Source organism: Enterococcus sp. C53, from assembly GCF_040887425.1.
Lineage (GTDB): Bacteria > Bacillota > Bacilli > Lactobacillales > Enterococcaceae > Enterococcus_B > Enterococcus_B hirae.
Genome location: NZ_JBFOFT010000008.1, coordinates 1 through 115343, shown reverse-complemented (window position 1 = coordinate 115343; position 115343 = coordinate 1). Strand labels below are relative to the sequence as shown.

General features: G+C 37.3%; 104 protein-coding genes, 2 pseudogenes, 1 riboswitch and 1 other annotated feature. Of the genes and pseudogenes, 87 read left to right on the top strand and 19 right to left on the bottom strand.

The features are described 5' to 3' along the window. The first annotated feature begins 569 nt into the window (after positions 1-569). Genes AB3I42_RS10830 through AB3I42_RS10800 form a run of 7 tightly spaced genes read left to right on the top strand, consistent with a single transcriptional unit; the run spans position 570 to position 6727 of the window. The gene (locus tag AB3I42_RS10830) at positions 570-2513 is read left to right on the top strand and encodes a transcription antiterminator (RefSeq protein WP_181933813.1); all 1944 of its coding nucleotides are present in this window, start codon (positions 570-572) and stop codon (positions 2511-2513) included. A 1-nt stretch (position 2514) separates the two neighbouring features. Continuing rightward, positions 2515-2976, top strand: a complete 462-nt coding sequence (locus tag AB3I42_RS10825; protein WP_010737236.1) for a PTS sugar transporter subunit IIA — start codon at positions 2515-2517, stop codon at positions 2974-2976. A 23-nt stretch (positions 2977-2999) separates the two neighbouring features. Further along, positions 3000-4346 carry a PTS galactitol transporter subunit IIC gene (locus AB3I42_RS10820; RefSeq protein WP_181914234.1) on the top strand — a complete coding sequence of 449 codons (1347 nt, stop codon included), beginning with the start codon at positions 3000-3002 and terminating at the stop codon, positions 4344-4346. A 22-nt stretch (positions 4347-4368) separates the two neighbouring features. Continuing rightward, positions 4369-4653: a PTS sugar transporter subunit IIB gene (locus AB3I42_RS10815; RefSeq protein ID WP_010720673.1), complete on the top strand. Its 285-nt coding sequence runs from the start codon at positions 4369-4371 to the stop codon at positions 4651-4653. 26 nt (positions 4654-4679) lie between these two features. Further along, entirely contained in the window at positions 4680-5507 is an 828-nt protein-coding gene (locus tag AB3I42_RS10810; RefSeq protein WP_368022491.1) for a ketose-bisphosphate aldolase, read from the top strand. A gap of 12 nt (positions 5508-5519) precedes the next feature. Beyond that, complete coding sequence (locus tag AB3I42_RS10805) at positions 5520-6215, top strand: triose-phosphate isomerase (protein ID WP_081125502.1); 696 nt, start codon at positions 5520-5522, stop codon at positions 6213-6215. Continuing rightward, positions 6212-6727, top strand: coding sequence for a YjbQ family protein (locus AB3I42_RS10800; protein ID WP_034866484.1), 516 nt, complete (start codon positions 6212-6214; stop codon positions 6725-6727). The genes AB3I42_RS10805 and AB3I42_RS10800 overlap by 4 nt, the downstream gene beginning before the upstream one ends. A gap of 250 nt (positions 6728-6977) precedes the next feature. Here the strand turns inward: AB3I42_RS10800 and AB3I42_RS10795 are convergent, their stop codons facing one another. The 4 genes from AB3I42_RS10795 to AB3I42_RS10780 are packed head-to-tail and all read right to left on the bottom strand — an operon-like array spanning position 6978 to position 10321. Beyond that, complete coding sequence (locus AB3I42_RS10795) at positions 6978-7583, bottom strand: response regulator transcription factor (RefSeq protein WP_181914233.1); 606 nt, start codon at positions 7581-7583, stop codon at positions 6978-6980. After that, positions 7576-8691, bottom strand: coding sequence for a sensor histidine kinase (locus tag AB3I42_RS10790; protein WP_368022490.1), 1116 nt, complete (start codon positions 8689-8691; stop codon positions 7576-7578). Before AB3I42_RS10790 ends, AB3I42_RS10795 begins: the two co-directional genes overlap by 8 nt. Then, on the bottom strand, positions 8688-9440 hold the full coding sequence (locus AB3I42_RS10785) for an ABC transporter permease (RefSeq protein ID WP_010737243.1): 753 nt from the start codon (positions 9438-9440) through the stop codon (positions 8688-8690). The genes AB3I42_RS10790 and AB3I42_RS10785 overlap by 4 nt, the downstream gene beginning before the upstream one ends. Next, on the bottom strand, positions 9437-10321 hold the full coding sequence (locus tag AB3I42_RS10780; protein WP_081123405.1) for an ABC transporter ATP-binding protein: 885 nt from the start codon (positions 10319-10321) through the stop codon (positions 9437-9439). Before AB3I42_RS10780 ends, AB3I42_RS10785 begins: the two co-directional genes overlap by 4 nt. A gap of 588 nt (positions 10322-10909) precedes the next feature. Here AB3I42_RS10780 and AB3I42_RS10775 point away from each other — a divergent pair. Further along, positions 10910-12343 (top strand): 6-phospho-beta-glucosidase, encoded by a 1434-nt coding sequence (locus AB3I42_RS10775; RefSeq protein ID WP_034866477.1) that lies wholly within the window; start codon positions 10910-10912, stop codon positions 12341-12343. Between the two features lie 122 nt (positions 12344-12465). Here the strand turns inward: AB3I42_RS10775 and AB3I42_RS10770 are convergent, their stop codons facing one another. Further along, positions 12466-12834 carry a hypothetical protein gene (locus tag AB3I42_RS10770; protein WP_081123404.1) on the bottom strand — a complete coding sequence of 123 codons (369 nt, stop codon included), beginning with the start codon at positions 12832-12834 and terminating at the stop codon, positions 12466-12468. Positions 12835-13085: 251 nt separating this feature from the next. Here AB3I42_RS10770 and AB3I42_RS10765 point away from each other — a divergent pair, with 251 nt between their 5' ends. The 13 genes from AB3I42_RS10765 to AB3I42_RS10705 all read left to right on the top strand — a co-directional run bounded on the left by AB3I42_RS10765 (position 13086) and on the right by AB3I42_RS10705 (position 28213). Continuing rightward, on the top strand, positions 13086-14735 hold the full coding sequence (locus tag AB3I42_RS10765; protein ID WP_368022489.1) for a DNA mismatch repair protein MutS: 1650 nt from the start codon (positions 13086-13088) through the stop codon (positions 14733-14735). 301 nt (positions 14736-15036) lie between these two features. Next, positions 15037-15972, top strand: coding sequence for an ABC transporter ATP-binding protein (locus AB3I42_RS10760; RefSeq protein ID WP_010720660.1), 936 nt, complete (start codon positions 15037-15039; stop codon positions 15970-15972). Then, positions 15965-16735, top strand: coding sequence for an ABC transporter permease (locus AB3I42_RS10755; RefSeq protein WP_010737247.1), 771 nt, complete (start codon positions 15965-15967; stop codon positions 16733-16735). The genes AB3I42_RS10760 and AB3I42_RS10755 overlap by 8 nt, the downstream gene beginning before the upstream one ends. A gap of 260 nt (positions 16736-16995) precedes the next feature. Further along, the gene (locus tag AB3I42_RS10750; protein ID WP_010737248.1) at positions 16996-17514 is read left to right on the top strand and encodes a GNAT family N-acetyltransferase; all 519 of its coding nucleotides are present in this window, start codon (positions 16996-16998) and stop codon (positions 17512-17514) included. Positions 17515-17630: 116 nt separating this feature from the next. Then, positions 17631-18593: a tRNA-dihydrouridine synthase gene (locus tag AB3I42_RS10745; protein ID WP_010720657.1), complete on the top strand. Its 963-nt coding sequence runs from the start codon at positions 17631-17633 to the stop codon at positions 18591-18593. Positions 18594-19331: 738 nt separating this feature from the next. Beyond that, the gene (locus tag AB3I42_RS10740) at positions 19332-20822 is read left to right on the top strand and encodes an NAD(P)/FAD-dependent oxidoreductase (RefSeq protein ID WP_181933815.1); all 1491 of its coding nucleotides are present in this window, start codon (positions 19332-19334) and stop codon (positions 20820-20822) included. Beyond that, the gene (locus AB3I42_RS10735; protein WP_010737250.1) at positions 20809-21678 is read left to right on the top strand and encodes a phytoene/squalene synthase family protein; all 870 of its coding nucleotides are present in this window, start codon (positions 20809-20811) and stop codon (positions 21676-21678) included. Before AB3I42_RS10740 ends, AB3I42_RS10735 begins: the two co-directional genes overlap by 14 nt. Positions 21679-21938: 260 nt before the next feature. After that, positions 21939-22232, top strand: coding sequence for a WXG100 family type VII secretion target (locus tag AB3I42_RS10730; protein ID WP_010720654.1), 294 nt, complete (start codon positions 21939-21941; stop codon positions 22230-22232). 151 nt (positions 22233-22383) lie between these two features. Further along, positions 22384-22659 (top strand): EsaB/YukD family protein, encoded by a 276-nt coding sequence (locus AB3I42_RS10725; protein WP_010720653.1) that lies wholly within the window; start codon positions 22384-22386, stop codon positions 22657-22659. Further along, a complete protein-coding gene (gene essB, locus AB3I42_RS10720) occupies positions 22660-23832 on the top strand; it encodes a type VII secretion protein EssB (protein WP_081123400.1) in 1173 nt (390 codons plus the stop codon). 70 nt (positions 23833-23902) lie between these two features. After that, positions 23903-24670 (top strand): hypothetical protein, encoded by a 768-nt coding sequence (locus AB3I42_RS10715; protein WP_368022488.1) that lies wholly within the window; start codon positions 23903-23905, stop codon positions 24668-24670. An 84-nt stretch (positions 24671-24754) separates the two neighbouring features. Next, the gene (locus tag AB3I42_RS10710; protein ID WP_368022487.1) at positions 24755-26293 is read left to right on the top strand and encodes an FtsK/SpoIIIE domain-containing protein; all 1539 of its coding nucleotides are present in this window, start codon (positions 24755-24757) and stop codon (positions 26291-26293) included. A 36-nt stretch (positions 26294-26329) separates the two neighbouring features. Next, positions 26330-28213, top strand: a complete 1884-nt coding sequence (locus tag AB3I42_RS10705; protein ID WP_368022486.1) for an FtsK/SpoIIIE domain-containing protein — start codon at positions 26330-26332, stop codon at positions 28211-28213. Between the two features lie 346 nt (positions 28214-28559). Here AB3I42_RS10705 and AB3I42_RS10700 read toward each other — a convergent pair whose 3' ends face one another. From AB3I42_RS10700 to AB3I42_RS10690, 3 genes are all read right to left on the bottom strand, one after another. Then, positions 28560-28727 carry a hypothetical protein gene (locus AB3I42_RS10700; protein ID WP_220381081.1) on the bottom strand — a complete coding sequence of 56 codons (168 nt, stop codon included), beginning with the start codon at positions 28725-28727 and terminating at the stop codon, positions 28560-28562. 66 nt (positions 28728-28793) lie between these two features. After that, positions 28794-29792: an SWIM zinc finger domain-containing protein gene (locus AB3I42_RS10695; protein ID WP_242623582.1), complete on the bottom strand. Its 999-nt coding sequence runs from the start codon at positions 29790-29792 to the stop codon at positions 28794-28796. 156 nt (positions 29793-29948) lie between these two features. Continuing rightward, on the bottom strand, positions 29949-30416 hold the full coding sequence (locus tag AB3I42_RS10690) for an Rrf2 family transcriptional regulator (RefSeq protein ID WP_181914680.1): 468 nt from the start codon (positions 30414-30416) through the stop codon (positions 29949-29951). Positions 30417-30543: 127 nt separating this feature from the next. Between AB3I42_RS10690 and AB3I42_RS10685 the strand changes: the two are divergent. Both AB3I42_RS10685 and AB3I42_RS10680 read left to right on the top strand, forming a co-directional pair. Further along, positions 30544-31392, top strand: a pseudogene (locus AB3I42_RS10685) (SDR family oxidoreductase). 445 nt (positions 31393-31837) lie between these two features. Continuing rightward, the gene (locus AB3I42_RS10680; RefSeq protein ID WP_010737257.1) at positions 31838-32278 is read left to right on the top strand and encodes a DUF2798 domain-containing protein; all 441 of its coding nucleotides are present in this window, start codon (positions 31838-31840) and stop codon (positions 32276-32278) included. A gap of 153 nt (positions 32279-32431) precedes the next feature. Here AB3I42_RS10680 and AB3I42_RS10675 read toward each other — a convergent pair whose 3' ends face one another. Further along, positions 32432-32947 carry a PadR family transcriptional regulator gene (locus tag AB3I42_RS10675; protein ID WP_010720645.1) on the bottom strand — a complete coding sequence of 172 codons (516 nt, stop codon included), beginning with the start codon at positions 32945-32947 and terminating at the stop codon, positions 32432-32434. Positions 32948-33059: 112 nt separating this feature from the next. Between AB3I42_RS10675 and AB3I42_RS10670 the strand changes: the two genes are divergently transcribed. Together AB3I42_RS10670 and AB3I42_RS10665 are read left to right on the top strand one after the other, a co-directional pair. After that, positions 33060-34274: an MFS transporter gene (locus AB3I42_RS10670; RefSeq protein WP_034700062.1), complete on the top strand. Its 1215-nt coding sequence runs from the start codon at positions 33060-33062 to the stop codon at positions 34272-34274. Between the two features lie 262 nt (positions 34275-34536). Then, complete coding sequence (locus tag AB3I42_RS10665; protein ID WP_010737260.1) at positions 34537-34854, top strand: hypothetical protein; 318 nt, start codon at positions 34537-34539, stop codon at positions 34852-34854. A gap of 88 nt (positions 34855-34942) precedes the next feature. Here the strand turns inward: AB3I42_RS10665 and AB3I42_RS10660 are convergent, their stop codons facing one another. The 3 genes from AB3I42_RS10660 to proB form a co-directional block, all read right to left on the bottom strand. Then, entirely contained in the window at positions 34943-35287 is a 345-nt protein-coding gene (locus tag AB3I42_RS10660) for a hypothetical protein (protein WP_010720642.1), read from the bottom strand. Between the two features lie 103 nt (positions 35288-35390). Continuing rightward, positions 35391-36635, bottom strand: a complete 1245-nt coding sequence (locus AB3I42_RS10655; protein WP_010737261.1) for a glutamate-5-semialdehyde dehydrogenase — start codon at positions 36633-36635, stop codon at positions 35391-35393. Beyond that, positions 36632-37438, bottom strand: coding sequence for a glutamate 5-kinase (gene proB / locus AB3I42_RS10650; RefSeq protein ID WP_010720640.1), 807 nt, complete (start codon positions 37436-37438; stop codon positions 36632-36634). Before proB ends, AB3I42_RS10655 begins: the two co-directional genes overlap by 4 nt. Positions 37439-37639: 201 nt before the next feature. Here proB and AB3I42_RS10645 point away from each other — a divergent pair, with 201 nt between their 5' ends. The 12 genes from AB3I42_RS10645 to AB3I42_RS10590 all read left to right on the top strand — a co-directional run bounded on the left by AB3I42_RS10645 (position 37640) and on the right by AB3I42_RS10590 (position 48072). Beyond that, positions 37640-38170, top strand: a complete 531-nt coding sequence (locus AB3I42_RS10645; RefSeq protein ID WP_010720639.1) for a dUTP diphosphatase — start codon at positions 37640-37642, stop codon at positions 38168-38170. Positions 38171-38220: 50 nt separating this feature from the next. Then, positions 38221-39591, top strand: a complete 1371-nt coding sequence (gene radA / locus AB3I42_RS10640; RefSeq protein WP_010720638.1) for a DNA repair protein RadA — start codon at positions 38221-38223, stop codon at positions 39589-39591. 33 nt (positions 39592-39624) lie between these two features. Beyond that, positions 39625-40785 (top strand): PIN/TRAM domain-containing protein, encoded by a 1161-nt coding sequence (locus tag AB3I42_RS10635; protein WP_181914679.1) that lies wholly within the window; start codon positions 39625-39627, stop codon positions 40783-40785. A gap of 216 nt (positions 40786-41001) precedes the next feature. Beyond that, positions 41002-42462, top strand: a complete 1461-nt coding sequence (gene gltX / locus AB3I42_RS10630) for a glutamate--tRNA ligase (protein ID WP_081123398.1) — start codon at positions 41002-41004, stop codon at positions 42460-42462. Continuing rightward, positions 42459-42699, top strand: a binding site (T-box leader). (Overlaps the previous gene by 4 nt.) 75 nt (positions 42700-42774) lie before the next feature. Next, a complete protein-coding gene (gene epsC / locus AB3I42_RS10625; protein WP_010720635.1) occupies positions 42775-43311 on the top strand; it encodes a serine O-acetyltransferase EpsC in 537 nt (178 codons plus the stop codon). After that, on the top strand, positions 43308-44720 hold the full coding sequence (cysS, locus tag AB3I42_RS10620; protein WP_010737263.1) for a cysteine--tRNA ligase: 1413 nt from the start codon (positions 43308-43310) through the stop codon (positions 44718-44720). The genes epsC and cysS overlap by 4 nt, the downstream gene beginning before the upstream one ends. Further along, on the top strand, positions 44717-45112 hold the full coding sequence (locus AB3I42_RS10615) for a Mini-ribonuclease 3 (protein ID WP_010720633.1): 396 nt from the start codon (positions 44717-44719) through the stop codon (positions 45110-45112). Before cysS ends, AB3I42_RS10615 begins: the two co-directional genes overlap by 4 nt. Then, positions 45105-45992, top strand: coding sequence for a 23S rRNA (guanosine(2251)-2'-O)-methyltransferase RlmB (rlmB, locus tag AB3I42_RS10610; RefSeq protein WP_010720632.1), 888 nt, complete (start codon positions 45105-45107; stop codon positions 45990-45992). The genes AB3I42_RS10615 and rlmB overlap by 8 nt, the downstream gene beginning before the upstream one ends. Before the next feature lie 4 nt (positions 45993-45996). After that, positions 45997-46527 carry an NYN domain-containing protein gene (locus AB3I42_RS10605; RefSeq protein ID WP_010737264.1) on the top strand — a complete coding sequence of 177 codons (531 nt, stop codon included), beginning with the start codon at positions 45997-45999 and terminating at the stop codon, positions 46525-46527. A gap of 77 nt (positions 46528-46604) precedes the next feature. Then, positions 46605-47183 carry a sigma-70 family RNA polymerase sigma factor gene (locus AB3I42_RS10600; protein ID WP_181914678.1) on the top strand — a complete coding sequence of 193 codons (579 nt, stop codon included), beginning with the start codon at positions 46605-46607 and terminating at the stop codon, positions 47181-47183. Between the two features lie 113 nt (positions 47184-47296). Next, on the top strand, positions 47297-47542 hold the full coding sequence (locus tag AB3I42_RS10595; protein ID WP_005875105.1) for a Veg family protein: 246 nt from the start codon (positions 47297-47299) through the stop codon (positions 47540-47542). Positions 47543-47634: 92 nt separating this feature from the next. After that, a complete protein-coding gene (locus AB3I42_RS10590; RefSeq protein WP_010720628.1) occupies positions 47635-48072 on the top strand; it encodes a GNAT family N-acetyltransferase in 438 nt (145 codons plus the stop codon). A gap of 89 nt (positions 48073-48161) precedes the next feature. Here the strand turns inward: AB3I42_RS10590 and mscL are convergent, their stop codons facing one another. Beyond that, complete coding sequence (mscL, locus tag AB3I42_RS10585; protein WP_010720627.1) at positions 48162-48626, bottom strand: large conductance mechanosensitive channel protein MscL; 465 nt, start codon at positions 48624-48626, stop codon at positions 48162-48164. Positions 48627-48861: 235 nt separating this feature from the next. Here mscL and AB3I42_RS10580 point away from each other — a divergent pair, with 235 nt between their 5' ends. The 10 genes and pseudogenes from AB3I42_RS10580 to AB3I42_RS10535 all read left to right on the top strand — a co-directional run bounded on the left by AB3I42_RS10580 (position 48862) and on the right by AB3I42_RS10535 (position 61776). Beyond that, complete coding sequence (locus AB3I42_RS10580) at positions 48862-50130, top strand: pitrilysin family protein (RefSeq protein WP_010737266.1); 1269 nt, start codon at positions 48862-48864, stop codon at positions 50128-50130. Continuing rightward, positions 50123-51412, top strand: a complete 1290-nt coding sequence (locus tag AB3I42_RS10575; protein ID WP_034867280.1) for a pitrilysin family protein — start codon at positions 50123-50125, stop codon at positions 51410-51412. Before AB3I42_RS10580 ends, AB3I42_RS10575 begins: the two co-directional genes overlap by 8 nt. 230 nt (positions 51413-51642) lie before the next feature. Beyond that, on the top strand, positions 51643-52533 hold the full coding sequence (locus tag AB3I42_RS10570; protein WP_010720624.1) for a RodZ domain-containing protein: 891 nt from the start codon (positions 51643-51645) through the stop codon (positions 52531-52533). Between the two features lie 168 nt (positions 52534-52701). Further along, positions 52702-53280 (top strand): CDP-diacylglycerol--glycerol-3-phosphate 3-phosphatidyltransferase, encoded by a 579-nt coding sequence (pgsA, locus tag AB3I42_RS10565; RefSeq protein WP_010737268.1) that lies wholly within the window; start codon positions 52702-52704, stop codon positions 53278-53280. Positions 53281-53595: 315 nt separating this feature from the next. Continuing rightward, the gene (locus AB3I42_RS10560) at positions 53596-54843 is read left to right on the top strand and encodes a competence/damage-inducible protein A (RefSeq protein ID WP_368022485.1); all 1248 of its coding nucleotides are present in this window, start codon (positions 53596-53598) and stop codon (positions 54841-54843) included. A gap of 105 nt (positions 54844-54948) precedes the next feature. Beyond that, complete coding sequence (recA, locus tag AB3I42_RS10555) at positions 54949-55989, top strand: recombinase RecA (protein WP_010720621.1); 1041 nt, start codon at positions 54949-54951, stop codon at positions 55987-55989. 568 nt (positions 55990-56557) lie between these two features. After that, positions 56558-58114: a ribonuclease Y gene (gene rny / locus AB3I42_RS10550; protein WP_010720620.1), complete on the top strand. Its 1557-nt coding sequence runs from the start codon at positions 56558-56560 to the stop codon at positions 58112-58114. 455 nt (positions 58115-58569) lie between these two features. Next, positions 58570-60062: pseudogene (lanM, locus tag AB3I42_RS10545) on the top strand (type 2 lanthipeptide synthetase LanM); the annotation flags it as partial. Next, a complete protein-coding gene (locus AB3I42_RS10540) occupies positions 60051-61490 on the top strand; it encodes a lanthionine synthetase LanC family protein (RefSeq protein WP_368022495.1) in 1440 nt (479 codons plus the stop codon). The pseudogene lanM and the gene AB3I42_RS10540, both read left to right, overlap by 12 nt. Positions 61491-61614: 124 nt before the next feature. Further along, positions 61615-61776, top strand: a complete 162-nt coding sequence (locus AB3I42_RS10535) for a hypothetical protein (protein ID WP_010720618.1) — start codon at positions 61615-61617, stop codon at positions 61774-61776. 153 nt (positions 61777-61929) lie between these two features. Here AB3I42_RS10535 and proC read toward each other — a convergent pair whose 3' ends face one another. Next, a complete protein-coding gene (gene proC / locus AB3I42_RS10530) occupies positions 61930-62736 on the bottom strand; it encodes a pyrroline-5-carboxylate reductase (protein ID WP_010720617.1) in 807 nt (268 codons plus the stop codon). A gap of 177 nt (positions 62737-62913) precedes the next feature. Between proC and mprF the strand changes: the two genes are divergently transcribed. The 9 genes from mprF to thiT all read left to right on the top strand — a co-directional run bounded on the left by mprF (position 62914) and on the right by thiT (position 73908). After that, positions 62914-65487: a bifunctional lysylphosphatidylglycerol flippase/synthetase MprF gene (mprF, locus tag AB3I42_RS10525; RefSeq protein WP_181914675.1), complete on the top strand. Its 2574-nt coding sequence runs from the start codon at positions 62914-62916 to the stop codon at positions 65485-65487. A 241-nt stretch (positions 65488-65728) separates the two neighbouring features. Continuing rightward, on the top strand, positions 65729-66577 hold the full coding sequence (ispE, locus tag AB3I42_RS10520; RefSeq protein WP_181914674.1) for a 4-(cytidine 5'-diphospho)-2-C-methyl-D-erythritol kinase: 849 nt from the start codon (positions 65729-65731) through the stop codon (positions 66575-66577). Between the two features lie 324 nt (positions 66578-66901). After that, complete coding sequence (locus AB3I42_RS10515; protein WP_010720614.1) at positions 66902-67852, top strand: metal ABC transporter substrate-binding protein; 951 nt, start codon at positions 66902-66904, stop codon at positions 67850-67852. 17 nt (positions 67853-67869) lie between these two features. Then, on the top strand, positions 67870-68550 hold the full coding sequence (locus AB3I42_RS10510; RefSeq protein WP_010737272.1) for a metal ABC transporter ATP-binding protein: 681 nt from the start codon (positions 67870-67872) through the stop codon (positions 68548-68550). After that, the gene (locus AB3I42_RS10505) at positions 68523-69347 is read left to right on the top strand and encodes a metal ABC transporter permease (protein WP_010720612.1); all 825 of its coding nucleotides are present in this window, start codon (positions 68523-68525) and stop codon (positions 69345-69347) included. The genes AB3I42_RS10510 and AB3I42_RS10505 overlap by 28 nt, the downstream gene beginning before the upstream one ends. A 165-nt stretch (positions 69348-69512) precedes the next feature. Continuing rightward, positions 69513-70331 (top strand): pur operon repressor, encoded by an 819-nt coding sequence (gene purR, locus AB3I42_RS10500; protein ID WP_010720611.1) that lies wholly within the window; start codon positions 69513-69515, stop codon positions 70329-70331. 376 nt (positions 70332-70707) lie between these two features. Then, the gene (gene glmU, locus AB3I42_RS10495; RefSeq protein WP_010737273.1) at positions 70708-72081 is read left to right on the top strand and encodes a bifunctional UDP-N-acetylglucosamine diphosphorylase/glucosamine-1-phosphate N-acetyltransferase GlmU; all 1374 of its coding nucleotides are present in this window, start codon (positions 70708-70710) and stop codon (positions 72079-72081) included. 93 nt (positions 72082-72174) lie between these two features. Then, positions 72175-73143 (top strand): ribose-phosphate diphosphokinase, encoded by a 969-nt coding sequence (locus AB3I42_RS10490; RefSeq protein ID WP_010737274.1) that lies wholly within the window; start codon positions 72175-72177, stop codon positions 73141-73143. 18 nt (positions 73144-73161) lie between these two features. Further along, a riboswitch (TPP riboswitch) is annotated at positions 73162-73263 on the top strand. A gap of 84 nt (positions 73264-73347) precedes the next feature. Next, a complete protein-coding gene (thiT, locus tag AB3I42_RS10485) occupies positions 73348-73908 on the top strand; it encodes an energy-coupled thiamine transporter ThiT (RefSeq protein ID WP_368022484.1) in 561 nt (186 codons plus the stop codon). Between the two features lie 76 nt (positions 73909-73984). Here the strand turns inward: thiT and AB3I42_RS10480 are convergent, their stop codons facing one another. Next, positions 73985-74761, bottom strand: a complete 777-nt coding sequence (locus AB3I42_RS10480) for a hypothetical protein (RefSeq protein ID WP_010720607.1) — start codon at positions 74759-74761, stop codon at positions 73985-73987. Positions 74762-75022: 261 nt separating this feature from the next. Between AB3I42_RS10480 and AB3I42_RS10475 the strand changes: the two genes are divergently transcribed. The 18 genes from AB3I42_RS10475 (at position 75023) to AB3I42_RS10390 (ending at position 93231) form a co-directional block, all read left to right on the top strand. After that, positions 75023-76738, top strand: a complete 1716-nt coding sequence (locus tag AB3I42_RS10475; protein ID WP_181914673.1) for a patatin-like phospholipase family protein — start codon at positions 75023-75025, stop codon at positions 76736-76738. Beyond that, complete coding sequence (locus AB3I42_RS10470) at positions 76708-76926, top strand: YdbC family protein (protein ID WP_010720605.1); 219 nt, start codon at positions 76708-76710, stop codon at positions 76924-76926. Before AB3I42_RS10475 ends, AB3I42_RS10470 begins: the two co-directional genes overlap by 31 nt. Positions 76927-76944: 18 nt before the next feature. Continuing rightward, complete coding sequence (locus tag AB3I42_RS10465) at positions 76945-77835, top strand: YicC/YloC family endoribonuclease (protein WP_010737276.1); 891 nt, start codon at positions 76945-76947, stop codon at positions 77833-77835. 16 nt (positions 77836-77851) lie between these two features. Continuing rightward, positions 77852-78136 carry a hypothetical protein gene (locus AB3I42_RS10460; RefSeq protein WP_010720603.1) on the top strand — a complete coding sequence of 95 codons (285 nt, stop codon included), beginning with the start codon at positions 77852-77854 and terminating at the stop codon, positions 78134-78136. A gap of 303 nt (positions 78137-78439) precedes the next feature. Continuing rightward, positions 78440-79054, top strand: a complete 615-nt coding sequence (gmk, locus tag AB3I42_RS10455) for a guanylate kinase (protein WP_010720602.1) — start codon at positions 78440-78442, stop codon at positions 79052-79054. Positions 79055-79058: 4 nt separating this feature from the next. Continuing rightward, entirely contained in the window at positions 79059-79364 is a 306-nt protein-coding gene (gene rpoZ / locus AB3I42_RS10450) for a DNA-directed RNA polymerase subunit omega (RefSeq protein WP_010720601.1), read from the top strand. A 245-nt stretch (positions 79365-79609) separates the two neighbouring features. Continuing rightward, positions 79610-82018, top strand: coding sequence for a primosomal protein N' (priA, locus tag AB3I42_RS10445; RefSeq protein WP_306690515.1), 2409 nt, complete (start codon positions 79610-79612; stop codon positions 82016-82018). A 13-nt stretch (positions 82019-82031) separates the two neighbouring features. Next, entirely contained in the window at positions 82032-82523 is a 492-nt protein-coding gene (def, locus tag AB3I42_RS10440; protein WP_010720599.1) for a peptide deformylase, read from the top strand. Beyond that, entirely contained in the window at positions 82516-83457 is a 942-nt protein-coding gene (fmt, locus tag AB3I42_RS10435) for a methionyl-tRNA formyltransferase (protein ID WP_010737278.1), read from the top strand. Before def ends, fmt begins: the two co-directional genes overlap by 8 nt. Then, positions 83457-84815, top strand: coding sequence for a 16S rRNA (cytosine(967)-C(5))-methyltransferase RsmB (gene rsmB, locus AB3I42_RS10430; protein WP_010737279.1), 1359 nt, complete (start codon positions 83457-83459; stop codon positions 84813-84815). The genes fmt and rsmB overlap by 1 nt, the downstream gene beginning before the upstream one ends. 12 nt (positions 84816-84827) lie before the next feature. Beyond that, complete coding sequence (locus AB3I42_RS10425; protein ID WP_010737280.1) at positions 84828-85568, top strand: Stp1/IreP family PP2C-type Ser/Thr phosphatase; 741 nt, start codon at positions 84828-84830, stop codon at positions 85566-85568. Beyond that, positions 85565-87598: a Stk1 family PASTA domain-containing Ser/Thr kinase gene (pknB, locus tag AB3I42_RS10420; protein ID WP_010737281.1), complete on the top strand. Its 2034-nt coding sequence runs from the start codon at positions 85565-85567 to the stop codon at positions 87596-87598. Before AB3I42_RS10425 ends, pknB begins: the two co-directional genes overlap by 4 nt. A 128-nt stretch (positions 87599-87726) precedes the next feature. After that, on the top strand, positions 87727-88626 hold the full coding sequence (gene rsgA / locus AB3I42_RS10415) for a ribosome small subunit-dependent GTPase A (protein WP_368022483.1): 900 nt from the start codon (positions 87727-87729) through the stop codon (positions 88624-88626). Between the two features lie 12 nt (positions 88627-88638). Further along, positions 88639-89289 carry a ribulose-phosphate 3-epimerase gene (rpe, locus tag AB3I42_RS10410; RefSeq protein WP_010720593.1) on the top strand — a complete coding sequence of 217 codons (651 nt, stop codon included), beginning with the start codon at positions 88639-88641 and terminating at the stop codon, positions 89287-89289. Then, positions 89290-89925, top strand: a complete 636-nt coding sequence (locus AB3I42_RS10405; protein WP_181914671.1) for a thiamine diphosphokinase — start codon at positions 89290-89292, stop codon at positions 89923-89925. Between the two features lie 155 nt (positions 89926-90080). After that, positions 90081-90935, top strand: a complete 855-nt coding sequence (mreC, locus tag AB3I42_RS10400; RefSeq protein WP_010720591.1) for a rod shape-determining protein MreC — start codon at positions 90081-90083, stop codon at positions 90933-90935. Between the two features lie 3 nt (positions 90936-90938). Further along, positions 90939-91448 (top strand): rod shape-determining protein MreD, encoded by a 510-nt coding sequence (mreD, locus tag AB3I42_RS10395; RefSeq protein ID WP_010737284.1) that lies wholly within the window; start codon positions 90939-90941, stop codon positions 91446-91448. A 217-nt stretch (positions 91449-91665) separates the two neighbouring features. Continuing rightward, positions 91666-93231: an NlpC/P60 family protein gene (locus tag AB3I42_RS10390; protein ID WP_113803828.1), complete on the top strand. Its 1566-nt coding sequence runs from the start codon at positions 91666-91668 to the stop codon at positions 93229-93231. A gap of 464 nt (positions 93232-93695) precedes the next feature. Here AB3I42_RS10390 and AB3I42_RS10385 read toward each other — a convergent pair whose 3' ends face one another. Further along, positions 93696-95498, bottom strand: coding sequence for a M3 family oligoendopeptidase (locus AB3I42_RS10385; protein ID WP_010737286.1), 1803 nt, complete (start codon positions 95496-95498; stop codon positions 93696-93698). A gap of 118 nt (positions 95499-95616) precedes the next feature. On the opposite strand from AB3I42_RS10385, the gene AB3I42_RS10380 reads away from it, so the two are divergent. Next, on the top strand, positions 95617-96123 hold the full coding sequence (locus AB3I42_RS10380; protein WP_368022482.1) for a VanZ family protein: 507 nt from the start codon (positions 95617-95619) through the stop codon (positions 96121-96123). 238 nt (positions 96124-96361) lie between these two features. Here AB3I42_RS10380 and AB3I42_RS10375 read toward each other — a convergent pair whose 3' ends face one another. From AB3I42_RS10375 to AB3I42_RS10365, 3 genes are all read right to left on the bottom strand, one after another. Then, positions 96362-96805 carry a hypothetical protein gene (locus AB3I42_RS10375; protein WP_034866910.1) on the bottom strand — a complete coding sequence of 148 codons (444 nt, stop codon included), beginning with the start codon at positions 96803-96805 and terminating at the stop codon, positions 96362-96364. 111 nt (positions 96806-96916) lie between these two features. Beyond that, a complete protein-coding gene (locus AB3I42_RS10370) occupies positions 96917-98323 on the bottom strand; it encodes a L,D-transpeptidase family protein (RefSeq protein WP_368022481.1) in 1407 nt (468 codons plus the stop codon). 170 nt (positions 98324-98493) lie between these two features. Next, on the bottom strand, positions 98494-99468 hold the full coding sequence (locus AB3I42_RS10365) for an L-lactate dehydrogenase (RefSeq protein ID WP_368022480.1): 975 nt from the start codon (positions 99466-99468) through the stop codon (positions 98494-98496). 353 nt (positions 99469-99821) lie between these two features. Between AB3I42_RS10365 and pth the strand changes: the two genes are divergently transcribed. The 12 genes from pth (at position 99822) to lysS (ending at position 114797) form a co-directional block, all read left to right on the top strand. After that, complete coding sequence (pth, locus tag AB3I42_RS10360) at positions 99822-100382, top strand: aminoacyl-tRNA hydrolase (RefSeq protein WP_010720584.1); 561 nt, start codon at positions 99822-99824, stop codon at positions 100380-100382. 15 nt (positions 100383-100397) lie between these two features. Next, entirely contained in the window at positions 100398-103919 is a 3522-nt protein-coding gene (mfd, locus tag AB3I42_RS10355) for a transcription-repair coupling factor (RefSeq protein ID WP_010720583.1), read from the top strand. 15 nt (positions 103920-103934) lie between these two features. Further along, the gene (locus AB3I42_RS10350; RefSeq protein ID WP_010737289.1) at positions 103935-105545 is read left to right on the top strand and encodes an oligosaccharide flippase family protein; all 1611 of its coding nucleotides are present in this window, start codon (positions 103935-103937) and stop codon (positions 105543-105545) included. Further along, a complete protein-coding gene (locus AB3I42_RS10345; RefSeq protein ID WP_010720581.1) occupies positions 105545-105820 on the top strand; it encodes an RNA-binding S4 domain-containing protein in 276 nt (91 codons plus the stop codon). The genes AB3I42_RS10350 and AB3I42_RS10345 overlap by 1 nt, the downstream gene beginning before the upstream one ends. A gap of 62 nt (positions 105821-105882) precedes the next feature. After that, complete coding sequence (locus AB3I42_RS10340; RefSeq protein ID WP_010737290.1) at positions 105883-106296, top strand: septum formation initiator family protein; 414 nt, start codon at positions 105883-105885, stop codon at positions 106294-106296. Between the two features lie 44 nt (positions 106297-106340). Continuing rightward, positions 106341-106823, top strand: coding sequence for a S1 domain-containing RNA-binding protein (locus tag AB3I42_RS10335; protein WP_010720579.1), 483 nt, complete (start codon positions 106341-106343; stop codon positions 106821-106823). Between the two features lie 110 nt (positions 106824-106933). Next, positions 106934-108376, top strand: a complete 1443-nt coding sequence (gene tilS, locus AB3I42_RS10330; RefSeq protein WP_010737291.1) for a tRNA lysidine(34) synthetase TilS — start codon at positions 106934-106936, stop codon at positions 108374-108376. After that, positions 108376-108921, top strand: coding sequence for a hypoxanthine phosphoribosyltransferase (hpt, locus tag AB3I42_RS10325; protein ID WP_010737292.1), 546 nt, complete (start codon positions 108376-108378; stop codon positions 108919-108921). Before tilS ends, hpt begins: the two co-directional genes overlap by 1 nt. 90 nt (positions 108922-109011) lie before the next feature. Next, on the top strand, positions 109012-111123 hold the full coding sequence (ftsH, locus tag AB3I42_RS10320; protein ID WP_010720576.1) for an ATP-dependent zinc metalloprotease FtsH: 2112 nt from the start codon (positions 109012-109014) through the stop codon (positions 111121-111123). 175 nt (positions 111124-111298) lie between these two features. Further along, positions 111299-112186: an Hsp33 family molecular chaperone HslO gene (gene hslO, locus AB3I42_RS10315; RefSeq protein WP_010737293.1), complete on the top strand. Its 888-nt coding sequence runs from the start codon at positions 111299-111301 to the stop codon at positions 112184-112186. Next, positions 112187-113182, top strand: a complete 996-nt coding sequence (gene dusB, locus AB3I42_RS10310; protein ID WP_010720574.1) for a tRNA dihydrouridine synthase DusB — start codon at positions 112187-112189, stop codon at positions 113180-113182. It abuts the gene before it with no gap. 118 nt (positions 113183-113300) lie between these two features. Further along, entirely contained in the window at positions 113301-114797 is a 1497-nt protein-coding gene (lysS, locus tag AB3I42_RS10305) for a lysine--tRNA ligase (RefSeq protein WP_010720573.1), read from the top strand. Positions 114798-115343: the final 546 nt, after the last annotated feature.

The window sequence follows — 115343 nt, the reverse complement described above, 5'->3', positions numbered from 1 at the left end:
TTTTTCATAGGTGGATAGATCGATAATTTAGTAGTTATCTTAGGAATGTTTGGGGTATATAAATAATGATATTGGATATTTTTTGACTTTTCTTGCCTAAAAAATGTTGTTTTTTTTACAGTGTAGAGAAAATATAATAAATGAAATACTTTCTCCGCCATTATTTGTTTTTCTCCGCCAAATAATATAAAATGGCGGAGAAAATAAGTGGATGGCGGTGAAAGAATTTAATTATTCTACACGCCTTTTGTTCGTTATCTTGTCGGAATCATTTTGCGAACTTACGGAAACTTCTCAGACAGATCGGGCGAGTTACGAGAATCACACTGTGCGAAGCTATGCTGAGTGCAGTTACCTTGAGTATGACTTTCAAGGCACTTTCCAAACTTTGGAGAGTGTCTTTTTTCATTTTGAATCATAAAAAAGATGTCGTGAGTTTCACCAACATCAAAAAAGTATAGGGGCATAATAATCTGTTCCACTTTAATGTGGAACAGATTACGTATTTATCTTTAGTGAGAAAAACTCTATGATATAGACAAGGAAAACGTTTTCTGAGGTGATAATGGATGTTAACAAAGCGCGAGAGTCAGTTAATTGAATTACTTTTAGAGGAGGAGAATTTTCAACCAGCAAGTTTCTTTAGTGAAAAACTCAATGTTTCAAATAAAACAATTTATCAAGATATTCAGAAGCTTGGACAGTTCTTGAATCGTTTTGAGTTAAAAATTGAAAAAAAACCTCGCATTGGGATCTACCTAATTGGAACGTCAACTAAAAAAAATGATGCCAAAATATTTATCACTAGTAAAGAAGCTATGTCAACAGAGGTAAAGTATAGTTCAAATTATCGTAGAGTGTACTTATTCGCCAATCTAATTTTTAAAACGGATAAAAAAAGATATGAGTATTTTGAAAAAAAGTTTTTTGTCAGTATTGCAACTTTGCGTAAGGATTATGAGGAAATCATCAAATATTGTCGGTTAGCTGGGATTAGGATTACTTCAAATCATGTAATAGACACACAAAAAACACCTGAAGAGTTGATCCAGCGGACATTTGTCAATTATTTTGAAAAAAACATCGGTGTAGGGAATGAAAAATGTCAATATCACTTTGTTTTTGATCAAGCGATGGTTCAGTTTGTGGATGATTTTGTAAAGAATTTTTACCAACAGTCTAAACAGCAACCAACAAATTATATTGTCCATTCACTCAAACTTTCGTTGTTAACTTTGATTGGTCGAGTAAAGCATGGCTACCATTCACAAACAAATAAAAATCCTTTGTTTGTCGAAATAAAGAAAATGGAATTATATATGGTGGCACTAGATTTTTCAAATGGGGTCAAAGATGAATTGAATTGTTCCTTTACGATAAATGATCTTTACTTTATTTGTTCGTTGTTTATGGGACATGGAGTGAGACCGTTTGTGAATCTGGCAACCCATAGTCAACAAATCATGGAGACCACCAAACAATTTATTCAAGATATGTCGACACTGGTTGAGAAGGATTTGGGGCAAGATAGTCAGCTGCTTCAATCTCTATTTGCCCATATTGAGCCAATGGTTTATCGGTTGCAAATGGGGATTACCATTAAAAATCCTTTAAAAGAGGATATCATTCGGCAATACAGCACAATGTATACGCTAACAACTTACTGTATTCCAAAATTGGAAAAAGCAATGGGAATCAGAGTAACGGATGATGAAATTACTTTTTTGACTATTCATTTTCAGCTAGCTTTTGAAAAAATTGTGAATACGAAGCATGTTTTTCTTATTTGTCCAACGGGGTTGGGAACTTCGCAATTATTATTTCAGCGTATTCGTCATAGTTCTCCTAGCACCGTAGTCTATGAAGTGATTGATGTTCAAAAGTTGCAGGATTACAACTTAGATAGTGTCGATTTGATTATTTCAACAGTCAAATTAGAAAATGAATATCAAACGCCGATTATTTATGTTCGACCATTACCAACGAAAGAAGAAATTGCATTGATTAATCGTCATCTTCTTACCTTGAATCAACAAGACAATACATTTTTACCATCCATTGCACCGGATAAAACGATTTTAAAGAAATATTTGAAGGATGGTTGGATGTTCTTGAATCAAGATTTTGATAGTAGAGAATCTGTACTTTCTTTCATCACTGAGAAATATAAAGAAGAACAATTAGTAAAGGATAATTTTCTTGAGGTTGTACTTCAAAGAGAAAAACTAGGAGCTACCGGACTTTCATCAGGCGTAGCCATCCCACATGCAAATCCTAAATATGTAGTCGAAACAAAAATTTCTATTATCACTCTAAAAAACAAAATTACTTGGGGAGATGTGGATGTAAGGGTTGTTTTATTCTTAGCGATTGCAGAAGAAGATATGATTCAAGTGAAAAATATGATTGCACTACTTTATGATGTCTTTGTCTCACCTGAGAGAATAAAAAGTATTGCAAGTAAAGAAACAAGGAATGAGATTATTAACGAAATTATAGGAAAGAGGAAGTAAGATGACGAGTTATTTTGGAAAGAAAATTGCATTATTTCAATCTGAGGTAAAGAGTCAGAAGGAAGCTTTATCAATTATTGCAACTTGTCTATATCAAACAGGTTTAGTGAAGGATTCGTTTGCAGAGAATGTACTGAAAAGAGAAGAAGTGTTTCCTACTGGCTTATTAATCAATGATGTTGGGATTGCTATTCCACATACGGATGCAGAACACGTGAATGATTCTCAAATTGCATTTATGTCATTGAAAAAACCAGTAACTTTTTATGAAATGGGAACTGCAGATAAGGAAATTTCAGTCAGCTTGATCTTCATGTTGGCGTTGAAAGAACCACATGCACAGTTAGAAATGTTACAGAAGTTAATTACGATGTTTCAAAAAAAAGAGGTGGTTCAAAAGCTTCAAGCTGTAAATAATACTGAGGAGTATTATCAAATTATTGAAAAAGAAGGATTCGTTTAATAACCATTTTGAGGGGGAGCATTATGTTAGATTTATTACAAAAATTTGTTGATCTCGGATCAATCGTTGTATTGCCAATCTTAATTTTTGTTTTTGGTTTGATTTTAGGAACGAAACCGAGTAAGGCTTTTATTTCAGCATTAACGGTTGGTGTTGGATTTGTCGGGTTGAATTTAGTTATCGATTTATTGACCAATAGCTTAGGACCAGCAGCACAAGCGATGGTTGAACGTTTTGGACTAAACTTAACAACCATTGATGTTGGTTGGCCGGCAGCAGCTGCGATTTCTTATGGAACCGTTTTAGGTAGTTTGGCGATTCCAGTAGCTATCGTAGTCAATGTGTTATTAATTATTGTTGGCTTAACAAAAACACTGAATGTTGATATTTGGAATATCTGGCATGCAGCATTTGTTGCTTCACTTGTCTACGCAGTAACGAATGACTTTGCGATGGGCATGTTGGCAACGGTTATTTATACAATGATGATTTTATTGTTTGGCGATATTTTAGGACCAATCATCAATAAATTCTATGGATTTCCAAATATTACCTTCCCACACGGAACGGCAGCACCCGGGTTTGTTTTTGCCTTACCTTTAAATTGGTTATTCGATAGGATTCCAGGATTGAAAGATTGGCATGCAGATCCAGAAACGATTCAAAAACGGTTTGGCATCTTTGGTGATTCAACAGTCATGGGCTTTTTAATTGGTTTGGTTATGGGGATTTTAGCTGGATATGATGTTGCGGGAATTGGACAATTAGCGGTGAAAACTGGCGCTGTAATGGTCTTAATGCCTAAAATGGTGGCACTTTTAATGGAAGGCTTAACGCCTATTTCAGAATCAGCAAATTCATTTGTTCAAAAACGTTTCCCAGGAAGAGAATTATATATCGGAATGGATGCCGCATTGTCAGTAGGACACCCAGCTGTATTATCTTCTTCGTTAATCTTAGTCCCAATCACGATTTTATTAGCAGTGATTTTACCAGGTAACACAACCTTGCCTTTCGGTGATTTGGCAACTATTCCATTCTTAGTTTGTTTGATGGCAGCTGTCTTTGGTGGAAACATTATTCGAACAATCTTAGGTGGGACGATCTACATGGTCACCATTTTATACATCACTTCATGGGTGGCACCATTTTTAACAAAAGCAGCACAAGCGGCAAACTTTGATTTACAAGGACATTCATCAGTAACTGCGATGGCAGAAGGTGGACTGTGGACAACACTTCTATACGTGGGTGGTGCAAAACTATTTGGTTACTTTGCCCTAGTCGGAATTGGTCTGATTATTACAGGTTTACTATTCTACGTGAATCGCATTTTACCTAAAAGAGTAGCTAAACAAACTGAAGTTTAATACAAAATAGGAGAGATGACAGATGAAAAAATTATTAATTATGTGCGGAACAGGTGTGGCTACTTCAACAGTGGTAACAGGAAAAGTAAAAGAATGGTTGAAATCAAAAGGACTCGAAAATGAAGTGAAACTATATCAATCAAAAGTTGCTGATGAGATTGGCAAAATTGATGACTACGATATTGTGGTCAGTACGACCGTGGTTCCTGACAACATTAAAGATAAAGTAATTATGGGGCTTCCTTTATTAACCGGAATTGGCATTGATGGGTTGTTTGACGAAATTGAAGCGAAGATTAAAGCCTAAAAAATACTTGAAAAGAAGGTAATCAAATGTTAGTTACAACGAAAGAGATGTTTGAAAAAGCGCAAAAAGAAAACTATGCGATTCCGGCAGCAAACTTTTTTGATTTAGATTCTGCAAGAACCTTTGTAGAGGTTGCAGAAAAAATGCAAAAGCCATTAATTTTAGCCTTTGCACAAGCGCATATTGAAGAATGTCCTCTTGAAGAGGCAGCATTAATTGCAACATATTTAGCCAAAAAAGCAAGTGTTCCAGTAGCACTTCATTTGGATCATGGACAAGATGAGGAAATCATCAAGCAAGCAATCGAGCTTGGGTTCACTTCTGTGATGATAGATGCTTCGCAGGATGAGATTGAAACAAATATTCGTCGTTCAAAAGCAATTACGGAATATGCTCATGAAAGAGGTGTTGTGGTAGAGGCTGAGATTGGACACGTGGGAACGGGAAATAGTTATGAATTTAAGGAAACCACGGACACCATTTATACCGAAGTGGAGGAAGCAGCACGTTTTGCGAAAGAAACCGGCGTCGATTCATTGGCAGTTTCGATAGGTACGGCTCATGGGCAATACAAAGGAACACCGAAAATCAGCTTTGAGCGGTTGGAAGAAATTAAAAATGAAGTTTCAATTCCATTAGTGTTGCATGGGGGCTCATCATCTGGTGATGAAAATCTACACAAATGTGCTGTTTCAGGGATCAATAAAATTAATATCTTTACTGATTTTATCACAGCAGCAATGGATGTAATTAACGAAGAAAAACTAGAGGATTATTTTACACTTAAACGATTAGCGAACCAAGCGATTGCGGATACGTTATCGCATTATTACAAAGTATTTGCAACAAAATAGAGGAGGGTTCTCATGAGAACAGTAAGAAAACCATTTTTTGTGGTTAATCCTAAATCTTATTTGTATGGTGAACAGGCATTGGAACTAGCAAAAACAGCGGATCAATTAGCTGCAGCATACGACATCGATATCATTTTTACTTGTCAACATGTTGATGTTCGGCTAATTAAAGAACAGACAACGCAGTTGATTGTGAGTGTTCAACATATCGATGGGATAGCCCCTGGTAGAGGGATGGGACACGTTTTACCTGAAGGCGTTGTAGCGGCTGGAGCAGAAGCGACCTTCCTTAATCACGCAGAATGTCCTTTATCGGTTAGTGAGCTGTGCGATGCCGTCAAGCGAGCAAAGGAACTTGGTCTATTGACTATTGTTTGTGCAAATTCTTTAGAAGAGGCGAAGCTCGTAGCTTCCTTGAAACCTGATGTGATGGTTTGTGAGCCTACGGAATTAATAGGTACAGGTCAAGCAAGTGACATTTCTTATATGATTCAAACCAATGAAGCTGTACGCAAGATGGATCCTGAAATTTTTGTTCTGCAGGCAGCAGGGATTTCAACGGTAGCAGATGTTCGCAAAGCACTTGATTCGGGGGCTGATGCAACGGGTGGAACCAGCGGGATTGTTTGTGCCAAAGATCCTGTGGACACATTGAAAGCGATGATTGAAGAAGTAAGTAAATGGAAAAAGGAGCAATCGACAAAATGACAACTTATACTGAGCAACTTGTTTTGACTTCAAATGGTCAGCGAGTGACGTATCATAACATTACCGAACAAGTAAAAGAAATGGTGGCAAAAAGTGGGATAAAAAATGGCATTTGTCTTGTTCAGTCGCCACATACTACTTGTTCAGTTATTTTTGAGGAATTCATGCACGATTTGGATTTTAATGGGGATGAATTTTTACAGGTTGATTTAAATCGGATTCTTGATCGAATTATTCCTCGAGAATTAACGGAAAATACCAATTATCGTTATCCTGGTCCGAAGCATCTTGATTTCTTGCTGTCCTTAGATGATCCAGACTATGCTGGTGATGCTGGAACGATTTTAAATGGAGATGCACATATTCGAGCATCATTCTTCGGAGCAAGTGAAAATTTCATTGTCAAAGAGGAAACATTAATGACAGGAGCTGTCGGCTCGATTTATTTCATTGATTTTGATCAAAACCGTGTTAGAAATCGAAAATGCCATATTTTAGTAATGGGTGAATAGAAAAGTAATAAGAAACAAACATTTGGGAAACTAATTGAATGGTCACACCTATAAAAATTAATACGAAAGATAATAGTTAGTTCATTCCGTTTTTTTGGTTAAACTACTAAAATTCATCATAGAGAATACTATAGGGAAACAAAAACTATTTAGTTTAGAAAAAGTATAGCCAGTTATCTGATCGGTAAATAAGATCATTGGGAAGACCTTGCTTAAGGCGTTCTTCTCAGTGATCTTAATTTATTGTTGTTTAAATCCATCCTTGCTTTATTGCAAAATTTATCGCTTCAATTCGTGAACGTGATGCTGTTTTGCTTAGAATAGCAGAGATGTATTTACGTACAGTTCCCTCACTCAAAAATAGAGTTTGGGCAATTTGTTGGGTGCTGATGCCGGTTTTTAACAACGTTAAAATTTCAAGCTCTCTTGGGGTTAAAGGGTTTTTTTGAGTAATGAATGATTGAATAACCAATTCAGGTGAAAAAATCGTATCACCCGCCATGATTGAGCGGATCGAACGAATAAGTTCTTCACTGGGACTATCTTTTAGCATATAACCGTTGACATTGTTCTGTAAAGCTTGCTGAAAATAGTGTTCTTGCGCAAAGGTAGTCAGAACCATAATTTTCACATCCTGTTTCAATAAACGAAGCTGCTTAGCAATTTCCAAGCCAGTCAACTTAGGCATTTCAATGTCTAATAAAACGATATTTGGTTTCAATTTGATGATGTCAGATAATGCCGTATCACCATCTGTTGCAGAACCAATAACTTCAAAATCTGTTTCAAGATTCAAAATCATCGTTAATGCAGTGTTCAATAATTGTTGATCCTCTGCCAAATACAATTTAATCATGTTCATTCTCCTTAGGCAACGAAATGACAATCTTTACTCCTTGTGTTCCAGTGATCGTCAACTGTCCTTTTTCAGTTTGAATCCGTTCTTTCATTCCGCTGATTCCATAGCCGGTTGATTTTAGTTGAGTGAATCCTTGTCCATTATCTTGAATGGTAATAAAATAGGTATCTATATTCTCGGTAAAATCAATCATCGCAATACTAGCTTTGCTGTGACGAATCATATTTGTGATGGCTTCTTTAATAACTGCGGATACTGTATGTTGAATGTTCGTCGGCCATTTTTCGGCTAGTTCCTCTCCTACAGAATGAAGCTGAATATTGGTAAGAACTAAATTTTTTTCTTCTTCTAGCATCGTTTGGGCAATTGTTCGCTCTTGTAAATTTGAAACGATCCCGCGAACTAATGATAAGTTTTTTCGGGAAGTCTCAGCAATATCATGTAATTCATTGGTTGCTTGGCGTGAATCAATTACTATTAATTTCTCCGCTAATTCAGCCTTTAATGAAATGATGGAAAACGCTTGGCCTAAATGATCATGGAGATCACGAGCAATACGATCTCGTTCATTTTGGCGCACAACTGCTTCTAAACGTTTATTTTGTTGGTTGAGGCGATAGATCCGCCGATAAGATTCCCCTACCGACTTAGCTGCTAGTGGTGTAATAATAGCAGCTATGATAGTGATACCTACATTAATGTAACTGGATGAATGGGTGAAACGAGTGGTCCACAACATAGCGCCAAGACTAATCATGACGCTTACATAATAACCAGTCAAATAATGATAGAATAAACGTTTGGTTACTGGCAGGGAGCCAATCTCCCAGGCAACGAAAATAAAGAGATATCCATTTTTTTGAAAGATACCAAATAAGCAGGCAATCAATAATTGAAGGAAAACGTCCCCTGTTAAAAATTTATGAACTTCATAGCCATCTCGGTAAGCTTTTAAAAAAATAACTAAAAGTAATATAAATAACCAGTCAAACCAAGAAGTAAGGGGGAACAATGAATAGATCGTCGGTATTAAAAATACTAACCAGAAATAAGGTGCAATGCCGAATCGTTTTGGGAAAAATATGTGCTTTTCGAAAAAACTCATATGGTAGAAACCTCACTTTTACTTTGAAAAAAGACGACTACTTTGAACAGTACGAATAAAATGATCGTCCAAACTAAGAGTACCCCAAAACTAACAAAATTAAAACGTTGATAATTGATAAATCTTCTTAAAATTACAGCTGTTTGATAAGTTGGTAGCCAGTGTCCAACCTTTTGTACCCATGGGGGCATTATGCTAAGTGGCCACCATAGTCCGCTTAAAATTGCCATGGGAAAAACGATGAGATTACTAAGCAAATTTACTACGTTATCTGAACCTAATAGAGAGATGATCATTCCAATCAATATAAGTGGGAATGATAACAATGGAACGAGGAATAAAAGACCTATTAAATGAAACCAATTAATTGTTAGCTGATTTACTAAAATTCCAGTCATTATTAGTGCCAAAACTGAAAGTATATTTAACGATAGAAAGACGATTAACATCGATAGATAATATTGTGATTTTGAACCTGGACGTAGTGCTACAAATAAATCGAACTTTCTAGTATGATCTTCTAACAGAGTATGTGCGACTGTCATAACAGAACTAATCAATGAGCTATACACAATCATACTAATCATATAAGCGATATTCCATGTTTTCGAAGCTGCTGGTTGTGTTATTACCTGAGTAAATATAAGGTAAAAGCCTGTTGGCATGGCGATACTGAATAAGAGGAAGCGCAAGTTACGGAATACGATGCGTTTATAGTTGATTTGAACTTGAAACAAGAATTTTTTCATTTACCGCTACCTCCAATTACTTTTTGAAATAAAGAAGCCAACGAATTTTGCTGAATGGCTAATTCGTCTAATTGATTAAGATAAGGAATTAAAGCTTCCATCACTACGTTTGGCTCATCAGTTATTAATTGAAGCTGCTGATTAGTTTTTAAACATTCTTTAACAGCTGAAATGGATGTGAATGTTTCTTTTGGTAATGGAGTGGTAAATTGGATGCTTATATGACCACTTTTTTTCCGCAATGATTTCAAGGTACCATCGTATACTAACCTAGTATCTTTTAAAATAAGGATTCGATCTGCAATCTGATCTAGTTCCTCCAGATAATGGTTAGTGATAAAAAAAGTCTTTCCATTTTGCTTCAAACGGTCAATACTTTCCCAGAATGATTGTCGACTATTACTATCCATTCCAGCAGTCGGCTCATCTAAAAAAATTAGTTGAGGGTTTCCTGCCATAGTTGTTGCAAAAGTCAACCGACGTTTTTGTCCGCCAGACAATTGATCTAAGTAACACTTCTCTTTTTCTTTTAAGTTGGCTAAGCGAATCAAGGCTTCATAAGATAATGGGTTGTGATAGTAACTACGAGCAAGATTTAAACATTCTTTGACGGTGACTCGTTCGAGTGATAAGTTTTGTTGCAACATTACACCGACTTTGTCACGGACTTTCCTGATATCTTGGGTTCCCATCACATAAGTAGTTCCTGAATTTGGTTGAATCAATTGGTTAAGTAGATTGATCAGAGTGGATTTTCCTGCACCATTTTCTCCTAATAGTGCGACAGTCTCTCCGGGTGCAATCTGAAATGAGATATTATCTAAAACGGTTGTCCGGTTATACACCTTCGATAAGTTTTGTACATCGATTATTGGATTCATATTCTTTCCTCCTACTGATGATGTTATCTTAGCTATTTTTTGAGTTGTAAAACAGTCATGGATGTCATCAGTTGGACATGACAATTGTCATGTCTAAAGAACACAGAAATGTAGACTGCTGACTGAATAGTCAAAAAGTTGTTATTATTAATTAAAGAAGTGGAGAAAAGCTAAACTACCTTGTTGATTGTTCATTATGGAAACTCTTTTCACTTATATCTACTATTAAATTTCGCTAATTTTGATGTGGGGGAGGACTTTTGTTACTTGGCAACCAACTGATTTTTTTTGGAAGTTTGTGATTCATGGGGCACGTAAATTACTTTTATCAGACGTTCTACGGTATAATAAATGACGAACATGTTTCATTCATTTTCCTCTTACAACTAATTGAAAGCGTTTGTATTTTTGCTTCAAGAAAGATACTTAGATGCTTGGAGTATACTTTTGTTGATATCATTGATTGGAAAACGATACCTGATGCGCTTGTCACTAAAGTTTTTCCTGACAAGTGTGCATTTGGTGGTGTTCTAACTTCGTTTACTAAAGCAATTGAAATAAATTTGAGATGAAAAAGGAGCGGATAGGATGGCTTTTCCAGAGAATTTTTTATGGGGCGGTGCATTAGCAGCCCATCAATTTGAAGGTGGTGTAATTGGAACGTCAAAAGGGCTTTCGGTGGCTGACGTGATGACAGCTGGCTCACATGGTGTACCTCGAGTAATTACAGATGGAGTTGTGGAAGGTAATTATTATCCCAATCATGTAGGGATTGATTTTTACCATCGCTATAAAGAAGATATTGCACTGTTTGCTGATCTTGGGTTCAAATGTTTTCGTACATCGATTGCTTGGTCACGTATTTTTCCAAATGGAGATGAGCTGGAACCTAATGAAGAAGGTCTTCAATTTTATGACGATGTCTTTGACGAGCTGTTGAAATATGGGATTGAACCGGTTATTACATTGTCCCATTTTGAAATGCCCTATCATATTGCCAAAGAATATGGTGGATTTATGAATCGTCAAACGATCGATTTCTTTCTTAAGTTTGCAGAAGTGGTATTTGAGCGCTATCAAAATAAGGTGAAATACTGGATGACATTCAACGAGATCAACAACCAAATGAACTATTCAAATGATATTTTTGGTTGGACCAACTCAGGGGTTCATTTTGGCGATTATGAAAATCCAGAAGAAGCGATGTACATTTGTGGCCATCATACGTTAGTTGCTTCTGCTAAGGCGGTTAAACTAGGAAAATCAATTAATCCAGATTTCGAGATTGGGAATATGATTGCGATGGTGCCTATTTATCCATTTTCTTCTCGACCAGCGGATCAAATCTTAGCGCAACAGATGATGCATGATCGTTGGTTTTTCTGTGATGTACAAGTTCGTGGACACTATCCAAATTATGCCCTTAAAATGTTTGAGCGTAAAGGGTACCAGATCGATATAACAGAAGCAGATCGACAAGCACTCGCTGAAGGTACAGTGGATTATATCGGTTTTTCATACTACATGAGTAATACGGTCGATTCGCAAGTCCATCAAGATGTTTCAACGAATGTTAGTGGTGGAAGTACGTACTCCGTAACGAATCCATTTATTAAGGAATCCGACTGGGGGTGGGCGATCGATCCAGAAGGTCTCCGCTATTCATTGAATGCTTTTTATGAGCGTTATGAACTCCCATTATTTATTGTTGAAAATGGGTTTGGTGCCATTGATGTTCTGGAGGCGGATCACACGATTCATGATCCTTACCGTATCGAATATTTACGTAGTCATATCCAAGAGATGGAAAAGGCGATCAATGAAGATGGTGTCGTGCTTTTGGGTTACACGCCGTGGGGTTGTATTGATTGCGTGTCATTTACAACAGGGGAGATGAAAAAGCGTTACGGTTTTATCTATGTTGATCGGAACAATGATGGTTCTGGTACGCTAGAAAGGTATAAAAAAGACTCCTATGATTGGTATAAGCGGGTAACAACCTCTAATGGAACAGAGCTTTAGACGAGCAAACATGTAAATAGAACACAAAAAATCAGCTGGTTGTTTTCAAATCAGCTGATTTACTATTTATTTGTATTAAATTGAAAGAGAGTAAAAAGTTTATGCAAGTTGACCAACCTTGTTTATAGAACCGTTTTTATTTTTTTCCATAAGTGATCTAGATCCATTGTTCCGTACTCTGCTTTAGAAATAGCTATCACTGGTATCTGAGGGAATTTCTTTTCAATTTCTTCTTTGGCATAGGCAAACGTTGGGGTTAGTAAAATAATATCTGCTTCCGAGGCGTGTTCGTCTATCTGACTTGCTTCATATATTTTAAGAGCCCAAGATTGATTTTTTTCTCTTAAAAACTTCGCTAATTTCATTTCTAAGAACTGGGTTTGCAAACTACCATTGGTAGAAATAAAATTAAAAGACAGATCAAAAATGACAATAGTTTTCATTTTTTGTTCCGCATGTTTTTGAGGATTGTTCATCGAAGTAGTAGCCATTTGTTTTCTTCCTTTCGTTTCACCTATTCGTTATCTCTAGTATACGACAATTATTTTGTAAGCGCTATTTTAAGTTGGTGGAAATAAGTGTGCTTTTTCTTTTAATTTCATTTCATATAGCTACATAGTGAATAAATTGAATAAATATGAATAAACAGCTATTTTATGTTGAACTTTCATTATTCAGCTCATAAAAGGGGTCAAACAATGCTATACTTTATCCAATGGAAAACAGAATAGGAGAAAAATGTATGGATCAAAAAACATTTATTGTGCTATTGATTTGTGGCGTGATCGTTTTGCTCATTGCTCTAGATTTCAATGCGCGTCGAAAATTAAAAGAAAGTGTCCATCAGAAGTGGGGAAGAGTGCCTTATCAACCTCGATTTGATAAAGAAAAAAGTTTAAAGGAAGCGTGGCTCACAGAAAAAGAATTTCGTTCATGGTCAAGTGAAGTGGATGACTTGACGTGGTACGATTTGGATATGTTTGAAGTTTTTGAAGGCATCAACCTGACATACTCTAGTATTGGTTCAGAAGCTTTATATCAACGGCTGAGGAGCTTTAACTTTGGAAAAGATCAGCGATTAGAAAAGTTAATTGCTTTTTACCAAGAAAACCCTCAAACAAGAGAAAAAATCCAATATCAATTTGCACGACTAGGGAAAAAAGATGGTAATTTTACGAAGCAATATTTAGCGGATGGCCAAAGTAAACAGATCGGACATGTCGGCTTTTATACTTTTTTAGGTCTCTTACCGATCATTGGTTTAATTTTATTATTATTTGGACAAGTCTTAGGTATTTATCTAGCGATTGGTAGTTTGATTTTTAACAAACTTTATTATCAAGTCAAGAAACAGACATTAGAAACTGAGATTAATGGTATGGGTTACCTAGTCTCAACGATCTCAACAGCGAATCAAGTAGCAAAGATTGCTAAACCGGTTCAAGATGAATTACGGCAAAATGTTAAACCGTTAAAAGATATTCCTAAATTTGGTTTTTCTTTTCGAGTTAAGAGTGGGTCGGAAGCAGAAATTTTATTTGATTATGTCAATATGATGTTCATGTTGCCGTTTATTTCTTATCACTTTGTTATTAGCAGGTTAGAGAAAAAAACGAAAGAAGCAATGAAGGTTTGGGAATTATTGGGAGAAATGGAAGTAGCGGCTGCGGTTCTCAACTATCGTACTTACATGCCCATTACCTGTCAGCCAGAATTTACGGACAATGGCGTAGAGGCAGAAGATCTCTATCATCCTCTCTTGAAGGAAGCGGTAGTGAACCCAGTAGATTGGCACCAGAACATTTTAGTGACGGGCTCGAATGCTTCAGGTAAATCTACTTATGTGAAAAGTATTGCGATCAATTGTATCTTAGCACAGACGATCCAAACAGCCCTCGCAGAAAAGTTTACCTTGCAGCACGGTCACGTACTGACTTCTATGGCGATCGAAGATGACTTGTTTGCAGGAGATAGTTATTTTGTTTCAGAAATCAAATCGATTAAACGTCTACTAGCTCAAGTGGAAAAAGGGGAAAGATGTTATTGTTTTGTGGATGAGATTTTAAAGGGAACCAATACGATCGAACGGATTGCTTCTTCTGCAGCAGCAGTAAGATGGTTGGCAGATTATCCTTCACTAGCTTTTGTGGCGACTCACGATATTGAATTGACTGAGATCTTGAAAAATGAATGTGAGAATGTCCATTTTGAGGAACAGGTCACAGCAGAAAAAGGAATCAGTTTTGATTTTAAATTAAAGCAAGGTCCAGCAAAAACCAGAAATGCGATTGCATTATTGAAAGTCTTAAATTATCCGGAAAAACTAGTTGCGGATGCAAAAGAAGCAGCAACATTTTTTGATCAACATCGAAAATGGGAGATTTTTGACTAAAACGTGCGGTCTTAATATGTCAGGCTTGAATGGTTTGTCGCAAACTCATTTATATTAAAAAAGGAAGAAAGCGTGCCTTTTCCTGATGGAGAAATCATGCTTTCTTCCTTTTTGGAAATGGATAAAAGGATTCATTTATTTTAGTAGAACAATTGATCGAAAGAAGATGAAATGATTGATTTTATATTGGATGCTCGAATACATAAAATTCTATTTTTATTTTGAAAACTTTATTCATTTTCTTTCAATCATTCCATGTTACAATAGAGAATCAGATGGAAAAAAGGAGATCGTTAAAAAAATGACACAGGCTCTTGAAATAAAGAATTTAAAAAAAGTATACGCAACGGGAGTTGAAGCGTTGCGAGGGATTGATTTAACGGTGGAAGAGGGCGATTTTTATGCCTTGCTTGGTCCTAATGGTGCGGGGAAATCTACGACAATTGGGATCATCACTTCACTTGTGAATAAAACTTCTGGTGAAGTAAAAGTGTTTGGTTATGACTTGGATACTGATTTGGTTCGTGCCAAACAACAAATCGGATTAGTACCGCAAGAATTCAATTTTAATCCTTTTGAAACAGTTCAACAGATCGTAGTGAATCAAGCAGGATATTATGGTGTTTCACGACAAGAAGCAATCAAGCGTAGTGAAAAATACCTTAAGCAATCCAATCTATGGGAAAAAAGAAATGTTCGTGCACGCATGCTTTCTGGTGGTATGAAACGGCGACTGATGATTGCTAGAGCATTGATGCATGAACCGAAACTATTGATTTTAGATGAACCTACTGCAGGTGTAGATATTGAACTAAGACGTGAAATGTGGGAGTTCTTGCGAGAATTAAATGAACAAGGTACCACGATTATTCTAACGACTCATTATTTGGAAGAAGCCGAAATGTTGTGTCGGAATATCGGGATTATCCAATCAGGTGAATTGATTGAAAATACAAGTATGAAATCATTACTTTCTAAATTACAATTTGAAACGTTTATTTTTGACTTAGCACCGTATGAACAAGCGCCAGTTCTACAAGGGTACACTAGTACGTTTGAAGATGAGCGGACCCTTGCTGTTGAAGTAGAACGGGATCAAGGGGTCAACGGAATCTTTGATCAATTAAGTGAACAAGGGATAAAAGTGCTTTCGATGAGAAATAAATCGAATCGCTTAGAAGAATTATTCTTGAAAATCACGGAAGAAAATGGTCATGTGGAGGAAAAAAATGTTTAGTCTTTATTTTACAGCTTTAAAAAGTTTAGCCATCAAGGAAACCAATCGCTACTTGCGGATTTGGGTCCAAACACTGGTTCCACCAGTGATTACCACCTCACTTTATTTTGTGATCTTTGGGAAAATGATTGGCGGACGTATTGGGGATATGGGTGGATTTTCCTACATGGAATTTATTGTTCCAGGGTTGATCATGATGTCCGTTATCACTAGTTCTTATTCCAATGTTTCGTCCTCATTTTTTTCTCAAAAATTCCAGAAAAATATTGAAGAAATTTTAGTTGCGCCCGTTCCCACACATGTGATTATTTGGGGATTTGTGATTGGTGGACTGGGACGTAGTATCTTGGTCGGGGCGTTGGTAACGATGATTTCGCTATTCTTCGTTCCGCTAAATGTCTTCTCTTGGGGCATCGTGATTGTTACTTTGCTGATGACATCGATTTTATTTTCACTAGCGGGTTTGATCAATGGGATTTTCGCACAGTCGTATGATGATGTGTCGATCGTGCCAACCTTTGTCCTTCAGCCATTGACATACCTCGGTGGTGTCTTTTATTCGATCTCTATGTTGCCACCAATCTGGCAGGCAATTTCTAAAGTTAATCCGATCGTTTACATGATTTCAGGATTTCGTTATGGGTTCCTTGGAACGACAGATGTACCCATCATGATTTCGATCACGATTCTTGTGTTATTTAGTTTAGTGCTTTATTCACTATGCTGGTATTTAATCAATAAAGGTAGAGGGTTAAGAAGCTAGAGTTTGTGGAATGATCAAAAAAACTTATTTGGTTTTCTACAGAAACGGATTGATTTGATCAAATTTTTGGTAATAGACAAGAAATAGTTGAGTCTAGGATAGATGCTTATCCTAGACTTTTTTTGTTCGATTAAAGGACTTTCTGATACAAATTTAGACGATCTCCACTTAAACTAGCTAAATATAATGTGTTAAAATGATAACTAATCTTTAGCTTTTAGTGTCTTATCTAGTATAGAAAAATAAAAAGGGGATATGGAATGACAATTGAATTTCGCAAAACGACGTTAGCTGATGTGCCAGCCGTCATGAAAATCATTAATGAAGCAAAACGGTTATTAGCTTCCGCTGATAGTCCGCAATGGCAAAATGGTTATCCAAATGAAGAAACGATCAGGCAAGATATCGAAAAAACATGGTCTTATGTTTTGGTAGTCGATGGAATTATTGCTGGAACATTAGCCTTACAAAAAACATCTGATAAAAATTATCAAGAAATCTTTGAAGGAAGTTGGGAAAAAGCTGATGCGCCCTATACAACAATCCATCGCATTGCACTAGCTGATGCATTTCGCGGACAAAAGCTGGCTTACCGACTCGTTGAGTATGCAGAAGCAGAAACAAAGGCCTTAGGAATGGCACAAGTAAGAGTTGATACGCACAAAAAGAATACTAGTATGCAACGTATCATGGCTCATTGTGGGTTTGAGTTACGTGGTATCGTCTATGTCGACGATGAGATAGACAATGAACGATTGGCGTATCAAAAATTGCTTTAGTAAAGGAAGCAGTGGTTTTGCTTCTTTTGTTGATTCCTAGTATAATGACTCTGTTTTTTAGAATAGTGAACGAAGAGTATTACATGGCGAAACTACAATGAAATGGAGAGTTATCAGTGAAAGAAAATTTTTGGGCAGAATTACCGAAGCCCTTTTTTATATTAGCACCAATGGAGGATGTCACAGATGTGGTGTTTCGACATGTTGTGCAGGCGGCAGGAGCGCCCGATGTGTTTTTTACAGAATTTACAAATTCCGATAGTTTCTGCCATCCTGATGGTAAAGAAAGTGTCAGAGGTCGCTTGACATTTACCGAAGATGAACAGCCGATGGTTGCTCATATCTGGGGTGATAAACCAGAATTTTTTAGACAAATGAGTATCGAACTAGCAGAAATGGGTTTTAAAGGGATCGATTTGAATATGGGATGTCCGGTTCCTAACGTTGCTGAACGTGGGAAAGGGAGTGGCTTGATTCTTCGTCCAGAAGTTGCAGCGGAACTGATCGAAGCAGCGAAAGCAGGAGGATTACCTGTAAGCGTCAAGACAAGAATCGGCTATACAGAACAAGAAGAGTTGGAAGGTTGGTTGAGTCATTTATTGAAACAAGATATCGCCAATCTTTCTGTTCATTTACGTACGAGAAAAGAAATGAGTAAAGTAGATGCTCATTGGGAGTTGATCCCTCAAATCGTAGCATTAAGAGATCAACTTGCGCCACAAACGTTGCTTACGATCAATGGCGACATTCCTGATCGGCAAACGGGCTTGGAATTAGTTGAAAAATATGGTGTAGACGGGATTATGATCGGTCGTGGGATCTTTAAAAATCCTTTTGCTTTTGAAAAAGAACCAAGGGAACATTCAGCAACTGAATTGATTGATCTTTTACGTCTGCAATTAGATCTCCAAGACCAATATGCCAAAGAAATCCCCCGTTCAATGACTGGGCTACATCGTTTCTTTAAAATCTATGTCAAAGGATTTCCGGGCGCAAGTGACTTACGTGTTCAATTAATGAATACTAAATCGACCGACGAAGTCAGAGCGCTTTTAAATGCTTTTTCTAATCAAGAGTAACCGATGAAAATTTCAAGAATACTGTATTCTGTTTGTATTTTTGAATCTTATAAAAGAAATCAGAGGTAGATAAAACGCCGAATGATCCGAATGAATTTTCGTGATCATTGGGCTTTTTTTGTAAAAGTAGTTATTTAATGAGAAAATTGAATGGCAAATGAGACAAAAATTGTCACAGTCTCTTCTAGTATCTCTAAAAACGAATAAACGGCGTTCAAGAAGCAACTCCTCAACAATAAGCGATGATTTTCTAAAACATGAGGAGCTGTTTCAAAAAATTCTTTCTTATTGTCATCAGAGCTACCCGATGTTTTCACGACCTCTGATTCACGGTGTTCAAAGAGCTGACCTTCGGCGATAAGTCAAAAAATCTCAAAACATGGGAAGCTGTTTCGAGATTTCCATCCTTAATGCTCCTGCGATTACTCGTCGCAGTTTTTACTTGGTGAGCGCTCAGGTCAAAACCCTCTTTTCACGACCTCTTGTTCACGGTGAGACAAAAGTAGCATCTTCGGAAATAAGCTGAAATTTACCAAAAATTTGAGAAGCACCAAGTAGGTAACAATCAACATCAAAAACTAGTTTTTGTGTTTCTTGTCAATTTTCGGAAATTCCTTCTTATTTCTTGATGCTAAACACTTTTGTCTCAACCTCTTTGAGCATATTAGTTTATCACTTGATAAATTTTGCGTTATCATTAAATTTATCAAGTGATAAAAAAGGTAAGTAGGTGATCCCATGAAAAAAATTATTGTCATTGGGGCGGGAGTAGCTGGATTAAGTGCCGCAGTTCGGTTGCAAAAGCTAGGATATGAAGTCACACTGTACGAAAAAGATCGTCAAGTTGGCGGGAAAATGAATCAAATCAAAACGGCAGGATTTACCTTTGATTTAGGGCCAACGATTGTGATGATGCCAGAAATTTATCGGGAAGTATTTGAATTTTGTGGGAAAGACCCCGATGACTACATTTCAATGAAAAAAGTTGATCCAATGTTAAAACTGTATTTCAACAAAGAGGAACCAATCGAGTTTTCCAATGATTTAATTGAATTGACAAAGACGTTGGAAAACATTTCGCCAGAAGATACACAAGGTTATTTCGCATTTTTAGCAGATATCTATCAGCGATATACGATCGCAAAAGAAGCCTTTATCACGAAATCATTTCGTGGTTTTTGGGATTTTTATAATCCTAAATCATTATGGGCAGGGATCCGCTTGCGGACATTCAGCGATGCGTATACGTCTATTTCTAAATTTGTGAAGGATGACCGTTTGCGTAAATCATTGGCTTTTCAAACACTTTATATCGGGGTATCGCCTTATCAAGGACCCTCTTTATATACGATTATTCCAATGATCGAATTATTTTATGGTGTTTATTTTATTGAAGGTGGAATGTATACGTTAGCGACTTCATTGGCTCGATTGTTTGAAGAGTTAGGTGGAAAGATCGTTTACGAAACATCAGTAGATGAAATCCTAATTGACAATAAGATTGCTAAAGGGATCCGAATCGGGAAAGAACAAGTGATGGCTGATGCTATTGTATGTGGCGCTGATTTTCCTTATGCGATGAAGGAATTAATTCCTGATGAAAGACAACGGGGAAAGTATACAAATAAAAAAATCGCTAAATTTGAATATTCATGTTCTTGTTTTTTGATGTATCTTGGCTTAGACAAGAAATACCCAGAGGAACACTTGCATAGTATTTATTTTGCAGAAGACTTTAAAAAAAATGTTGATGATCTCTTTGAACGAGGAAAGTTACCAGATGATCCATCTTTTTATTTGTACCGACCGTCATTGATGGATGATTCGCTTGCACCTGAGGGTCAGGAAGGCTTATATGTCTTAGTACCAGTGCCAGAATTGTCAAAATATGAGAAGTGGACGGAACAAACGATGCAAGCCTATCGCCAAAAAATCATCCGATTGCTCAAAGAAAAGACGATTTTTAAGGATATCGATGAGCATATCGTATCCGAAACATTGATCACGCCCAAAGATTTTTCTGAACGTTTCAATGCTTATAATGGAGCGACTTTTGGCTTAAAACCGACATTGAAACAAAGTAATTATTACCGCCCGCATAACAAATTTTCTGCAGCAGAAAATTTATATTTTTGTGGGAGTAGTACCCATCCTGGCGCGGGGGTACCAATTGTTATGCAAAGCGCAAAATTAGCGGTAGAGGAGCTGTTGAGAGATGATAACCATTAACAATGATCCTTTTCAAGAATACCAAAAAGATTTTGCCTATTGTGAATCAATCATCAAGAAAAATTCAAAATCGTTTTACCTGGCTTTCTCACAGTTGCCTAAACGAAAAGCTCAAAGTGTCTATGCCGTGTATGCGTTTTGCCGACGTGCAGATGATTTGATTGATCGCGACAACAATCAAGCGGGATTGAGACAGTTAGAACGGCAATTGCTAGATTTTAATGAGGGAAAGGTTCCCAACGATCCAGTCTGGCGTGCGTTATCAGTGGTCTTTGACAATTTCCCCATGGTAACCGCTCCTTTTTTTGATATGCTGACTGGTCAACGAAAAGATGCTGATTTTAAGCAACCAGAAACAAGAAAAGATCTTGAAGAATATTGTTATTACGTTGCAGGTAGTGTAGGTTTGATGTTGCTTCCGCTTTTAACTGAGCGCCCAGCTGACATCGTTGTACCAGCTAAAAAATTAGGAGAAGCGATGCAGTTAACGAATATTTTACGAGATGTTGGAGAAGATTATCAAATGGGGCGAATCTACCTGACAAAAGAAGACATGACTAGATTTGGGGTGGCAACTACCATGTTAAAAGAAAAGCAAGCCCAAACACAATTAGTCGCTTTATGGGAATCACTGGCTAAGCAGGCTGAAAACTTATATGAAGAATCATTTGAAATGTTTCCTCTTATTACAGAAGATTGTCGTCAAGCACTTGCCAGTGCTGCGTTTATTTATCGTGAGCAATTAAATATCGTGAGAAAACAGCATTATTCTTTATTTGATAATAAGAATAAAGTTAGTCATTATCGAAAAGTACAGCTTTTAAAAGAGGTCAAAAGTTATCTCAAAAGCTATTGAACCGTCTGATTATTAAAGAAGCGAATATAAATTCAATATTGTTGTTTTCAAACGATCATTAGTTGAAAAAATTGAAAGCAATGAGCCCGAGACCAAAAAGGTTGTCGGGCTTTTTATCACTGTTTTGTTACATAGGTCTTTCTATGCGAGAAAAATTTTCAGATAAAAATAAAGATTTAGCGGAATATTTTAGAACTTGTCGTATATTATTCATGACCAAGGTAATAGTTTTACCAACTAAATGCTAGGAGGATGGAAGAATGGGACCAATTGCAGTTACGCCTGATCAATTAAAATCACAAGCGAAGATCTATCAGCAATCAGCGCTCCAAATACAAGAGGCTATCCGAAAAGTAAATACGATGAACCAGCAAATTGCACATAATTGGAAAGGACAAGCTTTTCAAGCATATCTTGATCAGTATCACCAGTTAGAAGGTAGCGTTAAACAAATGACACAATTATTTGAAAGTATTTATGAGCAACTCAACAACTATGCGAATACCGTCTCAGAACGGGATCGTCAAGATGCTCGGAATTTTGGGTTGCTATAGCGTTTATCAGTAAAAACCAATCTTCGTTTGACTTGTACCCATTAAAGCAGCAAATGTCAGTTGTTTTTTAGCTATTTTCATTTGGTTTTTGTTTTGATTCCTTGACTTTGAATGTAAAAAATAAGCCATACATGAAAAAAGGGGTAACTCAATGAAACAGGGAATAGTCATTGATATTTGTTTGCAAATCGAACAGCAAACGATCGACTTGCAAATACCTAGGGAAATAACCATTAGGCGCTTAAAGGAATTATTTGTGAACGCGCTTCAGGTTTCTTCGATCGTGCTACCGGCTGCGTTCGATTTAGAAGTGACAAATAAATCAATACGATTGAATGAAGAATTTCTTTTATCAGATTATCCAATTAGTCATGGTGACCAACTGTTAATCAAGCCACGTATCCTTAATGGTGGTGACAACAAGTAATTGAAGAGCGAAAAGGATGTATTTAAAAAAGAAGGTATTAAAATAACCGATGAACGAGTGGAAATTCAGCTACAAGCGAATCAATATGCGCTGGATCAGATCGAACAATATACATTTTTTTTAAAACCTAAAAGAAATTTACTGGCAGGTGACGTTAGCCATTTATCTACAGAAAAATTAATCATTCAATACAAAAAAACAAATCAAATGAAGTGTTTCTCACAGGTTTTGATTAAATTAGATTTTTACCAACGATTATTGCTTGCCCAAAAAGTCAATCAATTGTGTGATTTTATGAATGGACCGATCCAACCATTGTTTCATCCCGATAATTTGTTTCTGTTTGGAGAAGAGATTTTTCTTGCACATCGAGGGTTTATGCAAGTTATCGCTCCATATACGGTCACTGAAAATGATTTTCTGAAGCAATATCGGGCACTGGTGTTGGCTATCTTATATCCTAATTTGAGTTATGAGAGTTTAAATGGAGGAAGTGAAGGATTAACAGATGACTTGTCGAAATTGCTCCATGGAGCAAAAAATGTAACAGAAATCAATCAGATTATTAGCGACCAAATCGAAACACAAAAGGAGATTCGAGCGACAGAATTACGTGTGGTCAGTAGGAAAAATTACTTTATTTTTAAACGGGGTAGCCTTTTATTCAGCTTGTCAACCATCCTTTTTGCTTTATTAACAGGAATTTATGCGTTTTATCAATTACCACAGATAGAACGGAGCGTGGATGCACAAGCAAAATATATAGCCAAGGATTATGCAGGTGTTTTAACGGCTTTAGCAGATGTATCCCCCAGTTTGTTTTCTCAAAGTATCAAATATATAGTGGCTGTTAGTGTCATTCAATTAGATCATTTAACTTCATTAGAAAAAACAGCTATTTTAAATCAATTATCTCAAGAGTCAAGTGAGAATCGTTTGCTTTATTGGATTTACATTGACAGAAATAATCTCCAACAGGCATTGGATATCGCTCAAAACATTGGAGATGAGCAGTATCTTTTGCATGTCTATACTAAGTTATATCTGACAGTAAAAATGAACGATCAAATGAGTGGTGAAAAAAAGCAAAAATTACTAAAAAACTATCAAGAAAAAATTAGTCAATATAGCAAAAAGCCAGGAGAGAATAAATCTGAAAATCCCACAAAATAAGACACTATGCACCGAAAATCAGATGAATATCAGTCTTTCCATCCTTTTTGATCTCTTTTATTTTGGGGAGATGTTTATTCATGAAGTATTTACTCAAAATGATAAAGAGCTGGTGATCGCCGGCAAAAAAATCTGTTATATCAAACAGCATATAAATTTTTCAGACTCTTCGATCAAAGATGATCCGAGGTTTCTGATATTAAAGCATGAAACATTGCAGAGAAAGTGGATCGATCCACCGAAGCAATTGATTGATATTTCATGTGCAACAACCTCTGCCTTGATGATTGAATCAGATGCAATGATTGCGATAGATTATCAGGATAATAACTATCAATTGAGTATATATCCTAGTAAAGCACCCGTTTATTATAATCAGCAACTTGTAACAAAAGGTGTATTTACTTTCCAAGTAGGTGATCAGATCGTAGTGGATCAGTGGATTATCGAAAGGCGGGAAAAGCAGTGGCAGATCATCGGTTTAGGTCAAGCGATCCAATTAAATCCATGGGTACTTTCTGAAGTCCCTTATATACCTGAATATCCTAAGCACTTCCCCTTTTTTAGAAGAAGCCCTAGAATCTATCTGGAAGAGCCAAAAGTACAAGTGGAGGTTCGATTACCGAGACACGAAGCAGCTCAGGAGAAACAATCCTTTTTTAAATTGGTTCTCCCGTCTTTAGGCATATTTATCTTAAGCGGAATGTTTCTATTTTTTAGCAATCGAAACCTGCTTCTGATACTAGGTATGTATGGACTTAATTTATTGACGTCCAGTATCTCTACTATCAATTATTTATTAAATAAAAAGAAAATAAAACGAAAAAAAAGTGAATAAAAAATAACTATCCAACAATATAGAATCAAAAAAGCTTTTGAATTAAACAGGTTACAGCAAAGACAAAAAGAAGTTTTACAGTACATGTATCCTTCTAATAATCAATTAGCACGAATGACAAAGGAATGTCATCCAAGAATCTATGAACGTCGACCAAAGGATAAAGATTTTTTAACCGTTTGCTTAGGAATAGGCGAACGTCCATCCAGTTTTAAAATTGTTAGTTCTTATTTGGATGAGGATCAATGGAACGATGAAATTCTATCCGATTTTATTCGTCCTTATCAAAAATTAAAGAACGCACCTATTGCGATTTCATTAGCAACTCAGTCAGTGGGGCTTGTCGGTCCATCGAATGTTTTGCAGGAAGCTCTTCAATCTTTACTATTTCAAATTTCTGTCTTGCACTCTTACCAAGAGGTTGAGTTTATCACTCTTCTTCAAGAAAAAGAATATGAAAAAACATGGAAAAATTGGCGTTGGTTACCACATCATACGTTGCGATCCTTTCCACTTAAACAAAGAGGGCTCCTATTCAATTTAAAAAATCGAGAGTTGGTTTTAAGTGCATTTTATAAGATCCTTTCTAAAAGGAAGCAAAAACTACAACATGCTGATTATCAGAAGATAGCTTTTAAACCAACTTATGTTTTTTCAATTATCACAGAAGAAGGCTTGTGGGAGCATGAAATCAGTGAGTTTTTAACGGAAGAATTAAATCGGTATGATGTCGTAGTTATTTGGGCGAAGGAATCTATCGATCAGTTGCCTGAAACTGTAACGACGTTAATAGCGTATCAAAGTCAAGATATTGCTATGTTGATCAATCATAAAGAACAACACATTAATCAACCATTTACACCTAATCGTTTACCAACTAGTTATCCACTTGAACAAGCAATTTTTCGCTTAGCTAACTTATTCCATGAAGAAATTGAAAATCAAAATCTGCCAGAAAAAATCAATTTATTAGAGCAATATCAAGTTCAGACTGTTGAGGAGTTAATGATTTCTAAGCGCTGGTTGAACGCAGAGCCAAGTAAGACATTGCGTTCATTGATCGGCTGGCAGAGAAAAAATCAGGGGATCTACTGGGATCTCCATGAACAGGCACATGGACCTCATGCTTTAATTGGTGGCACGACTGGTTCAGGGAAGTCAGAATTTCTGATTACTTATTTAGTGGGATTAGCCATCAATTTTTCTCCTGAAGATGTAGGGATTCTAGTGATTGATTGGAAAGGTGGCGGCCTCGCACAAACAGTAAGTAAGTTGCCACATTTTATGGGTGCGATCACTAATTTAGACCGAGTTGGTACGTCCCGTGCATTGATCAGTATCAAAGCGGAGCTGGAAAAGCGACAAAGGTTACTTGCGACCTATGAAGTAAACAACATCAATGAGTATATGCAGTTATACAAACAACGAAAACAAAGGAACGTTTCTGCGTACCCTGATCAGCCGCTGCCTCATCTTTTTCTAGTATCCGATGAGTTTGCCGAATTAAAAGTCAATGTGCCAGAATTTTTGGAGGAGCTGACTTCAGTAGCGCGGATTGGTCGTTCACTTGGCGTCCATTTAATTTTAGCTACCCAAAAACCAGCCGGAGTAGTCAACGACTAAATCGAGTCGAATAGTAAAAGTAAAGTGGCATTGAAAATGGCAAGTGTTCAAGACTCAAAGGAACTTTTACAAACAACAGATGCAGCTTATGTGTCAAGACCAGGGAGGGGTTATCTTAAGGTAGGAGAAAATGACGTCTATGAATTGTTCCAAAGTGGTTATACAAAAGCACCCTACGCACCAAACCAATCTCTTGAAGATGAACGGATCGTTGTTGTGAATGAATTTGGTCAAAAGGAAGTCCTCTTTGCTCCTACAGAAAAAGATTCGAGGAAAGCAGCGGGCAGTATAGTTACGCAATATGAGGCAGTCAGAAGGTTGATTGTACAAACTTTTCAACAATCAACATTCAGCCAACCATCACAACCTTGGTTACCAGAATTACCAACGTGGTTAGTAATGCCTATCTTTAAAGGAAATGAACGGAATACATTAAAGGTTCCTATAGGCTTGTTAGATGTACCTCATGAGCAAAAGCAAAGTCATTATTACTATGATTGCGAGAAAAGTAGTTATACCGTTGTATTCGCTAGTTCTGGATATGGAAAATCTACGTTATTACAAACAATTGTTTTAAGTCTTGCAAGACAAAATACTCCAAATCAAGTATGGTTTCATCTAGTTGATTTTGGTACTAATGGCCTTTTACCGTTGAAGAAGTTGCCACATGTCGTTGACATCGTCACTTTAGAAGAAGAAAAAAGACAAAAAATGTTTGTGAGAATCAAGCGATCATTGGCGGAGAGAAAACAACTGTTTAAAGAAAAGGGTGCCACAAATCTCTACCAATACCAAGAAAAAACGAGCATCCAATTACCGATCATTTTTATTATATTAGATAGCTACGAGAGTTTGGGGATAGAGGATAAACGAAAAGATTCCATCGATGAAACAATCGTGCATTTACTAAGAGATGGTGCAAGTTTAGGGATTTATCTTATTCTATCTGCAAATCGTGTCGGGAGTATTCGCCTAAATATGATGAGTCAATTTGCAACAAAGCTGTTTATGTATTTACATGATGAAAGTGAAATCAAACAAGTGCTGGGAAGAGAAGCGATTGTTGCGTTGCCTATTAAAGGAAGAGGGCAAGTGATGCTTGACCGACCAACGATATTACAATTTTATTTACCCACTAATGGTCAAAATGAATCAGAAATATTCGAAAAAATGGCAGAAGAAATAACAAATATAGATCAAGACTGGGTAGGAAAACGTCCTGAAAAAATCCTGATGGTGCCCGAACGGTTAACGCCAAAACTTTTCAGTCAGTTTGTGCGCAATAAAGAAAAAGACTTGGTGTATCTAGGTTTGAATAAGCAAACAGTTGAGGTGGAATCATTTGCATTTTTTCTTGGAAAGCAGCTAGGTTTATTTTTTACTTCCAATGTACAATTGCAGAGGATGTTTTCATGGTGGCTATCACAAATGATGGATGTGGAAGAAAATGTTATTTTAATCGATGTTTCTGGAACATTGGAGCAAATAAAAAACGAAGTGACTTCGTATTTTAGCTTGCATGATGTCGCAAAACGAAGTGAGAAATTTACTCATTTCTGGGATGAACTGTGGTTCACGCCAAAAACGAGAAAAATCGTGGTTCTTAATGGACTGGCTGATTTCGTGGAAGAAATGGGGTTATTCTCGGGAGAAGTGGGCAAGTTATTAAATAGAGGAAATTCGTGTTTTCAATTCATTTTTATTGATCTGTTAGCGAAAACTGGCAACTTTTATGGTGGAATGACTCAAATAGTAAAAGAAAATGTTTCTCAGATCCTTTTTGATGGGAGTCTCCAAACTCAAGGATTTGTTGATGATTTTACATTTACAAGAGAAAATAACCCAAATAATAAAAATAGTTTTTACAGTTTAAAGGATGGAAAGTTGGAAATCATAGTAGTTCCTGTCGAAGAAGAGTGAGGGTAAAAATGATACCGCACTAAAAATAATGTACCCGAACAAGAGGGCACGGGTGCATGGGTTAGCTCCAACAACAGAAGGAAGAATTTTTTGTAATAGCTTCTCAAGTGTTCGAAAATTCATGCGATTTCGAGGAATTAATTCTGGAATGTCTATTTGGCAAGAAGGTATGCTCACCATTTATTCATTTTTACACCTAAAAGAGTCTGGGAAGTCCTTTTTTGTCCCAGACTCTTTTAGGTAATTTTTTTGAAAACTTCTTCTTATTATTGAAGTTTAAAGCATTTTTTCTGTCTTTGGCAAAAAACTCAGGATCACTCGTAAATAACGTTGGCATAATAAATAGTTACATTTTTTTTTCGAGTAATTTTAATTCTTGGATCATTGCTTTTTTTCGCGGGTATTTTTCTTTTAATTCTTTGATCAACAATTGAACCGAGATCATGCTGTTTGGTAAAGTAGCCATTTCTTCAATATATCTCACCAGTTTATGATAATGATTCCGAGTAGTCATAGTGTGGGCTATTTTCCGCAATTCATATTCATATTTCTGTAATAGTGCTTCGGGAGTCTGTTTTTTTTAAATATTGAAATAACGATTAGCTTCTTTGATTCCAGAGGTCTCTAACACACGATTCAATAATAGATCATAGCATTTTTCCTGTGAATAAAGTAAGCCAATGTCTTGATGATTATGTAATTCTTGGAACAAACGGTTTCGCAACGATATCCATTCGTCTTTTGAACAAGTTTTTTTCAATTGGTGAACTAGATTCATATCTAATGCATCATTCTCAATCAATAACTTAAAAACTTGATTTATGTATGCTTCTTTTTTTCCTAATTTATAATAGAGTTTTTTTAGAGAATAACGATGAAGTTGAACGAGATCAGGAGATTGACGATCCAAAAGCAGACTCTCCTGTAGTACTTTTTCTGCTTCTTTGTATATTCTGTTTTTAAGTAAGTAATTAACATATTGTGTCCTGATAGTAGGGGAGTGCCAGTTTTCTTGGATAGTATGTTGAATTTTTTGCTTGGAATAGTTTAAGTACTCCATTTGTTTAACAGATAAAATTTGTTTCTTTTTTTTCAATCCTCTTTTTTTGTCTGCGGGTTCTTTCTTCAACGAGGAAGCAGATTGTTTCTCATAGTATGCTTGATATTTATTGATATCAAAAGAAGCATCTGAATAAATATATTGTTGAAAACGTTTTGCTAAGTGGTCATTTTCCTTTAAAATCATCTTTAAAAAAGGACGGATTTGTGAATCTTCCGCGTAGGAAACCAAATATGCGCTGTTATTTGCATCTTTCTTTTGTAAGTATTTATTGTATTCGAATAAAACGGCTACTAAATGGGGACAATGATCGTTCGATAAGCAGGGGCAGCTACAAACCATTTTTTCTAAATAAAAGTGGTCAACGAGGTCAATGATTGCATGATAGTTTTCATTACTAGTAATGTTGGCAGTAATCTGTTTTTGCTTAACCTTAAAGTTTTTTACCTGTTCCCCAATAAAATAGGAGTATCCTAAATCTATTGTAGTTTCTAAAAAATATTCTTTCCAGTTGTTCACCTAATCTCCTCCTTTATATTAATTCTTACTTAATAAGTTTAACGGATAAATGGATGAAAAACAGTATTTTTTTGTTGATACGTAAGTTATTTAATTTTAATATAAATGGCTATTTTTAGGTATATTTTTTATAGTAAAATAATTACCAATTGTTGTTTAAAGAAATTTTTTTATTCTTTCGTGATTGTGAGGGCGTTTTTCAATTTCTAATACAGCAATTTTGTGTAGCAAAGAGTCTAACGTGATATGTGACATTTCTTCCTCTACTTTTGCTTGGAGTAGGGTATAGCTTGCCGTCAATGTTTCTTGAATATTCGCACCAACGATACAATTTGGGTTTGTTTTCGGATCCACTTGAATGAGATTAGTATTTCCTTCAATACTTTTATAAATATCTAAAAGTGAAATTTTTTCAGGAGAACGAGCTAAAGAAGGTGCAGCTTTTCCGACTTGCGTAATAATCAAATTCGCTTTTTTTAGTCGGCTCATGATTTTACGGACATTAGCTGCACTGGTTTCAATACTTTTCGCAATCATCTCACTAGATAACATATCGCTATCTTGAAAAATTGCTATGTAGGCTAAGATGTGGATCGCATCGCTCAATTGTAAAGAATATTTCATACTATCCCATTCCTTTCGACGTTTATTCTTGACTTATTTTAACATACTCTTTAAGATAATGGTGTAACTTAAAAATGTACAGGCTCTATTTAAAAAATTTATCAACGTGAAAAAAGGAGTGGTTAGAATGAATTATCTCATTACTGGAGCAACTGGTGGTTTTGGTAACTATGCTATGGAGTACTTAAAACAGCTCGTTCCTCAGGAAAATATCTATGTGTTGGCGCGGAATGAAGAAAAGGGGAAAACACTTGAAGAAAAGGGTTGGAATGTCCGTTTCGGAGATTATGCTGATTATTCTTCTATGAAAAATGCCTTATAGGGAATTGATCGCTTGTTGTTTGTGTCTGGTGCACCTGGTAATCGGCAAGCTGAGCATGAAAATGTTGTGAAGGCCGCAAAAGCAACTGGTGTTTCTTACATTGCTTATACTAGTTTTGCTGATGCCGATCACTCGACCAGTATTCTAGCGCCAGATCATCAGTTTACAGAGAAAGTAATTGCTGATTCTGGAATCGCACATACTTTTTTACGTAATAATTGGTACTTAGAAAATGAATGGCCACTCATTGAACTTGCCTTAAAGAATGGGCGCTTTATTTATTCAGCAGGTGAAGGCAAAACTGGCTGGGCATTAAAACGAGAATATGCCGAAGTTGCAGCAAAAGCACTAGCAAACTTGAACTTTCCAGAAGTTCTTGAATTATCGGGTCAACCGATCACGTATGAAGAACTAGCTAAAGAATTAAAAGAAGTGACAGGCAAACCTATTGATATCGTGGCTACCAATGACCATGAGTTCATCAAAAATTTAGAGGAGGCTGGTTATCCTGAATCTGCTGCACAAATGTTTGCAGCTATTCAAAAAGATATCAAGAATAATCAACTCGATGTTTCCTCAAAAGATTTTGAACAAGCTTTGGGACATCCACTTGTCTCTTTAAAAGATGGACTAGAAGAATTGTTGAATCAATAGTTGTAAAAAGCGGTTGAGACAACGTTTTTAATTCTATAAAACAAGGGTAAATTCTCACAAGTGACAAGAAGTATAAAAATAAGGTTTTTACGGTTGACACTTACCTGCTTACTGTTTCTTATTGAGTTTATTGCTGAAAGTTTAGTCAGTGAAAACCGTGAACAAAAGGTCGTGAAGCATCGTTTAGCTCTGATAACCTTAAGAAAGATTTTTTGGAACCAGTTTTTTGGTTTTGAAAAATTCGGACTTATTTCAAAGAGTAGCTGGTTGAACACTGTTTATTCGTTTTCACACCTATTTAAAGAGTCTGGGATCAGGCTCTTTTTTTTGCATTTAAGTGATAAGTAGAAGATTGACTTTTTTGAATGTAATAAAAAAAACACTTACGAGAAAATGAGAAATATGCTACGATACTTTTCGTGACAAATTTAAAGGAGTGGTATAGTTGCCTACAAACAAAAAAGAAGGAATTATTTTTACATCACTAATGTGTTTTCTCATGGTCTTAGGAATGAGTGTGTATAATCTCTGGCTTCATGGGGATTTATATTTTTCAAATCTATTGATTGGTTTAGTTCCAGGATTCATCGTGGCTTTTATTTTAGATGTCTTTATTGTTGGTGTGATTGCGAAAAAAATAGCTTTCAAGTTGCCAGTAAATTCAGAAAGTAAATTTCAAATGATCGTAACGATTTCTTGTCTGATGGTCCTAGGAATGGTTACCTGTATGTCGTTGTTTGGTGTTGTGATTGAGCAGGGAATACCTGACCAACTATTTTCAGCGTACCTTACCGCATGGAAAATGAATGTGATTGTTGCATTGCCTTTGCAATTACTAATCGTAGGTCCTATCTCTCGATTGGTATTAAGCACGATCCAAAACTAAAAAGATCTTTTAGATTATAAAAAAAGAGGATGCGACTTGTTTAGCATCAAGAGATAAAAGAACTTGCCTAAAATTGCGTACACGCTTATTAGGAAGTTTCGTTTATTTTTTGAATGAGCTACTTCAGTCACATGCTCTTTTTTTTAAGAACAATTAATCAAAAAATGTTTGCATCATTTCACGAACCTGTGTACACCATTGTAGTTCTTGCTGGCAAAGTAAAATTCTTCGTTGAATAACGACATAACGTCCAAATTCCTCTTTTTTATTTACTGAAAGATCTGCTAGTTTTGCTTGGTTTTTTTGCATGATTTTGTTTAATTGTTGTTCTCTTGTAAATAAAAGACCCGTCGCTGTTGTTTTATCTAAGGTAGAAAAAGCGTACAGTTTGGCTAAAAATTCATCTTTTTGAGTAGGAGCAGGGGTCTCTTCTTTGATCCATTCTTCTACGATCGCTTTTCCTTCATTGGTAAGGGTATAAATTTTTTTCTGCGAATGTTCTTCGATTTCCAGGACAGAAATATAACCTTTCTGGTCTAATTTAGCCAGTGTCGTGTAAATCTGACTGTGGTGAGCTTCCCAGAAAATGGTGATTAATTGTTTTAGTTCATAACCGGAACGAGGTTTAGACAAAAGAACGCATAATAAGATATAGGCTAAAGTATTCATACGATACCTCCTGACTGGTTTTCTCTTATTATAGCATATTTTTTATTTTTGTTTTTACATGTGCATATTGACATGTAAAATAAATCATGTATGATGCTAGGTAGAGAAAGGAATGGGGAATTTGGAGAATCAAATAGAAATCAAAGAAGAACTAACAGAGAAAGGACAGGAACAAAGTAAAGGAAAGAATTCAGCGTTAGTAGTCGCTGCAACTTGTATGTTTGCGTTTATGGGAGTTGGCTTAGTAGATCCCATTTTAAAAACGATTGCTGCTCAATTAGATGCAACACCTGCCCAAACGACATTATTATTTACGAGCTACATGTTGGTAACGGGAGTAGTGATGTTGTTTACAGGTTTTTTATCGAGTCGAATTGGTTTGAAAAAAACATTGATGGCAGGTTTGGTCATTATTGTTGTATTTGCTGGCTTAGGTGGATTGTCCAATGATATTGGTACATTGATCGGATTGCGTGCTGGTTGGGGTGTAGGGAATGCTTTATTTGTTTCAACAGCACTTGCGACTATTGTAAGTATTTTAGTGGGTAACACTGAAAAAGCTATTATGATGTATGAAGCAGCACTAGGCTGTGGGATGGCTGTTGGACCATTAGTTGGCGGCATACTAGGAAGTGGCTCGTGGCGGTATCCTTTTTATGGAGTAGCTACGTTGATGTTTATTGGCTTTTTAGCATTGGCGATCCTTCTTCCAGAGGCAGGAAAACCACAAAGGAAGGTTGGTTTTTGGGAAGGGGTCAAGGCGTTAAGTAATCACAAATTGCGTTCCGTTGGTCTGATTGCCTTATTATATAATTTTGGTTTCTTTACGTTACTTGCCTATGCACCATTCTTATTAGTGGGGTATAGTGAGTTAGAGGTCGGTTTTGTTTTCTTTGGTTGGGGCGTTTTATTAGCAATTGCTTCGATTTTTGTCGCACCAGTACTAGAACAAAAATTCACTACTTACCGAACGATTTTAGCAGCGTTTGTTTTCTTTATTATTTGTTTGGCGTTACTAGGTGCCGGTTCAACTATCCAAATTTTAGTGCCAATCAGCATTGTACTTTCAGGTTTTTTCCAAGGGATCATCAATACATTATTGACAACGATTGCTATGGAGATACCAGGTTTACCAAGAAATGTGGCTTCTTCAAGTTATAGCTTTGTTCGTTTCTTTGGTGGGGCATTAGCGCCATTTATTGCAGGGATCATTGGCGAAAAACTAGGTGAAAGTTATGCTTTTTATTTTGCTGCGATCATTGTCGTAATTAGTGTCTTTTGTATTATTCATCATCAAAATTATTTTGTAACAGATGAAGATCAATAAAAATGAGGTTTTGAAAGAAAGAATAAAAACCGAAAAAAATAGTTAATGATGAATCAATAAAACCTTGAATTTCACATACTGTGTTTCAAGGTTTTTTTTCTGTTATTTGTGACGTTCGATCTACAGTTCTGGTAACTGGTATCGTGAGAGGGTTTATTTTTAACATGTGTTTCAACGAAAAAGGTCAATGAATACACTGTTTTTGTCATAAATCATGTTATGATGAGAATAAGACACAGCCAGTAAAAAGTGAGGAAAAGCGATGATTGAAGAATATTTCAAAGAAGTAGGTATCACGTTGGTTGAACTTCCCATCGAGTTGGTGGATGATCGACCCGTTTATGGTGGTTATCTAAAAGAGCTGCCTGTAATCAATGCGACAGGAGAATCTCGAAAAATCATGCACCAGAAACTAGCGAGTATGTATCAAGCCTATCGTGAACAACTACTTACAGATATGGAAATAGAAAAAGAAAAAACAATGAATCTGTCGACAGAAGAATTGTTAAGATATTATGATGGTGAGACATTCGATGGGTTTGCCATTTTTTCTAACGATAATGAAGATCATCTTGGCTAAAATAAGCTATTATCGACTTAAAATTACGCTTAATGCGTTTCTTTTAGTCGATAATAGCTTATTTCACTCATTGTAGTTATGAGGCATTCTAGTTAAAGCGCTTGGGTAAGTTGTTTTTGTTTAATTGATATTTGAAAGACAAATGGAAAATTCCGGCAATCAATAAAGTGATCGTATAAGCAATCGAATGGTGGAACGCTAGATTGTAATTGATCACAGCTAAAATGCCTAAAGCGAGCATATAACTAACATGTAGCCTTTGAACAATGCCTTTAGGACCAATTTTTTGAAGATAAACTTGCCATTTTTCCTGAGTGGGATTAAAATTTCTTTTTTTTATTTGGAAAAAAGTGGCTAAAATCATCACTCCTATAAAGGCAGCGATGTTTAAAGAAATCAAGTATACTAAAAATATCGTGAAAATTTCGAACATAAAAGTAACCTTTCTAACTAAAAAACTTTTCAAGAATCAAAAAATAAAGAAAAATTTTGTCATATTTTTATTGTGAAGACTAAAATGTTTCGTGTGAAACATTTTAGCGGATTTGACCTTCGCCGTAAATGATATATTTCGTAGAGGTCAGTTCATTCAATCCCATCGGACCTCGAGCATGTAATTTCTGAGTAGAAATACCGATTTCAGCACCAAAACCAAAAACAGCTCCGTCAGTAAAACGAGTTGAGGCATTCACATAAACCGCAGCGGCGTCCACTTCGTTCAAGAAACGTTGGCTTGCTTGGTAACTATCCGTAACGATGGCTTCAGAATGTTTTGTATTATGGCGATTGATATGGTCGATCGCTTCATCTAAAGAATCAACGACTTTCACAGCCAGAATATAGTCTAGATATTCCGTATCCCAATCAGCTTTTTCTGCAAGGGTTGCAGTTTCTAAATATTCCATGGCACGCGTATCTGCACGTAGAGAAACCCCATGATCTACTAATGCTTTTTCAATAACAGGTAAAAAGAAAGGGGCGATCTCTGAATGGATCAACAATGTTTCTGCAGCATTACAAACAGATGGACGAGAAGCTTTTGCATTGACGATGATATTCGTTGCCATGGTCAACTGAGCATCTTTATCGATATAAATATGATTGTTACCAGTGCCAGTCTCAATGATTGGGACTGTGGCTTGTTCCTTCACTCTTCTGATCAAATTTGCGCCGCCTCGAGGAATCAACACATCTAAGTACTCTGTTAATTTCATTAATTCAGCAGCCGTTTCATGAGATGTATCGTCCACAAATTGAACAGCGTAAGGAGACAGGCCAGCATCAGTTAACGTTTGTTGCAGAAGCTTCACTAATAATTGATTGGAAAAGAAAGCTTCCTTTCCGCCTCTAAGAATAACGGCATTTCCTGATTTAAAAGCCAAGCTGGCTGCATCAGTCGTCACATTCGGTCTAGATTCATAAATGATTCCGATGACACCAAGTGGGACACGTTTTTTTCCAATCAGTAACCCATCAGCATTCTTCCACATTTGTTCTACTTTTCCAATTGGATCCTCTAATGAAGCGATTTTACTGATTTCTTCAGCCATATCATGGATACGCTCAGGCGTTAAGCGTAAGCGGTCAAGCATCGTTTCGCTCATCTGATTTTCGGTTGCTTGCTCTAAATCTTTCTGATTGGCTTCAAGTATCGCTCCTTGATTTTTTTTGAGCATCAATGCCATCTGTTTGAGAAGGTCATTTTTCTGTTCTGTACTCATCAAAGCAAGAGTTTGGGCGCTTTGTTTTGCATTTTTTCCAAGTTGATTTAAATCAGTCATACGTGTTCCTCCTTAAATAAGGTTCCAAGTTCTTTACCGGCTAAAAGATCGAAGATAATGGTAGGATTTTTTCCGTTTGCCAGGATCATTGTACTGTTGGCTTCAAAAATACGTAATGCTGCTTGTAACTTACTAGACATTCCTCCTGTTCCAAAGGTGCTGCCAGCACCACCCGCTTGTGCCATTAAACACTCGTCAATGACCGAAACGGTTTGATACATCTTTGCGTCTGGATTTTTTGAAGGATCGGCGGAATAAAATCCGTCAATATCAGATAAAACAATTAATAAATCTGCTGTGATCAATTTTGTAACGATCGCAGATAGTTGATCATTATCACCAAATTTCGTTGTATGTTCAAGTTCATCGACTGCTACAGTATCATTTTCATTAACGATCGGGATGGTTCCCATTGCTAATAACTGTTCAAGTGTGTTGATCACATTGACTCGACTTTGAGGAAAATCGATCACATCCCGAGTAACGAGGATCTGAGCTGTTTGCTGATTGTAAACACTGAAACGTTGATTATAAATGTTCATCAATTCTGCCTGTCCGATCGCAGCAATTGCTTGTTGTTCCGGGATCGTTGTGGGGCGTGTAGCTTGATTCATTTTGTGCATCCCGACACCAACAGCGCCGGATGAAACTAATACGACTTCTTTCCCTTGATTCCGAAGATCAGACAAGACAAAGGCAAGCTGATCAATCGCAGCGAGGTTGATGTTTCCATTGGGATAGATTAAAGTACTCGTTCCCACTTTAATAACAATTCGTTTGGCTTTTGTAACTTCTTTTCGCATGTGACACCTCTAACTAAATACACGTTTTGATTTCGTTCTATTCTACTTGTTTTACACCATAAAGTCATGTATAAAATTTATTTTTTTATGACAGCAGTATTTTATTCATCTTAACATAAATTAATGAAGAATTTTTTAAGTCGTCCTTTTGGTATCATGAATATGGTAAAATAAATATAGTCTATTTTGGGAGGAAATTCGGTGAGAAAAAGAGGATTTGAAGTTATTTCAACATATGCACAACAAAAGATACAATTACCTCAACGAGCAACTCATCATGCTGCTGGATATGATTTTGAGGCGGCAGAAGATATTGTTATTCCAAGTATTTGGAAAGCTGGATTAAAACAAGGGATAACAGCTCTTTCAGAGGTATTGAAAAATGAAGAAACAACAGTCGACGAGAAAAAATTAAAACCAGTTCTTGTTCCAACTGGGATCAAAGCCTATATGGGAGAAGATGAATTTTTACAGTTAGCCAATCGTTCAAGTAATCCGTTGAAGCGTTTTTTAGTTTTAAGTAATGGAGTAGGTGTCATTGATAGTGATTACTATAATAATGATGCAAATGAAGGGCATATCATGTTCCAATTTACTAATTTTGGTTTGAAGGATGTTGTCATCAAAAAAGGTGAGCGAATTGGACAAGGAATTTTCTTGCCATTCTTAAAAGCAGATCAAGACCAAACAGAACAGGCTCGTAAAGGTGGCTTTGGTTCATCAGATGTATAACTACTCAAGGTTTATTTAATTCAAAAATAATTATTTAAGGAGGCGGGACAATGGCAAAAAAAGCGAAAGTCCAGTTTGTTTGCCAAAATTGTGGCTATGTTTCGCCTAAATTCTTAGGGCGTTGCCCAAATTGCGGGAAATGGAACACGATGGTCGAGGAAATCGAGCAAGATACGACTGACCGTAGAACACGAACAAGTTTGACTGGAGAAAAAGCCAAACCAACGAAAATTGCAGAAGTGATTCCTAAAAAGGAACCACGAGTCAAAACAAAATTAGATGAATTGAATCGAGTTTTGGGCGGGGGCGTCGTTCCGGGGTCAATGATTTTGATTGGTGGCGATCCAGGCATCGGTAAATCCACATTACTTTTACAAGTATCCCAACAATTAGCTGATATCGGCGGGAAAGTATTATATGTTTCTGGAGAAGAAAGTGCAGAACAAATTAAATTACGTGCCGAGCGTTTGGGTTCAATAAATACAGAATTTTACTTATATGCTGAAACTGATATGAATGAAATTAGCCGTGCCATCGAACAGATTTCACCAGATTATGTGATCATTGATTCGATTCAAACGATGACACAACCTGATATTACGAGTGTAGCAGGGAGTGTCAGTCAAGTGAGAGAAACGACTGCTGAGTTGTTGAAAATAGCGAAAACAAATGGGATTGCGATTTTTATCGTAGGACATGTAACGAAAGAAGGATCGATTGCGGGTCCACGTATGCTTGAACATATGGTTGATACTGTTTTGTATTTTGAAGGAGAACAGCATCATAGTTTTCGTATTTTGAGAGCAGTAAAGAATCGATTTGGTTCAACAAATGAAATTGGTATATTTGAAATGCATGAACATGGATTAGAAGAAGTTGCGAATCCTTCCCAAATCTTTTTGGAAGAACGATTAGAAGGAGCAACAGGCTCAGCGATTGTTGTGGCGATGGAAGGTACCCGCCCAATTTTAGTGGAAATCCAAGCACTGGTAACACCAACAATGTATGGAAATGCTAAACGAACCACTACTGGCTTAGATTTTAACCGAGTATCATTGATCATGGCAGTTCTCGAAAAACGAGCAGGCTTACTGTTGCAGAATCAAGATGCTTACTTAAAAGCAGCAGGTGGGGTAAAATTAAATGAACCAGCCATTGATTTAGCGATTGCTGTGAGTATTGCTTCCAGTTACAAAGAAAAAGGGACACAACCGACAGAATGTTTTATTGGCGAAATCGGGTTGACGGGCGAAATTCGCCGTGTCAGTCATATTGAACAGCGTGTCAAAGAAGTACAAAAGCTGGGTTTCACAAAAGTTTATTTGCCAAAGAACAATCTAGGAGGGTGGAATCCTCCGACTGGCATTGAAGTCGTAGGTGTCGCTACCTTGGCGGAAACGTTAAAACGTGTCTTTCGTTAAAAATAGTAAAATTAAAGAAATGGAGGAAAGAGTATGCAAAAACGTGTCATCACCTTGCTGATGATTATTGTCGGTGCCAGCTTAGGTATTTCTTTTTTACCAATGGCTTGGCAGACAATTGGTCAGCAAACAAATGGATGGCTGAATAATACATTTACCAATAGCCTGTTAGGTGCACTTATTTTCTTTTTATTGTCTTTGCTATTGGCAAAACATATCTCAGCTGTTATCAAGCAAATTGAGGAAAAATTAAGTGAGGTTAGTTTAACTTACCTATTGTTTGGTGCAATTGGTGGGATTATCGGGCTAACTTTAGGTGTAATTATTTCAACGCCACTATATAATTTGCAAATTCCGTTTGTAAATAGTGTTCTTCCCATCTTATTAATGGTTATTTTAGGCTATTTAGGATTCAGGATGGGAACCACTCGAATCGATGAATGGAAAAAAATCTTTGGTTCAAGAAACAAGAAAGTGGAACAAGAAACACCTAGTCAAGTGGAGAGCCAAATACTGGAACGGAAATTAGGCGAGAACTTTCATAAATACAAGATCTTAGATACTAGCGTGATCATTGATGGACGAATCTATGACATCACCAAAACTGGTTTTTTAGAAGGCACACTGATGATTCCGAATTTTGTGCTTTATGAATTACAGTATATTGCTGATTCTGGCGATAGCCTAAAACGTGTTCGCGGACGCCGCGGGCTGGATATCCTCAATGCTTTGCAAAAAGAAGAAGGAATCTCTGTTGAAATGTATGACGGTGATTTTGAAGATATCACTGAAGTGGACAGCAAATTGATCAAATTAGCGAAAATTTTAGATGGTGTCATCGTGACAAATGATTATAACTTAAATAAAGTCTCAGAGTTTCAAAATGTACCAGTGTTGAATATCAATGCTTTAGCGAATGCAGTAAAACCGGTAGTTATTCCAGGTGAAAACATGAATGTTTTAGTCGTAAAAGCAGGAACAGAACGTCAACAAGGGGTTGCTTATCTCGATGATGGCACCATGGTGGTCGTGGAAGATGGACAGCATTATATGAACGAACATATCGAAGTGGTTGTTACAAGTGCCTTACAAACAGCTGCCGGGCGGATGATTTTTGCAAAACCAGCCCATGCAGGTCGTGGGATCGATAATAAAGACAATAAAAAAGAAACTGAAAAAAGTAAACATGCTTAACGAAAGAAAAATCGGAATATGAGTATAAAAAGTAGCCAACTGGTAAGGAAATTCAACCAGTTGGCTTTACTATTTCCCATATTAAAGGTAAAATTTGTGCTGAGTGGCTTTCATTTTAATGAAAAAGCCTTTAAGAAATATGAGGATGTAAAACAGAACATGTTTTTCGTGTTTTGTCTCATATTTTAAAGTCTAGTTTGAAAGAAGAGGAAGAAAATGACGAAAGTACGCGTACGCTATGCACCAAGTCCAACTGGGCACTTACATATTGGGAATGCTCGAACAGCATTGTTCAATTATCTATTTGCTCGCCACAACGATGGAGACTTTATTATTCGTATTGAGGACACAGACCAAAAACGAAACATTGAAGATGGTGAAAAGAGCCAATTGGAAAATTTGGCTTGGTTAGGTATCGATTGGGATGAATCTCCTGAAAATCCTGGAGAATATGGTCCTTATCGTCAATCTGAAAGAAAAGAAATTTATCAGCCTTTGATTGATCAACTTCTTGCAAGTAATCGGGCATACAAATGTTACTGTACAGAAGAAGAGTTAGAAGCAACTCGTGAAGAACAACGTGCACGTGGAGAAATGCCTCATTATGCGGGTACTTGTGCAAATCTAACACCAGAAGAACAAGCAGAAAAAGAAGCGCAAGGGATTGAACCAGTGATCCGATTCCGTGTACCACGTAATACGGAATATGCGTTCAAAGATATGGTCAAAGGGGATATCACCTTTGAATCAGATAATATCGGTGGCGACTATGTCATTCAAAAACGTGATGGTATGCCAACATATAACTTTGCTGTAGCTGTAGATGATCATATGATGAAGATTACTCATGTCTTACGTGGGGATGACCATATTGCAAATACACCTAAACAATTGATGATCTATGAAGCTTTTGGTTGGACACCACCAACATTCGGTCACATGACATTGATCATCAATACAGAAACTGGGAAAAAACTAAGTAAACGTGATGAATCGATTTTACAATTTATCGAACAGTATCATGAATTAGGTTACTTACCAGAAGCAATGTTCAACTTTATTGCATTATTAGGTTGGTCACCAGTAGGCGAAGACGAAATTTTCAACCAAGAAGAATTGATCAACATGTTTGATCCAAATCGTTTGAGTAAATCACCTGCAGCCTTCGATGCGAAGAAATTACAATGGGTGAATAACCATTACATGAAAGAAATGGATTTAGATAAGTTAACAGACATGTGCTTGCCTTACTTGATCGCTGACGGTCGAGTACAAGAAAATCCTGATGAAAAAACGATCGAATGGGTCAAAAGAATCGTTAGTCTGTATCAACCACAAATGAGTTACGCAGCTGAAATCGTAGAAGCTTCTTCCTTATTCTTCAATGAACATCCTGTATTGAACGATGCGGCTAAAGAAGTATTAGCAGGCGAAACTGTTCCACTTGTTCTTAATGCATTTAAAGCACAACTAGAACAAATGGAAGTCGTGGATGCCCCAACCGTAAAAGCAGCAATCAAAGCTGTCCAAAAAGAAACTGGCGTTAAAGGTAAAAATCTTTTCATGCCGATCCGAGTAGCTGTTTCAGGACAAATGCACGGACCAGAATTACCAGATACGATCGAATTGCTTGGTCGTGAAAAATCATTAGCACATTTAAATCAAGTCATCAACTAAACACGATGAACAGAAAGAAGTAAGTAATCATTGATCTCAAGAGAGGTGACGGGCGGTGGAAGTCACTGATTGATGTTTACTGAAATGCCTCTGGGAGTGGTTTCGGCGAGTGAAATAGACACATCTCTTTGTGACGAATTTCAGGTAGTCGAGAACGTGTAAGCTTACGTTAACAGCTAGAGGTAATCATATCTGATTATAAATAAAAGTGGAACCACGCCAATTAGCGTCTTTTAATAAGGAAACTTGTTAAAGGCGCTTCTTTATTTGTCAGAGAACTACATAAATTATTGAGAGGAAGGAGCGATGACGATGGGGTGGTTTGCCCGAGCGGTAGAGGCAGCTAAAAAAAATGACCCGGCTGCTCGTTCAACATTAGAAATCGTTTTGACATATCCAGGGTTTCATGCCTTATTTTGGCATCGGGTGTCACATTACTTATATCAGCATAAACTTTACTTGCTGGCAAAAATCAATGCACAATTTTGGCGATTTATAACAGGAATCGAGATACATCCTGGAGCCCAGATCGGACAAGGTGTTTTTATCGATCATGGGATGGGGATCGTGATTGGAGAAACCGCAGAGGTCGCTGATGATGTAGTTCTTTTTCATGGAGTTACGTTAGGTGGTACAGGTAAAGAAACGGGCAAAAGGCATCCCACAGTGAAACAAGGGGCAATGCTTTCTGCCAATGCTCAAATATTAGGACCGGTCACGATTGGGAAACATACGAAGATTGGTGCCGGTGCAGTCGTTTTAAAAGACATTCCAGATTATGCTACAGCCGTGGGGGTTCCTGCAAAAGTAGTACGGATTAATGGAGAAAAAGTGAGGAGATCAGAATGATAAAAATTTACAATACATTGACTAGACAAAAAGAGGAATTTGTACCGATTCAAGCAGGAAAAGTCGGTATGTACGTGTGTGGTCCGACTGTTTATAACTATATTCATATTGGAAATGCCCGCAGCACGATTGCTTTTGACACGATTCGACGCTACTTTGAATATCGGGGATATCAAGTCGATTATGTTTCCAATTTCACTGATGTAGATGATAAAATCATTCGTGCTGCTAATGAATTAGGGATCACGGCGCCAGAAGTAGCCAACCGTTTTATCCAAGCATTTGAAGAAGATACCAAGGCGTTGAATGTGGAGCCAGCTACAGCGCATCCTCGTGTGATGGATCATATGCCAGATATTATTTCTTTCATCCAAGTATTGATCGAAAAAGGTTATGGATATGAATCAAATGGCGATGTCTACTACCGTACAAGAAAATTTTCAACCTATGGACAACTTAGTGATCAATCGATTGATGAGTTAGAAGTGGGCGCGAGTCAACGGACGGGAGCAGAACAAAGTCAGAAAGAAGATCCGCTTGATTTTGCACTATGGAAAAAAGCAAAACCTAATGAGATCTCTTGGGATTCTCCATGGGGACCCGGACGTCCAGGATGGCACATCGAATGTTCCGTTATGGCAACGAAACATTTAGGGGAAACAATTGATATCCATGGTGGTGGGCAAGATTTAGAGTTTCCACATCATGAAAATGAGATTGCCCAAAGCGAAGCAAAAACGGGAAAGAAATTTGCCAATTATTGGATGCACAATGGTTACGTCACGATTGGCGATGATGATCAGAAAATGAGTAAATCATTAGGTAACTTTATTACTGTCCATGAAATGATCCAAACGGTAGATCCACAAGTGTTACGCTTCTTCATGGCAACAACTCAATATCGCCGACCGATTCGTTATAGTGAGGCAACGATGAAGGAAGCAGCGACAAACTTGCAACGCTTAAGAAATACATTTGATAATCTTAAATTCCGCCTAGCAACAGCAGAAAAATCTCTGGCGGATGACACAAAGTATTTAGCTGAACTTGAACAAATCGAACAACGCTTTATTGAAGAAATGGACGACGATTTTAATGCTGCGAATGGAATTACCGTCGTTTACGAATTGGCAAAATGGTTAAACACGTATTTGGAGAAAACAACTGTTTCAGCGGATGTTCTAGCAAACGGGGAAGCATTATTTACCCAATGGTTGGCTATTTTTGGTATTTTATTTACATCTGAGGAATTACTTGATGAAGAAATCGAGCAGTTGATCGAAGAACGTACGCAAGCAAGAAAAAATCGTGATTTTGCCCGTAGTGACGAAATCCGTGACCAATTAAAAGAAAAAGGGATCTTGCTTGATGACACACCGCAAGGAACTCGTTGGAGAAGAGAAGCATGAAAGACTATACACAATTAAACGGACTAGCTTTAGCTTATGTAGGAGATGCCATCTATGAGATCTATATTCGTGACTATTTGATCGAACAAGGGGCGACTAAACCGAATAAACTTCATAAAGCAGCCACGAATTATGTTTCAGCAAAAGCACAAGCTTATCTGATTAAAGAGATGCTAGAAGAAAAATTGATGACACCAGAAGAAGAAACTTTTTATCGTCGTGGTAGAAATGCCAAAAGTCATACAAGTGCAAAAAATGCAGATGTCACAACTTATCGAATTGCCACAGGTTTTGAAGCTTTGATGGGGTATCTGCATTTGACGAAACAAACAGAACGGTTAGAAGAATTAATTGAATGGTGTATCCAGAAAGTCGGTGAAAAAAATGGGTAGAGAACAAAAAGAACGTCATTATAACAAACGTAAAAAAGCAACGAAACAGCCAATGAACGCTTCATCACAGAAAAAATCGCAAAAAAAGCGAAACCATTATGACACTTCCTATGAACCTGTAGTTGGGGAGAAAAAAGAGGAAGCAATCGAAGATAATTTTGTCTTTGGTCATCATGCAGCAGTAGAAGCCTTACAACAAGGTAGAGGGAATAAATTATTTTTACAAGAGGACTCACGGGGAGAAAAAACCGAAGAGTTAAAGAACATTGCTAGAGATCAAGCTGTACCAGTTAAATGGGTACCAAAACAAAAATTAGATACATTAAGTGATCATGGTGTACATCAAGGAGTAGTCTTAGCGATTACCCCGTATGAATATTTATCCTTAGACCAGCTTCTTCAGCAAACCAAAGAAAAAACAGAAACACCTTTCTTTGTCATTTTAGATAGTATTGAAGATCCTCACAATTTTGGTTCGATCCTACGAACAGCGGATGCAAGTGGGGTAGACGGCGTAATCATTCCTAAGCATCGGGCGGTAGGCATTACGCCAATCGTTACAAAAACCTCTACTGGAGCAGTCGAACATGTACCTGTAGCACGAGTGACTAATCTTGTTCAAGCGGTCCAACAACTAAAAGAAGCCGGTTTTTGGGTTTTTGGGACAGATATGGATGGTACAAATTTCCAAAAATGGAATGCAAAAGGCGCTATTGCTTTAGTGATTGGTAATGAAGGACGAGGAATGAGTCCTGGATTGAAAAAAGAAATGGACGAACTTTTGACCATTCCAATGGTCGGTCACGTTCAAAGTTTGAATGCGAGTGTTGCTGCTGGATTGTTGATGTATCAAGCTTTTTCTCAACGTCAAGGAGAGTGATCAGATGAAAAAGCAGCTCCTAATTGTTGATGGTTATAACATGATCGGTTCTTGGCCAGAACTCGTTTTGTTGAAAAAACAAGAAAAGATGGCGGATGCTAGAGAAGCTTTGTTGCATCGTTTGTCAAATTATGCCAAATACGAAGGAATTGAAGTGATAGTTGTTTTTGATGCACAATTGGTTCCAGGCATTCAGCAAAACTATAAGAAATACCAATTAGAAGTCGTCTTTACAAAAGAAGATGAAACGGCAGATAGCTATATTGAACGTATTGCTGGCCAATTGAATGATCGTTTAACGCAAGTAACTGTTGCCACGAGTGACTTAGCCGAGCAATGGATGATCTTTTCACAAGGGGCTTTGCGGACTTCTGCCTATGAATTATACAAAACGATCCAGAAAACAGAGAAAAACATTGCACAAGATAATATAAATATGCAATTTGATAATTTTCGTCGTAATTCGCCTTGGAGTAAAGAACAATTAGAAAAATTGTCCCAAAAGTTAGACGATTTAATGCGAAAAGGTAGATAACATAGTTATATGATTAGTCAATCGGATGATTGATGGTAAGATTCCTCCATAATCGAAAGAGATGGAGGAATTATTTTATGTCTGAGGAGTTATTGCGCGCCGCACGTGACGGTGATGAAGAAGCATTCGCTATCCTATATCAAAAATATTTTCCACTTTTGTTACGTTTAAAAAATATGTACTACCTAAGAAATTATGTGTATGAAGATTGGGAACAAGAAGCAAGGATCGCCTTCTACCAAGCTTTAAAGACTTATGAAAATAACAAAGGCGTTAGCTTTGGCAGCTATTATAAAAGCATTATCAGTAATCAAATTTATTCATTATTAAGAAAACAAAATGCCTTGAAACGTAGAGACCAAAAAGATGAATTATCGATTGATCAGAAGGTTGAAACAGAAGGTCCGGACTTTTTAGCAGAAATCACTACTCAAGAACCACTTGCGATGCAACGATTACTGTTAAATGAAGCCATTGAAGATTGCGAAATCAAATTTTCAAAAAAGGAAGCAAAAATATTTTATTATTATATGCAAGGAACCGATTTCAAGAGGATGGCAGAGGAACTTTCAATGGATGTCAAACAAGTCAAGAGTGCGTATAGCCGTGTGAAATTTAAAATAAAACAACATCTCAAAAATTATCATGAGGAATAATTTATAAAATTATTAATGTTTTTCTTATTTGTTTTTATTGCATTTCTTTTTTTTATATGGTAAACTTGAAAATTTTTAGAAAGTGTGGTATATTGGGTAATGAGGTGAACTGTATGCCAACAACTTTAGCTACAATCAAAAAAGATTTAGAAGGTCGTATCGGCAGCCCAATCATGCTGGTTGCTCAGACAGGAAGAAAGCGTCAAACAGAACGCCGAGGCGTTTTAACAGAAACCTATCCTTCAGTATTCGTTGTTGATTTGGATCCTGAAGAAAATTCTTTTGAACGAGTATCGTATAGCTATTCAGATGTACTTACTCGAACAGTCGAGATTGAATTTTTAACTGAAGCAGTTTAAAAAGCAAGCGAGCCTAGTTTTTTATAAGGTTCGTTTGCTTTTTTGTTTGGAAATAGGTATGCTGAAAAAAAGAGAATTGGAGGCACTTTCAAATGGAACATTATGTAAAAAAATTTGCAGATTTGACCACTCAAGAATTTTATGAGATTGTCAAAGAACGTATTGCTGTTTTTGTCGTAGAACAAAATTGTCCCTACCAAGAAGTGGATGAAATTGATAGCCAAGCTTGGCATACGTATTTCAAAGATGAAGCAGGGAAAATTTCTGCTTATACACGTATTTTTGAAGAAGATGGAACCATTCATTTTGGTCGAGTGTTGGTCAATAGTGAGCATCGTAAAGAAGGGTTGGGACGTAAGATCGTGCAACGTACGATGGAAGTAATTGAAGCCAATTACCCGCAACGACCGATCGTCATTGGGGCGCAAGTCTATCTTCAATCTTTTTATGAGTCATTTGGATTCGAGGCCATTTCAGATGTTTATTTAGAAGATGACATCCCCCATATCGATATGAAAAAATCGAGCTAAAGTGATCATGACGATAGGTAGCGCAATACAAAAAAGAACAGTTACAGTGAAAACTGATAGCTGTTCTTTTTTGTATCATTTAGTTTTCTTTATTTTTCAGTTGTCTGATCAACGGTTGCTTGTGTAGTTGGTCGTCCGTTGTTTTCTGCTGTTTGTTGTGCAAGTAGATCACGAATGTCGCTCAAATAATCTTCAGCAGTTGGTTTGGCAGGTGCTTCTTCTGTTTCTTTTTCAGGACGTAATCTTTTAGCGTGGTTGGCTGCTTTTACCACTAAGAATAAGACAAACCCTGTAATAATAAATGTTATGATTGCACTAATAACATTGCCGAAAGCAAACGTAACTCCTTTAGTAGGTGACCAGTCCAAGATAGAAAGGGCGCCTTCCAAATCAGACGTGCCAGTAATCATCGCTACAACCCAGCCTACAAGAGGTGTGATCAAACCTTGAACGATCTGATTGACAATGCTAGTAAATGCACTCCCGATAACAACCCCAACGGCTAAATCTAATACGTCGCCACGCATAATAAACTCTTTAAATTCTTTAATCATTTTTCTCCTCCTCTCACTTATCCTTAGTATAACGAAGAATAAAAAAATATAAAAACGACATGCATTTATGGCTAAGGTCTGTCGTTCAAGTACTTATATGCTATACTAGAAGGTGACTCTTAAGTGATGCAAGAGAGAATTAAAGCAGTAAAAAATAGTAGCCACATATTCTTTTATCCTCCAAGATAAAATCAACCATGTCGGAGAACGAACTGCTAATAAAGGAGCATGTACTATGACATATCAACTGGCAGAGGGTGTAAACCTCCACGTCTTGCAAACAAAACAATATAAAACGGTTCGTATCTTTGTTCGCTTTACTACGCGTTTAAAAAAAGAAGTCATCACGAAACGTTCCCTTTTAAGTAGCTTGTTAGAAACGAACAGTTTAAATTATCCTGACCAGACTCAGTTAAGTGCAAAATTGGCGGATCTTTATGGTGCTAGTTTTGGAACGTCCGTGAGAAAAAAAGGCAATCTTCACTGGTTGGATGCTAGCATCAACTTTGTCAATGGCAAGTATATCAACGATACCAGCATTTTAAACCAAGCTGTTGCTTTTTTGAAAGAAGTTCTCTTTTATCCAAACATTACGGGGGAAAAATTTGATCCAGCCACTTTTGCTTTAGAAAAAAACAATTTGAAACTTTATTTAGAGAGCTTAAATGAAGACAAGCAAACGATGGCTTCACTGGCGCTTCAAGAGTTGTATTTTGATCAGTCGGAGGCGCAGAAAATACCAAGTTTTGGAACAATCGAAGATCTAGATGAACTCACAGCTGAAGTGTTAGCTGACTATTATCATCAGATGATCACAGAAGATCAGATCGATATCTTCGTAGTGGGAGATGTCTCTCCTGCAGAAGTCCAAGCAGCTTTTAGTGAATGGGCATTTCCAGAGCGAGAAAGATTACACCCGGAAATTTTTTATAGCCAACCGCAAGAAAATATCATCAAAGAGCGACAGATCGAAGAACCAGTGACTCAGGCGAAATTAAATTTGGCTTATCAAACCAATGTCTATTATGACCAACCGGATCGTTTTTCATTGATGGTCTTCAATGGATTATTTGGCGGTTTCCCACACTCTAAATTATTTATGAATGTTCGTGAAAAAGAGAGCCTAGCTTACTATGCTTCCAGCAGCATTGATACTTTTCGTGGGTTCCTAAGTGTACAAACAGGAATTGATGGACGTAAACGTAACCAAGTATTGCATCTGATCCATGAACAATTAGAAAGTCTACGAAATGGGGAAGTCACAGAACTTGAATTGACACAAACTAAGGCCATGTTACGAAACCAATATCTATTATCATTAGATGCCCCACAAGTAGCTGTCGAGACTGCCTATTTAGAGAATTGGTTGCCAGAAACGAAATTAACAGCTGACGAATGGTTAAAACGGATGGAAAAAGTAACGGTCGAAGACATCCAAAAAATAGCTCGACAAATCGAGTTGCAGGCAATTTTCTTTTTAGACGGAGGTACAACAAATGAATAAAACAGAATATGATCAAATCAACGAAACACTGTACCATGAAGTATTACCAAATGGTTTGACTGTTTATTTATTACCTAAAAATGATTACCATAAGACATATGGTTTATTTAGTACAAATTACGGTTCGATCGATAATGAATTTATTCCATATGGTTCAGATAAAAAGATAAAAGTTCCAGATGGTATTGCCCATTTCTTGGAACATAAATTGTTTGAAAAAGAGGATGGCGATGTCTTTCAATTATTTGGACAACAAGGGGCCTCAGCTAACGCGTTTACCAGTTTTACCAAAACAAGTTATTTATTTTCAACGACAGATCAAGTTGAAAAAAATTTGACGACTTTACTTGATTTTGTCCAAGCACCTTATTTTACGGAAGAAACAGTTAATAAAGAAAAAGGGATCATTGGGCAAGAAATACAAATGTATGAAGATGATCCAAATTGGCGGATGTTTTTTGGCATTTTGAATAATTTATACCCTGAACATCCTTTGCATATCGATATAGCTGGCACAGTTGAAAGTATTGAAGCAATCACTGCTGATGATTTATACACGTGCTATCGGACATTTTATCAGCCAAGTAATATGGTCTTGTTCGTAGTAGGAAAATTAGAGCCGGAAAAGTTGATGGAATTGATTCGAACCAATCAAAATGCTAAGGATTTTCCACCAGCTCAAAAAATCGAACGTTATTTCCCTGACAATAATGGTGATATTATTGCGAAAAGCTCAATGCGCTCAGCAATCACTAGAGATAAGTTTGTCTTGGGAATCAAAGGGCTAGATGTTTTACCAGCAGAAGGGAAGGAATTATTGAGATACAAGACTGCTCTCAATCTTTTATTCCAATTGTTATTAGGGAATACTTCTCAAAATTATTTGAAAATGTACAATGATGGTTTAATTGATGACAGCTTCGGTTTTGAATTTAGTTTAGATCGAGAATTTCATTTTGCTGACTTTAGCGGAGACACGGATCAGCCAGAAAAAGCAGCTGAAAAAGTGAAAGAAATTCTTCTGCATTTTGAAGAGGATCAAGAACTGTCTGAAGAAAATCTAACATTGTTGAAGAAAAAGATGTTAGGACAATATTTCCAAACATTAAATTCACTGGAATACATTGCAAACCAATTCACGCAAAGCCTATTTGGGGATCAAACATTATTTGATTTACCAGAAATTATTGAATCCATTCAATTAGCAGATGTATTAAAAGTAGGTCGTTCTTTTATCAAAGAAGAAGCGTTCAGTGAGTTTTATATGCAGCCAAATGTCTGATATAGAAGTAGAGATGACGAATGGGAAAGTAGTTAAACTCTTAAATTTCGTTATAGAGTGCATTCAATGTTACCCTAAGATAACTTCGTTTATGGTATTCTTAAGAAGATAAAGAATAAAAAATGGGCGTTGGTGTATGGCGTGTTACATTCTTAACGAAAAGGAACAATTAGACGACTAGCGTTTATACAATTGCTGGTTAGAATAAAAAGACTGGAGAAGATGAACGAGTGGCTTTTGAAACCATCGGAGAAACATTAAGGCAAGCTCGCCTAAATAAGAAAATATCTTTAGATGAATTACAGCAGATTACGAAAATTCAAAAACGTTATCTAGAAGCAATCGATAATGATGATTTTGATCAACTACCTGGAAAATTTTATGTTCGGGCATTTATTCGTCAATATGCAGAAGCTGTCGGTGAAGATGGCGATCATTTAGTTGATGTATTTGATGGGAAAAGCAAATTATCAGCTGGAGAAGTTGTCGCACGTCCTGAACCAGAAACAGTGAGTGGTTCGAGAAAAGCTATGCATCAGGAAGAAGCCAATCCAAGTAAGTTTTGGACAAGTCTACCGGTTATTTTACTTGGTTTAGTCGCTTTAGCAATTATTACTGTTGTGGGTTATATGACTTGGCAGGATCGAAAATCTGACCCGATTATTGATACAACGGCAACTTCAGTTTCGGTTGACGGTGCAATTACACAAACGACATCTAGCACTAAGAAAGAGCGTGAATCCTCTTCTTCAACAAGTACGACAACCACTTCAACAACACAAGAAGAGAAAAAGATGGCGATTACGGCTGGTGAAGACACAGGTAGTACGATCGCAGTGAATGTTACGGATGCGAAAAAACCTGTTACACTTGAATTTGCAGCGACTAACCGAATTTGGATCGGTGTATTAGTGGATAATGCCTATGTTTATCAAGGGACATTAGCAGCAAATGAAACACAAAGCACGCAATTACCGGAAACGGCAACCAATGCAACGATTCGATTAGGAGCTGCAAGTAATGCAACGGTTAAGATAAACGGGGAAGAAATCCCTGTTAATCCAGGAGCGAATAATCAAAATCCTAAAAATGTCACATTGACACTACAGTATGCAGAGTAAATCGCTTATAAGTAGAATGATGTGAAAAAAGAAAACAAGATAAGTACCTGGGAAGGCAGATTCATCTTAGGTGCTTATCTTTTTTCACGACTGCTGATAAAAACTGATCATTATCGGTGGAAAGTTTAGAACGAGTCACGTAGAATAGGGAAGAAAGGAGTCGATAGTGTGAATTTACCAAATAAATTAACTGTACTTAGAATTTGTATGATCCCGATTTTTATTTTAGTTGTCGGATTACCCTTAGATTGGGGACAAGTAACCGTAGGAACAACATCACTTGCTGTGACGCAATTAGTAGGAGCGATTATTTTTGCTTTAGCAAGTATTACCGATTGGCTCGATGGAAAAATTGCTCGTGCCAGAGGATTAGTCACCAATTTTGGAAAGTTTGCTGATCCATTAGCAGATAAAATGTTAGTGATGACCGCTTTTATTATGTTGGTGGGGCAAGGTAAGGCACCAGGATGGGTAGTTGCGATTATCGTTTGTCGAGAACTAGCTGTTACCGGTCTGCGACTATTGTTAGTCGAAGATGGGGAAGTCATGGCAGCAGCGTGGCCAGGAAAAGTAAAAACGGCTACGCAAATGGTGGCTATTATTTTGTTATTCATCAATAATATTCCATTTAATCTGATCAATTTACCGATGGATCAAATCATACTGTATGCTTGTTTGATCTTCACGATTTATTCAGGTGTTGATTATTTTATGAAAAATAGTGGTGTGTTCAAAGGTTCGATGTAAGATTCCTTACAAAGATGTACCATTTCGATAATTCGTCTTACCCCAAAATAACATTTTATATTTTGGGGTAAGACGAATTTATTTATGCTGATTCACGTTTCAATCATTTATTTGATCGCCATTTTTCTAAACTAGCTAGATGCCTAGCTATCTTATGATGAAGATGAAAATGATGAAACTCTTTATCAGAAAATGAGCAAATGATAAATGAAACGTTTAGCAAATGGCGTATACTATTAGTAGATAAAAAGAGATTGAGAAGAGACCAAAACAGGCCAACGAGAATTCGTCTGTTGTAATGAAGGAAGCGAAAAAATGAAATCAGAAATCATAGCAGTAGGGACAGAACTTTTACTAGGACAAGTAGTCAACACGAATGCCACGTTTTTATCCGAACAGTTAGCAGACCTCGGGATTGATGTGTATTATCAAACGGTGGTTGGTGATAATCCCGACCGCTTAGAATCATTACTCCAATTAGCAGAAACCAGAAGTGACTTGATCATTTTATGTGGAGGGTTGGGACCGACAGAAGACGACCTGACGAAAGAAGTTACTGCGAAACATCTAGGGGAAGAATTGATCCAAAACACCGAAGGCTATAAAAAATTGTTAGCATTTTTTGAAACGACCAAGCGTAAAATGACTGAAAATAATTTACAACAATCACAAATCATCGATGGGGGGATTGCTTTACCTAATCGCACAGGCTTAGCATTAGGTACGTTCTATCAAACAGCAGACCATGTCTATCTCTTGTTACCTGGACCACCGAGCGAATTAAAGCCAATGTTCATTGAACAAGCTCGCCCATTATTGGAGCAAAACTTTCCATCTGAAGAAATGCTGATCTCAAAAGTTTTACGTTTTTACGGTATCGGGGAATCCCAACTAGTCACAGAATTAAAAGACTTGATTGAAACACAGATCAACCCAACGATTGCCCCTTACGCAAAACCTAACGAAGTCACTTTACGATTAACTGTGAAGACCAAAGACAAACATGCAGGAAACCAAGCCTTACTTGTTTTGGAAGAAAAAGTATTGGCGAGAGTAGGTGAGTACTTCTATGGATATGGTGATGATAATTCATTGCCTAAAGTGGTCGTAGAATTATTAAAGGAAAGAAACCAAACAATAACTGCAGCAGAAAGTTTGACTGCTGGAGCCTTTCAATCAGCTTTGGGAGAGATCTCTGGTGTTTCTCAAGTCTTCCCAGGAGGCTTCATTACCTATTCTTTAGAAACTAAAGCAGAATTTTTACACATCGATGATGCACTATTGAAGCAGCATGGAACCGTCAGCCAAGAATGTGCAGAACAAATGGCTAGCCAAGCACGTAATTTAGCAAAAACAGATTATGCGATTTCGTTTACTGGAGTGGCTGGACCAGATACCTTAGAAGGACAGCCAGCTGGAACAGTTTGGATCGCGGTTGCAACAAGCGAAGGGGAGGTCATTTCGCAGAAATACCAATTTATCAGAGACCGTTCTCATATAAGGAATAGCGCAGTAATGCAAGGATTTTATCTCATTAGAAGACAACTATTAAGAAAAAAATAAATGCGAATATTTGTTCGGTTTTTTCTTGCTTTTTGTCATTAAAAACGATATGATTAGTACAATGAAATGTCGCACTGATTTGTGAATATAAGGAGGATTATCGTATTGGCAGATGATCGTAAAGCAGCCTTAGATGCTGCGTTGAAAAAAATTGAAAAGAACTATGGGAAAGGCTCGATCATGAAACTTGGCGAAAAAATCGACCAACAAGTTTCGACTATCCCAAGTGGTTCTCTTGCATTAGATGTTGCTTTAGGTGTTGGTGGTTACCCACGAGGACGTATCATTGAAGTATATGGTCCTGAAAGTTCAGGTAAGACAACCGTTGCCTTGCATGCAATCGCTGAAGTACAAAAAAATGGCGGAACAGCCGCTTTTATCGATGCTGAGCATGCCTTAGACCCACAATATGCTCAAAAATTAGGGGTAAACATTGACGAATTACTTCTTTCACAACCAGATACTGGGGAACAAGGACTAGAAATCGCTGATGCGCTTGTATCAAGTGGTGCAGTAGATATCGTAGTAGTCGATTCGGTTGCAGCTTTAGTTCCACGTGCTGAAATCGATGGAGAAATGGGTGACTCTCACGTAGGGTTACAAGCTCGATTAATGTCACAAGCATTGCGTAAACTATCTGGGTCGATCAATAAAACAAAAACGATCGCTATTTTCATTAACCAAATTCGTGAAAAAGTTGGAGTGATGTTCGGTAATCCTGAAATCACACCTGGGGGACGTGCATTAAAATTCTATGCAACGATTCGTTTAGAAGTGCGCCGTGCGGAACAATTGAAACAAGGAACAGACATTGTTGGGAACCGTACGAAGATCAAAGTAGTTAAAAATAAAGTAGCGCCACCATTCAAAATTGCTGAAGTCGATGTGATGTATGGGCAAGGAATTTCTCAAGAAGGAGAATTGCTTGATATGGCGGTTGAAAAAGATATCGTTGATAAAAGTGGTGCTTGGTATTCTTACAAAGAAGATCGTATTGGACAAGGTCGTGAGAATGCAAAAAATTACATGTCCACTCATCCCGAAATGATGGCAGAAGTTTCTGCTTTAGTCCGGGCGGCTTATGGGATCGGTGAAGATGTAGAAATACCCGAAGAAACGCAAGCAGAACTTCCTTTAGAGGAATAAGATGAAGTAAGAATAGAAATAATCGAATAACTATTCAAAGGATGTTTGAGCATCGAGAGAACTCGCGTCGTTCAGAGAAAGTGTTTTCCTTTGATATGTTGTCGATTGAATCTAATAAGCCGAAATTTTTTAAAATTTCGGCTTATTTTTTGTCTTTTAAGTAGTCATTTGACTATACTTTCTCCTAAAACATAATGGGAAATGGGAATGTTTATGCAGTGACTGACTACATCGGCAGAAAGGGACTATTCTACTTAAATGAAAGGATAGTTTGTTACTTAAAAGTCATTTTTTGTTCTTAATTTTCATTAATGCAAAATTATTTGTTCTTAATATGTTTTGGTTATTATTTAATATTATCTTTTATTCATAAAATGACCTTTAAATGAAAATAGAGAAAGCCGTTTCTTATGTATTTAAAGTTGACACTACGGGGTACAAACATTAGAATAAACTTGTGCATGTTTTTGTACACCTATGCATAAAGCATATTAACAAGTTTAGAGTACTTTATCATAAAAGTTATATAGATGATAAAAATGAAAAAGATAGTATGGAGGTGGATTTTATGGTATTCAATATTCTCCTCGCTATCATCGGTTTAATTGTCGGTCTTGGTTTAGGGTTTATGGTTGCAAAGTCACGTCATGAAAAAGAAATTGCAGGTGCTCAATCATCAGCAGCTGGAATTATTGATAGTGCAAAGAAAGAAGCAGAAACTCTAAAAAAAGAAGCATTGTTAGAAGCTAAGGAGGAAAACCAGAAATATCGTTCTGAAGTGGAGAGTGAGTTGAGAGAAAGCAAGTTAGAATTAAAATCTCAAGAAAATCGTTTAATTCAGCGTGAACAAACGTTGAATCGTAAGGATGACTCATTGGAAAAACGTGAGACCTCACTTGAAAGCAAAGAAGAAGCACTTAGTTCAAAACAGCAATTGATTGAAGAGCGAGAAAAAGACGTTGAAAAGTTGATTGAAGAACAACAAAGAGAATTAGAAAAAATTGCTGGTTTATCTAAAGAAGATGCAAAAGATGTCATCATGAAATCAACTGAAGAAGAATTGAATCATGAATTGACGTTAATGGTCAAAGAATCGGAACAACGTGCAAAAGAAGAAGCAGATCGTAAAGCCAAAAATCTTTTATCGTTAGCGATTCAGCGCTGTGCGGCAGACCAAGTATCTGAAACAACTGTATCCGTAGTAACTTTACCAAATGATGAAATGAAAGGACGCATCATTGGTCGAGAAGGACGAAATATCCGTACACTAGAAACATTGACTGGAATTGACTTGATCATTGATGATACACCAGAAGCAGTGGTCCTTTCAGGTTTTGATCCAATTCGTAGAGAAATCGCTCGGATGACTTTAGAAAAACTGATCCAAGATGGACGGATCCATCCTGCACGAATCGAAGAAATGGTCGAAAAATCGCGTAAAGAAATGGATGAACGAATCCGTGAGTACGGGGAAGAAGCGGCGTTTGAAGTTGGTGCGCATACCCTTCATCCAGATTTGATCAAAATCATGGGTCGTCTTCATTTTAGAACTAGCTATGGACAAAATGTTTTGAAACATTCAGTAGAGGTTGCTAAATTGTCAGGTATACTAGCCGCTGAGTTAGGCGAAGATATCCAATTAGCTAAACGAGCTGGTTTGCTTCATGATATCGGGAAAGCATTAGATCATGAAATCGAAGGTTCTCACGTAGAGATCGGTGCAGAGTTAGCTGCTAAATATAAAGAAAATCCTGTAGTGATCAATGCGATTGCATCTCATCATGGAGATGTTGAAGCAACGTCAGTTATTTCTGTCTTGGTAGCTGCTGCAGATGCCTTATCCGCTGCACGACCAGGAGCTAGAAGTGAATCCTTGGAAAATTATATCCGTCGCTTAAGAAGCTTAGAAAACATTTCAAATAGCTTTGCCGGAGTAGAATCTAGTTTTGCTGTTCAAGCTGGACGAGAAGTTCGGGTTATGGTAAAACCAGAAGAGATCTCTGATTTAGATGCAGTTCGTTTAGTACGAGATATTCGTAAACGAATTGAAGAAGAATTAGATTATCCAGGGCATATCAAAGTCATCGTTATTCGTGAAACGCGTGCGACAGACTACGCTAAGTAAAAAATAAAAGAACGTTACGATTAGTTAGGATAATCGTAGCGTCTTTTTTGTTTTAAACTACTATTTAATCAAGCTTGATCGCTTTAACATTATTTTGATAAGAGGTTGAGCAGCTATAAACATGGTGTGTTAACTTTGAGTTCTAAATTAGCTTTTAATAAGAAGTAGGCATAATCTAACTAGAGACGATTATTCTATCATTAAAGTAGATCAAAATTATTCTTAATGACTACTAGAAAATCAAACTAGGATGAAGAATAGTTAGGAAATAAAATTTGTTGCATTAGTGTACATTTTTTTAACGAGAGATAAAAGTTGTATAAACTAGTAATATATTGATCTATGAGTTTGAAATCAATTTTATGTACAATTTTTTACTAGGATTTATTGGGTAGAAAGATATAGTTTTTGTTCTTGAAAACACAAGTAATTGATTCTATATGATCTAAATATAGATGAGGTGGGGTAAGCAGATGGATAATTATGAGTTGTTGGAATACAATTTAGCAGAATTTATGACTTCAGATATGCAAGAGGAATTTTTACAATTTTTTCATTTTCAGAATATTAATGAATTTAAGGAACAGTATGTTCATTCAAAAAAACTGCTAAAAGATCAGAACGAAGAGATGTTGAATGAACTAAAAGAATGGAGACAAGTTGATTCAATTGAAAAATTCTCGCAACAAGTAACAATAAAGCTAACTGAGCAATATTTTATGAAGTACCCAAATCTAATAAAATACAAAAATGTTAGCAATAACATTAATGAAAACCTTTGCAAAGATATTCATGAGATTCTTTTGCGAACGATTGTTTATGACTTTAATCTATTAAAGTCACAGTTACAAAAACTCTCTGTGAAAAGTTATATTAGAAATTATTTATCTAATGAGAAATACGTCACAGGTTTGTTTCAAAGATTTCCTGTTTTATTCAATTTAATAGATAAAAAAATCAAAGAAACAATTTGTTACATTTCTGAAGTTATCCAACATGTAGAGTATGATTCAAAGGAAATTAACGAATTGTTTAGTATTCAACTTGATCAAGAAATAGGAGTTGAATTTTCTTCGGGTGATCCGCATCTGTCAGGAAAATTTCCACTCGTGATAACAGGTAAAAAGAATAAAATTATTTATAAACCACGAAGTAATTACAATGATTTATTATTTGGAGAATGCGTTGCTTTATTTAATAAAAATAATTTTAACAAACAACTAGCACAAATAAAATTATTGAATCGTAAAACGTATTCTTGGTCAGAATTTGTTGTAAGTGATCCTTGTCAATCAGAAGAAGAAGGTCAAGATTTCTATTATAAAATGGGGGCAATTATTGCAATTCTTTTCTATTTAAATGCTTCGGATATTCATCTTGAAAATCTAATTGCAAGTGGTGGTTCACCCATGCTCATTGATTTAGAATGCTTGTTTAACAATTTAGATCGTATGGAAGCATTATCTGTAAATGATAAGATACATGAATTTTTGACTAATTCTGTTCTTAATTCTGGAATTGTACCTATGTACAACGAATTTTTTAAAGATGATATTTCGGCTTTAGGAAGTCATGAAAACTTATTCCAACGTTTTTCAGTACCACAATTGATTGTTTCAGAAGATGATTTAGAAATTAAATTCACTGAAAATTCTGATGAATTTAAATATTCATATTCTAATGTTCCGATGTATCATGGACAAAATTATCGTTTTTTAGACTATAAGCAACAGATCTATCAAGGATTTACAGAAACATTTCACCTATTTTGGATAAAAAATCAGAGCTGATTGATATTGTTGAGCGCTATAAAAATGATATTACTATCCGACATTTAATAAAACCAACAGCAACTTACAGTAAAATAGCGACTTTAAGTTATCATCCTAGGTTCTTGACAGCACCGTTTGATCGCTTGTTATTTGTCTATTCTCAAATGGCAAGATTTGGTTCTACACCATTTCTTACCTATGAAATTGAGGACATACTAGAGGGGGATATCCCTTATGTTTTTTCAAAACTTAACTCAAATACACTTAACATTTCAAAAAAAATGACATTTACGAATAACAGTCGTATAGATTTCTTAACACTATGGAAAAAAAAGATCCATTCTCTTAGTGAGAAAGATTTAAACTACCAATTAAATATTTTGCAAAAAAGCTTTGGAGATAAAAATATTACGTTAGAAGATCTTTTTATAATTGGAGAAAAAAATGATGAGATCAAGACTTTAGAATCTTACATCCATAGTAAAAGGATAGTACACAATAAGCAGGTGACGTGGCTTCATACCGGTTATGAAGATTTAACAAAAGACAAAGATTTTAAAATTCGTTTAAAACTGCAGCCAATGAATAACAGTTTGTATAATGGGAAAATTGGTGTAGCAATCACTTACTATTATTTATGGAAAACAAAAAATGATTTTGATTACAAAAACAGATTTCTATTAATATTGAATGATTTACTTGATCATTTTGATTTATCTAATCAAAAAAATTATGATATAGGGGTTTTTTCTGGATTAGGTGGTTATATCTATTTATTTAATTTGATTGCTCCAACCTTGCGAACATCAAAACTGATCGCAATTGAGCAAGATATCCTTCAATATCTGGGACAAAAAATAAAAAAAGACAAAATTCTGGATATTATGAGTGGTACGGCGGGGTTATTACTACTTTTTTGTAATATTTATAAAAAGAGCCCTAATAAAGAATTAAAAAAATTAATTGGACTTTGTGTGGAGAATTTATTAAATAATTTAATAGAATCAGAGGGAAAAGGAAGTTATTGGGAATCCTCTGTAGAAAAGAAACTTATTTTAGGTTTTTCTCACGGAACATCAGGTATTCTTTATGCTTTAGCGATTTATGAAGAGTTATTTTCGGTAACCAAAATAAAAGAAACGATTGGCGCAGTTACCTTATTTGAAAACCAACATCGTAAAAACGGTGTGTGGTTTGATACAAGAGGAGAAAAATGGATTGAGCAAAATACTTTTTATTGTAATGGTCTTGTAGGAATGCTTACTCATCGATATCTTATGGAAGGAGAAAGCCCAGAGGAGCTATTATATTTTGCTCGATTAAAAGAAGAATTAAACAAAGAACGTGTAGATAGTTGCTTATGTCATGGCTTTTTAGGAAATATGTGGCTTTACCGTCATTTCTTCATTCATCATAATATAAAGTCATATGCGTTCTTACTCGATGATTGGAATGCATACTTAGACAAACGAACAATTAATGAAAGTTGTTTAGAAGACGAGTTTCTAGATGTTGGTTTGATGACCGGTCTTTCCGGGGTGATTTTGGGATTGTTAGCGTTGGAGAACCCTAACATACCAAACATACTTTTATTCGATTTATAGATAAATCCTTCAACCGAAAATACGAATGAAGAGATAGGATCTGATTGAATAATAGATTGATAAGTGTAACAAACAGTTGATGACAATAAAAAATGATTGATCAACTTGAAAGGAGGTGAAGAAAATGGCAGTAGGACTATTAATGAAAGCAGGCAATGTTTCTGAAGAATTAGCAGTATTAAACAACGAACATAGTTTGAATGCTTCGCTAGATACCATCTGCGGAACAATGGGTAGCCTTGGTTGTGGTAGTTTTGGTTGTGGCTCTTTATCTAGCTGTTGCTAAAATATATACGGATGAAAGGTTTCAGAGGTTTTATTGTGAATATTGAAAAATAATAATTCAGAATGAAGAGTCTGAATCTGGGACATTAATCAGAAAAAATCTGATTAATGTCCTACTTTTTTTAGTAAAAAGATTCCTTCAGACTCATTCGTTTTATTTCTTATCCAGCATTTCTCGATCTTTTTCGATCGTTGTATTGATCCCTTTGATAATAGCAGGAATGAAGCCAGCTTCTTCTAAAGCCACAACACCTGCAACGGTTGTTCCGCCAGGGGAAGAAACCTGGTCAACTAGCTCCCAAGGGTTTTCATCACTTGCTAGGAATTTTTGACAAGATCCCATAATAGCTTTGGCAGCGATCTCGGTTGCCATTTTTTTAGGTAAGCCATTAAAGACACCCGCACGACCCATGGCATCGATCAACATATAAATAAATGCTGGTGAACTACCGGCTAACCCAATAAACGTACTGAAATCACCTTCTGCCAGTGGATAGACACTGCCGATTGCTTCAAAGATTTGCGTTGCTTCTTTGAATTCCTCATATGTGACATGATGATTTTTACAGATAGCAGAGACACCTGCACCCACACTAACGTTTACGTTTGGCATGACACGAATGATTTTCGCTTCGGGGTCATTTAGGGCTTTTTCCAGATCATGTAATGATTTTCCTGAAGCAATTGAAATAAAGAGACATTTCTGACTATATTTTCTTAAATCCTTCAGTACTTGGTCAATGATTTTAGGTTTGACTGCCAGTAAAATGACATCTACTTGTTTTGCGACTTCTTGATTTGTTTGACAGGCGGTTACACCAGTTGCTTCTGCAAAACGTTGTGCATTTTCGAAATGACCACTTGAGACAAAAATATCTTCTTTAGCCACTGTTTCGTGTTCAATCAAGCCGTTAATGATTGCTTGCGCCATATTACCTGTTCCAATGAATCCAATTTTCATGTTATCCTCTCCTTTTGTTTTAGCATAGCTTTCTTTTCAATGAAGGGCAAGCAAAGAATAAAGCGTGTGGATAATAGATACATAAACAGGTGAAACTAGTGCATAAGTGGTAAAAATAAGGTAAATAAGCTAACATTGATTTATAAATTGAAAGTTTTCAAGTAAGGATGGTAAAGTGTGAAAAATAAAAGTCATACGGCATTTCAGTGGTTGAAAAATCATAGCTTGATTTTAAAAATGATTTTTTTTGGATCTATTATAGTTTTCGTTGCCAATCAAGTCGTAAATATTGCAAATGGAATGAGTTGGCAAGATATTTGGCAAACTATGCGACAACAAAGTTATGTTACGCTGTGTTTAATGGTTTTAGTGGGGTTGATCGGTGTTTTGCCAATGTTGTTGTATGACTGGGTGACGATTCGCGTGTTGGAAAAACAAGGGAAACCTAAAATGAAGCGTCACGATTTTTTCTTAGCTGCTTTTATTACGAATACAATTAATAACTTAGCGGGCTTTGGAGGAATTGTTGGAGCTAGTCTTAGAGCAAATTTTTATGGAAAAGAAACAAATCGGAAAATGGTACTTGCTGCCGTTTCTAAAGTTGCATTATTTATGTTGACTGGTTTATCATTATGGTCATTTCTAACGTTCATTGATGTTTTTTTTCTACAAACTACTAGTATTTTTAGAAGTTATTGGATTTGGTTACTTGGCGGTAGTGTGATAGCACCGGCTATTTTTTTCTTTGCTTATTTAAAAAGAAGAACATTATTTGCGGAATTCTATCCTAAGGGTCTAGTCGGGTTACTGTTAGCTTCTGTGGGGCAATGGACTGGAGCATTGGTCGTTTTTTTAGCGATTGGTTATTTGATGGATGTAGATATTTCCTTATTTTCGATTTATCCAATGTTTATTATCGCTACGTTAATCGGTATGTTGACAATGGTTCCTGGGGGTGTCGGGACATTTGATGTGTTGATGATCTTAGGTATGAGTCAGTTAGCTGTTCGACAAGATATTGCAGTGGTTTGGTTACTTTATTACCGTTTGTTTTATTATGTGGTTCCTTTTGCGGTTGGCTTATTTTTATTTCTGTCACATACTGGAGTAAAAGTGAATCGTTTTTTAGACAATATACCACGACTGCTCTTTCAAAAAATCGCGCATTTTATTTTGGTCACAGCCGTTTATTTTGCAGGGATCATGATGGTGTTACTATCTACGATTACGAATCTTTCTGCGATCAGTCGATTGTTTCAGATTTTATTACCTTTCTCGTTTAATTTTTTAGACCAAACGTTGAATCTATTGATTGGATTCTTATTGCTTGGGTTGGGAAGAGCGTTAGCAATGAAAGTGAAGAAGGCTTTTTTACCAACTATTGCTTTATTAGCTTTTGGAATCATTAACACAGTTACTCGAACATTATCTTGGCAATTGATTTTAGTGTATATCTTGATTCTTCTGGCTGTCTGGCTAGCTCGGAAAGAATTTTACCGTAAAAAATTTGTTTATTCATGGGGTGCCATTCTTTTTGATCTATGTTTGTTTGGGTTTCTATTTATCGTCTATGCAATTGCAGGGTATCATAGTGGACGTTTTTGGGTAAATCGATTGACAGCTGATCGCTTTCTCCTGTTCCCATCCGATGAAGTTTGGTTTTCAGGCTTGATTGGTCTAGGGATCTCGCTGTTGGCATTAGTAGCATTGTATCAGTACCTTGCTTCTGAAACGAATGAGTTAGGGTCAGATTTACAAATCGAAAGATTCAAACAGATGTTGACCGTCTATCAGGGGACATCTGCTAGTCATTATCTTCGTTTACCAGTATATAAATATTATTACTATCAACAAAATGGAGAGGATCAAGTCGTCTTTGGTTACCAGATCAAAGGAAATAAATGCTTTGTTTTGGGAGACCCGATTGGCAATCCTAAAATGATTCGTCCTGCTATTACAGAATTTATGCAAAAAGCTGATTGCTTAGGGTATCAAATTGCTTTTTACAAGATCTCAGAAAAATATGTGGTAATGTTGCATGAATTAGGTTTTCATTTTACAAAAGTCGGCGAAGTAGGAATGGCAGATTTGACTACAGAAGAAATGCCTTGGGTCAATCAACAGCTAGAGTACCAGCGTCTAACTAATGAAGGCTATCATTTCACTTGGTACGAACAATTACCTGAGGAATTATTAGCTGCGGTGAGCGAGGTTTCGGATCAGTGGTTACATGGTGCGAGAGAAAAGCATTTTTCTGTTGGGCGTTTTGACAAATCTTATCTGTTAGCCAGCGGTGTTGGAGTGGTACGCAAAGAACAAAAAGTGGTCGGATTTATTACAGAGCAACCAATATCTGAAAGCCAAGCAGGCTATGATCTATTACGTGTATTGCCAGATGAACCTGCTGAACTATCCGATTATTTATTAGTCAATCTATTTGTTGTCTACCAAGAAAAGGGCTATCTTGAGACAAATCTTGGTTTAGCTCCGTTAGCAAATGTAGGGGAAACAGACTTTGCATTCTTTCAAGAGCGCATCATGCATATTGTTTATAATTATGGTAGTTTTTTTTACTCCTTTCAATCGACCTATGAAGAAAAACTGCGCTATGTCACTCGTTGGGAAGGTCGCTATTTTGCTTACATGAAGGGAAGCAGTTTTACATTTGCCACATTACAGTTGTTTATACTAATTGGGAAGGGAAAAGAAAAAAGTATCAGTTTTGCAGAAGAAGTATTAACGGAATTGTAAATTGCGTAAATAGAGGAATAACTGGTGACGTATTTTAGCTACCCATAGTTTAAAACGTGAAAAAGCGATTGACGGTAGCTAGAGACAATGAATGTGGTCGAAGGATGGTTTGTTTTATCTGTAGACAGAAAAGGTCTGAGAAAACCGCTAAGATCGTAAACACGTCACTCGTATGAGCTATACTTTTATTTTTCTCTGTGATAGAATACTTGCGACTTAGACTTTTTGAATGGGTGAGAGGATGGAACTGATAGAAAAAGCACCAGCTAAGATCAATTTGGGATTAGATGTCTTGTACAAGCGTCCCGATGAGTATCACGAGCTGGAAATGGTAATGTCGAGTGTAGATTTAGCAGATCACTTATTCTTTGAAGAGATACCTGAGGATCGAATCATCGTAGAAACGAATAAGGCATTTTTGCCAGTAGATCAACGAAATAACGTTTATCAAGCAGCAACATTGCTTAAGAATAAGTATCATATCAAAAAAGGCGTAAGAATATTTGTGAAAAAAAATATTCCAGTTGCAGCTGGACTGGGTGGGGGCAGCACAGATTGTGCAGCTGCACTGAGAGGGATCAATCAACTATGGAATCTCGGTTGTTCTCTGGAAGAATTAGCTGAGATTGGTTTGGAAGTTGGTACGGATGTGCCTTATTGTGTTTATGGTAATACTGCGTTTGTTGGCGGCAAAGGAGAAGTGGTCCAAGTTCTCCCTTCAATGCCTCAGTGTTGGGTAATCTTGGTGAAACCTAAAATGAGTGTTTCGACTAGGACCGTCTTCAAAGAAGTAGATGCGCAAAAAATCCAGCATCAGAACATTCCTAGACTAGTGGAGGCAATCCAGCAACAAGATTACCATACGATGATTCAATACATGGGAAATAGTTTAGAAGATGTTACCGGCAAACGTCATCCAATTATCCATCAAATCAAAGAACGCATGTTAAAGTATGGGGCAGATGCCGCTTTGATGAGCGGAAGCGGACCGACAGTCTTTGCCTTATGTCAACATTATTCAAGAGCACAAAGAGTCTATAACGGGCTGAAAGGTTTCTGTGATGAAGTATATTTAGTACGCACGTTGTAAAATAGGCCAGAACTAGTTGTTGCTAAGAGATGAAGAATAAAAAATCTCAAAACAGAAGAAGCTGTTTTGAGATTTTTTTGAGTTGGTTGCAGCTTAGTTACACTAAACGTTATTTATTCTATTTAGAAATTGGAAAAAATGGTCTAGATAACTTGTTGGGCTCTCAGTAACATGAATAAACTATCATTCATTTTACGGTTTACATTGAATTTATTCGTATAAATCAGAAATTGAAGGATTTCTATTGACTCTATTTTTTTATTCTGATACATTAAGTTCCGTTGATAAATCGTAATTTTACGATTTGTTCGAAAGGAGAGTCTTATGAAAAAATATATGATTGGTTTAACACTAGCTGTAGGGATGTTTTTATTAGCGGCTTGTGGTGGTACGAACCAAAAGGATTCAAAGAAAAATGAGTTAACGATTGTTACGACCTTTTATCCGATGTATGAATTTACGAAAGAAGTAGTTGGAAATGAAGGAAACGTCAAGTTGTTGATCCCATCTGGGACTGAACCGCATGATTTTGAACCTAGTGCAAAACAACAAGCAGAAATCGCTGATGCGGATGTGTTTGTTTATAATAGTCCAGATATGGAATTTTTTGTTGATTCATTGAAAGATTCTGTCGATACGAATAAAACATTGATGATTGAAGCAGCTAAAGGAATTGATCGTCTGAAATCAGCAGAAGAAGACCATGACCATGATCATGAACATGAAGAAGCTTCTTCTGAAAGTCATTCGCATGAGTATGATCCACATATTTGGTTAGATCCTGTGTTAGCAATCAAAGAGGTCAAAACAATTGCTTCAGAGCTTGGGAAAAAGTATCCTGATAAAAAGGCAACTTTTGATAAAAATGCGGATGCTTATATCAAAAAATTAGAAAACCTGAACCAAAAATATACGGATGCACTCAAAGATGCCAAAAACCGCACGTTTGTGACGCAACATGCCGCATTTGCGTATTTAGCGAATCAGTATGATTTACACCAACAAGCGATTGCAGGGGTAACGCCTGATCAAGAACCCACACCAAGCCGCTTAGCTGAACTAAAAGATTTTGTGAACAAAAATAAGATTAAAGTGATTTATTTTGAAGAAAATGCGTCATCCAAAGTGGCAGAAACATTGTCGAAAGAAACGGGTGTTAAATTAGAAGTATTGAATCCATTAGAGAGTTTGACAAGTGAACAAATCAAAGCGGGTGAAAATTATATTTCGGTAATGGAAGAGAACTTAAAAGCGTTAAAAGAAAGTATTAATTAAGAACGGAGGCATTTCGCGTGCATTATATCGAAATATCCGATTTGACTTTTTATTATGATGAAGAACCTGTATTAGAAGATGTGTCTTATCACGTTGATGCAGGAGAGTTCGTTATTCTAACAGGAGAAAACGGTGCAGCAAAATCAACATTGATCAAAGCTTCCTTAGGCTTGTTAAAACCTTCTAAGGGAACAGTGAAAATCGCCCCAAAAAATCAAGAAGGACAAAAATTAAGTATTGGTTACATTCCCCAACAAGTGGCATCTTTTAATGCTGGCTTTCCAAGTACAGTCTTAGAATTGGTTCGTTCCGGTCGCTATCCGAGAGGACGTTGGTTCAAACGGCTTTCTGAAAAAGATCATCAGCATGTTAAACGAGCTTTAGAATCTGTTGGAATGTGGGAGATGCGTCATCGACGGATCGGAGAATTATCCGGTGGACAGAAACAACGGATTAGCTTAGCCCGTATTTTTGCGACTGACCCAGATTTATTTATATTGGATGAACCGACAACGGGAATGGATGAAGAATCTCGTAATGAATTTTATCGACTATTGCGTCATAGTGCCCATGAACATGGCAAGGCAATTTTGATGATTACTCATGATCATGAGGATATCAAGCAATATGCGGATCGACAAATTCGTTTGGTAAGAAAGGAGGATTCTCCATGGCGTTGCTTTCATATGAATTCATGAGACGAGCTTTTTTAGCAGCCATTTTTATTGCGGGGATTGCTCCAATGTTAGGTGTCTTTTTAGTGATCCGAAGACAATCATTGATGGCAGATACACTGTCACACGTTTCGCTGGCAGGGGTGGCATTGGGTTTCTTTTTGAATATCAATCCAACGTTGACTACGATGTTCGTAGTAATATTAGCTGCGGTGATTTTAGAATATTTACGTACGATTTATCGTACTTACTCAGAAATTTCAATTGCGATCTTAATGGCTGGCGGACTGGCGCTGGCATTAGTTTTGATGAATCTTAGTGGTGGAAACTCAGCCACAAGTATCCAATCGTACCTCTTTGGCTCGATTGTGACGATTACTTGGGATCAAGTTATCTTTTTGGGTGTATTATTTGTTATTATTGGTTTCTTATTCTTTTTGTTCAAGCGACCAATGTACGTGCTGACTTTTGATGAAGATACCGCCCATGTTGATGGTCTGCCTGTTCACCGTATGTCAATGCTGTTCAACGTGATTACGGGTGTTGCGATTGCTGTCATGATCCCAATTGCCGGGGCATTATTGATTTCAGCAATTATGGTCCTGCCTGCAGCGATCGGTATGCGCTTAGGCAAAAGTTTCAATGTGGTGATTGCCATTAGTATCGGTGTTGGCTTTATCGGCATGTTATCGGGACTAACAAGTTCCTTTTATCTAGATACGCCACCGGGTGCGACGATCACACTAGTCTTTATCGTGTTGTTTCTTGTGGTCAATTTGTTCAAGCGGGTGCTTGTTTCCATTAAGCGAAAAAATAAATAAAAAATCAAAAAGAAAAGCGATGAAAACGAAAAATTTTCATTGCTTTTTCTTATATTTAGATAAATACCGAACTATTTAACTTATTTTCTTACAAAATGCTCGAATTTTTAAATGAAAACTTATATAATGTAAAACGATATAATTTCTTAAAAGGAGCTGAAATATGTGAAAGTACGTCGCAGTGAACGTCTTGTTGATATGACTCAGTATTTATTAGATCATCCTCACGAATTAATTTCATTGACAAGTTTTGCCGAACGTTATGAATCTGCTAAATCTTCGATCAGTGAAGACTTGGCAATTATCAAAAAAACATTTAAGGAACGAGGGTATGGTACCCTAGAAACAATTCCAGGTGCCGCTGGTGGGGTTTTATTTATACCAGAGATTTCTTACGAAGAAGCCAAAAAATACATTGAGTCGTTAGCTGAACGATTGTCTGAACAAGATCGTTTGTTGCCTGGAGGTTATGTTTATCTATCCGATTTACTAGGTGAGCCCGAATTATTGCGCCAAGTTGGAAAAATCATTGCTTCTAAGTATTTAGGTGAAAAAATCGATGCAGTGATGACAGTTGCTACGAAAGGCGTGCCGATCGCGCAAGCTGTGTCCTATTATTTAAATGCACCGTTTGTTATCGTACGCCGTGATTCAAAGATCACAGAAGGATCGACAGTTAGTGTGAATTATGTTTCTGGTTCTTCTGAACGAATCGAAAAGATGGAATTGTCAAAAAGAAGTCTTAAACGTGGTTCTCGTGTCCTAGTCGTTGATGATTTTATGAAAGGCGGCGGCACAGTCAATGGAATGAAGAGCTTGATCGAAGAGTTTGAATCTGAACTTGTAGGAATCACCGTTTTTGCAGAATCCAAATTTAATGGTCATCGTGCAATTGACGATTATACTTCATTACTATACGTGAAAGATGTCGACACGAAGACCAAAAACATTACAGTTGTACCAGGAAATTATTTCAAAGATTAGAGATTGAAAATTTATTTATTTGCCGATCAATAATAGCTGGAAGAGATTGTGACAGAAGTGTCCAGCTCTGAGAAATAAGCCGGAGAATCCGAAAATAGTTTCACCTATTTTGGGAATTCTTTGGCTTATTTTCGATAGAAACACTACAGCAACCAGCAACAACAAATCAGATATTCAGCTGTTATCTGTCAGATGAGAGAAATTCGTTCTCCTTTTTCATATAACCCTATTTTTCTCTCACTATTGTTGATTGACTAATTGATTTTTTAACCCCCAAGATAAAAATGGTCTAGTTACAAATATAGTCTGCTTGGTTGAAAAATTGAGTAGAGTGGGCTAAACTTAAAACCATCAAATACAATTAGGAGTGACGCAGTTGGACGCACGTTATGCAATCATTTTGGCAGCGGGAAAAGGAACTCGCATGAAGTCAAAATTATATAAAGTTTTACATCCAGTTTCAGGACAGCCGATGGTGGAACATATTATCAATCGAGTAAGTGAAACCAACCCAGATCAAATCATCACGATCGTCGGGCATGGCGCTGAGCAAGTAAAGGCACAGTTGGGTGAACGTAGTGAATACGCTCTGCAAGCAGAACAACTTGGTACAGGTCATGCAGTATTACAAGCCGCATCTTTTTTACAAGGGAAAGAAGGCACGACACTGGTGATCAGTGGCGACACACCGCTTTTAACCACTGAAACATTGAACAATTTATTTGAGTATCACCAAGGAAAAAATGCGAGTGCCACGATTCTAACCGCACAAGCCGAAGATCCAACTGGATATGGTCGTATCATTCGTGACCATATTGGGATCGTTGAAAAAATCGTTGAGCAAAAAGATACTACACCAGAAGAAGCATTGGTCCAAGAAATCAATACAGGAACTTATTGTTTTGACAATCAAGCTCTGTTTGAAGCATTGAACAAAGTAGGAACAGACAATGCACAAGGGGAGTACTACTTAACCGATATCATTGAAATCCTCAAAGATGCTGGAAAAACAGTAGCAGCTTATCAGACAGAAGACTTTGATGAATCAATGGGAGTCAATGATCGTATTGCATTAGCTAAAGCTAATGAATTGATGCGCCAAAGAATCAACAAAATGCATATGGTCAATGGTGTAAGTTTTGTTGATCCAGCAACGACTTATATTGATGCCGGGGTAGAGATTGGTTCTGATACAGTGATCGAAGCAGGCGTCCAACTTCAAGGTAAAACCGTCATTGGATCAGATTGCGTGATCGGTGCCCATTCTCGAATCGTAGATAGTGTGATTGAAGATCATGTGGTAGTTGAACATTCTGTGATCGAAAAAAGTCTTGTGAAAAGTCATGCGGACGTGGGACCATTTGCTCATTTACGACCAAAAGCAGAAATTGGTGAAGGTGTCCATATTGGTAATTTTGTGGAAGTCAAAAATGCTGAAATTGGTAAAAATACCAAAGTTGGTCATTTGACTTATGTCGGTGATGCCACATTAGGCGAAGAAATCAATGTTGGTTGTGGCGTGGTCTTTGTGAATTACGATGGGAAAAACAAGCACCGCACAACAATTGGGGATCATAGTTTTATCGGTTCTAATGCAAATATCATTGCCCCAGTGGAAATTGCTAAAAATACATCAGTAGCTGCAGGGTCAACAATCACAGAAGATATCCCTGAATATGCTATGGCAATTGCCCGTGCAAGACAGGTCAATAAAGAAGAGTATGCTAAAAAACTCCCTTATTTAAACTAAGACTTTTGTAAAACCCCTTGATTTATTCAGAAAATATGACTAGTATTTAATAGGTAGAATTCTAGAGTTGTGAAAAAGAAAGTGGAGGTCCCCATGTCAAAACATTACTTTGACCCAAGATTAAAAATTTTTGCGTTAAATTCAAATCGCCCGTTAGCAGAAAAAATTGCTGCAGCTGTCGGTGTCGAATTGGGTAAATCATCGGTTACTCAATTTAGTGATGGAGAAATCCAAGTGAATATTGAAGAAAGTATTCGCGGATCACATGTTTATGTTATTCAGTCAACGAGTAGTCCTGTAAATGATAATTTAATGGAATTGCTGATCATGATTGATGCCTTGAAACGTGCCAGTGCAAAAACGATTAACGTAGTAATGCCTTACTATGGATATGCACGTCAAGATCGTAAAGCTCGTGCCAGAGAACCAATCACTGCAAAACTTGTGGCGAACATGATTCAAAAAGCTGGAGCAACTAGAATGTTGACGCTTGATTTGCATGCTGTCCAAATCCAAGGATTCTTTGATATTCCTGTTGATCACTTGATGGGTGCACCATTGATTGCAAATTATTTCTTAGAAAAAGGGATTAAAGGGGACGATGTAGTAGTTGTATCACCTGACCATGGTGGTGTAACTCGTGCGCGTAAATTGGCTGAATTTTTAAAAGCACCAATTGCGATCATTGATAAACGCCGTCCAAAAGCAAACGTAGCAGAAGTAATGAATATTATTGGGCAAGTAGAAGGAAAAACTTGTGTATTGATTGATGATATGATCGATACAGCAGGGACGATTACCTTAGCGGCTAATGCACTAAAAGAAGCAGGCGCAGTAAGTGTCTACGCATCATGTACACATCCAGTATTATCTGGACCAGCTTTACAGCGTATTGAAGATTCTGCGATTGAACGCTTAGTTGTAACAGATTCGATCTATCTGCCAGATGACCGTAAGATCGAAAAAATCGATGAAGTAAGTGTCGGTGGTTTGATGGGTGATGCAATTAAACGTATCCACGAAAATAAACCTGTTAGTCCATTGTTCGAAACAAAAAAATAAGAGTTAAAAAAATTGAATAGTATCACAAAGGGGAGCCTTATGAGGCTGAGATTGAAGTTTTTCTAAACCCTTCGTACCTGTATCGGTTATGCGAGCGTAGGAATTGTGACGATCAATTGACGTTAGTCATGTAACGTTGGTTGTAGAAGTATGTTGTATTTACTTCCTCCTTTGTGATTTCAAATGAACGGAGGAAGTTTTTTTATGGAGAAAAAATATAAAGTATGGATTGAGGGGACACTTGTAGCTGCACTAGCGATGGTGTTATCCTTTATCCCTCTTCAAATAGGTAGTAGCTTTGAGATTTCATTAGGACAGATTCCACTGACATTGTTTTCGTTAAGAAGAGGCTGGAAGGCAGGGATTTTATCAGGATTTATTTGGGGGATTTTACATTTTCCAACAGGACAAGTGTATTATCTCAGTGTCATTCAAGTATTGATCGAGTATCCGATTGCTTTTACCTTTGCAGGATTTGCAGGAGTGTTCGCTAAAAGGCTGCAAAACAGTCTAACGATGGGCAATAAAAAAGGGATGACAACCACTATTATATTAGGAACTTTAGTTGGTGTTGGTGCTAGATATTTCTGGCATTTTGTCGCAGGCGTCGTTTTTTGGGGAAGTTATGCTTTGTGGGGAATGAATCCATGGCTCTTTTCTTTAGTCATGAATGGTGCAAGTGCCTTGGCTACAGGAATTGTTACAATGGTTGTTTTGCTTGGGATCGGGCGGACAGTTCCAGCTTTGTTCATCGGGAAAAAATAAACGAAAAGAGCCTCAGTCACTATAAAAGTGTCTAGGCTCTTTTTTTATAAGTATAAAATAATGGAACATCCAAGCATCAGCTTAAAGGAGTATAGTTGAGTTCCGCAGCTTCTCCTACAAGCTCCCAGCGTTTTTCTTCTGCATGATAAACTAAAGTGCCAATTGCTTCTTCATCAAGGTATCTTGTTCCTTTTAGCTTCCAAATATAATCTTCAATGACATAGATCGGGATATGATAATCGTTATCGATCAATCCACCTTGTTCAAAAGAAAAAATGATTCCTTCTTGCATCAAATTACGCATATTCTTCAGTAATTCCACACTAATTTTTTCGACCGGAATATCTCGTTTGAAAAACGATTTTTTCTCATTGATTTTTTTTGACAAGATGATACTTAGTTTATTGGCAAAGATCCGATAAAATTCATCTAAATAGCGATAATAGATTCGTTCTAATTGATCGTTAAGATCGAAGTAGACGAAATTATTTTGTAATTTATAAAAAAATGGTGAGTGAAGATGGGTCTTCATGTGTCCAAAATATAACAATTCTGAAATTTCTAATGGCGTTAATTCTTTCAGCATCGTTAAGTCGTTAAAATCGATCCATTTTAAATCACTCGAATGATTACGATTACGTGCAGAAGAGAAAAAGCGTTGGATATTTTCTGTTCCACGAATCACTTTCAACCCAGTATGGGATTCGTATTCACCAGCATTTTCTGAAGGATCTAATAACAATAAATTTTGTGGGAAATGCACGATGTTGTTTGAAAAATCACTAATAGTCAGCCCCTTAGTCACAACCGCATTGCTAGTAGTATCAATATGTACATAAACTGACTCAGACATCATGCTCCTCCTCTCACTCATTATCACTTTCATTTTACAACATTTATTAAAAAAAAGCTTGTTTCTTTTATTTTAAAATTCCATTACAAAATCACTTTTTTTGTGATAAACATGGACATTTTCATTGTTTTTGTATAAATGGATGGAATGGATTTTGTTATAGCTTTTACAAGAACAATGTATTCATTTTAGTATTTCTCAAAAAAATAGTATACTTTAAAAGAATATATTTGTCTTGTTATAATAAAAAAGGAGAAGATTATGCTGATTCAACAAGTGTACGGTTCAGAAAAAACAGTTCTCTACTCTACACTTCAACGAGCCAAACAATTGCTACCCTTTTATGCTACCCATCAGGAAAGCCGTGATGCCTTTTGGTTGGCAACAAAGAAAAGGCAAGCTTGGCGGATGATCGGTAACAAACATACCCTTTATTTTATTGCCGAACGAACCAGTGAACAATGGCTGATTAAAAATGTGCTAGTGGTTGGTGACATGCCTGGTTGGACGCTTTTTTTTAAAGAGATAGAGTGGTGTTCCCGTTTTTATTTCAAAAAATATTGTTCTTTTCAATGGATTGAACCACTGTCGACATATTGGCAGACACTCCTATCTCATCATGGTTATACGCAAGACAATCAGTTGGCTCAGACAATCTGGCAAAAAAAACTGACCTATCATATTGGTTTAGTATTAGGTGGCGGTGGCGCTCATGGTGCCTATCAAATCGGTGTTTGGCAAACGTTAAAAGAACATCAGATTCATTTTGAAGTAATTACGGGAACTTCAGTTGGTGCGTTAAACGGTGTATTGATCTTGCAAGATGATTTATCGCAAGCTCTTTCTTTATGGCAATCCCTCGCAACGAATCAAGTATTACAGCTACCAGAAACTGCATTATCAGAAGATCTACGGAAAAGGTTTATCCAAGAAACACGGCAAATGACGAGAGCAGCAATTATCAAGGGGGGAGCCTCAATCACCCCTTTGGAAAAGTTACTCAAAAGTAAATTAGATGCTGAGAAGATTTTAAAAATGAAAAGTCCTCGTTTATTTACCGTTTCGACTCGACTTCCTGATTTTAAAGAAGTGGTGACACCGATCCAGCAATTGGCAAGCAATGAAATTGCTGATTGGATCCTAGCTTCGGCCTCGTTTTATCCCGCTATGAGTTATCGAAACATTGCTGGACAAAAATATATTGATGGTGGTTATCGAAATAATTTGCCTGTGGATGTAGCAATTAAAGAAGGGGCAACGGAGTGCTTAATAGTAGATGTGGATGGTCCCGGAGTGACTAAGAAGATTATGATACCAGAAGAGACTGTTCCATGGCTCTGCCGCTCTAATTGGTCATTGGGAACCTTCTTGATTTTTGATCGGCAGAGAAACCAATTCAATCTCCAATTAGGCTATCTGGAAATGAAAAAAAAGTTAGGTGATTTTGAGGGGAATTGGTATACGTTCTATTCAACGAAACTTGCAGAACAATATTGGCGTAAATTTTTAAGCTATCTAGTGAATGATCTTCAGCTAGAAACAACTTTTGTTCAACAACCAAAATTTTGGCAAACTTTGCGTAATATATATAAAGACAGGGTAGTAATTGAAACATGCGGGGTGGCGATGCTTGAACTATTAGCCAAAAAAAAGCTCGTTTTACCGAATAAAGTTTATGATGTAGATGAATTGATCGAACAGATCATTCAAAAAGAATCAAGTTCATTTTTCAATCAAATGATTCGAGAGGTCGGACAATTAAATAGTAATGAGTGGCGCAGAGTCCAAAAATACCAAAAAAAGCAAAAGACTGAACAGGAACAAATCAATGAAATTGCTCATTTAGTTAAACAAAAAAAGAACGAGCAACTTCAATCTAAGCTTCATACGCAGTTATTTGACACCCTATTGAATTTATATTTACTTTATCTAAAGGAGGAACAACCATGGCACAAGAATTTTCCTACGAAATCATAGAAGAGATCGCTGTTTTATCCGAAAATAATAAAGGATGGCGAAAAGAGCTGAACCTAGTCAGCTGGAATGGCCGCCCACCTAAATTCGATCTTCGTGACTGGGCGCCCGAACATGAGAAAATGGGTAAAGGGCTTACTCTAACCAATGAAGAATTTGAGGCATTACAAAAAGCTATCGAAAATATGTAACAGAAAGGACCCTGTTGAATGAAAAGTATGACTGGTTTTGGTAAAGCCACCCGTGAAACCGCAGAGTATCAATTAGAAGTTGAGATCAAAAGTGTCAATCAACGCTTTTTAGATATGCAAATACGTAGTCCTAAATTGTTAAATTATCTCGAAAATGATATTCGCCAATTGATGAAACAACATTTAAGTCGAGGTCGAGTCGAAGTTTTTATCAATCTGACGTATTTGGGACAAAATCAAAAACAAGTTTTTGTTGATTGGAATTTGATTGACGAGCTGATGACGAACTTAACTGAAGGAATAACCCAACGTTATGGAGAGAAACAGCAATTACAGATTGGACGTCTATTAGAAACTTTGACAACGAATGAATCTTTTGTCGTGATTGAAGAAAAAAATGAAAACAATATGGATGAACTGACAGCCTTGGTTTTAGAAACGGTCCATGAAGCACTAGCTGAAATTGAAAAAAGTCGCCAAAAAGAAGGGACAGCCTTAGAGGCGATCATTCAGAAAAACAGTGATGAACTGAAACAAGTATTAAATGACTTACAACAATTTGTTGAGTTATACGAACAAGAGTATCAGGAAAAATATCAAAAGAAACTAGAAGATTACTTGGGAGCAACGGTCGATCAACAAAGATTGCTGACTGAACTCGCTATTTTATTAGAGCGAGGAGATATTCATGAAGAATTGGATCGCTTAGTGATCCATATCGGCAAATTGGATGAATTACTTCAAGTAAAACAGCCAGTTGGCAGAGAACTTGACTTTTTGATCCAAGAAATGAATCGAGAAATCAATACGATTGGTTCAAAATCAAGTGCGATTGAAATCAAAAACCAAGTGATCCAGTTAAAAACGATTTTAGAAAAAATCCGAGAACAGATCCAAAATATTGAATAGCAAGGAGACGAAAAAAATGAACTATTATGATATCACGTTTCATGAATTAAGTGGGAAAACGGTCATCAAAAGAAATGTTCCTTCTGAAAAAGCAGGATTTGAAGCTTGGCAAGATGCCTGTGCGCAAGTGACGGAGAAAGAAATCCAATTGTTAGTTAACGATGGGACTTATGTGACGATGAATCGTCAATTTATTGTGAGAATCGATGCAGAAGAAGTGAAAGACCCAACTGAAAAAGCACTCTCTCGAAAAGATGAGATCATGGGTGTTGTCAATACCTTGTCAAACATGGGTTTTTAAAAACGACGGTAATCGGCATGTTAGTGAGAAGAGCTGCAACCATATGTTGCGCTTCTCACTATTTTTTTGAAAAAGAATGCTGCTCAGTTAGAACCTGTAAGGTGAGAGGGACCTTTTTTTGAACTTTTGAATGAAGGATGAACTTGATAGTTAATCACTATCATCAAAAGCCCGAGTGAAAAGCAAAGGTTTTGCCAGTCAAAGGCGCTTTTTTTTGCTATAATCAAAGATGCCCTTGAAAGTTGTCGAAAAAAAGTGCAAAATAAACGTTAGTATAAAAAGACTAGTTGAAAGGACGTCGTCATGTCAGAGCGTGGATTATTAATCGTGTTGTCTGGACCATCAGGTGTAGGAAAAGGCACAGTGCGAAAAGCAATTTTTGAGAGTGAGGATAATGATTTCCAATATTCGATTTCAATGACTACTCGTAAGATGCGTGAAGGAGAAGTCGAAGGAGTCGATTACTACTTTAGAAGCAAAGAAGAATTCGAAGCAATGATCGAAGCCGGAGAAATGCTGGAATATGCTGAATATGTAGGGAATTATTATGGAACACCTTTGTCTTATGTCAATAAAACATTGGACGAAGGAAAAGATGTATTTTTAGAAATCGAAGTCCAAGGTGCTCAACAAGTCAAAGAAAAAGTACCAGATGGCGTATTTATCTTCCTAACTCCTCCCGATTTAGCCGAATTAAAATCAAGAATCGTTGGCCGTGGGACAGATGCAGATGAAGTAATCGAAGAACGAATGAAAGTTGCCAAAGAAGAAATTGAAATGATGGCACTATATGATTATGCCGTAGTCAATGACCAGGTACCCCTGGCGGTAGAACGAATCAAAAATATCATTGCCAGTGAACACTTTCGTGTCGACCGTGTGATCGGCAAATATATCAAAATGTTAAAGGAGATGTAGTCTTATGATGTTAAAACCTTCAATCGACTCATTGTTAGATCGCGTAAATTCAAAATATTCTCTAGTTATCTTAGCAAGCAAACGTGCACACGAGCTAGATGCAAAAGCACAACCTACGATGGATTCATTTGAATCAGTAAAAAGTGTTGGACAGGCATTAGAAGAAATCGAAGCAGGAAATGTGATCAATGATCCTCATCCTGAATTAAAACGGGAACGCTTGAGAATGGAAGATGAAGAGCGTAAAGCCAAAAAAGATCGTGAACAACAAGAGTTAGAGTCACGTATCCGTGAAGAGCAAAACCAATAAAAAGTGCTAGATTCTTTGGATAAGCCGAAATTTCCGAAATTTGTATTCTCAAATTTTTGTGGAATTTCGGCTTCTTTTTAGGATCACGTTTTAGCATATAAGAATGACTTTTCTGCGGAATGCTGCTGCGCCGTTAATTTTTTGTAAGGATTCATCAGAAAATAAGACAAACCAAGCAATCTCTAGTAAAATAGGCAAGAACGATTTTGTCTATTTGATAGAGTAACTAAAGGAGGAAGGAAACCATGCCAATCACAGCTGATGTTATCGTCGATGTACCCACTATGCAAACCGATCAGCCTTTCACCTATCTGGTTCCTTCTGAAGTAGAAACGGCGATTCAAGTCGGGATGCGAGTAGAAGTTCCTTTTGGTAACGGCAACCGTCATGTTCAAGGGTTCGTTGTAGGTTTGCGAGTACAAGATAGCATCGAACAAAAAAATTTAAAAGCGATTGTCCAAGTATTAGATTTAGCACCTGTGGTTAATCAAGAACTACTTCAATTGGCTGATTATATGAAGACGATCACTTATGCGTTTAAGATCACTTGCTTACAAACGATGCTTCCTGCTGTCATGAAAGCATCCTATGACAAACAAATCTATCCTGTAAGTGAAGCGGCGGACGTCCAGGCATTCTTTAAAGGACGAACAGAAATCTCCTGGAAAGAAGCGCAAGAAGAGGGCATTTTATCCCAATTGATCCGTTGGCGTCAGGACAAGTTAGTAGATATCAGATATGAAGTACACACTAAGAACAAAGTCAAAACGATTCGTTTGATCCGCTCAAATTTGAATAGTGTCCAGCTTGAGGAAGAGTGGGGAAAGTTAAGAGCGAATGCGAAGAAACAAAAAGAACTTCTGCTTTGCTTATCTGAGCAAAAAAAGGCTGAACCAATTAGTTATTACAAAGAAAAAGGTATCAGCACGGCAACTTTGAATCAAGGAAAAGACAAAGGCTGGTTAACTTTTGAAGAAGTAGAAAGTTATCGTGATCCTTATAAAAATCGCACGTTTGAACAAACACAAGCATTCCAGCTAAATAAAGAACAACAACATGCAGTAGAACGTATCGTTGAAGCAGGGCAACAAGAGAAGAGTCACACTTTTTTATTAGAAGGAATTACTGGAAGTGGAAAAACAGAAGTTTATCTACAGGCCATTGCTGAGGTATTAGCTCAAAATAAAACAGCGATTATGCTTGTTCCTGAAATTGCTTTGACACCACAAATGGTAGAGCGTTTTAAAGGGCGTTTTGGAGAGGCGGTAGCTGTCTTACATAGCGGGCTATCTCAGGGAGAAAAATACGATGAGTGGCGTAAAATCGAAAGAAATGAAGCCCAGGTTGTTGTTGGCGCCCGCTCGGCAATTTTTGCCCCTTTAGAAAATATCGGATTGATCATCATTGATGAAGAACATGAATCAAGCTATAAACAAGATGAAACGCCACGTTATCATGCCAGAGATCTAGCGATTTGGCGTGGAAATTATCATCATTGTCCAGTAGTACTAGGAAGTGCGACACCATCTCTTGAATCACGTGCTCGAGCACAAAAAGGGCTGTATGAATTACTCCATTTGGGTCAAAGAGCCAACTTGTCTGCTCAACTTCCAACAATTGAAGTTGTTGACATGCGACAAGAATTGCAACAACATAATACGTCCACATTTTCCAAACAGTTACAAGCAAAAATCCAAGACCGTTTGGCGAAAAAAGAACAGATTGTGCTGTTACTAAATCGGCGAGGATATTCTTCCTTTGTGATGTGTCGGGATTGTGGTTTTGTTTTACCTTGTCCCAATTGTGATATTTCTCTGACCCTTCATATGGACACCCACTCCATGCGTTGCCATTACTGTGGACATGAAGAACCAATCCCACACCGTTGTCCTAACTGTGGAGGGAATAAAATTCGTTACTATGGAACAGGGACCCAAAAAGTCGAAGAAGAATTAAAGACCCTTTTCCCAGAAGCTGGTGTTTTACGTATGGATGTTGATACGACCAGAAAGAAAGGTGCGCATGAACGTATCTTGCAACAATTCGGTCAAAAAAAGGCGAATATCTTACTGGGGACGCAAATGATTGCCAAAGGGTTGGATTTTCCTGATGTGACGTTGGTCGGCGTTTTGAATGCTGATACTTCCCTTAACTTGCCTGATTTTCGTTCAAGCGAGCATACGTTCCAATTGCTTACGCAAGTTTCGGGAAGGGCAGGCCGAGCCGAAAAAGCAGGCGAAGTGATTATCCAAACCTTTAATCCGCAACATTATGCAATTGAATTAGCAAAAGAACAAAATTATGAGCGATTCTATCAACAAGAAATGGCCGTCCGACATCGTAGTGGATACCCACCTTATTATTTTACTGTCAAAATCACGACCAGCCATGAGGAAGAACAAGTTGCTGCTAAGAAGATTTTTGAGGTTGCGAATCAGTTACGTCAAGTGTTAGGAAATCAAAGCTTGTTATTAGGACCGACCCCTAGTACAGTGAATCGGGTAAAAAATCGGTACTATTACCAGTTGATCATTAAATATAAACATGAGCCTAATTTAGCGAATATCTTAAAAAATATTTTAGACCAGGGCCAAAAAGAACAACGACAAGGATTATTTGTCGCGATTGATAATGAACCATTACACTTTATTTAAGAAGGGAATTTACATGCGCTATCCTATATTGATCCACCCCAATGATAAATTGAAACGTGTCGCACAACCAATCGATGTGATCACAGATGAAACAATTACTTTACTAGATAACCTATATGAAACGATGGTTGCTAACGACGGTATTGGCATTGCCGCTCCACAAGTTGGTCAAAACAAGCGAGTTGCAATCGTAGAAGTAGATGAAGGTGAAAAGTTTGAATTAATCAATCCAGAAATTATTGATGCAAAGGGAGAAAGCATTGATGTAGAAGGTTGCTTAAGCATCCCTCATGTTTATGGGACCGTCAAACGGTTTGACGAAGTAACGGTTCGCTATTATGATCGTGAAGGCGAAGAAATCGAAGTAGTAGCCTTTGGTTACTTAGCTCGTGCCTTTCAGCATGAGATCGACCATTTAGACGGTATATTATTCGTTGAAAAAATGATTGAGCAAATTCCAGAAGCCGAATTAGAAGAGTATATGGAGGAACATCTTGATGACTAAATTAGTATTTATGGGAACGCCAGCTTTTTCAGTACCGATCCTTGAAGGCTTATTAGAAGAAGGGTATGAAGTAGTCGCAGTCGTGACACAACCTGATCGCCCTGTGGGACGTAAAAAAATCATCACCCCTACCCCAGTAAAAGAAGCAGCCGTGAAACACGGTTTATTGGTTTTACAACCTGAAAAAATCTCTGGTTCAGAAGAAATGGAAAAAATCATTGCCCTACAACCAGATGTGATTATCACAGCTGCATTTGGTCAATTTTTACCAGAAAAATTATTACAGGCACCTGTTCACGGAGCTATAAATGTACATGCATCTTTATTGCCAAAATATCGAGGAGGGGCGCCAGTTCATTACTCGATTATCAACGGGGAAAAAGAAACCGGTGTAACGATCATGGAAATGATCAAAAAGATGGATGCAGGGGGCATTTATGCTCAAGAAAGTTTACCAATCACTAAACAAGACGATGTGGGAACCATGTTTGAAAAGTTAAGTGCATTAGGGAAACAACTATTACTTAAAACATTACCTGATATTTTGAATGGAAATTTGAGTCCACGTCCACAAGATGAATCAAAGGTAACTTTTTCGCCGAATATCACACGGGAGCAAGAAGCAATTGATTGGAACAAGACAGCAGAAGAGATCGACAACCAAGTCCGTGGGATGCGACCATGGCCGATTGCATTTACGACATACGAACAAACCCGTTGGAAACTTTTAAATGTAGAAGCGTTAGCTGAGAAAACTACGGCGGAGCCAGGGACCATCATCAAAAAAGATAAGAAAAATCTGTGGATTGCTTGTGGTAAACAAACGGTGTTGGCAATCAAAGAATTACAGCCAGCAGGTAAAGGAAAACAAGCGATCAATGAGTTTTTGAATGGTAGTGGACAACAGGTAATGATTGGGCAGCAGGTGAAATAATGGCAAAAATACCAAAAAAAATGAAAAAATCTGTTCGTTATATGGCACTGATCACCCTTGAAAGAGTAAACAAGGGCGGTGCTTATTCTAATTTATTATTGAACGAAATGATCAATCAAGGGGATTTAAATCAAAAAGATGTTGGCTTGTTTACTGAATTGGTCTATGGAACGATCAGTCGTCAACTTTTACTGGAATTTTATGTCGCTCCATTGATAGCAAAAGCAAAAAAAGTGGATGATTGGGTTAAAACATTACTTTATTTGTCAGTTTATCAGTTGGAATTTCTAGATAAAGTTCCAGCTCATGCGATTTTAAATGAAGCGGTCGAAATTGCTAAGATCAAGGGAAATCCTGGTACTGGGAAATTTGTAAATGGTGTTTTAAGAAATTATCAACGACAAGGTAAACCAGATGTTGAACAAATCGGTGATCCGATTGAACGCTTATCCGTAAAAATCAGTTTACCTATCTGGTTAACCAAGCGATTGACTGATCAAATCGGTTATGAAGAAACGGAAAAATTAGGACTTTCCCTCTACCAGCCAAGTCACGTCAGTGGTCGAGTAGATATCAGAAAATATCCTAGAGAACAAGCAATCGAGACACTCCAAGCAGAAGAAATTTCAGCGACAGCAAGTAAACTTAGTCCTTATGGGGTAATTGCTGAAAAAGGACATTTAGCATCTAGTTCCTTATTCCATGACGGGGTCATGACGATCCAAGATGAAAGTTCGATGCTGGTCGCACCCGCTATGCAAATCGAGCCAGAACATCATGTTTTAGATGCTTGTGCGGCACCAGGAGGAAAAACAACGCATATTGCCACGTTTTTAGATCCAACATGTGGTGGCGAAGTTACAGCACTGGATGTTCATGAACATAAAGTAAAACTCATCGAAGAAAATGCGGAACGCTTAGGTGTTTTTACAACTGTTTATGCACAAAAAATGGATGCACGTGAAGTGAAAGAGGAATTTTCAGCTGAAACATTTGATCGTATCTTAGTTGATGCCCCTTGCTCAGGATTAGGACTATTGAGAAGAAAACCAGATATTCGTTATAAAAAAAATGCCAGCGAGTTAGCTAATTTACCAGTGATCCAATTGGCGATTTTGGAAAGTTGTGCATCTGTGTTAAAATCTTCTGGAATATTAACTTATAGTACTTGTACGATTCTTAAAGAGGAAAACCAAGAAGTCATTGAAACATTTTTACAGCGACATACTGATTTTGAAAGGATTGATGTTTTAGTTGATCCTGTGCTACAATCATCAATCGAAGATAAAATGTTGACTTTATACCCACATCAGTTCTATACAGATGGGTTTTTCATTTGTTGTTTGCGTAAAAAGTAATGAGGTGAAAGAATGCAGATTGAATATCAATCAGATGTAGGAAGACGACGTAATACAAATCAAGACTATGCGAGTGTTTTTACGAATCAAGCTGGAATTAAATTAGCAGTATTGGCAGATGGAATGGGCGGTCATCGTGCAGGTGATATCGCGAGCCAGATGGCAGTGACAAACTTAGGAACTGCTTGGGAAAATCTAAGTTTAAGTGATGACGAAAAAGTAGCGCAATGGTTCATCAAAACGATCCAAGAAGAAAATACTCGTATTTATCAACGTGGCCAAGAGCAACCAGAATACAATGGGATGGGAACGACGATCGTAGCAGCAGCTTTATCAGAAGATCAGTTTACTATTGCTCATGTGGGGGATAGCCGTGCCTACTTGATCCGTGAAGATAAAATCATTCAACTGACAGAAGATCATTCTTTAGTGAATGAACTAGTAAAATCTGGAGAAATCAGTGAAGAAATGGCAGCGAACCACCCACGAAAAAATATTTTAACTCGTTCTGTAGGAATGCCAGGAACTGTAGAAGTCGATGTATCGACTTATATTTGGCAATTAAAAGATCGTTTGTTGTTGTGTTCGGATGGGTTAACGAACATGTTATCTGAAGAAACGATTGGAACGATTATCAATCAAGAAGGGGCTTTGTTCGACAAGGTAACAGAATTAATCGAACGTGCAAATGAAGCAGGCGGAGCAGATAATATTACCGTTCTTCTGATCGAATACAAGGAGGACGTAGCATGATTGAGTTAGGCAAAAAGTTGAATGGTCGTTATCAAATCACTGGAAATATTGGTAGTGGGGGCATGGCAAATGTTTTTCTAGCCCATGACCTTATTTTAGATCGTGATGTCGCAGTCAAAGTGTTACGATTCGATTTCCAAAATGATCAAACGGCAATTAGACGATTCCAACGAGAAGCACTAGCTGCGACTGAACTAGTTCATCCTAATATTGTTAGTGTGTATGATGTTGGAGAAGAAGACAACATGCAGTATCTCGTGATGGAATATGTAAAAGGAATGGACCTGAAACGCTATATTCAAACCCATTATCCTGTTCCTTATGATACAGCAGTCAATATTATGCAACAAATTTTATCAGCTATTTCTTTAGCACATACGCACCAAATCATTCATCGTGATTTGAAACCACAAAATGTCTTGATCGATAATGAGGGCGTGGTCAAAATCACTGATTTTGGTATAGCAATCGCATTATCTGAAACATCGATCACACAAACGAATACGATGTTAGGCTCTGTCCATTACTTATCTCCTGAACAAGCTAGAGGAAGTATGGCTACGAAACAATCAGATATCTATGCCTTAGGGATCATTCTTTACGAATTATTAACTGGCAGTGTTCCTTTTGATGGTGAGTCTGCAGTGACGATTGCCTTGAAGCATTTCCAAGATGAGTTACCTTCAATCAAGGATCTAGACCCAACAACGCCGCAAGCTTTAGAAAATGTGGTATTGAAAGCTACTGCAAAAGAACCGGCAGATCGATATAAAACAGCAGAAGAAATGTCAGAAGACTTAGCAACAGCGCTGTCTCCTGCTCGGGCAAATGAAGCCAAATGGGTGCCACAAGCAATGACCAAAGAAACTCAAGTGATCACACCATTAGAAGAAGATACACCAATGCCAGAGTCATTTAAATCCATGCCATTACCTAAAGAAAAATCAGAAGAAACTCCTGTGATGGCAGAAGAGACAGTTCCTGATCCAAAGAGTAAAAAGCATAAAAAATGGTGGATTATTTTATTGGTGATCTTAGCCTTATTAGGAATCGGAACAGCCGTCTTTTTTGCTTCTGGAGGTCGTGGAGAAGTCGAAATTCCTGACGTTTCGGGATTATCAGAAGCGTCTGCCAGAGATACTTTAGCAAAAGCTAAATTAGAAGCAGCAACAAAAACCGAAGAGATCCCTGATGAACAAATCGAAGAAGGAGACGTTGTCAAAACGGACCCAGCAGCGGGAACTACAGTGAAACAAAACCGTGAAGTTACCCTTTACGTCAGCACAGGTAAGAAAAAAATCAAGTTAGATGATTATACTGGGATGAATTTTGACGAAGTAAGTAGCCGATTGAAGAAGCTTGGTTTTCCAGCTGATAGTATCGAGAAAAAAGACGAGTTCAGTGATGAAGTAGAAAATGGACGAATCATTTCCCAGTCGGATGAAGAAGGAACGGAAGTCGATCCAACGACAGATAAGATCACATTTGTTGTGAGCCAAGGCGCGCAACCAACGATGGGGGATTATACTGGTCAAAATTATGACACCGTTCGTGGGATATTGAGCTCAAATGGTTATAAAAGGATCAGTGAGACGTATGATTACAGCGATACGGTTCCAGCTGGTTCAATCATTAGCCAATTACCTAGTTACGGTGAACCATTGACTGAAAATAGCTATATCAGTTTTGTCGTTAGTCAAGGACCAAATGCGAAAACATTAAATGATATTTCAGGCTATACGAAAAGTGATGCACAAAGTTATTTATCAAGTATTGGCGCAGAATACATCGGACATGAGTCTTATGAATATTCTGATACCGTAGAAAAAGATAAAGTGATCCGAACAGCTCCTGGCGTGGGGGCATCGATTACTCCAGGAACGATCGTCAATGTCATTTATTCAAAAGGACCAGAACCAACCAAAGAATCAAAAGAATCATCAAGTTCAACCAAAGAATCGTCAAGCAGCAAAGAAAGTTCAAGTACTACTACGTCTAAAGAAGAAAGCACGTCGTCTTCATCCAAATAGTAATAACAATAAAAAATAGCAGAGCGTTTCTAAACATGCTCTGCTATTTTTTATTGAGTTTCGCTAAGTTTCTTGTCAGGAACGCCACATGATTTTTCTTTCCTGTGGTAAAATAAGGAAAACTGGAGGTGGCATACATCAAAGGACAAATCAGAAAAGCAATTAGTGGGTTTTATTATGTACACGCAGACGGTGAGACCTATCAAACGAGAGGACGAGGAAACTTTCGTAATCGAAAAATCACTCCGTTAGTGGGTGACCAAGTACTATTTGAAAGCGAAAACAAGACGGACGGTTATTTGTTAGAAGTGATGCCTCGTAAAAATCAACTGGTGCGTCCACCGGTAGCAAATGTCGATTTAGGTGTCGTAGTTACAAGCTTGGTAGAACCAAATTTTTCTTATAATTTATTGGATCGCTTTCTAGTGACTTTAGAATATGAATCCATTGAACCTGTCATATTTTTGACAAAAACAGATCTTGCTTCAAACGAACAGCAAATCGATGAGATCAAGCAAACGTATGAAACGATCGGTTATCCAGTGATTGTTCCGAAATATCCTGGAGATACTGCAGAATTAATTCGTTACTTCCCAGAACGATTGACCGTTTTTATGGGCCAATCTGGTGCTGGAAAATCTACACTCTTAAACCAAATTTCGCCAGATCTAAACTTAGAAACGGAGGAAATCTCTGATTCTTTAGGACGTGGGAGACATACAACGAGACATGTGGAATTACTCCCATTGTATGATGGTTTAGTTGCAGATACACCAGGATTCAGCTCGATCGATTTTTTGACGATCGAAACGACTGAATTACCAAAACAATTTCCTGAATTTGTCAGTGCATCGAACCATTGCCGTTTTAGAGAATGCATGCATGCTAAAGAGCCTGGGTGCGAGGTGAAACGCCAGGTCGAAACAGGTGAGATTGCCCAAACACGTTATGAGAACTATTTGCAATTTTTACAGGAAGTCGAAAATCGAAAACCAATCTATTCTAAAAAAGAAGGTAAACGAAAATAGGAGGAAGCATTAATGAAAATAGCACCATCTATCTTAAGCGCAGATTTTTCTAATTTACAAAGAGACATCGAACTAGTAGAAAAAGGAGGGGCAGATTACATCCATGTAGATGTAATGGATGGACAATTTGTTCCAAATATTACATTTGGTCCCAATATCGTACAAGCTATTCGACCAATTACTAAGTTACCACTAGACGTGCATTTGATGATTGTTGACCCGGAAAAATATATTCCGGCGTTTGCGAAGGCTGGAGCAGATATCATCACGGTGCATGTGGAAGCCACTCCACACATTCATCGAGCATTGCAAATGATGAAAGATCTAGGCGTGAAATCAGGAGTCGTGATTAATCCAGGCACACCTATAACGATGATCAAACATGTTTTACCGATAGCAGATCAGGTCTTAGTGATGACTGTTAACCCAGGATTTGGTGGACAAAGTTTCATTGAAGAAACGGTAGAGAAAATTGCTGAATTATCAGAATTACGCGAGCAAAATAATTGGCATTATTCCATTGAAGTAGATGGCGGTATCGTTCCTGAAACCGCACAAATTTGTCAAAAAGCTGGAGCAGATGTTTTCGTTGCCGGTTCTTATATCTATAACTCAGAAGATCCAGTGGGTCAAATCAACCAGTTAAAAGAGGCATTGAAATAAATGCAGGTTTTATTAGTGGCAGGAGGTTCTCCTGAAAATTGGCCAGAACTACAAAACAGTTATGACTGTTATGTAGGCATTGATCGTGGTGCATGGTATCTTCTTCAAAACAATTTCCCCTTGGATTTAGCAATCGGTGACTTTGATTCGTTATCGGTAGATGAAAAAAAACAAGTTGAACAAGCAACGAATGAACTGATCCAAGCACCAGCAGAAAAAGATGATACAGATACGCAGTTGGGGTTGTGTCAAGCCATTGAACGATATCCAGAAGCAACAATCACGATCATTGGCGCAACTGGTGGTCGATTGGATCACCTGCTTGCTAACCTTTGGCTGCCGTTAGAACCAAGATTTAAACCACATGCTCAAAAGATCATTATTTGGGATCGTCAAAATCATGTCACCTACTATTTACCTGGCAAACATGTGATTACCAAAATGGATAAAATGCGTTATTTGGCCTATTGTTGTTTGACGCCTGTAACAGAGCTGTCCATCCAAAAGAGCAAGTATGAACTGGAAACAACTGATGTGAGCCAAGCAACTTCTTATGCAAGCAATGAATTTATTTCAGATACGGCTGATTTTTCCTTTTCAACTGGGATAGTCGCAGTGATTCAAAGTAAAGATTAAGTTTGCTCTAACCGAGTAAATACAACAGAAATAGTTAAAAATGACAAGTCAAATTATTTACTAAAAAAAAGCTTAAGAGAGGTGTCATACCTTTTGTTTCGCCTCAATTAGTGATAAAATTGACCATAAGAGTCTAATTAATTCGAGGTGTCTTTGTGAAGAAGTTCAATCCTAATAAAAATATTATTATTACCTTAATCATTGTTATCATTGTGGTGACAATCTTAAGTGTGACTGCCGCGCAACGAGCGAATGAAGGAAAACCTAATTTCTTCCAGTCTTTTGTCAATGACAGTGTTTCATTTGTTGACCGTGCAATCTCTGCGCCCGTAAGATGGGTCGAAAATGGAGTGGATTCAGTCCATAATCTTTTCACGACTTATTCTGAAAATGAGCGATTAAAAGAGAAAATCGATAGTTATGATGAATTAGCATTAAAAAATAAAAATGACCAAAAAGAAATCGAAGCATTAAAGAAAGAACTTAACTTAAATCAAACATTGACTAACTATGAAAAAGTAACGGCGAATGTGATTACACGCTCACCAGATACTTGGCAAGATATGTTGATCGTTGATAAAGGATCAAAAGATGGCATTGAAGTGAACATGGCGGTAATGGCACAAAAAGGATTAATTGGTCGAGTAGTTGAAGTCAATCGTACTTCTTCTAAGATCGAGCTGCTGACTTCGTCAAATGAAAGTTCGAATCATTTCCCAGTTCGGGTATCTTCTTCTAGTGGAGAAGCGTTTGGATTATTGAAAAACTATGACGAAAAACTGCAAGCGTTAGTCGTGACACAATTAACTGGAGATACGAATATCAAAGAAGGCGACGTCGTTCAAACTTCTGGCTTAGGTGGGAACTCACCAGCAGATCTGCCGATCGGAACAGTCATCAAGACCAAACCAGATAGTTATGGCTTGGATCGTGAAGTATATGTTAAGCCTTACGCTGGAATGTATGATCTGCCAGTTGTGACGATCGTGCAACGACTGGTGGAGGATTAACCTATGCTGAAAAAAGATACAATGAAATATTACTTGCCAGTTGTATTGTTCTTATTGATGTTGATTGATGGGCATTTGACTAGAATGTTTGTCGAGTGGTCAAATGGGCAATACATGGCTAGTGCCCATTTTCTCATTTTGGCTTTGCTGTTTTGCAGTATGAAATTTCCTAAAAGGTATTTATTGATTACAACGGTCGTCCTTGGAGCAATCTTTGATACCTACTATATCGGTGTAATCGGGATCTATGCGGTGGCATTACCACTGATGGTCTTTATTATGTATTCGATGAGTTCTTATATCCACTTTAATATCTTTACAGAATTTTTTAGTATGATTATTTTTGTTACGGGGTATGAGTTGTTCACTTTAGCTGTACAATTGATTTTCAAATTAGTATCTGTAAATAACACTTACTTTATTACTAGATATCTTGGGCCAACTTTATTATTAACGATGATTCTATTCGCAGTTTTCGTTTTTCCATTCAAGAAATTATTCAGTGATGAATAATTTCTTTTTTTTGTACTGATTTCTGAAATAAATGTCATATTTTGTGAATAATCATTGAAACTTACATGTTTGTCATTTTAAGATTTTATTTTGAAATGTTTTTGTAACATAACTATTATATCGTTGACATACTGCTATGGTACAATTTTTATATCGTTAAGAAAGACTTAAATATATTTAGATATTTATTAAATTAAGCCAGTCGGAGGAATGAAGAGTGAAAAAGAGTTTATTATCAGCGGTAATGCTAAGTTCAATCGCTTTAACTGCCGTAGGATCACCGATCGCTGCCGCGGCGGACGATTTTGATTCTCAGATACAACAACAAGACAAAAAAATTGCAGACTTACAAAACCAACAAGCAAGTGCACAATCGCAAATTGAAGCATTAGAAGGTCAAGTTTCTGCTATTAACACAAAAGCGCAAGATTTATTAACTAAACAAGATACATTGCGTAAAGAATCTGCTCAATTAAAACAAGAAATCAAAGATTTACAAGAACGTATTGAAAAACGTGAAGCAACAATCCAAAAACAAGCACGTGAAACACAAGTAAAAAATACTAGTTCAAACTATATTGACGCTGTGTTAAATGCAGATTCATTAGCAGATGCTGTTGGTCGTATCCAAGCAATGTCTACAATCGTTAAAGCAAACCAAGACTTAGTACAACAACAAAAAGAAGACAAACAAGCAGTAGAAGCGAAAAAAGCTGAAAATGAAGCAAAACAAAAAGAACTTGCTGACAACCAAGCTGCTTTAGAGTCACAAAAAGGCGATTTATTAGCAAAACAAGCTGACTTAAATGTCTTGAAAACTTCATTGGCTGCTGAACAAGCAACAGCAGAAGATAAGAAAGCTGACTTGAACCGTAAGAAAGCTGAAGCTGAAGCAGAGCAAGCACGTATCCGTGAACAAGCTCGCTTAGCAGAACAAGCTCGTCAACAAGCAGCTCAAGAAAAAGCTGAAAAAGAAGCACGTGAACAAGCTGCTGCACAAGCTGCACAAACACAAGCTGCACAAACACAAGCTTCATCATCAGCATCAACTACAACAGAAAGCTCATCAGCTGCACAATCTTCAAGTGAAGAATCAAAAGCTCCTGAGTCTTCAACAACAGAAGAATCAACATCTACTGAATCTTCTACAACAACAGAAAATTCATCAACTGGCTCTTCTTCTACTGAATCATCTTCAACAGAAGAATCAACAGTTCCTGAATCTTCTACACAAGAGTCAACACCTGCGAATACAGAAAGCAGTTCAAGCAGCTCTAATACAAATGTAAATAATAATACAAACAATAGCACTAATAATAGCACTAATAACAGTACAACAAATAACAACAATAACAACAATACTGTAACACCAGCTCCAACACCTACACCAACGCCTGCTCCAGCACCAGCACCAAATCCTTCTGGTAGTGTGAACGGCGCTGCGATTGTAGCAGAAGCTTACAAATATATTGGTACTCCATATGTATGGGGTGGTAAAGATCCAAGTGGCTTTGACTGTTCTGGATTTACACGCTATGTATATTTACAAGTAACTGGCCGTGACATCGGTGGTTGGACAGTACCTCAAGAATCAGCTGGAACAAAAATTTCAGTTTCTCAAGCAAAAGCTGGAGACTTATTATTCTGGGGTTCTGCTGGCGGAACTTATCACGTAGCTATTTCATTAGGTGGCGGACAATATATCCATGCACCACAACCAGGTGAAAATGTTAAAGTTGGTTCAGTTCAATGGTATACACCTGATTTTGCAGTAAGTATGTAATAATAAATAGAATGAACAGGAGGAGAAATCTTCCTGTTCATTTTTTTTTGTGGCTCTATTCTTTTTGATGTTGGTGAAATTCACCAACATCTTTTTTATGGTTTAAAAAGTATAAAAATGATACCCTATGATTCTAAGGTTTCTTTTTACCAATATCCTTTGACAACGTGTCTTTTTTAGTCTGTAATGCAATCAGTGAGTAAAGAATGAAGTTTATATGTAGCTATAAAATAGTAGGGGACATTGGTGATTTTCACAAAAAATGATCATGGATGTTTGGAATGAGAGACGAAGCAACCAAAATAAATGAGCTAGAGTGAAGAAGCTTGGTGTAAACCAATCACTATTCTCTCTAGCTCATTTGGACTTATTAGTCAAAATAGGATTTCCAATGAATGAAAAAACTGCTATTTTTACTGTTTATGAATCGATCATTTTATCTAGTAATGATTTAGCTTGATCAATTAATGTACATATTCTTCAGAAAGTGTCATGAAACTATTGATATCCTCTAAAACCATATCGATGCCAGCTTGCCAGAAATCTGGTTTCGTTAAGTCAACACCTAAATGTTTTTGAGCAAGTTCTTCGGTTGTCATTGAAGCTGTATCTCTTAATAACTCAATGTATTCTTGCTCAAAACTTGTTCCTTTTTTGTTTGCATAAGCATAAATACCTAAACTAAATAAATAGCCAAACGTGTAAGGGAAGTTATAAAAAGGAACATCATCAATAAAGAAATGCAATTTAGCTGCCCAGAAGTGTGGGTGGTAAGTAGCTAAGGCATCATGATAACCTTCTTTTTGAGCTTCAACCATCATTTGAGTGATTTCTTCTTCTGAAACAAGTCCTTCTTGTCGCGCAGAATAGAAACGATTTTCGAAAATGAAACGAGAATGGATATTCATAAACATGGCCAAAGCATTTTGTAATTTAGTATCTAATAAATTGATTTTTTCTTCTTTCGTTTTGGCTGCTTTTAAGGTAGCATCAGCGACAATCAATTCAGCAAACGTGCTAGCAGTTTCTGCAACATTCATTGCATAATCACGGTTCAATGCTGGCAGATCCCACATGACACTGCTATGAAAGGCATGACCTAATTCGTGGGCTAGCGTAGCTACTTCATTGACTGAGTTACTATAGGTCATAAAAATTCTGGATTCTTGGGTTTCTGGCAGCTCAGTACAATACCCGCCAGGTCGTTTTCCCGGACGATCCTCTGCTTCAATCCAACTTTTTTCAAATGCAGATTGTGCAAAGGTTGCCATTTTGGGACTGAATTTTTGAAAATTCTCAATGATGAAAGAGGCAGCTTCGTCAAAGGTAAACGTCTTTTCCTTTAGATCTCCTAAAATAATTGGTGCATCTTGATCTTGCCACTCCATTTTTTCTTTACCGAAAAGATTGGCTTTTCTTGTTAAGTAATCAACTAACGGTTGTTTATTTTTTTGGATAGTTGCCCACATCACATCAAGTGTTTCTTTTTTTAAACGATTGTATTCTAATGGTTTTTGTAAATAGTCGTTCATACCATGTAGTTTATAGGTTGATAAACGGAAACCATCTAAGTGATTTAATGTGTCCGATAGTAAAGACGTTTTTTCTTGCCAAGCTTTTTCCCAGGCGATAAATAACTTTTCACGTACGAGTGGATCTGGATCACCCATCATTTTATTGAAGGCTTGACCTGCTGACAAGTCAGTTACCTTGCCATTTTCTTCAAATGGAATCACGATTGTTCCCACAATTGTGTCGTAATGACTGCTCCACGCATTCAGCCCGTCTAATGAGAGTGTATTGATGATGTTTTCTTCTGCTTCGGACAATAAACGATGACCGTCTCTGCGAATCTCATTCATACGAAAAGCAATCAAAGAAAATGCATCTGTTTGGAGCAATGTTTGCCAATTATTGTCAGATATTTCTGCAAATTTTTTCGATAAAATCGTATCGGCTGATTGCCAACGTGGTAATAGTGCATATAATTTTCCTGATAAAAGCTTTGCTTGGGTATCTTTGACATTCGCAGATAACAAAGCCGTAATATAACTATTACATTGAGAAAAACCTTCTGTAATTGTTTCTTGTTGTTTGATCAGTGTCGTAAGTTCATCATTTGTACTGACTGAATGATCCCATTGATTAACGGATTGATAATAGGTATTGATTTGTTTTTCTAATTGTTCTAAGCGTTCATTTAAGGCTGGGGAATCACTTCCACCTGAAAAAATTGAATCAAGATCCCAATTTAGTGAATATGTCATGAAAAAGCTCCCTTCAATTTATAATACAATTAGTATAGCATTATTTTCTTATTTAAGTCTCTAAGAAAAGTTTGTTGTTTCGCAAAAAAAGAGCTATTATAAATGGCAGAGGTGACTTATGAATTCAATAAAAAAACAAATGAAAAATGGCAACTTTTATTTAGTTATTGCAGTACTCATCATGGCTCTCTTATTTTACAGTTCATCGCAAACTTACGGACAACAATCCCAAGTCTCCAGGATCGAAGAGTGGTTTCCCAATCATCCGTTTAAACAAGTATTTGATAATATTCGTTTTACTTATGGCGATGGGGTAGTGAGTGTGGATCATTTAGGTTATGGTAAATTCGTTGAATTTTTCTTACGAAAAGGTGCTCATTTTGGGTCTTATTTTATTTTAGGTGGTAGTTTGTTTTTAGGGGTCTTTCCTAAAATAAAAATCTGGTGGTTAACAAGTGTCTTAGCTTGGTTATCGGCGACCGGTTATGCTGGGTTAGATGAATTTCATCAGATGCTTACAGGGGATCGAACACCGTCTTTCCAAGATGTCATGCTCGATTCAATGGGGGCGTTGACAGCGATTGTCTTATGCTTGATCGTTGGTTTTGTGAGAAAAAAATTTTAGGTAGAAGTATCAATTAGTGTACATGAAAAAATGAGTTATAGAAGTAATTAAAATTGAGTATGAAGCCGAAAAATTCTAAAATAGTTTTCTATTTTAGGATTTTTCGGCTTCATTTCGTAGTATACTTGTGATTCATTTTTATAGAATAGAACTTGTGGATCAAAGCCAGCTGTTGTTTATTTATTGATAGATTGGATTGGAATTTATTTTAGGAGTGGTTGATTTTATCCTTGAATCATTATCTGTACCTCTCTTTGGGCACTAGTTTTTTATACGGTGACGCCTTTTGTGTATCGCTGTATAATCCTTTCATTATTTCTTCAAACAGAAGTTCATATGTATGTAATAATTTCTGGTGATTAGCCAACTCATTGGATGATGAGCGAAAAAACCTATTCCATAGCGAATTATTTTGATCTTGATTCGCGATCGTAGTATGAATAATATCCAGCTGCTGAAGGATTGAACAGAGGAGGCCCTTACCATTTAAAAATGATTGCATTTTTCTCTTGTCACTAGCTAGTTTTTTGACTAAAATCTTTTGTTCAAATTCGTTATTCTCTGGTTTGACGAGTAGTTTTTGCTGGTCTGCGATACTGGCGGATAATTCTAAGATCTGTTGCTCAGTGTAACCAAGAAACTGTTGATAATAAGTTTTTTTAGCTTGTAACTTATCGTCCATTTTATTCCCCCTTTGATAGTGATAGACGTAAAAAAACTGGTCTCTCTAAAGTTTAAGATAAACTTTGTTGAGAAACCAGTTTTTTTATGAATTCATTTTTTATTGAAGCTATCAGAAAATGATTACTGGTGTACCTTTTTCTACCATGCCAAACAATTCTTTCATGACACTTGGCGGCGTATTGACACATCCATGAGATCCACGAGTTTTCCAAAGATCGCCACCATATTCAGGTTGCCAGTCGGAATCATGGATACCAACACCGGTCCAGTCAACTGGCATCCAGTAGTTTACAGGACTTGCATAAGGGGTTCCATCATCATTCGTTCCTTTTAATGTGGCATTTTCCTCTTTGTTCCAAACATAGAAAACACCAGCTGGAGTAGGGGTCGTAGGTTTTCCAGACAAGATGTCAGTTTCTAGCGCAACTTTACCATCTTTGTAATACCACATATGTTGGTTTTTTAAATCAACTTCGATATAGGTATCTTCTATTAAAGGATGATCAGCTGTTGTGGCACCTTGAACAATTGGTGATCGGGTAAAGTCTTTACCTGCCAGAATGGCTGACTTCAAAGCTTCTGTTTCTGCATCAGTTTTGATTGACCAACTATAGGTACCAACAGGAACCGTTACTTCACCACGTTTTGTACTTTTAAATTTCGTGTCATTCGTACTCGTGTTATATTTTTCTCCTAAACCTGTTACATAGTTTTTAACTTGTGTTGTATCTAAATCAACTTTACCATCTGTGTAAGTTAGCCAGTTAGCAATTTCAGAACGAGGTATCTGGAAAGTATTACCGTTGATACTATAGGTTCCTTTGGTATTAGCAATGGCATTCATTTCATCGACTTGTTTTGTTAAATTTTTATCGGTCGCTGTCACTTTTGGTTTTGTTTGAAATTTAGTCAAATCAATTTTGTTTTTGCCATCCTTAACACTGGTTTTCAGCGCGTTGATAGCTGCTGTCACATCAATCGTATCGCCAGTTATTTCTGGTTTTATTTTGAAAGAGTCACCAGATTTTTCAATCGTCGCATCTTGTGTCTGTGTCCGATCTTTATTTAATTCGGTTAGCTTATTCGTCGTGGAAGCCAGCGTTTCATCTAGTTTTTGATGATCAGTATCTTGTGGATCAATTTCTTGTTTTTCACTAGCGGAAACATAGTTCATGCCCCATGACCAAGCATTTTGTTGGTTTAACAATCGAGATAAATCTGCTGAAAAGTCATCTTTATAACCAAGCTCAGATTTTGCGATCTCTTCCCAAACTTTCCCATTTTCTTCAATCGTCAGCTTTTTATTGGAAAAGGTGTCTTTTAATTTGTCATTTGCCTGTTGCACGGTCAGGTTACTTACATTGATGGAATTAATTTCCGTGTTAGGTAAAAAATGATTGGTGTAATATGTACTGCGGTAAGCGTAAAAGCCGATTAATGCGAGGAATACGCCTAGCGTAGTTAATAGACCAATGTGTAGCGATTTCGATTTTTTATGATGAGAAGATCTTGTCATGCGGGCAGCTCCTTATTTGATAGTTTAGCGTATAACGAACTAATCATAGCATATTTTGAGAAAAAAGACGAAGGGGACAAATGATTTAGCAAAAATTTAACGATCGTTAAGTAAAAAAATCAAGCAGAATGCTGACATTCTGCTTGATTAAGTGGTTAAATTTATTCTAATTATTCAGCGTCTAATTTAGAAAAAGCTTCATCTAAGATTTCTTTTAATTGTTTAGCTGAAGCAGCCATACGATCTTGTTCGCTGTCACTTAGAGGGATTTCGATAACTTTTTGGATACCTTGACGGTTGATTACTGCAGGGGCACCAATGTAGATATCGTTCAAGCCGTATTCACCATTCATAAATACAGATAGTGGAAGTACAGCATTTTCATCATCTAAGATGGCACGAGTGATACGTGCTAAGGCTACAGCGATACCATAGAAAGTAGCGCCTTTCTTTTCAATGATTGTGTAAGCAGCATCACGTACACCAAAGAATAAGTTAACCATTGCTTCTTCATCAACGTCTGGATTGTTTTTAACCCATTCATAAATTTGTAAACCAGCAACGTTAGCATGTGACCAAACAGGAAATTCTGAGTCACCGTGTTCACCTAAGATATAAGCATGGACGTTACGTGCATCAACATCAACTAATTCTGCAAGTGCTTGACGGAAGCGAGCTGAGTCAAGTGAAGTACCTGAACCGATTACGCGTTCTTTAGGGAAGCCTGAGAATTTCCAAGTTGAGTAAGTTAAAATATCTACTGGGTTAGCAGCAACTAAGAAAATACCATTGAATCCTGATTCAACAATTTGTGTTACTACATCGCGGTTGATTTTTAAGTTTTTATTTACTAAGTCTAAACGAGTTTCACCTGGTTTTTGTGGTGCACCAGCAGTGATAACTACTAAGTCAGCATCATGTGCATCTGCATAAGTAGCAGAGTAGATTTTTTTAGGTGAAGTAAATGCTAGAGCATGTGATAAATCAATAGCATCTCCTTCAGCTTTTGCTGTGTTGATATCTACGATACCTACTTCTTGTGCAATGTTTTGAGTAACTAGGGCAAAGGCATAGCTAGAACCTACGGCGCCATCTCCAACAAGAATTACTTTTTGATGATCTTTTTTTTCTGCAGCTGCAGTCATTATATATCAATCCTTCCATTGATTTTGTTTTTTCCCATGCCTATGCTAACATTTATCAAGCCCGCTGTCACGCTATTTGGCTATAAAATATAACAGATAACAAGGTTGTATTATATGTAAAAGCTTACATGTGCGTGATTTCACTATTTTTAAAAGGTTATTAATTTATTAGACTTTGAAGAAAATTTTAATTTCTTTATCATTTGTTAAACATTCTCTTTTTGTTGAAACAGGTACTTGTGTGTTATACTTAATAGTAGAAAGTAAAAAAATGAAAAAATGAGTCAAAGACTGGATTGCTTTAGGGCGCTCCAGCCTTTTGTGCTGCTTTTTTCAATTAGGTGGTAGAACAAATGAAAATGATCGTAGGGCTTGGAAACCCAGGAACCAAATATGCACAAACCAAACATAATATCGGCTTTATGGTCGTTGATCGCATGGCTGAAAAGCAACAAGCTGTGTTTAAAAAAAATACATTTGAAGCGGAAGTTGCAGAGTTTTTCTATCAAGGAGAAAAAATCTTATTAGTGAAGCCGCAAACTTTTATGAACGAATCTGGTCGTGCTGTAGGACCATTAATGACTTATTTCGGTATTTATCCGGAAGAATTAGTTGTTGTTTATGATGATTTAGATCTTGTAACTGGCAAGATCCGCTTGCGCCAAAAAGGGAGTGCTGGTGGACATAATGGAATAAAAAGTATCATTTCTCACTTGAATACGAATGTATTTGACCGTATCAAAGTAGGCATTGGTCGACCAGAAGGAAACAAAACTGTTGTTCAACACGTGCTAAGCCCATTTAGTAAAGAAGTTCAACCATTGATTGAAGCAAGTATCGATCAGTCAGTGGCAGCACTCGAGTTTATGCTGGATGGTCATTCGTTTATCGATACGATGAACAAATTCAATTAGCGAAGGAGGAAAAAAATGGATATCGTTCAATTAATTGGTAAAGATCCACAGGTAAAGGAATGGCTCAACCAGATAGAAGAAAAATCACCAAGACAATTGATCACTGGTTTAGCTGGTTCAGCCAAAACTCTTCTCTTTGCTCGAGCGTTCAAAAAAACAAAGAAAAACTTAGTCGTATTAATGCCTAATCTGTATTATGCGAATCAACTAGCAGAAGATTTGCAACATGTTTTGCCAGCAGAACAAATACATTCTTTTCCAGTAGATGAAGTTCTTTCTGCGGAAATGGCTTTTTCTTCCCCAGAAGCAAGAAGAGAACGAGTTGCTACACTAAATGCCTTACAACAAAAACAACCAGGGGTCTATTTATTACCAGTAGCAGCATTGCATAAACGATTACCCAGTCCAAAAGTTTGGAAACAAGCCCAATTGACTTGGCGAACGGGAGAGGAAATAGCCGTTGACGATCTGCCTCGTCTATTGACTTTATTAGGCTACGAACGAGTTGAGATGGTGGCAAAAACAGGAGAGTATAGTATTCGTGGCAGCATCATTGATATCTACCCGATCAATCTCGAACATCCCGTACGTATCGAATTATTTGATGTAGAGATTGACTCCATGCGATATTTTGAAGTAGAAACTCAGCGCTCGATCGAAAAAGTAACAGAAATTTGGATCGCACCAACAAGTGAACAGGTCTACGACCAAGCTGATTTACTTCATGGGATCGACCGACTGGAAAAGTTGTTAGAAAAGAAACTAGCGACGATTTCAGAAGAAACAGACCGCCAATTCGTGCAGGATTATTTTGGACAAGTGATCGCGCAATGGCAAGCAGGAAATCCGACAGAAGACGCGAAACTTTATGCTGATCTTCTTTATCAAGAAGAAACGACGATCCTTGATTATTTTCCAACAAGTAGTTTATTCATTGTGGATGATTATCAACGAATCATGGAAACAAATCGGGAGATCGAAAGAGAAGCAGCTGAATGGCAAACACAAAAAATTAGTGAATTACGTGTCTTCTCAGAGCAAGTCTTTGTCAATGATGTGCATAAATTAGTTCAAAAAGAAAAATTTGTGACGACTTTTTTTGCGCTTTTTCAAAAGGGTATGGGGAATTTACGTTTTCAAGCGATTCACAATTTTCAATATCGTACGATGCAACAATTTTTCGGTCAAATGCCATTATTGAAAACAGAAATGGACCGATGGCGTAAGCAAGAACAAACAGTAGTCATCTTTATTCCTACGAAAGAACGGATTAGAAAAGCGGAGCAGATGTTACGTGATGAAGAGATCCTAGTCGTGGAAACCGAAAAAGAAAAACTGATCAGAGGACAAGTGCAACTAGTGGAAGGTGCGCTGCAAACAGGGTTCGAACTTCCTCAAGAAAAAATAGTCGCAATTACGGAAAAAGAAATTTTCCAAAAAACGACGAAGAAACAAACACGGCGACAAACCGTAACTAATGCGGAACGTTTAAAAAGCTATAATGAACTAAAAGCAGGCGACTATGTCGTTCACGCAAATCACGGGATCGGTAAATATATTGGGATGGAAACGTTAGAAGTGGATGGTGTCCATCAAGACTACATGACGATCCTTTATCAAAATGACGATAAATTATTTATTCCGGTTACCCAGCTGAATTTGATCCAAAAATATGTTGCTTCTGAATCAAAAGCACCTCGTATCAATAAATTAGGCAGTAGTGAATGGACGAAAACCAAAAGAAAGGTTTCGTCTAAAATTGAAGATATCGCAGATGATCTGATCAAACTATATGCTGCCAGAGAATCAGAAAAAGGGTATGCGTTTGGACCGGATGATGGGTATCAAAAAGAATTTGAAAATGCCTTCCCATACTCTGAAACGGATGACCAATTACGGAGTGCCGCAGAGATCAAACGAGATATGGAAAAAGAAAAACCGATGGATCGTTTGCTCGTTGGTGATGTTGGCTACGGTAAAACGGAAGTGGCTTTACGAGCTGCTTTTAAAGCCGTCAAGGAAAGTAAACAAGTTGCCTTTTTAGTTCCTACGACCATTCTCGCCCAACAACATTATGAAACGATGTTGGAACGTTTTGAAGGATTTCCAGTAAATGTAGGTCTATTGAGTCGTTTCCGAACGAAAAAACAACAAAAAGAAACGATTGAACAATTACGTACTGGACAAATCGATATCGTAGTCGGAACGCATCGTATCTTATCTAAAGACATTGAATTTAGTGACTTAGGGTTATTGATCGTTGACGAAGAACAGCGTTTTGGTGTAAAACATAAAGAACGTTTGAAACAACTACGTGCCCAAGTGGATGTCTTGACGTTGACAGCGACACCGATCCCACGGACACTCCACATGTCAATGCTCGGGGTTCGTGATTTATCAGTGATCGAAACACCGCCTGCCAATCGTTATCCGATTCAAACTTACGTGATGGAAAAAAATCCTGGAGCGATTCGTGAAGCTATCCATCGAGAAATGGGGCGTGGCGGTCAAGTGTTCTATCTCTATAATCGAGTAGAGACGATCGAACAAAAAGTGGAAGAAATTCAAGAACTTGTACCAGAAGCACGGATTGGTTATGCGCATGGTCAAATGACTGAAGCGCAATTAGAAAATACATTGTTTGATTTTATTGAAGGACAATATGATGTGTTAGTCACAACGACGATCATTGAAACGGGTGTCGATATTCCAAATGCGAATACGCTCTTCGTTGAAAATGCTGATTACATGGGGCTATCGACTCTTTATCAATTACGAGGTCGTGTGGGACGAAGCAACCGAGTGGCGTACGCCTACTTCATGTATGAACAACAAAAAATCTTGAATGAAGTCAGCGAAAAACGTCTTCAAGCCATTAAAGATTTCACCGAACTAGGCTCTGGTTTTAAAATCGCTATGCGGGATTTATCGATCCGAGGAGCAGGAAATCTGCTAGGTGCGCAGCAGCACGGCTTTATTGATGCTGTCGGATTCGACATGTATTCGCAAATGTTAAGTGATGCTGTTTTACGTAAACAAGGAAAGAACAACCAAGTGGAAAAAACAGCAGTTGAAATCGATCTTGGGGTCGATGCTTACTTGCCAGAAGAATATGTTTCGGACCAAAGACAGAAAATTGAAATTTATAAACGGATCAGGGAACTTGATTCACAAGAAATGCTTGATGAATTAGAAGATGATCTTTTAGACCGTTTTGGGGAATACCCTGAAGAGGTGGCACATCTCTTAACGATTGGCCAAATCAAAATGGATGGCGATCGCGCCTTGATTGAAACAATTCGCAAGCAACAGCAGACTATCGTCTTTAATCTAAGTAAAGCAGGAACAAAACGCTATACTGTAGAACAGTTATTTGAAGCTTTGACTGCAACAAAACTAAAAGCAAGTTTAGGTGTAGAAAAAGAAAAAATGGTGATTCGACTAACGGTTCCTAACAAGACCGATGAAGCAGTTTGGTTGCAAGAAATCCAACGTTTTGTCAAAGCTTTACGTGAACAAAAATATCTGTCTGCTTAGGAAGGAGCGAATACTTTGGACCATAAAGAGATGCGTCGCGTGATGCATGGCGCATTTATATTGACGATTGCTTCTTTCATAGCAAAAGTCCTAAGTGCGCTGTACCGCATTCCGCTCCAAAACTTAGTTGGTGATGAAGGATTTTATGTATACCAACAAGTATACCCAATCTATGGGATTGCCATGACTTTAGCGTTGTCTGGTTTACCGCAATTCATTTCAAAATATGTCGCTGAACGAAAAGATCCAATTCAGCGAAAAGAAGCACTGCAACGGCTTTATCCATTAGTTTTTTGGACAGGGATTGTTCTGTGGCTGTTTACTTTTCTCTTTAGCCGTTGGATTGCTTGGATGATGGGGGATCAGCAATTACGACCGCTGATCCAAATCGTTTCATTTACTTTCTTACTGATGCCAGGACTATCTTTTTATCGAGGAAATTTCCAAGGCAGATTTTTGATGGAACCGACAGCTGTTTCACAAGTCGTTGAACAATTTGTGAGAGTGGCGATCATCGTTTTCAGTGCCTTTGCTTTTCGACTATTTGGCTGGTCAGTTTACCAAACAGGAACTGCTGCTATGAGTGGTGCAGTCATCGGGGGACTTTGTGCCTATGGTGTGTTGCGCTATTATGAACAAAAGATCCATGGTGGGGCGTTAAGTTTTCGACATTTTTCGGTCACGAAACGACCTGACAAACGATTGATCCGGCGTTTTTTAGTTGAAGGGGGCTTAGTGTCAATCTATAGTGGTCTGCTGATTTTCTTTCAGCTGATCGACTCATTTTTTGTAAAAAATGCGCTTCAAGTTTATGGACTATCTGAACAAAGTGCAAAAATTGCAAAAGGGGTCTATGATCGTGGGCAACCGTTAGTTCAATTAGGACTAGTGATTGCAACTGCATTAAGTGCGACTTTCTTACCTGCATTGACGAAATACTTGATAACGGCTGTGCATAGTCAATTTCTAAAGACTGCCAAAATCTATTTACGGTTAACAACGACTTTAGCATTAGCTGCTTCTGTAGGTCTAGCTATGCTTTTACCGTATATCAACTATGCGCTATTTAAAGATTACGCTGGGAATGCAGCGTTGGTGCTATTCGTCTTTGCAATTGCTTTAACAGCGATCATCCAAACCTATCAAAGTATTGCCCAAAGTAAAAATTCTTTTCGTCCCTCTTTGAAAGGTGCAGGCTGGGGGCTGTTAGCCAAAGCATTGGCAACCCCGTTTCTAACTGGTTATCTAGGGACAGTAGGAGCTAGTTTGTCGACCTTGCTAGGATTGGCTGTCACTCTATGGTATTTTGTCCATACGGAGACTAGTGAAATCAATCAGTTCTGGAAAGAACGCCGCTTTGGAAGTAAATTGCTTCAATGTTTGGGATGGATGATCTTAGCCTTACTGATTTATTATGGCGGGCTGACGATGATTTTTGGCCCGGTTGCTCATCGGTCTTCTGCGTTCTTTGCCAGTTTAGCAGGTGTAGGAATCGGAGCGTTCGTCTTTGTGAATGCTGTGATCTGGACAAAATTATTTACGGTTAGAGAATGGTTGATGTTACCGTTTGGAAAAAAGATTTTACGATTTAATAAACTTATAAAAAATAAAAGTGAGGAATCCTAATGCGATTAGATAAATTTCTTAAAATTTCTCGAATTATCAAACGCCGCTCTGTAGCAAAAGAAGTGGCAGATAAAGGAAGAATTCAAATCAACGGAAAATTGGCTAAATCTTCTAGTGATGTCAAGGTAGGCGATCAATTGAAGATTCAATTTGGAAACAAAACAATGGAAGTAAAAGTCAATGAATTACATGAGTCAACGAAAAAAGAAGATGCTCAAAAAATGTATGAGATCATTTCGGAGATTCGCAAGCAAAACACTGACGAAATAGATTAGACAACCCTCAATGATATTGGTATAATGAAAACGACAATCAAAAAAGATTGGAGCGAAGAGAAGTGACAAAAAAAAGCAACAAAATTGCTGCTTTAGATACAGAGTATGCAAAGAAAAAATATGTCGAATTTCAAGAACAACAACGCCAGTTGATTTTTCGTAGACGTCGATTAGCAGTTATTTTTATAGGTGCTTTGGTCATTTTCGCAATTTTAGGTTTTCAAATTTTTCGTGATATGCAAAGAATGAATCAATTAAACGAATTGAAAGTTGAAGCAAATACGGAATTAAGCCAAGTCAATGCTGATGTGGATCAGCTAACACAGGATGTCTCATTATTGAAAGATGATGACTATGTGGCGAAACTTGCGAGAAGCAAATACTTTTATTCAAAAGAAGGCGAGCAGGTTTATCCAGTATTAGAATCAAATACGGATGACACAGACCAAACAACTAGTTCAACAACTGCAAAATAAGCAGTATTATAAATAGGTTAATAATTAGGAGGAACATTTTTTTTATGTCAATCGAGGTAGGAGCAAAACTGCAAGGGAAAGTATCAGGAATTACAAATTTTGGCGCGTTTATTGATTTAGGAGCTGGAAAAACTGGTCTAGTTCATATCAGTGAAGTCTCAAATGGCTATATCAAAGATATTCATGATGTTTTAAGTGTCAGTGATGAAGTAACTGTTAAAGTTATCTCAGTTAATGATGATGGTAAAATTGGATTATCAATCCGTCAAACACAACCAAAACCAGCGGAATCAACAGAATCAGATGATGATAAGCGTCCAAAAAAATACCAACAAAGAGATCCTCGCGATAATCGAGGTCGTTCAACACAGAAAAAACCTTTTTCTCGCAGTCAATCTTCTAATAACCATAAAGAAGACTTCGATTCATTAATGAGTTCATTTTTAAAGGATAGTGATGATCGATTGACTTCCTTGAAGCGCAATACAGAAGGTAAACGTGGCGGACGCGGCGGACGTCGCAGCTAACCAAAAACTTAAGAGCAGGCAATTGTCGCAGACTTTTGTCCGCTCTTTTTTTCATTGGAATCTTTGATGGTAGGTTGATCGAAGCCGAGAAGGAACAAGGAAGTGATTCGATGGAAGAAGAACAAGACGCAAGGAAGATCAGACAACGTTTTTTGACAAATTGTGAAATCAATGGTTATTTGAATGAACAAACAAGAGCGCTACTGGCGGTTTCTGGGGGAGTAGATTCTATGGTCCTTCTGGATTTAATGATGGAAGCGCAAAAAAAATGGGGTTTCTTTTTGGCAGTGACCCATATCAATCATCAATTAAGAGAAGAATCTGTTCATGAAGTTGCGTATTTAAAGAAGTATTGTCAACAACATCAACTCCCGTTACAAGTGGAAGTTTGGGAAAAGCCAACAAAAAAGGGCATTGAAACAGCGGCTCGAGAGTTTCGTTATCAAGTGTTTGCGAAGCAGATGCAAAGCGGCAGCTATGACTGCCTAATGACGGCACATCATGGGGATGACCAAATGGAAACGGTTTTAATGAAGTTGTTGCGTGGGGGGCAACTTAGTACCTATGCTGGGATCAAAGAAGCCCAACCCTTCTCCAATGGTCGATTGATTCGTCCGTTACTAGGATTTAGTAAGGCGCAATTATATCAATATGCTTCAGAGCGAGAGCTGGTTTATTTTGAAGACCATACGAATCAAGAGTTGGATGTTCAACGTAATCGCCTTCGTCATTTGGTTCTGCCTCAACTAAAACAAGAAAATCCACAAGCAATGGTTCATTTTCAACGTTTTTCGCAGCAGATCCAATGGGCAGATCGATTGATTCAAACACACATGAAGAAAGTCTTGATGGAAAATGTCGTAGAAGAAAACGAACGGGTGCATTTTCCTTGGAAACTATTAGCGGAGATGCCAGAAGAAGAAAACTATTATTTCTTATACGCATTCTTTGATCATTTTTTTGAAAAAACAGCGATCGTGATCAAAGAAAAACAAATCCAACTGATTTTACAACAGTGTCAACAGAAAAAAGGCCAATGGAAAATTACTCTTGAACGAGGGTGGGTTCTGCAACGTAGCTATGAAAAAATCTATCTTATCCAAGAGAAAGCTGATCCCTCAAAAACAATACAAGAACGAACAGAGGCACATAAGTTAGAGTTGAATCAACGCATCAGGTTAGATGAAAGCTGCTGGATCGGCTTGTTTACACCTGAAGCAGCCGAAGAAGCTAGAAAAGCAGATGATTGGGACGAGTTTTCTCATGATCTTTGGCTATCTTCACATCAAGAACTGTTTGTAGGAAAGAGACAAGCAGGAGAGCGTATCCAGCTAAATAGCAAACTAAAAAAGAAAATATCCAGATATTTGATTGATAACAAAGTACCTGATTCACAAAGAAAAGAGGCATGGGTCGTGAGGGATCAAAATGAAAATATTTATAGTTTGGTCCCATTTACCTATTCCTATTTGAGTATTGGTGTAGAAACTGATAAAATACACTACATACTTCTTTACAAATATCACAAAGAAGCAATTGGAAGGAGAACCTGATGTTAGAAAAGGATATTGAAAAAGTTTTGATTACAAGAGAAGAAATACAAGTTCGTTGTGAAGAACTAGGCAAAGAATTGGCAGAAACTTATAAGCATAATAATCCACTCGTTGTTGGTGTTCTAAAAGGCGCTGTTCCATTCATGGCAGATATCATACGTTCGATTGATGCTCACTTGGAAATAGACTTTATGGATGTTTCAAGTTATGGAAATGCAACGGTTTCATCAGGAGAAGTCAAAATCGTCAAAGATTTAGATACCAATGTTGAAGGTCGTGACTTACTGATCGTTGAAGATATCATCGATAGTGGAAGAACACTCGCTTATTTGGTTGATCTATTTAAATACCGTAAAGCAAAATCAGTGAAAATTGTCACATTGCTTGATAAACCAGAAGGTAGAGTAGTTGATATTGAAGCAGACTATGTTGGATTCAATGTTCCTAATGAATTTGTAGTGGGTTACGGATTAGATTATGCAGAAGCTTACCGTAATTTACCATACATCGGTGTATTGAAGCCTAGCGTTTATCAATCAAATTAGTGCTGTATCTACTATAAATTGTGTTACAATAGAATGGTCAGGATTGATAAAAAAAATGCTAAATTAAAATAACGCATAGGGAGGGCAACTATGAACAAAAAAAACAATGGCATGATGAAAAATGCCTTGTATTATGTCCTCGTAATCTTAGCGATGGTTATGGTCGTATATTTTATCTTTGGTAATAACGGCCAACGATCGTCAGATATCGAGTACACAAAATTTACAGAACAATTACAAGCAGGTAAAATCAAAGAATTTGAAGTGCAACCTGCAAATGGTGTATATAAAATTTCTGGAGAGTATAAAGAACAGCAAACCGTCTCTAACAGTGGTGGACTTGCTATCTTAGGATCGACAGATACAAAAACGACACACTTTACAACGATTATTTTGCCAAACGATACCACACTTAGCCAAGTGACTGATTTAGCGAAAGAACATAACGTAGCTACAACAGTCAAAGAAGAATCAAGCAGTGGCGTATGGGTATCCTTATTGCTAAGCTTCTTACCAATTATCATCCTTGTGTTCTTCTTCTATATGATGATGGGGCAACAAGGTGGTGGCGGAGGCGGCGGTGGCCGTGTCATGAACTTTGGTAAATCAAAAGCCAAAGAAGCCGACAAAAAAGCTAACCGTGTACGCTTCTCAGATGTCGCTGGTGCAGAAGAAGAGAAACAAGAATTGGTTGAAGTTGTTGAATTCTTAAGAGATCCGCGACGTTTTGTTGAGTTAGGCGCACGTATCCCAGCTGGTGTTCTTTTAGAAGGACCTCCAGGAACTGGTAAAACATTGTTGGCAAAAGCTGTAGCTGGAGAAGCGGGTGTACCGTTTTACTCTATTTCAGGTTCTGACTTTGTAGAAATGTTTGTGGGTGTTGGGGCAAGTCGTGTTCGTGACTTATTTGAAACAGCGAAGAAAAATGCTCCAGCAATCATCTTCATCGATGAAATTGATGCTGTTGGTCGTCAACGTGGCGCAGGCATGGGCGGTGGACATGATGAACGTGAACAAACACTGAACCAATTGCTAGTTGAAATGGACGGATTTGATGGGAATGAAGGTGTCATCGTCATTGCTGCAACAAACCGTTCAGATGTACTTGACCCTGCACTTTTACGTCCAGGACGTTTTGACCGTCAAATTTTAGTTGGTCGTCCAGATGTGAAAGGCCGTGAAGCAATCTTACGTGTTCACGCACGAAACAAACCGATGGCAGATGACGTTGATTTGAAAGTCGTGGCACAACAAACACCAGGTTTTGCTGGTGCAGATTTAGAAAATGTCTTAAACGAAGCAGCTTTAGTTGCGGCTCGTCGTAACAAGAAGAAAATCGATGCTTCAGATATTGATGAAGCAGAAGATCGCGTGATTGCAGGTCCAGCTAAGAAAGATCGCGTAATCAGCAAAAAAGAACGAGAAATGGTGGCTTATCACGAAGCAGGTCATACGATCGTTGGTTTAGTCTTGAGTCGGGCACGTGTGGTTCATAAAGTAACCATTATTCCACGTGGACGTGCAGGTGGTTATATGATCGCCTTACCAAAAGAAGATCAATTCTTGATGACAAAAGAAGATATGTTTGAACAAATCGTTGGTTTGCTTGGTGGTCGAACAGCAGAAGAAATCATCTTCAACGTTCAATCAACTGGGGCTTCTAATGACTTTGAACAAGCAACAGCTTTAGCACGAAGCATGGTAACTGAATATGGAATGAGTGATCGTTTAGGTCCAGTTCAATATGAAGGAAATCATCAAGTATTCGTTGGTCGTGACTATGGTCAAACGAAAGCTTACTCTGAACAAGTGGCTTTTGAAATTGACCAAGAAGTGCGTAAGATTTTGATGGAAGCTCATCAAAAAGCGCATGAGATCATCGAAGCACATCGAGCACAACATAAATTGATCGCTGAAAAACTGTTAGAATTTGAAACACTCGATGCGAAAGCAATCAAATCTTTATTTGAAAAAGGTGTTATGCCTGAAGGTTCAGAATCTGCTAACTATCCTAGTGAAAAAGAAGCGCAAACTTTTGAAGAAGCAAAACGTGCTTTGGAAGAAAAAGACGCAGAAAAACAAGCGGAAGAAAAGCAAGATTTTGAGCACGATAAGAAAGAATTTGAAGAAGAGAAAAAAGAATTAAATGAAGAAGAACATCAAACTTCTTCAACAGATGATTCGGATGATCAACCGAAATAATCGCTAAAAAATGAGAGCTACGACAAAAGTCGTGGCTCTTTTTTAGTAGTTGTTTTATTTTTTATTATAGAATAGGCAAATAAAAGAAAAGATAACATTCATAAGTTGAAAATTATCAGCGTAACTAGTATGATTCACTATGAATTTAAAAATCGGAAAAGAGGTACATAAATAAATGGAAGATTATTTGATCAAGGCACTGGCCTATGATGGCTATGTACGTGCTTATGCAGTTCAAGCAACAAATACTGTTGCAGAAGCCCAAAAACGACACGACACTTGGCATACATCATCGGCTGCATTAGGTCGTACGCTTGTTGGCGGACTTTTACTAGGTTCGACGCTAAAAGGCGAAGACAAGTTAACTGTGCGGATTCAAGGGGATGGTCCGGCTAATGGGATTGTGGTAGATGCAAATGGTAAAGGAGAAGTCAAAGGCTATATCCAAAACCCTCATTTGAGCCTACCTTTGAATGAAGCAGGAAAAATTGATGTGCGTGGTGCTGTGGGAACGCAAGGGATGTTCAGTGTTACTAAAGACCTCGGTTTGAAAGAACCATTTTCGGGACAAACACCTATTGTTTCTGGAGAAATTGCGGAAGACTTTACCTATTATCTTGCAATCTCAGAACAGATTCCTTCAGCAGTTGGATTGAGCGTTTTAGTTAACACGGATGACAGTATCAAAACAGCTGGTGGATTTATGATCCAAATCATGCCTGGTGCAGATGAAGAAACTATCAGTAAAATCGAAGAACAATTAAAAACGACACCACGTATTTCTACTTTATTAGACGAAGGATTAACACCTGAAAAAATTCTTGAAGGTTTACTAGGAACTAGTGAGTTGAATATTTTAGAGAAAATGCCGGTACAATTCAAATGTGATTGCTCAAAAGAAAAATTTGGGGAAGCAATTATTGCTTTAGGGGCAGAAGAAATCCAAGCGATGATTGATGAAGATCACGGAGCAGAAGCCGTTTGTTCATTCTGCAACAACAAGTATGAATACAGTGAAGCAGAATTATCCGAGCTAAAAGCAGAAGCGCTGGGAGGAAAATAAGTGGAACATACATGGAAAATCGGACATGTTGAAATTCCCAATCGAGTAGTTGTCGCACCGATGGCTGGAATCACTAATTCAGCTTTTCGTGTGACCGTCAAAGAGTTCGGTGCTGGATTAGTCGTCTGTGAGATGATCAGTGACCAAGGAATCCATTTTAGAAACAAGAAAACATTAGAGATGCTGCATATCGAAGAAACAGAACATCCACTAAGCTTGCAAATTTTTGGTGGAAACAAAGATACTTTGGTCGAGGCTGCCCAATTCGTTCAAGAAAATACAGCGGCTGACATCATTGATATCAATATGGGTTGCCCAGTGAACAAAATCATCAAAGCAGAAGCAGGCGCTAAATGGTTATTGGATCCAGATAAAGTTTATGAGATGGTGCAAGCTGTCTCTTCTGCCGTTGATGTACCAGTTACTGTGAAAATGAGAATTGGTTGGGATGACCAACATGTCTTTGCTGTGCAAAATGCTTTAGCGGCTGAAGCAGCTGGTGCCAGTGCAATCGCCATGCACGGACGTACGAGAGTACAAATGTATGAAGGTAAAGCAAACTGGGAAGTATTGAAAGAAGTTAAAAGTCAGCTCAAAATCCCATTTATGGGCAATGGAGATGTCAAAACTCCGGAAGATGCTAAAAGAATGTTAGAATACGTAGGAGCGGATGGTGTGATGATCGGGCGTGCAGCGTTAGGCAATCCTTGGATGATCCATCGCACCCAGCATTACTTAGAAACCGGCGAGTTAATCCCTGAACCAACACCAAGAGAAAAAATCGAGACCGCTAAATTACATTTGAAACGTTTAGTCGATTTAAAAGGGGAGGTTGTTGCGTGCCGAGAATTTCGGACGCATGCTTCCTATTATTTAAAAGGAATCTCTCGAGCAGCAAAAGTAAAAGTTGCAATCAATCAAGCAGAAAAACAAGTAGAAATCAATGAACTGCTTGACCGCTTTTTAGAGAAAACAGAAAAAGTATCTGTGAAATAATCCAGTGATTTTCTAAGTTTTTCGTGAATTTTCAAGTCGAACTTTAAGTTCGGCTTGCTTTTTTTGTGTTTCATTGGCATTATAGGAAAGAGAATAACATGAGAATGGAGGAACTTTTGTGACACAGGAACAACAACATCAAGTAGAAGATTTAAACGATCAAATGCTTGTTCGCCGTCAAAAAATGGAGCAATTAAGAGAAAATGGGATTGATCCTTTTGGTAAACGATTTGAACGTACGCACAATTCAGAAGAATTACATGAATTGTTTGATCCAAGAACAAAAGAAGAATTAGCAGAGATGGGGCTAACTGCAAGTGTAGCCGGTCGAATGATCACTCGTCGTGGTAAAGGAAAAGCTGGATTTGCTCACTTACAAGATCGTGAAGGCCAAATCCAAATTTATGTACGTAAAGATCAAGTAGGTGATGAAGCCTATGATGTATTCAAACATGCTGATTTAGGAGACTTCTTTGGCGTAACAGGTGAAATCATGAAGACTGACACTGGCGAAGTTTCAATCAAGGCATCAGAAATCACTATTTTATCAAAAGCTTTACGTCCGCTACCAGATAAATACCATGGATTGACTAATATCGAACAACGTTATCGTCAACGTTATCTTGATTTGATCAGTAACCGTGAAAGTTTTGATCGCTTCATGAAACGTAGCCAAATTATTAGCGAAATCCGTCGTTATTTAGATGGTAATGGCTATATTGAAGTAGAAACACCAGTCTTACACAATGAAGCCGGTGGTGCTGCAGCTCGTCCATTTATTACACACCATAACGCACTAGATATTGATTTATACTTACGTATTGCGTTAGAACTTCATTTAAAACGCCTAATTGTGGGTGGAATGGAAAAAGTTTACGAAATCGGTCGCGTTTTCCGTAATGAAGGGATCGATACAACTCATAATCCAGAATTTACGATGTTAGAAGCTTACACCGCTTATACAGATTTCCAGGATGTCATGAACTTGACTGAAGGAATCATTCGTAATGCAGCCCAAAAAGTTCTTGGTACAGCAGAAATCACTTATGATGGCCAAGCAGTTGATTTGGAAAGTGACTTTAAACGTATCCATATGGTAGATGCGATCAAAGAGCAAACAGGTGTCGATTTCTGGAAAGAAATGACATTAGAAGAAGCATTAGCACTTGCTGAAGAGCATCACGTAGAAGTGACCGAAGCAATGGGTGTAGGACATGTCATCAATGAGTTCTTTGAAACTTTTGTGGAAGAAACATTGACACAACCAACTTTTGTTTACGGACATCCAGTAGAAGTATCTCCATTGGCGAAAAAGAATCCAGAAGATCCACGCTTTACCGATCGTTTTGAATTGTTTATCGTTGGTCGGGAATTTGCGAATGCCTTTACCGAATTAAATGATCCAATTGATCAAAGAGAACGTTTTGAGGCCCAAGAAAAAGAACGTGAGCTAGGAAACGATGAAGCACACGGTGTCGATGAAGACTTCTTGGAAGCTTTAGAATATGGTATGCCACCAACTGGCGGTCTAGGTATCGGAATTGACCGTTTAGTTATGTTATTGACGGATGCACAGTCGATCCGTGATGTTTTACTATTCCCAACGATGCGTTAGATATGGTGAATATGAATAAAAAAGAAGCCAAGAACTGTTGGCTTCTTTTTTTATAATCTAGTAAAAGAGAGAAGTCAAAGGATCACTCTATTTTTAGTAGATAGCGTAAAACTTACACCACTTTTTGTCAGTTTCTTTTTTGAAATAATGAGGTATGGTAAAAAAATGCAAGGCGAGGATAATCGAAAAATTTATTATGTGGAGGCATAGATAAAGGAATTGCTTGCTTGTATTTGAGTGGATTGATTAAACTATCTTCTTATTTATAACGAATATTAAAGAATAAGGGATGAGTAATATCGCAGGAAAACTATTAAAATACGAATGATTATTTTTAAAATTACAGAAATGATCGTTCAATGAAAAAAACTTGAAAAAATACAAAAAATTCGTTGACCGTTAAAGGTTTAGTTGGTATATTATTATTTGTTCAAAAGTTATCACTAAATAACTTCTGACAAAAATAAAAAATAACTTCAAAAAGTTCTTGACGTGTGAGAGATCACATGATAAGATAACTGAGTCGTTAAAAAACAACAGCTTACA

What these genes read in the sequence shown, in the direction of transcription:
- AB3I42_RS10830 (WP_181933813.1), top strand. Translation starts at nt 570, where the DNA reads ATGTTAACAAAGCGCGAGAGTCAGTTAATTGAATTACTTTTAGAGGAG.
- AB3I42_RS10825 (WP_010737236.1), top strand. Translation starts at nt 2,515, where the DNA reads ATGACGAGTTATTTTGGAAAGAAAATTGCATTATTTCAATCTGAGGTA.
- AB3I42_RS10820 (WP_181914234.1), top strand. Translation starts at nt 3,000, where the DNA reads ATGTTAGATTTATTACAAAAATTTGTTGATCTCGGATCAATCGTTGTA.
- AB3I42_RS10815 (WP_010720673.1), top strand. Translation starts at nt 4,369, where the DNA reads ATGAAAAAATTATTAATTATGTGCGGAACAGGTGTGGCTACTTCAACA.
- AB3I42_RS10810 (WP_368022491.1), top strand. Translation starts at nt 4,680, where the DNA reads ATGTTAGTTACAACGAAAGAGATGTTTGAAAAAGCGCAAAAAGAAAAC.
- AB3I42_RS10805 (WP_081125502.1), top strand. Translation starts at nt 5,520, where the DNA reads ATGAGAACAGTAAGAAAACCATTTTTTGTGGTTAATCCTAAATCTTAT.
- AB3I42_RS10800 (WP_034866484.1), top strand. Translation starts at nt 6,212, where the DNA reads ATGACAACTTATACTGAGCAACTTGTTTTGACTTCAAATGGTCAGCGA.
- AB3I42_RS10795 (WP_181914233.1), bottom strand. Translation starts at nt 7,583, where the DNA reads ATGATTAAATTGTATTTGGCAGAGGATCAACAATTATTGAACACTGCA.
- AB3I42_RS10790 (WP_368022490.1), bottom strand. Translation starts at nt 8,691, where the DNA reads ATGAGTTTTTTCGAAAAGCACATATTTTTCCCAAAACGATTCGGCATT.
- AB3I42_RS10785 (WP_010737243.1), bottom strand. Translation starts at nt 9,440, where the DNA reads ATGAAAAAATTCTTGTTTCAAGTTCAAATCAACTATAAACGCATCGTA.
- AB3I42_RS10780 (WP_081123405.1), bottom strand. Translation starts at nt 10,321, where the DNA reads ATGAATCCAATAATCGATGTACAAAACTTATCGAAGGTGTATAACCGG.
- AB3I42_RS10775 (WP_034866477.1), top strand. Translation starts at nt 10,910, where the DNA reads ATGGCTTTTCCAGAGAATTTTTTATGGGGCGGTGCATTAGCAGCCCAT.
- AB3I42_RS10770 (WP_081123404.1), bottom strand. Translation starts at nt 12,834, where the DNA reads ATGGCTACTACTTCGATGAACAATCCTCAAAAACATGCGGAACAAAAA.
- AB3I42_RS10765 (WP_368022489.1), top strand. Translation starts at nt 13,086, where the DNA reads ATGGATCAAAAAACATTTATTGTGCTATTGATTTGTGGCGTGATCGTT.
- AB3I42_RS10760 (WP_010720660.1), top strand. Translation starts at nt 15,037, where the DNA reads ATGACACAGGCTCTTGAAATAAAGAATTTAAAAAAAGTATACGCAACG.
- AB3I42_RS10755 (WP_010737247.1), top strand. Translation starts at nt 15,965, where the DNA reads ATGTTTAGTCTTTATTTTACAGCTTTAAAAAGTTTAGCCATCAAGGAA.
- AB3I42_RS10750 (WP_010737248.1), top strand. Translation starts at nt 16,996, where the DNA reads ATGACAATTGAATTTCGCAAAACGACGTTAGCTGATGTGCCAGCCGTC.
- AB3I42_RS10740 (WP_181933815.1), top strand. Translation starts at nt 19,332, where the DNA reads ATGAAAAAAATTATTGTCATTGGGGCGGGAGTAGCTGGATTAAGTGCC.
- AB3I42_RS10735 (WP_010737250.1), top strand. Translation starts at nt 20,809, where the DNA reads ATGATAACCATTAACAATGATCCTTTTCAAGAATACCAAAAAGATTTT.
- AB3I42_RS10730 (WP_010720654.1), top strand. Translation starts at nt 21,939, where the DNA reads ATGGGACCAATTGCAGTTACGCCTGATCAATTAAAATCACAAGCGAAG.
- AB3I42_RS10725 (WP_010720653.1), top strand. Translation starts at nt 22,384, where the DNA reads ATGAAACAGGGAATAGTCATTGATATTTGTTTGCAAATCGAACAGCAA.
- AB3I42_RS10715 (WP_368022488.1), top strand. Translation starts at nt 23,903, where the DNA reads ATGTTTATTCATGAAGTATTTACTCAAAATGATAAAGAGCTGGTGATC.
- AB3I42_RS10710 (WP_368022487.1), top strand. Translation starts at nt 24,755, where the DNA reads ATGTATCCTTCTAATAATCAATTAGCACGAATGACAAAGGAATGTCAT.
- AB3I42_RS10705 (WP_368022486.1), top strand. Translation starts at nt 26,330, where the DNA reads ATGGCAAGTGTTCAAGACTCAAAGGAACTTTTACAAACAACAGATGCA.
- AB3I42_RS10700 (WP_220381081.1), bottom strand. Translation starts at nt 28,727, where the DNA reads ATGACTACTCGGAATCATTATCATAAACTGGTGAGATATATTGAAGAA.
- AB3I42_RS10690 (WP_181914680.1), bottom strand. Translation starts at nt 30,416, where the DNA reads ATGAAATATTCTTTACAATTGAGCGATGCGATCCACATCTTAGCCTAC.
- AB3I42_RS10675 (WP_010720645.1), bottom strand. Translation starts at nt 32,947, where the DNA reads ATGAATACTTTAGCCTATATCTTATTATGCGTTCTTTTGTCTAAACCT.
- AB3I42_RS10670 (WP_034700062.1), top strand. Translation starts at nt 33,060, where the DNA reads ATGGGGAATTTGGAGAATCAAATAGAAATCAAAGAAGAACTAACAGAG.
- AB3I42_RS10665 (WP_010737260.1), top strand. Translation starts at nt 34,537, where the DNA reads ATGATTGAAGAATATTTCAAAGAAGTAGGTATCACGTTGGTTGAACTT.
- AB3I42_RS10660 (WP_010720642.1), bottom strand. Translation starts at nt 35,287, where the DNA reads ATGTTCGAAATTTTCACGATATTTTTAGTATACTTGATTTCTTTAAAC.
- AB3I42_RS10655 (WP_010737261.1), bottom strand. Translation starts at nt 36,635, where the DNA reads ATGACTGATTTAAATCAACTTGGAAAAAATGCAAAACAAAGCGCCCAA.
- proB (WP_010720640.1), bottom strand. Translation starts at nt 37,438, where the DNA reads ATGCGAAAAGAAGTTACAAAAGCCAAACGAATTGTTATTAAAGTGGGA.
- radA (WP_010720638.1), top strand. Translation starts at nt 38,221, where the DNA reads ATGGCAAAAAAAGCGAAAGTCCAGTTTGTTTGCCAAAATTGTGGCTAT.
- AB3I42_RS10635 (WP_181914679.1), top strand. Translation starts at nt 39,625, where the DNA reads ATGCAAAAACGTGTCATCACCTTGCTGATGATTATTGTCGGTGCCAGC.
- gltX (WP_081123398.1), top strand. Translation starts at nt 41,002, where the DNA reads ATGACGAAAGTACGCGTACGCTATGCACCAAGTCCAACTGGGCACTTA.
- epsC (WP_010720635.1), top strand. Translation starts at nt 42,775, where the DNA reads ATGGGGTGGTTTGCCCGAGCGGTAGAGGCAGCTAAAAAAAATGACCCG.
- cysS (WP_010737263.1), top strand. Translation starts at nt 43,308, where the DNA reads ATGATAAAAATTTACAATACATTGACTAGACAAAAAGAGGAATTTGTA.
- AB3I42_RS10615 (WP_010720633.1), top strand. Translation starts at nt 44,717, where the DNA reads ATGAAAGACTATACACAATTAAACGGACTAGCTTTAGCTTATGTAGGA.
- rlmB (WP_010720632.1), top strand. Translation starts at nt 45,105, where the DNA reads ATGGGTAGAGAACAAAAAGAACGTCATTATAACAAACGTAAAAAAGCA.
- AB3I42_RS10605 (WP_010737264.1), top strand. Translation starts at nt 45,997, where the DNA reads ATGAAAAAGCAGCTCCTAATTGTTGATGGTTATAACATGATCGGTTCT.
- AB3I42_RS10600 (WP_181914678.1), top strand. Translation starts at nt 46,605, where the DNA reads ATGTCTGAGGAGTTATTGCGCGCCGCACGTGACGGTGATGAAGAAGCA.
- AB3I42_RS10595 (WP_005875105.1), top strand. Translation starts at nt 47,297, where the DNA reads ATGCCAACAACTTTAGCTACAATCAAAAAAGATTTAGAAGGTCGTATC.
- AB3I42_RS10590 (WP_010720628.1), top strand. Translation starts at nt 47,635, where the DNA reads ATGGAACATTATGTAAAAAAATTTGCAGATTTGACCACTCAAGAATTT.
- mscL (WP_010720627.1), bottom strand. Translation starts at nt 48,626, where the DNA reads ATGATTAAAGAATTTAAAGAGTTTATTATGCGTGGCGACGTATTAGAT.
- AB3I42_RS10580 (WP_010737266.1), top strand. Translation starts at nt 48,862, where the DNA reads ATGACATATCAACTGGCAGAGGGTGTAAACCTCCACGTCTTGCAAACA.
- AB3I42_RS10575 (WP_034867280.1), top strand. Translation starts at nt 50,123, where the DNA reads ATGAATAAAACAGAATATGATCAAATCAACGAAACACTGTACCATGAA.
- AB3I42_RS10560 (WP_368022485.1), top strand. Translation starts at nt 53,596, where the DNA reads ATGAAATCAGAAATCATAGCAGTAGGGACAGAACTTTTACTAGGACAA.
- rny (WP_010720620.1), top strand. Translation starts at nt 56,558, where the DNA reads ATGGTATTCAATATTCTCCTCGCTATCATCGGTTTAATTGTCGGTCTT.
- AB3I42_RS10540 (WP_368022495.1), top strand. Translation starts at nt 60,051, where the DNA reads ATGGCAAGATTTGGTTCTACACCATTTCTTACCTATGAAATTGAGGAC.
- AB3I42_RS10535 (WP_010720618.1), top strand. Translation starts at nt 61,615, where the DNA reads ATGGCAGTAGGACTATTAATGAAAGCAGGCAATGTTTCTGAAGAATTA.
- proC (WP_010720617.1), bottom strand. Translation starts at nt 62,736, where the DNA reads ATGAAAATTGGATTCATTGGAACAGGTAATATGGCGCAAGCAATCATT.
- ispE (WP_181914674.1), top strand. Translation starts at nt 65,729, where the DNA reads ATGGAACTGATAGAAAAAGCACCAGCTAAGATCAATTTGGGATTAGAT.
- AB3I42_RS10515 (WP_010720614.1), top strand. Translation starts at nt 66,902, where the DNA reads ATGAAAAAATATATGATTGGTTTAACACTAGCTGTAGGGATGTTTTTA.
- AB3I42_RS10505 (WP_010720612.1), top strand. Translation starts at nt 68,523, where the DNA reads ATGGCGTTGCTTTCATATGAATTCATGAGACGAGCTTTTTTAGCAGCC.
- AB3I42_RS10490 (WP_010737274.1), top strand. Translation starts at nt 72,175, where the DNA reads ATGTCAAAACATTACTTTGACCCAAGATTAAAAATTTTTGCGTTAAAT.
- thiT (WP_368022484.1), top strand. Translation starts at nt 73,348, where the DNA reads ATGGAGAAAAAATATAAAGTATGGATTGAGGGGACACTTGTAGCTGCA.
- AB3I42_RS10480 (WP_010720607.1), bottom strand. Translation starts at nt 74,761, where the DNA reads ATGTCTGAGTCAGTTTATGTACATATTGATACTACTAGCAATGCGGTT.
- AB3I42_RS10475 (WP_181914673.1), top strand. Translation starts at nt 75,023, where the DNA reads ATGCTGATTCAACAAGTGTACGGTTCAGAAAAAACAGTTCTCTACTCT.
- AB3I42_RS10470 (WP_010720605.1), top strand. Translation starts at nt 76,708, where the DNA reads ATGGCACAAGAATTTTCCTACGAAATCATAGAAGAGATCGCTGTTTTA.
- AB3I42_RS10465 (WP_010737276.1), top strand. Translation starts at nt 76,945, where the DNA reads ATGAAAAGTATGACTGGTTTTGGTAAAGCCACCCGTGAAACCGCAGAG.
- AB3I42_RS10460 (WP_010720603.1), top strand. Translation starts at nt 77,852, where the DNA reads ATGAACTATTATGATATCACGTTTCATGAATTAAGTGGGAAAACGGTC.
- gmk (WP_010720602.1), top strand. Translation starts at nt 78,440, where the DNA reads ATGTCAGAGCGTGGATTATTAATCGTGTTGTCTGGACCATCAGGTGTA.
- rpoZ (WP_010720601.1), top strand. Translation starts at nt 79,059, where the DNA reads ATGATGTTAAAACCTTCAATCGACTCATTGTTAGATCGCGTAAATTCA.
- priA (WP_306690515.1), top strand. Translation starts at nt 79,610, where the DNA reads ATGCCAATCACAGCTGATGTTATCGTCGATGTACCCACTATGCAAACC.
- def (WP_010720599.1), top strand. Translation starts at nt 82,032, where the DNA reads ATGCGCTATCCTATATTGATCCACCCCAATGATAAATTGAAACGTGTC.
- fmt (WP_010737278.1), top strand. Translation starts at nt 82,516, where the DNA reads ATGACTAAATTAGTATTTATGGGAACGCCAGCTTTTTCAGTACCGATC.
- rsmB (WP_010737279.1), top strand. Translation starts at nt 83,457, where the DNA reads ATGGCAAAAATACCAAAAAAAATGAAAAAATCTGTTCGTTATATGGCA.
- AB3I42_RS10425 (WP_010737280.1), top strand. Translation starts at nt 84,828, where the DNA reads ATGCAGATTGAATATCAATCAGATGTAGGAAGACGACGTAATACAAAT.
- pknB (WP_010737281.1), top strand. Translation starts at nt 85,565, where the DNA reads ATGATTGAGTTAGGCAAAAAGTTGAATGGTCGTTATCAAATCACTGGA.
- rpe (WP_010720593.1), top strand. Translation starts at nt 88,639, where the DNA reads ATGAAAATAGCACCATCTATCTTAAGCGCAGATTTTTCTAATTTACAA.
- AB3I42_RS10405 (WP_181914671.1), top strand. Translation starts at nt 89,290, where the DNA reads ATGCAGGTTTTATTAGTGGCAGGAGGTTCTCCTGAAAATTGGCCAGAA.
- mreD (WP_010737284.1), top strand. Translation starts at nt 90,939, where the DNA reads ATGCTGAAAAAAGATACAATGAAATATTACTTGCCAGTTGTATTGTTC.
- AB3I42_RS10385 (WP_010737286.1), bottom strand. Translation starts at nt 95,498, where the DNA reads ATGACATATTCACTAAATTGGGATCTTGATTCAATTTTTTCAGGTGGA.
- AB3I42_RS10380 (WP_368022482.1), top strand. Translation starts at nt 95,617, where the DNA reads ATGAATTCAATAAAAAAACAAATGAAAAATGGCAACTTTTATTTAGTT.
- AB3I42_RS10375 (WP_034866910.1), bottom strand. Translation starts at nt 96,805, where the DNA reads ATGGACGATAAGTTACAAGCTAAAAAAACTTATTATCAACAGTTTCTT.
- AB3I42_RS10370 (WP_368022481.1), bottom strand. Translation starts at nt 98,323, where the DNA reads ATGACAAGATCTTCTCATCATAAAAAATCGAAATCGCTACACATTGGT.
- AB3I42_RS10365 (WP_368022480.1), bottom strand. Translation starts at nt 99,468, where the DNA reads ATGACTGCAGCTGCAGAAAAAAAAGATCATCAAAAAGTAATTCTTGTT.
- pth (WP_010720584.1), top strand. Translation starts at nt 99,822, where the DNA reads ATGAAAATGATCGTAGGGCTTGGAAACCCAGGAACCAAATATGCACAA.
- mfd (WP_010720583.1), top strand. Translation starts at nt 100,398, where the DNA reads ATGGATATCGTTCAATTAATTGGTAAAGATCCACAGGTAAAGGAATGG.
- AB3I42_RS10345 (WP_010720581.1), top strand. Translation starts at nt 105,545, where the DNA reads ATGCGATTAGATAAATTTCTTAAAATTTCTCGAATTATCAAACGCCGC.
- AB3I42_RS10335 (WP_010720579.1), top strand. Translation starts at nt 106,341, where the DNA reads ATGTCAATCGAGGTAGGAGCAAAACTGCAAGGGAAAGTATCAGGAATT.
- tilS (WP_010737291.1), top strand. Translation starts at nt 106,934, where the DNA reads ATGGAAGAAGAACAAGACGCAAGGAAGATCAGACAACGTTTTTTGACA.
- hpt (WP_010737292.1), top strand. Translation starts at nt 108,376, where the DNA reads ATGTTAGAAAAGGATATTGAAAAAGTTTTGATTACAAGAGAAGAAATA.
- ftsH (WP_010720576.1), top strand. Translation starts at nt 109,012, where the DNA reads ATGAACAAAAAAAACAATGGCATGATGAAAAATGCCTTGTATTATGTC.
- hslO (WP_010737293.1), top strand. Translation starts at nt 111,299, where the DNA reads ATGGAAGATTATTTGATCAAGGCACTGGCCTATGATGGCTATGTACGT.